The organism is Paenibacillus sp. BSR1-1 (assembly GCF_030403775.1).
GTDB lineage: Bacteria > Bacillota > Bacilli > Bacillales > Cytobacillaceae > Neobacillus.
Window position 1 is genome coordinate 57,672 of record NZ_JAQMWQ010000009.1, and the last position, 108,904, is coordinate 166,575.

Annotated in this window: 99 protein-coding genes and 1 pseudogene (1 of these 100 running past the window's edge); 38 read left to right on the plus strand and 62 right to left on the minus strand. The window is 40.1% G+C overall.

What is annotated here, in order from left to right; genetic code table 11:
* The 10 genes from PH210_RS14765 to PH210_RS14810 all read right to left on the minus strand — a co-directional run.
* Positions 1–605 carry the 5' portion of a glycosyl hydrolase family 28-related protein gene (locus PH210_RS14765; protein ID WP_289986507.1) on the minus strand. 1,360 nt of this gene lie to the left of the window's left edge, so the window shows 605 of its 1,965 coding nt (coding positions 1–605); it begins with the start codon at positions 603–605; its stop codon lies beyond the left edge, outside the window.
* Between the two features lie 284 nt (positions 606–889).
* Positions 890–3,949, minus strand: a complete 3,060-nt coding sequence (locus PH210_RS14770) for an InlB B-repeat-containing protein (RefSeq protein WP_289986509.1) — start codon at positions 3,947–3,949, stop codon at positions 890–892.
* Between the two features lie 334 nt (positions 3,950–4,283).
* Positions 4,284–6,887, minus strand: coding sequence for a beta-galactosidase (locus PH210_RS14775; protein WP_289986510.1), 2,604 nt, complete (start codon positions 6,885–6,887; stop codon positions 4,284–4,286).
* Between the two features lie 82 nt (positions 6,888–6,969).
* Positions 6,970–7,557 (minus strand): hypothetical protein, encoded by a 588-nt coding sequence (locus tag PH210_RS14780; RefSeq protein WP_289986513.1) that lies wholly within the window; start codon positions 7,555–7,557, stop codon positions 6,970–6,972.
* 106 nt (positions 7,558–7,663) lie between these two features.
* Positions 7,664–9,238 (minus strand): extracellular solute-binding protein, encoded by a 1,575-nt coding sequence (locus PH210_RS14785; RefSeq protein ID WP_289986671.1) that lies wholly within the window; start codon positions 9,236–9,238, stop codon positions 7,664–7,666.
* A gap of 65 nt (positions 9,239–9,303) precedes the next feature.
* Complete coding sequence (locus tag PH210_RS14790) at positions 9,304–10,182, minus strand: carbohydrate ABC transporter permease (RefSeq protein WP_289986515.1); 879 nt, start codon at positions 10,180–10,182, stop codon at positions 9,304–9,306.
* A gap of 19 nt (positions 10,183–10,201) precedes the next feature.
* Positions 10,202–11,179 carry an ABC transporter permease gene (locus PH210_RS14795; RefSeq protein WP_289986518.1) on the minus strand — a complete coding sequence of 326 codons (978 nt, stop codon included), beginning with the start codon at positions 11,177–11,179 and terminating at the stop codon, positions 10,202–10,204.
* A gap of 25 nt (positions 11,180–11,204) precedes the next feature.
* Positions 11,205–11,927: a YesL family protein gene (locus tag PH210_RS14800; RefSeq protein WP_289986520.1), complete on the minus strand. Its 723-nt coding sequence runs from the start codon at positions 11,925–11,927 to the stop codon at positions 11,205–11,207.
* Positions 11,928–11,958: 31 nt separating this feature from the next.
* Positions 11,959–13,110, minus strand: a complete 1,152-nt coding sequence (locus tag PH210_RS14805) for a Gfo/Idh/MocA family protein (protein WP_289986522.1) — start codon at positions 13,108–13,110, stop codon at positions 11,959–11,961.
* A 1,253-nt stretch (positions 13,111–14,363) separates the two neighbouring features.
* Positions 14,364–15,413 carry a LacI family DNA-binding transcriptional regulator gene (locus PH210_RS14810; RefSeq protein ID WP_289986523.1) on the minus strand — a complete coding sequence of 350 codons (1,050 nt, stop codon included), beginning with the start codon at positions 15,411–15,413 and terminating at the stop codon, positions 14,364–14,366.
* Positions 15,414–16,133: 720 nt separating this feature from the next.
* Here PH210_RS14810 and PH210_RS14815 point away from each other — a divergent pair.
* Entirely contained in the window at positions 16,134–17,027 is an 894-nt protein-coding gene (locus PH210_RS14815; RefSeq protein WP_289986524.1) for an AraC family transcriptional regulator, read from the plus strand.
* Between the two features lie 60 nt (positions 17,028–17,087).
* Positions 17,088–17,591 carry a hypothetical protein gene (locus tag PH210_RS14820; RefSeq protein WP_289986525.1) on the plus strand — a complete coding sequence of 168 codons (504 nt, stop codon included), beginning with the start codon at positions 17,088–17,090 and terminating at the stop codon, positions 17,589–17,591.
* Positions 17,592–17,638: 47 nt separating this feature from the next.
* Here the strand turns inward: PH210_RS14820 and PH210_RS14825 are convergent, their stop codons facing one another.
* The 3 genes from PH210_RS14825 to PH210_RS14835 all read right to left on the minus strand — a co-directional run bounded on the left by PH210_RS14825 (position 17,639) and on the right by PH210_RS14835 (position 19,928).
* Positions 17,639–18,361 (minus strand): amino acid ABC transporter ATP-binding protein, encoded by a 723-nt coding sequence (locus PH210_RS14825; protein WP_289986526.1) that lies wholly within the window; start codon positions 18,359–18,361, stop codon positions 17,639–17,641.
* Positions 18,358–19,014 (minus strand): amino acid ABC transporter permease, encoded by a 657-nt coding sequence (locus PH210_RS14830; RefSeq protein WP_289986527.1) that lies wholly within the window; start codon positions 19,012–19,014, stop codon positions 18,358–18,360. The genes PH210_RS14825 and PH210_RS14830 overlap by 4 nt, the downstream gene beginning before the upstream one ends.
* A 107-nt stretch (positions 19,015–19,121) precedes the next feature.
* Positions 19,122–19,928, minus strand: coding sequence for a basic amino acid ABC transporter substrate-binding protein (locus PH210_RS14835; protein ID WP_289986530.1), 807 nt, complete (start codon positions 19,926–19,928; stop codon positions 19,122–19,124).
* A 300-nt stretch (positions 19,929–20,228) separates the two neighbouring features.
* Between PH210_RS14835 and PH210_RS14840 the strand changes: the two genes are divergently transcribed.
* The 16 genes from PH210_RS14840 to leuD all read left to right on the plus strand — a co-directional run bounded on the left by PH210_RS14840 (position 20,229) and on the right by leuD (position 36,748).
* On the plus strand, positions 20,229–20,549 hold the full coding sequence (locus tag PH210_RS14840; RefSeq protein ID WP_289986531.1) for a hypothetical protein: 321 nt from the start codon (positions 20,229–20,231) through the stop codon (positions 20,547–20,549).
* 160 nt (positions 20,550–20,709) lie between these two features.
* Complete coding sequence (gene ykzB / locus PH210_RS14845; protein WP_289986532.1) at positions 20,710–20,847, plus strand: protein YkzB; 138 nt, start codon at positions 20,710–20,712, stop codon at positions 20,845–20,847.
* Between the two features lie 17 nt (positions 20,848–20,864).
* Complete coding sequence (locus PH210_RS29780; RefSeq protein WP_354669992.1) at positions 20,865–21,029, plus strand: Fur-regulated basic protein FbpA; 165 nt, start codon at positions 20,865–20,867, stop codon at positions 21,027–21,029.
* 139 nt (positions 21,030–21,168) lie between these two features.
* The gene (locus PH210_RS14850) at positions 21,169–21,504 is read left to right on the plus strand and encodes a MerR family transcriptional regulator (RefSeq protein WP_223589493.1); all 336 of its coding nucleotides are present in this window, start codon (positions 21,169–21,171) and stop codon (positions 21,502–21,504) included.
* A gap of 322 nt (positions 21,505–21,826) precedes the next feature.
* On the plus strand, positions 21,827–23,086 hold the full coding sequence (locus PH210_RS14855) for an ammonium transporter (protein ID WP_289986536.1): 1,260 nt from the start codon (positions 21,827–21,829) through the stop codon (positions 23,084–23,086).
* An 84-nt stretch (positions 23,087–23,170) separates the two neighbouring features.
* Positions 23,171–24,142 (plus strand): DUF294 nucleotidyltransferase-like domain-containing protein, encoded by a 972-nt coding sequence (locus PH210_RS14860; RefSeq protein WP_289986538.1) that lies wholly within the window; start codon positions 23,171–23,173, stop codon positions 24,140–24,142.
* A gap of 8 nt (positions 24,143–24,150) precedes the next feature.
* Positions 24,151–24,879, plus strand: a complete 729-nt coding sequence (locus PH210_RS14865; protein WP_289986672.1) for an exonuclease domain-containing protein — start codon at positions 24,151–24,153, stop codon at positions 24,877–24,879.
* Positions 24,880–25,281: 402 nt separating this feature from the next.
* Positions 25,282–26,190 (plus strand): branched-chain-amino-acid transaminase, encoded by a 909-nt coding sequence (gene ilvE / locus PH210_RS14870; protein WP_289986540.1) that lies wholly within the window; start codon positions 25,282–25,284, stop codon positions 26,188–26,190.
* A gap of 11 nt (positions 26,191–26,201) precedes the next feature.
* The gene (gene ilvD / locus PH210_RS14875) at positions 26,202–27,869 is read left to right on the plus strand and encodes a dihydroxy-acid dehydratase (RefSeq protein ID WP_289986543.1); all 1,668 of its coding nucleotides are present in this window, start codon (positions 26,202–26,204) and stop codon (positions 27,867–27,869) included.
* A gap of 651 nt (positions 27,870–28,520) precedes the next feature.
* Positions 28,521–30,248, plus strand: a complete 1,728-nt coding sequence (gene ilvB, locus PH210_RS14880; RefSeq protein ID WP_289986544.1) for an acetolactate synthase large subunit — start codon at positions 28,521–28,523, stop codon at positions 30,246–30,248.
* Positions 30,245–30,766 (plus strand): acetolactate synthase small subunit, encoded by a 522-nt coding sequence (gene ilvN / locus PH210_RS14885; RefSeq protein WP_223589482.1) that lies wholly within the window; start codon positions 30,245–30,247, stop codon positions 30,764–30,766. Before ilvB ends, ilvN begins: the two co-directional genes overlap by 4 nt.
* Positions 30,767–30,793: 27 nt before the next feature.
* Positions 30,794–31,825: a ketol-acid reductoisomerase gene (gene ilvC / locus PH210_RS14890; RefSeq protein ID WP_223589480.1), complete on the plus strand. Its 1,032-nt coding sequence runs from the start codon at positions 30,794–30,796 to the stop codon at positions 31,823–31,825.
* Positions 31,812–33,356: a 2-isopropylmalate synthase gene (locus PH210_RS14895; protein WP_289986546.1), complete on the plus strand. Its 1,545-nt coding sequence runs from the start codon at positions 31,812–31,814 to the stop codon at positions 33,354–33,356. Before ilvC ends, PH210_RS14895 begins: the two co-directional genes overlap by 14 nt.
* A 62-nt stretch (positions 33,357–33,418) precedes the next feature.
* Positions 33,419–34,525 carry a 3-isopropylmalate dehydrogenase gene (gene leuB, locus PH210_RS14900; protein WP_289986547.1) on the plus strand — a complete coding sequence of 369 codons (1,107 nt, stop codon included), beginning with the start codon at positions 33,419–33,421 and terminating at the stop codon, positions 34,523–34,525.
* 216 nt (positions 34,526–34,741) lie between these two features.
* Positions 34,742–36,160 (plus strand): 3-isopropylmalate dehydratase large subunit, encoded by a 1,419-nt coding sequence (gene leuC, locus PH210_RS14905; protein WP_289986550.1) that lies wholly within the window; start codon positions 34,742–34,744, stop codon positions 36,158–36,160.
* 3 nt (positions 36,161–36,163) lie between these two features.
* Positions 36,164–36,748 carry a 3-isopropylmalate dehydratase small subunit gene (gene leuD / locus PH210_RS14910; RefSeq protein WP_289986553.1) on the plus strand — a complete coding sequence of 195 codons (585 nt, stop codon included), beginning with the start codon at positions 36,164–36,166 and terminating at the stop codon, positions 36,746–36,748.
* Between the two features lie 25 nt (positions 36,749–36,773).
* Here the strand turns inward: leuD and PH210_RS14915 are convergent, their stop codons facing one another.
* Together PH210_RS14915 and PH210_RS14920 are read right to left on the minus strand one after the other, a co-directional pair.
* Positions 36,774–37,478, minus strand: coding sequence for a hypothetical protein (locus PH210_RS14915; protein ID WP_289986554.1), 705 nt, complete (start codon positions 37,476–37,478; stop codon positions 36,774–36,776).
* A 106-nt stretch (positions 37,479–37,584) separates the two neighbouring features.
* Positions 37,585–37,899, minus strand: a complete 315-nt coding sequence (locus PH210_RS14920; protein ID WP_289986556.1) for a DUF3892 domain-containing protein — start codon at positions 37,897–37,899, stop codon at positions 37,585–37,587.
* 218 nt (positions 37,900–38,117) lie between these two features.
* Between PH210_RS14920 and PH210_RS14925 the strand changes: the two genes are divergently transcribed.
* Positions 38,118–39,668, plus strand: coding sequence for a glycosyl hydrolase family 28-related protein (locus PH210_RS14925; RefSeq protein WP_289986558.1), 1,551 nt, complete (start codon positions 38,118–38,120; stop codon positions 39,666–39,668).
* On the opposite strand, the gene PH210_RS14930 is transcribed toward PH210_RS14925, so the two are convergent.
* Positions 39,659–40,237, minus strand: a complete 579-nt coding sequence (locus PH210_RS14930; protein ID WP_289986561.1) for a DUF1836 domain-containing protein — start codon at positions 40,235–40,237, stop codon at positions 39,659–39,661. The genes PH210_RS14925 and PH210_RS14930 overlap by 10 nt on opposite strands.
* A 131-nt stretch (positions 40,238–40,368) precedes the next feature.
* On the opposite strand from PH210_RS14930, the gene trhA reads away from it, so the two are divergent.
* Positions 40,369–41,016: a PAQR family membrane homeostasis protein TrhA gene (gene trhA / locus PH210_RS14935; protein WP_289986565.1), complete on the plus strand. Its 648-nt coding sequence runs from the start codon at positions 40,369–40,371 to the stop codon at positions 41,014–41,016.
* Between the two features lie 93 nt (positions 41,017–41,109).
* Here the strand turns inward: trhA and PH210_RS14940 are convergent, their stop codons facing one another.
* Positions 41,110–42,471 carry a glycosyltransferase family 4 protein gene (locus PH210_RS14940; protein ID WP_289986566.1) on the minus strand — a complete coding sequence of 454 codons (1,362 nt, stop codon included), beginning with the start codon at positions 42,469–42,471 and terminating at the stop codon, positions 41,110–41,112.
* A 7-nt stretch (positions 42,472–42,478) separates the two neighbouring features.
* Positions 42,479–43,564, minus strand: coding sequence for a CotS family spore coat protein (locus tag PH210_RS14945; RefSeq protein ID WP_289986569.1), 1,086 nt, complete (start codon positions 43,562–43,564; stop codon positions 42,479–42,481).
* 545 nt (positions 43,565–44,109) lie between these two features.
* Between PH210_RS14945 and PH210_RS14950 the strand changes: the two genes are divergently transcribed.
* Positions 44,110–45,150 carry a sugar phosphate nucleotidyltransferase gene (locus PH210_RS14950; protein WP_289986571.1) on the plus strand — a complete coding sequence of 347 codons (1,041 nt, stop codon included), beginning with the start codon at positions 44,110–44,112 and terminating at the stop codon, positions 45,148–45,150.
* 68 nt (positions 45,151–45,218) lie between these two features.
* The gene (locus PH210_RS14955) at positions 45,219–46,208 is read left to right on the plus strand and encodes an NAD-dependent epimerase/dehydratase family protein (protein ID WP_289986572.1); all 990 of its coding nucleotides are present in this window, start codon (positions 45,219–45,221) and stop codon (positions 46,206–46,208) included.
* Positions 46,209–46,221: 13 nt separating this feature from the next.
* On the opposite strand, the gene PH210_RS14960 is transcribed toward PH210_RS14955, so the two are convergent.
* The 13 genes from PH210_RS14960 to PH210_RS15020 form a co-directional block, all read right to left on the minus strand.
* Positions 46,222–46,905 (minus strand): Dph6-related ATP pyrophosphatase, encoded by a 684-nt coding sequence (locus PH210_RS14960; protein WP_354669993.1) that lies wholly within the window; start codon positions 46,903–46,905, stop codon positions 46,222–46,224.
* The gene (locus tag PH210_RS14965) at positions 46,895–47,281 is read right to left on the minus strand and encodes a DUF488 domain-containing protein (protein WP_289986578.1); all 387 of its coding nucleotides are present in this window, start codon (positions 47,279–47,281) and stop codon (positions 46,895–46,897) included. The genes PH210_RS14960 and PH210_RS14965 overlap by 11 nt, the downstream gene beginning before the upstream one ends.
* A complete protein-coding gene (locus PH210_RS14970) occupies positions 47,281–47,511 on the minus strand; it encodes an excisionase family DNA-binding protein (protein WP_289986580.1) in 231 nt (76 codons plus the stop codon). Before PH210_RS14970 ends, PH210_RS14965 begins: the two co-directional genes overlap by 1 nt.
* Before the next feature lie 5 nt (positions 47,512–47,516).
* Positions 47,517–48,545: a DmpA family aminopeptidase gene (locus PH210_RS14975; protein WP_289986581.1), complete on the minus strand. Its 1,029-nt coding sequence runs from the start codon at positions 48,543–48,545 to the stop codon at positions 47,517–47,519.
* On the minus strand, positions 48,542–49,477 hold the full coding sequence (locus tag PH210_RS14980; RefSeq protein ID WP_289986583.1) for a dipeptidase: 936 nt from the start codon (positions 49,475–49,477) through the stop codon (positions 48,542–48,544). The genes PH210_RS14975 and PH210_RS14980 overlap by 4 nt, the downstream gene beginning before the upstream one ends.
* 525 nt (positions 49,478–50,002) lie before the next feature.
* The gene (locus PH210_RS14985; RefSeq protein WP_289986585.1) at positions 50,003–51,259 is read right to left on the minus strand and encodes an ArgE/DapE family deacylase; all 1,257 of its coding nucleotides are present in this window, start codon (positions 51,257–51,259) and stop codon (positions 50,003–50,005) included.
* A 19-nt stretch (positions 51,260–51,278) separates the two neighbouring features.
* Entirely contained in the window at positions 51,279–52,505 is a 1,227-nt protein-coding gene (locus tag PH210_RS14990; RefSeq protein ID WP_289986589.1) for a M20 family metallo-hydrolase, read from the minus strand.
* Between the two features lie 17 nt (positions 52,506–52,522).
* Entirely contained in the window at positions 52,523–53,866 is a 1,344-nt protein-coding gene (gene allB, locus PH210_RS14995; RefSeq protein WP_289986591.1) for an allantoinase AllB, read from the minus strand.
* Between the two features lie 10 nt (positions 53,867–53,876).
* The gene (uraH, locus tag PH210_RS15000; RefSeq protein WP_289986592.1) at positions 53,877–54,242 is read right to left on the minus strand and encodes a hydroxyisourate hydrolase; all 366 of its coding nucleotides are present in this window, start codon (positions 54,240–54,242) and stop codon (positions 53,877–53,879) included.
* Positions 54,239–55,192 (minus strand): factor-independent urate hydroxylase, encoded by a 954-nt coding sequence (pucL, locus tag PH210_RS15005; RefSeq protein WP_289986593.1) that lies wholly within the window; start codon positions 55,190–55,192, stop codon positions 54,239–54,241. Before pucL ends, uraH begins: the two co-directional genes overlap by 4 nt.
* A 13-nt stretch (positions 55,193–55,205) precedes the next feature.
* Positions 55,206–55,673 (minus strand): 2-oxo-4-hydroxy-4-carboxy-5-ureidoimidazoline decarboxylase, encoded by a 468-nt coding sequence (gene uraD / locus PH210_RS15010; protein WP_289986594.1) that lies wholly within the window; start codon positions 55,671–55,673, stop codon positions 55,206–55,208.
* A gap of 368 nt (positions 55,674–56,041) precedes the next feature.
* Positions 56,042–57,010: a bile acid:sodium symporter family protein gene (locus PH210_RS15015; protein WP_289986595.1), complete on the minus strand. Its 969-nt coding sequence runs from the start codon at positions 57,008–57,010 to the stop codon at positions 56,042–56,044.
* A gap of 16 nt (positions 57,011–57,026) precedes the next feature.
* Positions 57,027–57,374: a rhodanese-like domain-containing protein gene (locus PH210_RS15020; protein ID WP_289986596.1), complete on the minus strand. Its 348-nt coding sequence runs from the start codon at positions 57,372–57,374 to the stop codon at positions 57,027–57,029.
* 196 nt (positions 57,375–57,570) lie between these two features.
* Here PH210_RS15020 and liaG point away from each other — a divergent pair, with 196 nt between their 5' ends.
* From liaG to PH210_RS15050, 6 genes are all read left to right on the plus strand, one after another.
* Complete coding sequence (liaG, locus tag PH210_RS15025; RefSeq protein WP_289986598.1) at positions 57,571–58,437, plus strand: LiaG family protein; 867 nt, start codon at positions 57,571–57,573, stop codon at positions 58,435–58,437.
* Between the two features lie 129 nt (positions 58,438–58,566).
* On the plus strand, positions 58,567–58,956 hold the full coding sequence (locus PH210_RS15030; protein WP_289986600.1) for a YuzC family spore coat inner layer protein: 390 nt from the start codon (positions 58,567–58,569) through the stop codon (positions 58,954–58,956).
* Between the two features lie 157 nt (positions 58,957–59,113).
* A complete protein-coding gene (gene ade, locus PH210_RS15035; RefSeq protein WP_289986601.1) occupies positions 59,114–60,856 on the plus strand; it encodes an adenine deaminase in 1,743 nt (580 codons plus the stop codon).
* A 275-nt stretch (positions 60,857–61,131) separates the two neighbouring features.
* Positions 61,132–62,487 carry an MATE family efflux transporter gene (locus tag PH210_RS15040; RefSeq protein WP_289986602.1) on the plus strand — a complete coding sequence of 452 codons (1,356 nt, stop codon included), beginning with the start codon at positions 61,132–61,134 and terminating at the stop codon, positions 62,485–62,487.
* A gap of 726 nt (positions 62,488–63,213) precedes the next feature.
* Positions 63,214–63,411: a DUF3311 domain-containing protein gene (locus PH210_RS15045; RefSeq protein ID WP_289986603.1), complete on the plus strand. Its 198-nt coding sequence runs from the start codon at positions 63,214–63,216 to the stop codon at positions 63,409–63,411.
* Positions 63,411–64,886, plus strand: coding sequence for a sodium:solute symporter family protein (locus PH210_RS15050; RefSeq protein ID WP_289986605.1), 1,476 nt, complete (start codon positions 63,411–63,413; stop codon positions 64,884–64,886). Before PH210_RS15045 ends, PH210_RS15050 begins: the two co-directional genes overlap by 1 nt.
* 198 nt (positions 64,887–65,084) lie before the next feature.
* On the opposite strand, the gene PH210_RS15055 is transcribed toward PH210_RS15050, so the two are convergent.
* Positions 65,085–66,335, minus strand: a complete 1,251-nt coding sequence (locus PH210_RS15055; RefSeq protein WP_289986673.1) for an amidohydrolase family protein — start codon at positions 66,333–66,335, stop codon at positions 65,085–65,087.
* 869 nt (positions 66,336–67,204) lie between these two features.
* On the opposite strand from PH210_RS15055, the gene PH210_RS15060 reads away from it, so the two are divergent.
* The gene (locus tag PH210_RS15060) at positions 67,205–68,422 is read left to right on the plus strand and encodes an MFS transporter (RefSeq protein ID WP_289986606.1); all 1,218 of its coding nucleotides are present in this window, start codon (positions 67,205–67,207) and stop codon (positions 68,420–68,422) included.
* 265 nt (positions 68,423–68,687) lie between these two features.
* Here PH210_RS15060 and PH210_RS15065 read toward each other — a convergent pair whose 3' ends face one another.
* From PH210_RS15065 to PH210_RS15110, 10 genes are all read right to left on the minus strand, one after another.
* Positions 68,688–69,653 carry a carbohydrate kinase family protein gene (locus PH210_RS15065; RefSeq protein ID WP_289986608.1) on the minus strand — a complete coding sequence of 322 codons (966 nt, stop codon included), beginning with the start codon at positions 69,651–69,653 and terminating at the stop codon, positions 68,688–68,690.
* A gap of 37 nt (positions 69,654–69,690) precedes the next feature.
* Positions 69,691–71,163, minus strand: a complete 1,473-nt coding sequence (locus PH210_RS15070; RefSeq protein WP_289986609.1) for a glycoside hydrolase family 32 protein — start codon at positions 71,161–71,163, stop codon at positions 69,691–69,693.
* A gap of 69 nt (positions 71,164–71,232) precedes the next feature.
* Positions 71,233–72,681, minus strand: a complete 1,449-nt coding sequence (locus PH210_RS15075) for a sucrose-specific PTS transporter subunit IIBC (RefSeq protein ID WP_289986611.1) — start codon at positions 72,679–72,681, stop codon at positions 71,233–71,235.
* Positions 72,682–72,844: 163 nt separating this feature from the next.
* The gene (locus PH210_RS15080) at positions 72,845–73,831 is read right to left on the minus strand and encodes a LacI family DNA-binding transcriptional regulator (RefSeq protein WP_289986612.1); all 987 of its coding nucleotides are present in this window, start codon (positions 73,829–73,831) and stop codon (positions 72,845–72,847) included.
* 87 nt (positions 73,832–73,918) lie between these two features.
* Positions 73,919–75,589: a glycoside hydrolase family 13 protein gene (locus PH210_RS15085; RefSeq protein WP_289986615.1), complete on the minus strand. Its 1,671-nt coding sequence runs from the start codon at positions 75,587–75,589 to the stop codon at positions 73,919–73,921.
* 201 nt (positions 75,590–75,790) lie between these two features.
* On the minus strand, positions 75,791–76,759 hold the full coding sequence (locus tag PH210_RS15090; protein ID WP_289986616.1) for a sugar phosphate isomerase/epimerase family protein: 969 nt from the start codon (positions 76,757–76,759) through the stop codon (positions 75,791–75,793).
* A complete protein-coding gene (locus tag PH210_RS15095) occupies positions 76,756–77,775 on the minus strand; it encodes a Gfo/Idh/MocA family protein (protein ID WP_289986618.1) in 1,020 nt (339 codons plus the stop codon). Before PH210_RS15095 ends, PH210_RS15090 begins: the two co-directional genes overlap by 4 nt.
* On the minus strand, positions 77,772–78,806 hold the full coding sequence (locus PH210_RS15100) for a Gfo/Idh/MocA family protein (RefSeq protein WP_289986620.1): 1,035 nt from the start codon (positions 78,804–78,806) through the stop codon (positions 77,772–77,774). Before PH210_RS15100 ends, PH210_RS15095 begins: the two co-directional genes overlap by 4 nt.
* 2 nt (positions 78,807–78,808) lie before the next feature.
* Complete coding sequence (locus PH210_RS15105) at positions 78,809–79,534, minus strand: ThuA domain-containing protein (RefSeq protein WP_289986621.1); 726 nt, start codon at positions 79,532–79,534, stop codon at positions 78,809–78,811.
* Positions 79,535–79,643: 109 nt separating this feature from the next.
* A complete protein-coding gene (locus tag PH210_RS15110; RefSeq protein ID WP_289986622.1) occupies positions 79,644–80,402 on the minus strand; it encodes a sugar phosphate isomerase/epimerase family protein in 759 nt (252 codons plus the stop codon).
* A 122-nt stretch (positions 80,403–80,524) separates the two neighbouring features.
* On the opposite strand from PH210_RS15110, the gene PH210_RS15115 reads away from it, so the two are divergent.
* Complete coding sequence (locus PH210_RS15115; protein ID WP_289986623.1) at positions 80,525–81,301, plus strand: helix-turn-helix domain-containing protein; 777 nt, start codon at positions 80,525–80,527, stop codon at positions 81,299–81,301.
* A gap of 94 nt (positions 81,302–81,395) precedes the next feature.
* On the opposite strand, the gene PH210_RS15120 is transcribed toward PH210_RS15115, so the two are convergent.
* From PH210_RS15120 to PH210_RS15155, 9 genes and pseudogenes are all read right to left on the minus strand, one after another.
* Entirely contained in the window at positions 81,396–82,223 is an 828-nt protein-coding gene (locus PH210_RS15120) for a carbohydrate ABC transporter permease (RefSeq protein WP_289986624.1), read from the minus strand.
* A gap of 26 nt (positions 82,224–82,249) precedes the next feature.
* Entirely contained in the window at positions 82,250–83,479 is a 1,230-nt protein-coding gene (locus tag PH210_RS15125; protein WP_289986674.1) for an ABC transporter permease subunit, read from the minus strand.
* Between the two features lie 208 nt (positions 83,480–83,687).
* The gene (locus PH210_RS15130; protein ID WP_289986626.1) at positions 83,688–85,001 is read right to left on the minus strand and encodes an ABC transporter substrate-binding protein; all 1,314 of its coding nucleotides are present in this window, start codon (positions 84,999–85,001) and stop codon (positions 83,688–83,690) included.
* Between the two features lie 10 nt (positions 85,002–85,011).
* Positions 85,012–86,025 (minus strand): LacI family DNA-binding transcriptional regulator, encoded by a 1,014-nt coding sequence (locus tag PH210_RS15135; protein WP_289986627.1) that lies wholly within the window; start codon positions 86,023–86,025, stop codon positions 85,012–85,014.
* Between the two features lie 227 nt (positions 86,026–86,252).
* Positions 86,253–86,384: pseudogene (locus PH210_RS29785) on the minus strand (hypothetical protein); the annotation flags it as partial.
* 374 nt (positions 86,385–86,758) lie between these two features.
* Positions 86,759–87,112, minus strand: coding sequence for a hypothetical protein (locus PH210_RS15140; RefSeq protein ID WP_289986630.1), 354 nt, complete (start codon positions 87,110–87,112; stop codon positions 86,759–86,761).
* Positions 87,113–87,334: 222 nt separating this feature from the next.
* Entirely contained in the window at positions 87,335–88,027 is a 693-nt protein-coding gene (locus tag PH210_RS15145) for a DUF4145 domain-containing protein (RefSeq protein WP_289986631.1), read from the minus strand.
* 104 nt (positions 88,028–88,131) lie between these two features.
* Positions 88,132–89,712 carry a response regulator gene (locus tag PH210_RS15150; RefSeq protein ID WP_289986632.1) on the minus strand — a complete coding sequence of 527 codons (1,581 nt, stop codon included), beginning with the start codon at positions 89,710–89,712 and terminating at the stop codon, positions 88,132–88,134.
* A complete protein-coding gene (locus PH210_RS15155) occupies positions 89,709–91,529 on the minus strand; it encodes a sensor histidine kinase (RefSeq protein WP_289986633.1) in 1,821 nt (606 codons plus the stop codon). The genes PH210_RS15150 and PH210_RS15155 overlap by 4 nt, the downstream gene beginning before the upstream one ends.
* Positions 91,530–91,733: 204 nt before the next feature.
* On the opposite strand from PH210_RS15155, the gene PH210_RS15160 reads away from it, so the two are divergent.
* The 3 genes from PH210_RS15160 to PH210_RS15170 all read left to right on the plus strand — a co-directional run bounded on the left by PH210_RS15160 (position 91,734) and on the right by PH210_RS15170 (position 94,900).
* Complete coding sequence (locus tag PH210_RS15160; protein WP_289986634.1) at positions 91,734–92,702, plus strand: carbohydrate ABC transporter permease; 969 nt, start codon at positions 91,734–91,736, stop codon at positions 92,700–92,702.
* Positions 92,702–93,529 carry a carbohydrate ABC transporter permease gene (locus PH210_RS15165; protein WP_289986637.1) on the plus strand — a complete coding sequence of 276 codons (828 nt, stop codon included), beginning with the start codon at positions 92,702–92,704 and terminating at the stop codon, positions 93,527–93,529. The genes PH210_RS15160 and PH210_RS15165 overlap by 1 nt, the downstream gene beginning before the upstream one ends.
* Before the next feature lie 72 nt (positions 93,530–93,601).
* Positions 93,602–94,900 (plus strand): ABC transporter substrate-binding protein, encoded by a 1,299-nt coding sequence (locus PH210_RS15170; protein ID WP_289986639.1) that lies wholly within the window; start codon positions 93,602–93,604, stop codon positions 94,898–94,900.
* Between the two features lie 115 nt (positions 94,901–95,015).
* Here PH210_RS15170 and PH210_RS15175 read toward each other — a convergent pair whose 3' ends face one another.
* The 6 genes from PH210_RS15175 to PH210_RS15200 all read right to left on the minus strand — a co-directional run bounded on the left by PH210_RS15175 (position 95,016) and on the right by PH210_RS15200 (position 100,959).
* Positions 95,016–96,401, minus strand: coding sequence for a sigma-54 interaction domain-containing protein (locus PH210_RS15175; protein WP_289986640.1), 1,386 nt, complete (start codon positions 96,399–96,401; stop codon positions 95,016–95,018).
* A 96-nt stretch (positions 96,402–96,497) separates the two neighbouring features.
* A complete protein-coding gene (locus tag PH210_RS15180; protein ID WP_289986641.1) occupies positions 96,498–97,283 on the minus strand; it encodes a 3-hydroxybutyrate dehydrogenase in 786 nt (261 codons plus the stop codon).
* A gap of 18 nt (positions 97,284–97,301) precedes the next feature.
* Positions 97,302–97,955 (minus strand): 3-oxoacid CoA-transferase subunit B, encoded by a 654-nt coding sequence (locus tag PH210_RS15185; protein ID WP_289986642.1) that lies wholly within the window; start codon positions 97,953–97,955, stop codon positions 97,302–97,304.
* A 15-nt stretch (positions 97,956–97,970) separates the two neighbouring features.
* Positions 97,971–98,672, minus strand: a complete 702-nt coding sequence (locus PH210_RS15190; protein WP_289986644.1) for a CoA transferase subunit A — start codon at positions 98,670–98,672, stop codon at positions 97,971–97,973.
* Between the two features lie 69 nt (positions 98,673–98,741).
* Positions 98,742–100,178: a GntP family permease gene (locus tag PH210_RS15195; protein WP_289986646.1), complete on the minus strand. Its 1,437-nt coding sequence runs from the start codon at positions 100,176–100,178 to the stop codon at positions 98,742–98,744.
* Between the two features lie 391 nt (positions 100,179–100,569).
* Positions 100,570–100,959, minus strand: a complete 390-nt coding sequence (locus tag PH210_RS15200; protein WP_289986648.1) for a globin domain-containing protein — start codon at positions 100,957–100,959, stop codon at positions 100,570–100,572.
* Positions 100,960–101,152: 193 nt separating this feature from the next.
* On the opposite strand from PH210_RS15200, the gene PH210_RS15205 reads away from it, so the two are divergent.
* Entirely contained in the window at positions 101,153–101,500 is a 348-nt protein-coding gene (locus PH210_RS15205) for a DMT family transporter (protein WP_289986649.1), read from the plus strand.
* A 1-nt stretch (position 101,501) separates the two neighbouring features.
* Entirely contained in the window at positions 101,502–101,816 is a 315-nt protein-coding gene (locus tag PH210_RS15210) for a DMT family transporter (RefSeq protein WP_289986651.1), read from the plus strand.
* Between the two features lie 58 nt (positions 101,817–101,874).
* Here PH210_RS15210 and PH210_RS15215 read toward each other — a convergent pair whose 3' ends face one another.
* The 4 genes from PH210_RS15215 to PH210_RS15230 form a co-directional block, all read right to left on the minus strand.
* Complete coding sequence (locus PH210_RS15215; protein ID WP_289986652.1) at positions 101,875–103,311, minus strand: glycoside hydrolase family 1 protein; 1,437 nt, start codon at positions 103,309–103,311, stop codon at positions 101,875–101,877.
* Positions 103,312–103,435: 124 nt separating this feature from the next.
* Positions 103,436–103,663, minus strand: coding sequence for a hypothetical protein (locus PH210_RS15220; RefSeq protein ID WP_289986654.1), 228 nt, complete (start codon positions 103,661–103,663; stop codon positions 103,436–103,438).
* Between the two features lie 111 nt (positions 103,664–103,774).
* The gene (locus tag PH210_RS15225) at positions 103,775–104,263 is read right to left on the minus strand and encodes a hypothetical protein (protein WP_289986656.1); all 489 of its coding nucleotides are present in this window, start codon (positions 104,261–104,263) and stop codon (positions 103,775–103,777) included.
* Between the two features lie 161 nt (positions 104,264–104,424).
* The gene (locus PH210_RS15230; RefSeq protein WP_289986658.1) at positions 104,425–105,177 is read right to left on the minus strand and encodes a GNAT family N-acetyltransferase; all 753 of its coding nucleotides are present in this window, start codon (positions 105,175–105,177) and stop codon (positions 104,425–104,427) included.
* Between the two features lie 129 nt (positions 105,178–105,306).
* Between PH210_RS15230 and PH210_RS15235 the strand changes: the two genes are divergently transcribed.
* Together PH210_RS15235 and PH210_RS15240 are read left to right on the plus strand one after the other, a co-directional pair.
* Positions 105,307–105,828, plus strand: a complete 522-nt coding sequence (locus PH210_RS15235; protein ID WP_289986660.1) for a DinB family protein — start codon at positions 105,307–105,309, stop codon at positions 105,826–105,828.
* Between the two features lie 221 nt (positions 105,829–106,049).
* Entirely contained in the window at positions 106,050–106,478 is a 429-nt protein-coding gene (locus PH210_RS15240) for a VOC family protein (protein WP_289986662.1), read from the plus strand.
* 46 nt (positions 106,479–106,524) lie between these two features.
* Here the strand turns inward: PH210_RS15240 and PH210_RS15245 are convergent, their stop codons facing one another.
* Positions 106,525–107,403: a LysR family transcriptional regulator gene (locus PH210_RS15245; RefSeq protein ID WP_289986665.1), complete on the minus strand. Its 879-nt coding sequence runs from the start codon at positions 107,401–107,403 to the stop codon at positions 106,525–106,527.
* Between the two features lie 108 nt (positions 107,404–107,511).
* Here PH210_RS15245 and PH210_RS15250 point away from each other — a divergent pair, with 108 nt between their 5' ends.
* Positions 107,512–108,603 carry a citrate synthase/methylcitrate synthase gene (locus PH210_RS15250; RefSeq protein WP_289986667.1) on the plus strand — a complete coding sequence of 364 codons (1,092 nt, stop codon included), beginning with the start codon at positions 107,512–107,514 and terminating at the stop codon, positions 108,601–108,603.
* The last annotated feature ends 301 nt before the right edge of the window (positions 108,604–108,904 follow it).

The following is a 108,904-nucleotide window of genomic DNA, read 5'->3' on the forward strand; positions in this document are numbered from 1 at the left end:
TGATAAGCTACGAGTGTCCATGCATCTTTGTGATTTTTATCGGTCCAATAGTACTGTCCGTTAACTGGATTTTTTTCACTGTACCAGATGACATCGTTTTCATTTTCACTAATCGAGAAATTAAAGCAAGAAGGAATGTAGAAATCGGTAAATTCTCCATCCTCCCATTCCCCGGTGTTAATTACTGTCATTTCAATTGTTGTGGGGTCTGCAAAATCCCAAGAAAAATTGTGAAGATAGATATCTTTGGATTTAACGATTGCAATGGCCATACAATCTCCATGTATCATAAATAAGGAACCATTGCCATTTACTATTACATGATTCTGCTCTTCAAGTAATAAAGCAATATGTTTTACTGGGTATTCTATACTATTTGTGTTGGATGTATGATAAACTCTTTTTTGAGCAGTTCCTTTTTGGAGTTGATAAGTACCCAATGGGAAATCTATAACTACTGGTCCTTCGGTTTCCTTTGCTGATTCAAATGCACGCCAAATTGCATCAGTACTATCTGTTTGTCCAGAGGGATCCGCCCCGAAATCGGTTACATTTATTACTTTCTTGCATTCTTGAATTATCATTTCAATATTTTTTCTTACCATTGTCTTAACCCCTTTAACCATTTACTTATAAATTTTTAATTTGAAAATAGGAAATATTTTGTAGGACCCCCACATTAACATAAATGCTGTTACTCTACCCCCAAAAAAGAATATTAATCCGGGCATTACTTTAAAAGTAATATAAAACTTTTTCTTCATATCTAAGGGAAGATGGCTCATGAAAATCCTATATTAGGTTTTTGTTTTTATTCCCAAAAAACAAAAAGGACTGTCCCCAAAAGTCAAATGATCTAGACTTTTGGGTCATCCTTATTCAATTTAAATCACAACATACTTTTCTTCTTACTTTTCTTCCACTTCGCATACAGCGTCAAATTTGCAGTAACTATATTGGTGGTAAAATTCCATTCTTGTTTTAACTTTGTATCCTTGTACCACCCAACAAACTTATATCCGGTCCTTGTCGGAGTAGATGGTTCATTAATTTTCGATCCATTGTTTACAACCATAAATGCAACCGGACTGCCTCCGTTGCTGTTGAAGCTTACCGTTACAACCTTGTTCCACTTCGCGTACAACGTCATATCTGTTTCTGTTATGGTATCGTTAGCAAAATCCCATTCATCGGTTAATGATTCATCCGCGTACCAACCAATAAACGTAAACCCATCTTTGGTCGGAGCTGTTGGTATGGTAATCTTTGATCCGGAAGCTGCTCCGTAGATGTTACGAACCTCGCTGCCACCGTTACTGTTGAAGTTTACAGTAGTACCTGTTTTAAAGATAGAATAATCCCATTCATCATGCCATCTTATCTCAACCGTTTTGTTTTGATTATTTAATTCGATTGGAAGCCAGACATATCTGGAATCCTTTAAATTATGAGGAATCCACCTATCAGCCATAAAGATGAATTTATTCGGTACGATATCACCATTACCATCCCGATAAGGCAATACAAACGTACTTTGGCTTCTGAATGTCGTTCTTTCCCAGTCATTCACCATCGGATCGCCTTTTTCAATCCATGGTCCGAAAATGCCATTCGTGGATACATGATATTTGGCAGGATTCGGATTCCAGCCTGTCAATCCTGACGTAATCATATAATAGACGCCATCTTGCTTGAAAATCGTTGGCGCTTCTCTCCAGCTCTTATGAGCTTTCACCCAGTGGGTTCCTTCCAATGACTGTCCATTCTCATTCTTGGCAGGGCCAGTGTAGTCTTCATTCAATTGCATAATAATAGTTGTACTGTTTTCTTCCGAAGAATAGATCAGATACGCTTTATCATGAGTAGCATCATCACCATCCTCATCTACATACAGCGTCATGTCCCGCAGCATGCCATCATTTCCATTGTCGGATCCATTGTTCGGCAATCGGAATGTGCCAAGATATTTAAATGGTCCTGTCGGCGAATCGCTGATTGCCACGCCACCTTCCGCTGTCCAATAAGTACCGGCGATAGGACCATCGTGATGCCACCACATGACGTATTTGTCCGTCTTCTTGTTATAGACTACTTTCGGTCGTTCCACAACTTTATCCCAGTTAAAGTCTTTATACATCGCTTGCTTCTGCTCATTTGTATAGCCTTCGTACAATGCGTTCAACTCGGCTATGCGTTCTGGCGAATTGTGTTTGCTTAGCGTGTTTGCCGGTGACTTCATATCTTTGGTATAGTCTTCGTCCTTTCTTATAATATTCACGACACGGTTAGGATCGAACGGTTTACCGCTATTCTTGTACGTGTCCGAATTTTCATCCAAGTACATTGGCAAATTTCCAGCAGGTAAAGTGTCCCGGCCTAGTTGCGGGTTGTTGAATACCGGCAATACAACCCCTTCATTCTTCCAATTGTATAAGTCTTTCGAAGAATAGGCGTGAACTCCTGTTACCGGTACGTAACCCGAACCGATATTGTTTTCCGTTTTATCTTCGCCGTACCAGTAGTACGTTTTGTTCTCCTCATTATACAGAATACCGCCGCCATGGGCCTGGATTGGTATGCCTTCCGTATCGAGCCATACTTTCCCGCTCTTAATGGAATCATTCTTGCCGAGGCTTGCATACAAATCGTACATATCTCTAAGAACGGTCATGTAGTACGAAACAGCTTCCTCGGTTAACAACTCAAGATTACCGACTTCCGCAATTTGTTTGTCGATAGCCGCTACTACTTGCGGGTGTAATCCAGTTGACTTGAGCGAATTCAATTGATTAATAGCTGCTGTCACACTGCTTGTGTCGATGCTGTTTACTTCTTTCTGATAGACTGCAAGCTCTGCAGCAGAAAGGGTATTGGCATCTCCTCCAGTTGTTATGGCCTGAATGGCAATATACCGTGCTGTTTTAGATTTAAACGTAGCCGTTTGATCGGCTTTAAGCGTCGTATCCCAAGCGCCAGTTCCCGCCAAAGTAAAGTTTTCGTCCAAATAGTCTTGAGTGCCATCGACTGTTGTACTCGTCAAATCCTTATTGCTCGTATAGATTTTGTATTGCTTAATTCTGCCGTTTGCCGAGTCTTGTCTCGGTGTATAGACGATTTTACCAACATCAACTTTACTCTGATTCAGATCCAATATGATATAATCTCCAGGATTGTAATGTCTTCCGTTATTCGCCCAGTTTGTTTCATAGAAGGTAGAGCTGTTGTCATCCTTCATGTAACTGATCGGATTCGATGAATGCGCTTCAGGAGCAAAAAACACATTGAATCCGTTATTCTTACTATTATTCGCTTGTATGAATGTGATTTCGTCAGTCAATTGGTCTGCCATCTTTGTCATCTCTTCCTGTGTGATAGTTGCACTCGTTAACAGTGTTTCGGCTTCCGTCTTGAGCTCTTTCAATTTGTCCAAATATGAAGGTTCTTTCGTAAATCCATCGATAAAGGCAGTTGCCGTTGCAATCGCATTGGTAAGTTTGGTTTTGTCTACTGTGAATCCGTTCATGCTATAAAGACGAACTTCAGCAGCCGATCCGAACTGCTTGCCGGCATCGCTTCTCGAAGCAAGAACAGTAAATCTCACATGAGTAGCTCCGCTTGCATTGAAAGTTGCCGTTTTTTCCATTTTGTCTGAATCCCATGTTCCTTCAGCAACCTTCGTGAACGTTGATCCATTAGTACTTACAGAAATCTCAAATTTGGTAATAACACCGTTCCAATCTACATCCTGTCCTGGCAAATATTTGAGCTTATATACACCGTCGTATGACTTGCCGAGTTTATAAGTGATGGAATGCGGAAGCACTGTATAGCTTGCGTCATATGCCGTATGCCATTTGGTGCCTGATTGACCATCCAATGTTTTGTCCGGACCTTCTCCAGAAGCAGAGCTAGTTGCCTTTGCCGTCATCTCGTCTGGAGGAATAAGCATGCTGCTTGCGTTGTCAATTACGAATGTCGTTATCGATTTTGCTCCAACGGTTGTGTTTAATTGTTTGTTCAGAACTGGAATGCTTTCTTTTTGAACTACATTTTCTGTTGCCGACGAAACATAAGGTGTTTTTGTAGCGGCTTAAACTTTCTTCGTAGTTACTCCGTAAAACATGGATGTGATAAGACAAAACACAAGAAAAGAAGATAAAATCCTTCTATTCCTTCTCCTTATCATCCTGAAAACCTCCTCTTAATTTAAAAAGTTCCAAAAAAGAATATTAATCGTGCATTACTTTAAAAGTAATATAAAACTTTTTCTTCATATATAAGGTTCATTCTTTGCTTCCAGCTTCGACTGTAACCAACAGTTTTTTTTCTGACTGAACAAATGGGCTGTAGGAATGAATCACAACATGATCCGGCACTAAACCTTCTTCATCAAAAATAACAATTTCATTTTGCCCTTTCAGTAAGGATGCTGGAATCTTATAATCCTCCTGTGGCCCAATGTTCCAGTACCGTCCTAAACATTGGCCATTTACCCAAAAACACCCTTTACTCATATGATCAAACCGAATCTTTACAATGGTGCCGTTTTCTTGGTCCCAGGTAAAACGACTTTTATACCAGCGTGGAGCAATCGTTTGTTGATTCCGTTGATTAGCGGCCGCCCATTCTTTTTCTTCTTGAAGCTGGGCAAATGATTTTGTTTTCCAGTTGCTAATTTGCTCCTCTTCATTAAATAAATAAAGATCAAACCGGCGAATACTAGAAAGATGCTGAGCATCTAAATCGATGATGTTCTCCCCCTGCTTTAAGGCATCGCTGATATCGGCAATCCCATAGACAGCACTGCCTCTTGACCAAGCATTTTGACTCTCCATCAACATCTTTACCGATCTTCCATTTACCTGAACACGCGAAACACCCTCACCAACAAGAATCGCCCGGTCATAGCCCTGATTCATGAATGATCTTAAAAACCCAATTCGCCCTTCAATTTTTGGTATTTGCGATAAAGAATGCGAAACTCCACACCCTTCTACCTGCCACCCTCCCCGTAATGATAAATACTTCCCATTTAGAGCAGGCGCTTCACTCATCCCTTTTGGTTCACCGATGGCTTGAGAATAATTGAATCTTCCCATATTCTGGACAAGGCATGTTAATGTATTTTTCCCTTTCTTAACTGGAACCTCAATGGCTGCAGCCCCTATCTTGCTAAGCTTGCCGACGTATTGATCATTACAGAAGACCATGACGGGATCCTCGATTCTCGTAAAAACAATCGTCGTATCCTTTGTTTCCTCAGCATAAAATTCACTTTCATAACCTAAATACCCGCTAAACTGTCCGAAGCTGCTAAAATCAAGCGGTTTGTCAGCCTCTTTCACGTTTCCGCTTAAAAAACAAAGCTTTTCATCTGCCGCTTTCCAACGTAATGGATGATTCGCCGAGCTCTTTTCCAATTGAGGAACCGCCTTTTCTAAAGATTTTCTTGAAACCACTTCAATCGAATAGCTGGTACCATCTTCAAAGGAAAGCTGAACAGTTTGCGGCTGGTTTCCATGGAATAAATGAAACGTAACCATGCCCTCTTCACCGATTTCAAATCGATTTGGCATTGGACAATGAATTTCAGCCTTTCTATTAAGCTGTAATAGTAAGGTTGAACGTTGACCCTCCTCATGATAAACTATCGTCTTCTGGGACTCGAAACCTGTCGTTTGGCCAGTGAGCGCTTTAATAGTAAAACTATTTCCTACGTTCACATGACGGACAATTGGTAAAACCGCATTGGCCTCAATGGTAAACGGAACCATTTCATTATCAAGTAAAACCTGTGATTGAACTCTTTCCTGTCTATTATTCTCGATAAATATCACTTCACCATGGGGACTGACAACCCTCTGAGACTTTAGATCACTAGAAAGCTTTAATTCCATACCCGTTTGTTCCGCATTTGTGAATACCGGTTCGAGCCACTTAGTAAATGAATGAAACCTTTTTAATACCTCATACTTTCTTGTTGGCTGCAAGTATTCGTCAATGGCAACATCATAATCATACGATGTCGTGGAAAAAGTCTGTTCTCCACCTGTCCTGCCGCCCCAATGGTCAAAATTGGTGCCGCCGATATACATGTAATAATTGATTGCAGAAAATCCATTACTTAATAACTGGTAACACTCACGTTCAAGCTGCTCCGGTGTTTTTTGATCCGCTTTATTTCCGCCCCATTGTTCAAACCAGCCAATCCAAAACTCCATAACCCCTTTCGGCTGATCGGCAAACCGCTCATCTAAGATCTTAGCGGCGTGTTTGGCATGCGACCAAAAATTGTAGAACTCGACAGCGCCATCAACGGCTCCGTAGCATGTAACAAGTGGTACCTCAATTCCCCTCGCCGTCATACCGTCCCTTAGGTATTCCATATACCGTTTGTCAGGTTTACCATATGGCTGGAATTCGTTTTCTACCTGGACCATAATGACGGTCCCATTTTTCGTCAACTGGAATTCATCTATGATTGGTAGGACTTGATCAAAATATTTATCTACATAGTGTAAAAAGATAGGGTCAGCCGAACGGTATTGAATCCCCTTTTTGGTTGAGAGCCACCACGGAAATCCTCCAAAATCCCATTCTGCGCAAATATATGGCCCTGGTCTCGCAATCACATATAATTCTTTATCAGCACATAGCTCAAAAAAATACGCTAAATCCTTGTCGCCAGAGAAATCCCATTCCCCTTCGTTCATTTCATGAAAATTCCAAGGGATGTACGTTTCGATTGTATTGCATCCCCCTGCTTTCGCCTTATCTAAGACTTCGCTCCACTCCGCTCTTGGAAGACGGAAATAGTGGATAGCAGCAGATAGGATAAAAATTCTTTCATTATTAATCTTCCAGCTTTTTTGGTCATAAGTAATCATCGATTCGCCTCCAAAATTGTCATCCCCCAAAACTCTTGGTAACAGTTTTATAGCTTAGTAGGAACGGAACCCTGCCAGCATGTTAATTTGTCTGGTTAACAAGCCATTTAACAAATTTTATCGCCGTTGCTTTCTTTTGCGTATTGGATATGATCGCCATCATCTTATTGTCCGGATTGTATCCCGCACGACGAAGGAGTTCATTTCCGGTTAGTTCCATTCCGTTTTTATCTGTTTTTTTGTCATTGTTCGCCTTTTTTATAAAATCCAAATCTTTAAAAGCTCCTTGTTGAGACAGTACTACAAAGTCGCTTCGATCAAGTACCATAATATCAATATCTTTGGCTGCAATTTGGGCAAGCATTTTTTGATATATATCCATATTACCCGGAGAGGCGAGAGTTCCATTTACTCGCCAAAAATTCAACTTAATTTCAGACTTCAAATCCGCCTTTAAAATCTCGGCAGAGGCTCTTTTTTGAAGTGCCTGCTGCTCCTTCTGTTCAATCGTATTTCCAATAAACGTAACATTTAATGCTGCTGGCTTTTCATATTTAGTAAAAAAAACAAACGGAATCACTGCAGCAAGAACCAATACCCCAGTTAAAATATGGGTTTTATAATGGTAACAAATGTTGTCTAACTTTTTTAGCAGTTGTGTTTTTGTCATTTCCATCACCTTGGTTTTAGCTAATAAAGAATCATTACAAAAGGCCATATTTGGATATGATGAAAAATCCCCAGAAATTTTCCAGGGATCGTATTCAGCTTGATGTTTATTCTTTTACCCATTCACCTTTTATTTTATTTTCTTTTAACAGCTTGTTAACATCATCAATGACGTCTTTTCCACCTTTAGACATATACTCTTCTACGAATTTATTCCAATCGGAAATTGGTCTTTGACCCACTATCATTTTGGTAAATTCATTCGTAGCATACTCACTTAAAACAGGGGCCTTGTCATTAAATACATCCGAGTGAACACGGCCAACAGGGCTGATATAGAAATTGGATTTAGAAAGCATGTCATACATTAGATTATTAAATTCTTTTGCTTCAGGAGCTTTAGCTTGTTTTGCGTAATCCTCCATGACTTTTTCACCAATAGCAAATCCACCCATCTTATCCCAGAATAGTGCTAATGGCGCATATTTACTATAATCATCTGTTTTTTCTGGCTGCCCATCAGTCATTTTATACCCTTTGCCCTCGCCGCCCATCGTCCAATCGAAATATTCATTATCGGCCTTTTGTTCATCTGCAGGTACATAATTAGTCATGTAGTCCATCATTTCTAATATTTTTTCAACCTTTTTCTGGTCATTTTTCAATTCAGAATTTAACATCCAAACTCGATAATAACCGGCGAGGTATGAATATCCCGATTTGCCATCAGGCTGCTGGAATGCCGGAATGGCAGCAATTTTTGCATCAGGAGCAGTCTTCCTCAAAGTAGCCAAATTAAGATTAGTAGGAGTTGCCCCACTTTGTGGTCCTGGCTGTTCATACCAAATTCCAACCTTACCAGCATTAAAGTCTTTAAATACTTCATTATATTCTTTAATTGCCCAGTCTTTATCAAGCGCGCCTGCTTTAAACATTCTATTTAAGGAAGTGATTTTTTCTTTGCTGCCTTCAGAAATTTGTCCTGGAATTAGTTGACCATCTTTATTCTTATGGTACCAGCTATTACCCCAATAAACACCGAAAGAAGGATCATAGTAAATTCCTTTGGCAAGGCCTAACCCTACCGTGTCATTTTTGCCGTTTCCATCCGGATCCTGTGTCGCAAAGGCAATGGCAACCTTCTCTAATTCCTCAAAATTCGTAGGCATTTTTAAACCTAACTTATCAAGCCAGTCCTGGCGAATGATAGGTCTCTTTCCGCCAGCACTCGGAAAGAAAAGAGGAATCCCGTATATTTTCCCATCTACACTTACTGCATCCCAAACAGACTGTGGGATCGCTTTAAAGTTCTCATACTTCTTTACATAATCATTTAATGGTAAAAATGCACCTTGTTTTGCCCACTTGACATAATTTGTATCAACAAGCTCTGTCCCAATCACATCTGGGATATCACCGGAAGCCATTTTTACTGACAACTTATCATCATAAAGGTCAACAGGTATATACTGTGGTTTAAAATCGATATTAAACTTTTTATTTACCTTTTTAATCGCTTCATTCCCTGGCTCAGGAACTGGTGTCTGCGCAGTTAAATCAAACCATGTAATCGATACTTTACCATTTTTGTTATCAGATGAGGCTTTATCATTTGGTGAACATGCGGCAAGAGATCCTGCCAAGAGAACAGTCGATAGAGTTACTGTCAAAAATCGTTTCATCAATGCATTTCCCCCTAGTAATTTCTTTATTAAAGTCGAATACTTTCATTGGTTAATCGCCAAGGCTATTCTTTTACTGAGCCAAGCATCACTCCTTTCGCAAAATGTTTTTGTAAGAAAGGATAGACAATCAGGATTGGAACAGTGGCGAGGAGGATTGCTGCCATCCCAACAGTTTCAGCAGGAGGCGGATTATCCATCCCTGCCTGCACCCCGGCATCTAGTATATTGGATTGGTTCAGAATTACTAACTGCCTTAGCACAACCTGAACCGTCCACTTAGCTGGATCACTTAAATAGAGTAATGCTGAGAAATAGGAATTCCAGTAGCCAACCGCATAGAATAAACCGAATGCGGCCAATGCCGGTTTTGACAGAGGCAGAATGATTTTTACAAAGATCTGCAAATCATTCGCTCCATCGATAATCGCAGCTTCCGTCAAGTCCATTGGTAAGCTCGCGAAAAACTGTCTCATGACGATAAGATTAAAGGAGCTAATGGCACCTGGGATAATGAGAGCCCAAAGCGTATCCATTAAACCTGTTGCTTGAACCACCATATAGGTTGGGATCATGCCAGCCCCAAACACAAAGGTAAAGAGAACAAGGAATACGTAAATTTTTTGGCCAAAGATATTTCTTGTTAACGCATAGGCCATCATGGCGGTGAGCATAATACTTACCAAACTTCCAACCACTGTTACATAGACAGTTACTCCCAGCGATCTCATAAATTCTTTCGAACCTAATATATACTCATAAGCATCCAGAACCCAGGTTTTAGGCCAAAGGAGCAAGTCCGTTTTTACGAATTCTTCATAGGTAGCAAATGAAACCGCAAACATATAATAAAACGGAAATAACATGGTTAGTGCGATTAGTGCAAGCAGTATAATATTGGTGTTATCAACAATTTTTTCTGAAAGACTACGTTTATTTAACAACCCTAACTTCCTCCTTTCTTTAGTAAACTCCACCTTCGCCAAATTTCTTGGCCAAGCGGTTAGCTGCTACAATTAAGATTAGCCCGATAACTGATTTAAACAACCCAACCGCGGTTGCGAAACTAAAGTCAGAGTTTTGAATCCCCTTCAAATATACGAAAGTATCCAGTACGTTCCCAACCTTCATCGTAAACGGAGTTAACATTAAGTAAATTTGTTCAAACCCAACATCCAAAACGCTTCCTAATCGCAGAATTAATAGGATGATAATGGTGCTTTTTAAAGCTGGTAGGGTAATGTGCCAAATTTGCTGCCAGCGATTTGCTCCGTCAACGGCTGCCGCTTCATATAAGCTTGGACTAATACCGGAAAGGGCAGCGAGGAAAATAATGGTGCCCCAGCCAGATTCCTTCCAAATGACTTCCAGAACAACTAATGGCATAAACCAATTTGGGTCTTGTAAGAAAGCAACTGAATCCATTCCGAAAACGCTTCCAAGGACTTTATTCACAATTCCATTTGATTTTAATAAAATCGTCACAATCCCGATTACCACAACCCATGATAAAAAGTGTGGCACATAAATAATTGATTGAACGACTCGCTTATATATACTATTTCTCACTTCATTGAGCATAAGTGCTAGAATAATAGAAACCGGGAAGGCAAATACAATTTGAAGAAATGATAAATATAACGTATTCCACAGAACCCGTAGTACCTCTTCGTCTTCAAAAATGGTTTTAAAATGCTTTAATCCAACCCAATCGCTATGAAAAAAACCTTGAAATGCACTATAATCTTGAAAAGCAATAATATTTCCAGCCATTGGAACATACCGGTAGATGATAAAAAAGAGTAATCCTGGAAGTAACAATAGATAAAGATATCGCTCTTTCCACATCCTTTTTAAAATACTTATCTTCGGTTCAACGATTAAATCGATATCTTCCTGTAAATTTCCTGCTAATTCTGTGGTTCTCTGTAAATTTTCCATATTACGACGTCACTTCCTTTCAAAATTATCTATTCAATGTTTCTACTCTTGTATTCTTATTTGCCGCAGGCTTGAAACCATTATGAAATCCCCCTTTCATTAGTGACTTGTTTTCTTCGGAAGCATGTTCCTTTTTTCCCTCCATGCTAGTAAACGCCTTCATGGCGATGTACATAGAAATGAGCGAAAATAAACCTATGCTTAAAAAGGGAATGAATCCCGGGACCCAAAGTAACAACAAATAGACTAGAGAGAACCCAATGATCATCAGCATTGTATGAAAAGGGGATGAAATACCTATTAATATTGAAATGCTAAAGTATTTATTAAATTTATTTTCAAAATGAACATATACCGGAAAAATATAGAATAAGAGAATGACAAATAAAATAGTCATCATAAATACAAAGATTAACAAGAACCAATAAGCAATCCCGTGAGTAAAACGGATCAGGGTAAAATTCATGTAAATCATAAAGCCTATGATGGTTAGGATAAAACCTATTATATTTGCCTTCCAAAACTCTTTTCGAAATGTAGCCCAATAAATCCTAACATAGGACTGGTTATCCTCATTTCCCTGCAGCCATTTCCGCATGACTGTAAATAAACCTATTGTGGCGGGCATCATCCCCAAAACAACTCCGCCACAAATAGAAAATACAATCCAGAGCAATTGAAATTGGGCAATTCTCATGACCTTTTCAGCAAAATGATTGATTTTCCCTATCATTCTGTTACTTTCCATCTATCATTCCCCTTTTCTTAAGGATAGAAATTTAAACGATCGTTATGCTTGGATCTGGACTGATTTCTACCACTTTCCCTCCGGAGCGGATGGATTCAGTTGCTGCACAGCCAACCGCAACGCTCATTCTGCCCGCAATCGGTGAGGTTAAAGGCTGTTTGTTGTACAACACGAGATTAACAAAATCATTCGTGATTTTCGGATCGGCACCGCCATGGCTGCCCTGTTCTTTTTTCATGTCATAGGTGATATCGCTAAATTCATTCCAGGAGTTGGATTTTCTTGTCTTAACGTATACCTTTCCATTTACATCATCGTTTTCAATTCTGCCTTTAGTCCCAATAAAAGTATAGTTCCTGGAATAATCTGGTGTGAAATGGCATTGTAAGTAAGATGCCTTTATTCCTCCTTCAAGCTCCATGATCAGCATATTATTATCCTCAACATCGATTTCTTCACGGAAAGTACATTGTGTTAGCGTATGTAGACTAGCTTCCGGACAAGTGTCTTTTAATTCACAATCAGGGCAGATTAAGTGATTCGGCTTATCCCCTCCATAATAGTCAAGGCTCCCAAAAGCAGAAACTCTCTTTGTATATTTCCCTGTAATCCAATGGATGACATCAAGATCATGTGAACCTTTTTGCAACAACAGTGAAGTAGTGTTTTTGGCAGTTCCATGCCAATCATGATAGTAGTAATATCCGCCTAGTCCAACAAAATGCCTTACCCAAACGGCTTTAAGGTCACCAATGACACCTGAGTCGATAATCTCTTTCATCGTTTGATACATACTCATATAGCGCATATTGAAACCAACCATTAAATGTTTTCCAGACTTTTCTGCTTGTTCGATAATCCGATCGCAGCCTTCTACTGTAATCGCTAATGGCTTTTCACAATAGACATGTTTTCCTGCTACCAGTGCAGCAATTGCATGCTCCTCATGCAAATAATCTGGAGAGAGGATAGCGACAGCATCCACATCCGTACGGGCTAAAAGTTCTTTGTAATTCGTTGTAATGTAGGCATGTTCATTCACTCTTTCTTGAAATGTCTTCAGTCTTTCCAGTGAAACATCGGCAGCCGCAACAACTACTGATTTTCCCCCAGGATTATGCCAGTACTTCGCGATCCCGCTTCGAAGTCCAGCACCGATGATACCAATTCTTACAGTTTCCATCCTCATTCACTCCTATTAATCTATAAATTTCAATTCAGGAAAACGTTTGTAGTATATTATCCAAACGTTATCCAGAAAAACAAAATAAAAAAGACAAGCTTACAAGTTTTTTAAACCTAGCTTTACGTCTTAAAATATTGTACCTCCGAATGTAATAATGGTTTACCAAAAATGAATTCCAATAGTCTTTAACCCTTCGTACTGATAATTAGCTAATACAATTCCTAGTGGATTCAAATTTAAAGTAAAGAAAGACAGTCCCCTTAATAACTCAAAATCTTGCAATTTGTCCTATTAATGGATAACTTTTTTTATCCCACCGTTTCTATATTTTTTTATATATTTATATATCTAAATATATAAGCGTAATTAAGTAAGACATTCATAGAGCCATACTTTGTGGTTTTCGTATAATGAGAAATGAAGTTGATATAATAAAGGATTACGTAAAATCTATATTGATAAGGAATTTGCGATTGAGAAATGATTGTCGATGAATGTTAGATGGATGTGTTGTCATTATCAATTAGCTCTTCGTTGACTTCTTTATTTGTAATGCCTTTGCTGCCTAATGGGATGCATTTTCTGTTTTATTTCTAATATAAGATCCATCCCCTCCTCTCTTTCAGTCTTAATCGGGGAAATTTCTTACATTTATAATGTATAATAAAACGGGTCGATGGGTCAACCCTATAACAGAAATATCCTGATAGGGACAGCCTCGGGATTATGCGAATTTACAACGTTATGGCAGAAAACCTTGTATCAATTCGTATTCTTGAATGCTGCAGCGCAGCTTATATTAATATTTTAAGTTTATACGAGTTTAATGTAAAATCAAAAAACATTATGGTAACCATAACATTATTTTATCGATACTCAGAACGATACTAATATAAAACCAGTTCAATGGACATAAGTAATCATCTATTCGCCTCCAAAATTTTCAGCCGAAAGGAAGGTATTATTCCTATCAGGCATACGTGCAACTACGCCTCTGACTTCGCCAATCGGCGAGTTTTCTTTATGCCCCAGAGATTCTTGGCATCAACATCGGTTCTTTTTCAACCTCTGCCCATATGTCCTAAAATAATAGCTGCTCTCGTAGCTCCCGATACTAAGGGACATCCCATAAATTTCGAATTTCCTGCGGGTCCTCCTTTAAATCAATTAATTCACTTACTAGAGCAACAGCATATTATTATCCTATTAACATCCAAACGTTTTCCTGAAAGTAATGAAAAAATAACACCCTAGTTCCGTTTTATGTTAGATGATTCACGAATGACTATTTCAAATGGCAAAATGATTTTTATCGGAAGTTTAATTTTCTCTTCTATCAAGTCCATAATGGTTTTAGCAGCCATTCTTCCCATTTCATATTTGGGGATATCGACTGTTGAAAGCGGTGGTGATGTATATTTTGCCATTTCGATATTATCTACCCCGAAAAAAGCGATATCCTCTGGGATTTTAAGATCATTTTCGATGACAGCTCTCATTGCAGCGATAGCCATCAAATCACTAGAGCAGACCATTGCTGTTGGCAAATGAAAATGCTGCTCTTTAATTAAACCATTCATTTTCTCGTAGCTATTTTCCATTCCCCACAGTGTATTCATTACCCATTCGGGGCGGATAGCTAGTCCATATTTTTCCATCGCATATTGAAATCCTTTAAACCGACGTTCAACATGTAAATTTTCAAAAGCGTCTCCTATGCCGCCGCCAATGAAACCTATTTCCTGATGACCTTGTTGAACTAAATGCTCAACTACCATTTTAATAGCTGACTCTCGATCATAATCAACTACAGCCATATTCTTATCTGTATAGCAAAAATCCAACCCTACAACAGGGATAAATTGCCGAATATATTCAATAAGGCTGTCATCAATCTTATCAATAAGAAGAAGTCCTTCAATCCCTGATTCATGAATAAGCTTAAGAAGTAATGCCTCGTTTTCAAGCTCATCATTGCTAATACTAATTAAGGTATAATCGTTTTGATATAGCGTATCACTAATTCCTGAATAGATTCTTGCGTAGTAAGGGTTATATTCTGCAAGTTTAGGATTTGCTACCCAGCCAATTTTCATTGTTTTTACACTGCGCTTATCTTGATTATTGGTAACTAGATTTCGAGCATGTTGATTTGGTATATACCTTAGCTCCTTAACTGCATCCCAGATTTTAGTTTTTGTTTCTTGATTAACATTCCGTGTTCGATCATTTTGAATCACTCTAGAAACAGTAGAAATAGAAACACCTACATGTTCCGCAATATCCTTTAATCTTGTCACTAGTAAAACACCTCTTAGTTATGAAGTTAAGCGCTTTCTTAAATAGGACAACAAATCTTAATCTGATTCAGGGAATATCTTTTGAATTTTTTAAATGTTTTGTAAGATGGGGTTTGACTTACCTTCATCAAGTGTTCTATTTGCTTATAAGGTTAATGGGTTGTTGGTACAAGAATGTTGCAAAAAAATAATCTTCCAATTTTTAACGTAAAATTTTAACTAATTTGAATATACACTCCTATTTATTAACCTGTCAACCCATCAACTGGAAATATATTTTTTGCTTTCCTAGAAGTCTATTAAGCACAAAGAATAACAAAATTCACCTCTCGCCCTCAAAAAAGCACTGAAAAACGATGAAACTCTTCAAAAAAGAAGCATCTACCAACTTTAAAGGTAGATGCTTTTTAACGAAAGTAGGAATAATGCCTATTTTCCGTATTTTTGTAATTATTCCAAGATTTCTCCATCATCATAAGTTTTATATTTTGAGGATATTCTATCAATAATAAGCGCATCAGCCCAGGAATCTTCAAGGATTATCCGGCACCTTATGGAATGCTATGAGTCATTCAACTATTAATTAGTTCAGTATAAAAGCGGCAGCAATCGCCCACAATAAACATCTTGTTCTGTTTTTTAGATATCTTGCTTTCCGTTGTAATAATTCACCAAAATATCTATAATATGGAGAAAAGTTTCTATAAAGGAGGGGTTTATTTGCCCAATGAGGCTTATGAAGTTCCAAATTCAGAGCGAGGCCATCTTCATATCAAACTTCTCTATGTAACAAAATCAAAATATGAGAAAGATTGGCATAGTACCAATCATACTCATCACTTCACAGAAATCTTGTTTATTACCAAGGGCAAAGGAACTTTCATCTATTCCAATAAAGAAATTACCATCAATGAGCATGATTTAATTGTCATTAATCCGAATATCGAGCACACTGAAAAGTCTGGCCCCGATTACCCGCTCGAATATATTGCACTTGGTATCCAGGGACTCACCTTTTCATCTCCAGATGACTCTGGGAAACAGACCACTTTTTTTAATTATAAAGAGGAGCATAAGGTCTATCTCTTTTACCTCCAGCAATTGATGGAGGAAGTTGAAAATCAAAAGGAAGATTATGAGTTGATCATCCAGAATATTTTAGAAATCCTATTACTTAAAATGATGAGAAAAAAGACTTTTAACCTTGAGAAGACCTCTACTGATAAGATTAGTAAAGATGTGGCATTTATCAAAAATTATATTAAGCAGCATTTTCGCGAAGAAATCAATTTAGATACACTTGCAGAGGTTGGTCATATCAATAAATATTACCTTTCCCACTCCTTCAAGAAAGCATTCGGCGTTTCACCGATTGAATATCTAATTCAAATCCGGATCGGGGAAAGTAAGATTTTATTAGAAACTACCAATTACCCAATTTCCAGCATTTCAGCCATTACCGGCTTTTCTTCTCAGTCATTCTTTGCACAATCCTTTAAACGTGTAACGGATCTATCACCTTCACAATACCGGAATGCCAAAAACTCCAAGAAAAACAAAACTAGAAAATCAAAAGCAACAGATGAAAAAGTGAAGCAAATAACGTCACAATAGACTTCCTTTCTTATCAACCTTCCAAGTATAATTAGTCCAACGACTAAAGGAGAATAAACTTTGGAAAAGGACCAAGCTATATTTTTATCAAATTATATTGAACAATCAAATTCATCCATCTACGAAATTAGAAAACTTGATACGGTCAACGGCACCTTACCGAAGTTCCACCAATGGACAAACGGAAAGAAAACATTAGCTGCCTATGAGGTGACCCGTCCAGAAACCGATACTGGTTATTATTTTGTCTTTATTGATTGGCATCGCAATGATATTTATTATTTAGTGATTTATGCTCATGATAAATCAACGACAGTGGCTGAGCTCCGGCAAGTTCAAGATATCGACGGTTCACCGCACATTGTTTGGATGTACAAGCCGTTTAAACGGGACGGAAAAAACGATCAGCGAAAAGCTTATTTTAAACAAATGTTTGGCTCAACCACGGTACAGATCAAACTCCCTTCATCAGCAAAAGAAGTGGACGGGTTTTATGATCAATTATTCCGGTTATGCCAAAACCGTATAAAAGCAGACCGAATTGTTGACGTTTTTGACTTTTAATGTAAAGTCCACAAAAAAAAGTGAGGCTGCTTCAGCCTCACTTTTTCTTATAATACTTTACTCAAAAATGACTTTGTCCGGTCTTCTTTCGGATTTTCGAATAATTCCTTTGGAACGTTTTCTTCAACGACAACTCCACCGTCCATAAAAATGACGCGGTCGCCCACTTCTTTGGCAAAGCCCATTTCATGTGTGACAACGACCATCGTCATACCTTCTTTGGCCAATTGCTTCATTACCTCTAAAACCTCACCAACCATTTCTGGGTCGAGTGCGGAGGTTGGTTCATCAAAAAGCATAATCTTAGGCTCCATCGCAAGCGCCCTGGCAATCGCCACACGCTGCTTTTGTCCTCCTGATAAGGAATCCGGATAGGCCTCTGCTTTATCTTCTAAGCCAACTTTTCTTAAAAGCTCTAAACCTTTTGCCTTCGCTTTTTCTGCCGGAACATTTCTTACCTTCATTGGAGCAAGCATTATATTTTCAATTACAGTTTTATGAGGGAACAGATTAAATTGCTGGAAAACCATCCCAACCTCTATCCGCACTTTGTTGATATCCGTCTTTTTATCGGTCAAATCGATTCCTTCAATATAGACATGGCCGCCGGTAATCGATTCAAGCATATTTAAGCAGCGCAGAAATGTTGATTTTCCAGAACCTGAAGGCCCAATCACCACCACTACCTCTTGCGGCTTGACAGTAACATTAATATCTTTGAGAACTTCATTGCTTCCAAATGACTTTTTTAATTTTTCTACTTTTATCATTCGGTTGCCAGCCTCCTTTCAAGGCGCGTTAACAGAAAGCTTAAAGAAAGGGTTAATACAAGATAAATAATCGCAGCCGTTACATACGGCTCCCAGACACGAAAATATTGTCCCTGCATCGCTTTCCCCCAATACATTAGCTCTGGGGCGGCAACGATTGATGCCAGCGATGATTCTTTTATCAATACGACGAATTCATTTCCCAGCGGAGGAATCATCCGTTTAACTGCCTGTGGCAGGATAACATGACGCATAGCTTGTACATGATTCATCCCTAGTGAGCGGGCAGCCTCCATTTGCCCCCGATCAATCGATTGGATACCAGCGCGGAAAATTTCAGCAATATAGGCTGCGGCATTTAAAGAAAGCGTTACAATAGCTGCCGCGATTGCGTTTGTTTCCCCGAGAAAAAGGGGAACAACTGCAAAGTGTATTAATAAAATTTGTACAAGTAAAGGCGTCCCTCTAAAACAGGTAACGTACACACTAAACGGTAATGCGAGAAGCTTATTTCTCATCAGTTTCCCTAATCCAATAAACAAGCCGAGTATAGTTCCTATTAAAATACTTGCAATTGAAAGTCCTATCGTTAATAACGTTCCTTTAAGAAAAAATGGAGCATATTCAGCTAAAATGTCCCATCTAATATCCATCCAACATCCCCCTGCCCTAGTCATCATGAAGCCTGTTTCAGCAATATAACCAAAAATTGCGTAACTGCTATTAATTGAGTTACGCAATTTCCTTTTGTTAACGGTTCTTATTCTTTTGGTAATTTACTTAAATCTGGATCTACTTTAAACCACTTCTTGTAAATTTTTGCATACTCCCCATTTTCCATAAGGGTATTAATCGCTTTATCCAAATCTGCTTTCAGCTTGCTTCCCTTTGGCAGCATTAGTCCGTAAAACTCCTGTGCAAAAGCAGTAGAATCCTCAATGACAACAAAATTATCTTTTGGATTGTTTAAAACGTATTGTTCAATAACAGTGTTATCGGCAACAACCGCATCCGCTCCGCCGCTTTTCATTTCTTGAATGGCTAGATTGTTATTTTCAAATTTTTTGATTTTCTCATTATTTTTACCAAGAAGGCCTTCAACCGCTTCCTGACCAGTCGTTGCATTTTGAACCGCAATGGTTTTATTGTTTTTCAAATCTGCCCCGCTCTTAATGTCGCTGTCTTTTGGAACAAGAATCTTGTTGGTAGATAGGAAATATGGTCTTGTAAAATCATATGATTGCTTTCTTTCATCATTAATGGTAATCGCTGACATACCGATATCAGCTGTTTTCTTGTCTAATTCCACAAATAAAGGATCCCAGCCTACATTCTCAATCTTAATTTTTAATCCAGCTTCTTTGGCAACTGCATTCATAAAATCAACATCAAATCCGACTACTTTTCCTTTATCCAAGTATTCAAATGGCGCATATGCTGCATCGGTTACGACCTTTAGAGTTTTGTCATCACTGCTGCCTCCAGTCGTTTTGCTCGTCCCGCATGCAGATAGAATAAAAACAAATGCGGCTATTAATACAGTAGAAATAATTTTCATTTTTTTCATCTTTTGACCTCCCAAATATTTTTTTATAAAAATAATTTTACCAAAGATTAATAATATTTTGAATAAAAATAAATATAATTTTTTATGGAATTTTATTCATTATTTTAATTTATTACTATATTAATAGGGTAAAGCGAAATTATTAACATATTATTCTAGAAAAAACATTCTCATTTTTTTCCTTTTCTGCTAGTCAGACTGGGAGAAATAAGTTTTACGGAGAATATAGGCATTCGCCGTCTCTCTCCGAGAATAACTACATAATTTATAGGGTATCTATTACCAAAGGAGAGTTGCCCAATGAATCCATACGGTTATTACCAAGTTCCTCAAGCGCCTCAAACCCAAATTGACTATAACACTTACGGACAATTTAACCCGTATACACAAGCAGTGCCTTACTCACAACCAGAGTATTCACAGCCAGAGTATTATGATTATGAACCTGATAGACAACCACAGCAAATAGAGCGCCGCCTTAATCAACTTGAAAGGGAAAATGAGCGCCAAGAGAGGGAGATAAACCAGCTTCAACGCCGGCTTCAGCGCGTTAATCAACGGCTTCGTGTCTTGGAGCGAAGATTTAACATTCCATTTACACCTTTTGATGGAGAATTCTAAAAGATACAGAACTGGGCAATTGCCCAGTTCTTTTTTGTGAGGATCCCTTTCAAAACCAATCTATTGTGGAAAAAGGTTGTTAATTTATCTAACAGCTTCGCTGACAAACTGCAAAAATTCAGCTAACTTTTCATTATAAACCATGGAAAGGGAGATTATTATGTATCAAAAAAATGACATTCAATTAGCTGAAAAAATACTTAAATTAGATCAATTAAGAGATGAGCTATATGAAGAATTAATGAAAACACTTGGCTCTAGAGCAAATGAACTTCTACGAAAGCTTCAAAATTGCTAATAAAGGAGAGGAAAAGGTTGGGAAAACATTTCAGGGATGGAATAGAGAAGCTGCGGAATTTTTATATTAAAAGACTGTTAGAATCAGGTATCCTTCAATCCACTGACCCTAAACTTACCTCTCTTACTATAAGTGAACTGAAGGGTATTTACAAAAAAGCCTTTTCTCCTGACGACAAATAAAAATCAACTCCCTCAAGATATTTTTTCAAAATTTAATCATTTTTGTTCCAAATTCCCATTTCATGTGAGAAAATATAACATAAAATATTTTATACGTAACAGTTTTATAGAATGCTAATATTGTGTGGTGATAGAAGTCATGGGAAATGACATGTCCTATAAAGATAAAAAGGTTATTACCATAGGGGTCGTCAGGGACCTGACCGGCCTTTCTGAACGTCAAATTCGCTATTATGAGGAAAGAAAATTGATTTTCCCTGAAAGAACACCAGGCGGCAGCCGAAAATACTCCTTTGCCGACGTAGAGCTGTTGGTGGAAATCGCCAACAAAATCGAAGACGGCGTCCAGACACATGAAATCCGAAAGGAAATGCTGCGCGCCCAAAAGAAACAAAACCAAGAAGATGTCAGAAGAAAGATGATCCAAGGACAACTAAACGCCCAGTTTGGATTACGAAAAGGACCAACTTCCTAACAGAAGTTGGTTCTTTTTGTGAGCAAAGTTATGTTAAAGGCCATTGTTATAACACTGTTGATTGGAGCGGAAGGCGCGAAGACTCCTGCGGGAGTACGGGGCAGGGGAGACCCCACAGGCGCCTAGCGCCGAGGAGGCTCCCCGGCACGCCCGCGAACCGCTCGCGCCTGGAGCGCAAATCAACAACTATGTTTAACAGGGCCTTTTGTAAAAACCATGTGAGGTATTCTAACAAACTTATAGAAACATCCTCCACATCCATGTAAAAATACAACTACACCGAATGTTAAGAAAATTAACATAGCTAAAAGGAGGAGCATTAATGGATACTATATTCTTGATGAACAGTATGTGGGTCATGTTGGGAGCAGTCCTTGTCATTTTAATGATTGGAGGGTTCATCTTATTAGAAACCGGTTCAACCCGCATGAAAAATGCTGGGCACATTGCCGGCAAAACGATCCTTACATTTGGAATTGGCTCGATTATATTTTGGGCTGTGGGCTTTGGGTTAATTTTTGGAAGCGGCAATTCCCTGATCGGCTTTTCCGATTTCTTTTACTCAGGCTATGATATCGATAGTTTATCACTCTCCGGTGCTGTTTTCTTTTTATTTCAATTAGCCTTCGCGGGCATATCGCTAACGATAGCATTTGGCGGATTTGCCGAACGCGCTAAATTAGGTGCTTACCTAGTATTTGCTGTTCTTTTCTCTGTTATCGTCTATCCTCCAATCGCCCATTGGATTTGGGGCGGCGGCTGGTTGGCAGAACATGGTAAACAAGACTTTGCCGGGTCCACCGTAGTCCATTTAACTGGAGCGATGGCAGCCCTAGCCGCAACCATTATCTTAAAACCAAGGATTGGTAAATATAATAAAGATGGATCCGCGAACAATTTAGCTGGCCATAACCAAGTGTTTACAGCATTAAGTGTATTACTTCTTTGGGTTGGTTGGTTTGGATTTAACGCTGGAAGTACTTTATCTGTTGACAAAGGCTTCTTCGGCTTCGTTGCCCTCAATACAAATTTGGCAGCCGCCGCAGGTACTGTCGCAGCAATGATAATCTCGTGGATGGTTTTAGGAAAAGCAGATGTTCCAATGATGTTAAACGGCGCGTTGGCAGGGTTAGTTGCTATTACTGCCTCTTGTGCTTTTGTTGATACCTGGGCAGCTGTCCTGATTGGTTTTATCTCAGGAATTCTTGTTTTTTACAGCATCCGCTTTTTTGAAAAAAGAAAAATCGATGATCCAATTGCAGCGCTATCTGTTCACGGAACAGCTGGAGTATGGGGAACGTTATCCAATGGCTTCTTTGCAACAAAAGAATTAGCAACCGTTGGTCAGCCTGGATTATTTTACGGCGGCGGCCTGCATCAGTTAGGTGTTCAAGCAATCGGAGTTCTTGCCTGCGGCGCGTTTGCCTTTATCGTATCCTTCATTCTTCTATCCATTATGAAAGCAATTATGAACGGACTTCGCGTTTCCGAAGAAGAAGAAATCATTGGGCTGGATATGAGCGAACACGGCAGTTACGGCTACCCTGAATTAATGAAGGCAGAACAAAAACTAAACGCATAAAATTCCATGTAACATGATTCCTGCCCCTTCGTTTTTTGGGGTGGGGGTTAACTATTTAACTATTAAAGAAAAGCGGTGAAACGGATGGGGAACTCCAGCTACATAGAGATTAGAAATTACAGGGATAGCAGGATAGGGGAGGTTTCTCGCGACCACTTTAGGCTAAATAATCTCCATGATGAAATCATGAAACAAGTTATCGACTTAGCAGTCTGCCGAACAAAAGAAAAATATGGTTCCCCTCCCTGTTCCTTTTCTTTTTTTGTCATGGGCAGCGCTGGCAGATCGGAACAATCTATTTGGAGCGATCAAGACCACGGTATCATTTATCAGGAACTAACCCCAGAAGCACAAGCCTATTTTTTGGAGTTAGGAATGGAGATTACAGCAGGATTATATCAGACAGGCTACGATTACTGTGAAGGCGGTGTTATGTCCATCAATCCAATGTGGTGTAAATCCATGTTCGAATGGCAGCAGCAATTAACAAATTGGATTCTCGACTCCTCCTTTGAATCCATTCGGTATTTACTCATTTTTATCGATGGAAGATCCATATATGGCGGGAATGAAAATATAGAAAAACTAAAATCAATCGTCTATCAAACAGTCCATAAAGAACATCTTATCTCTAAAGTTTTAGGTAATACGCTATACCTTAAGAAAGGGGTAAACATCCTAGGAAATCTATTAGTCGAAACTCACGGTCCATATGCCGGTTCTTTCAATCTAAAAGAAGCAGGGTTTTTTCCATATGTTAATGCTGTGCGACTTTTAGCTATTAAAGCGAATGTGACCGGGACCTCTACCCTTTCGAGACTTGAGCAGCTGAATGAGGCAGGTCTTTCTTCCATTGAAAAGGACATATATAAAACGCTGTTTTTAAGGTTACTAAACTACCGGCTTTTATATGGAAATCACACTGACTATAAATCTGGACATTATTTACCCATTCAAATCCTCAGCAAAGAACAAAATAAAGAGCTGAAATCCATTATTAAAAACGGTGCCGCCTTCTTTCGATTAGTAAGAAGATTAATAGAAAAGGATGATTAAAAGTGGGAATGAATGAGATGTTCCAATTTTTCAAGCAAATTTCTGGAAAGCTCAATTTGAATATTTATGCAGGAATACAAGGACAATCTACTCCTCAACAGATGGCCTTTATCAGAAATCTGCAAAAAGAAATGAGACAAAAAAACACTCTAGACTCCCCGCTTAACGATTTAAAAGTGGTTGTGTTTGATATAGAAACAACAGGATTTTATCCTGAAAAGGGGGATTACGTTCTATCGATTGGCGCCATTAAAATGAAGGGGCCGAAAATTGAGACCGGGGAAACCTTTTATTCACTAATAAAATCAGAGCAATCACTATCTGCTGAAATTGCTGCCTTAACCAATCTAAGTGAAGAAGAATTACAAAAAGCGCCGCCTGCCGCAGAAGTATTAATGCAGTTTTTCAAATTCGTTGACGGAGCTATTCTAGTTGCCCATCACGCCAACCATGAACAAACCTTTATGAAAAAAATAACCTGGGACATTTTACGAACCAAATTTAATCAACGCATTATTGATACCTCATTTTTAATCCGTCTATCGGATCCTTACTTGAAATCAATGCCTCTTGAAGAAGTATGCTGCATTTGCGGGATTCAGATTAAAGATCGGCACAATGCTCTCGGAGATGCCGCTATGACTGCACAAGTTTGGCGATATTATCTAGAGATAGCTCAAAAGAAAGGTTTCTCTAATTTAACGGAGGTGTATGAATATCTCGCAAAGCTGGAATAGGTAAAAACGCTATTTTACAGTAGTGTTTTCTGCTTCTATGGACTAAATGCCGAAAATGCAATTAATTCGAGTTTCCAACACTATCACGTTATTTTCCTCTAATTTCCACCCCTCCTTTTTACCCGAAAAATATTCAATTTAAAAAAATTTCAAAAAAATTTTTCCCCTCCTTTTCCTTATCGTGACAAGAATGAAAACGCTAACAACTATTTTGATTAATTTGAATTGTCTGATTTTTGTATTGACCATGTTTCCGATTGGTTGTATGATTATCGTCAATAAGAATCTAATAGATAAATGTTGCCTTTGTTCATCCCGACAACAGGGATGGGGCAAGGCTATTCTTTTAAAATGAGGATTTAATCATTTAAAGCGTTTTATCATGAAAGAGGAGTGGTTAAGTTGGGAAGTCAATGGATTTTCCTTGGCGGCCAGTTCGTCAAGAAAGAGGATGCTGTCGTTTCAGTATTTGACCATGGCTTTTTATATGGTGACGGAGTATTCGAAGGTATTCGCGTTTACAGCGGGAACGTCTTCAGGCTCGATGCCCACCTAAAAAGGCTATATGAATCAGCTCAATCCATTATGTTGAAGATTCCATATACACAGGAGGAAATGACGGAGCTAATCGTGGAAACGATTAGAAAAAACCAGCTAGAAAGCGCATATATACGTCTCGTTGTTTCACGCGGTAAAGGGAATCTCGGACTGGACCCTTCTTCCTGCTCTAATCCAAACGTCATCATTATCGCTGAGGAATTAACCATGTATCCAAAAGAGTTTTATGAGCATGGAATTAAAATCGCCTCTGTTGCGAGCAGAAGAAATCGCCCAGATGTACTGAGCCCACAAATTAAATCGCTGAATTACTTAAATAATATCCTTGTTAAACTGGAAGCCAATCAGGTTGGCGTTCAAGAGGCTTTAATGCTAAATGATCAAGGTTATGTAACCGAAGGTTCAGCAGATAATATTTTTATTGTAAAAAATGGGGTTATCTATACTCCTCCCGTTTACTTAGGTGCATTAGAAGGCATTACAAGAAATGCCATTATCGATGTTGCTAAAGCAAAAGGTTACGAAGTTAGGGAAACTCCATTCACAAGACATGATGTTTATGTGGCCGATGAAGTTTTCTTAACTGGAACAGCAGTAGAAGTTATTGCCGTCATTGAAGTAGATCAACGAGTAATTAAAGACGGCAAGCCTGGAGAAATTACGAACCAATTATTAGAGGAATTTAGACGAATTGTCACAACCGACGGTGTGGATTGTTATCCGACAGGCGCAAACCATGCCATCGTCAGTTAGGAGATAGAAAAATGCGAAGCGATATGATTAAAAAAGGGATTGACCGTGCTCCCCACCGCAGCCTATTATACGCAACCGGGGTAAAGACGAGTGACTTAGAAAAACCGTTTATCGGCGTCTGCAACTCTTATATTGATATTATCCCTGGACATAAACACCTTAATCATTTCGGTGCAATTGTTAAAGAAGCTATCCGGGAAGCCGGCGGCATACCATTCGAATTTAATACGATTGGCGTTGATGACGGCATTGCCATGGGACATATCGGAATGCGCTATTCCCTTCCAAGCCGTGAAATCATCGCGGACAGTGCCGAAACAGTTATTAATGCCCATTGGTTTGACGGTGTTTTTTACATTCCAAACTGTGACAAAATCACTCCGGGAATGTTAATGGCAGCTGCCAGAACCAACGTACCTTCTGTTTTTGTTTCTGGGGGTCCCATGGAAGCAGGTGTTTCCTCTTCTGGAAAGCAGCTTTCCCTCACTTCAGTATTTGAAGGAGTTGGTGCCTACCATAACGGTACCATCAGTCAGCAGCAGCTGTTAGACATCGAAACTCAGGCCTGCCCGACATGTGGATCCTGTTCAGGGATGTTTACAGCCAATTCGATGAACTGTCTCATGGAAGTACTCGGAATGACTGTTCCAGGAAACGGGACCATCGTCGCGACTTCTGAAGAAAGACATGAGTTAATTCGTCAGGCTGCAAGACATTTGATTGAATTAGTCAAAAAAGATATTCGCCCACGCGATATCATTACAAGAGAAGCAATTGATAATGCTTTCGCACTTGATATGGCAATGGGAGGCTCAACGAATACAGTGTTACATACACTAGCCATCGCCCATGAAGCCGGAATTGAATACGACCTCCGCGATATTAACAAAATCGCTGAAAAAGTTCCTTATTTAGCAAAAATTATGCCAGCATCTGATTATTCTATGGACGATGTTCATCGTGCAGGTGGTGTTAGTGCAATCATCAATGAGCTATACAAAGTGGATGGTGCCCTGCATGATAACTGCTTAACAATTACAGGAAAAACTCTTGCTGAAAATGTGAAGGAAGCAACAATCACAAATGAGGCTGTTATCCGGACAAAAGATAATCCCTATAGTCCTGTTGGCGGCCTGTCCATCCTATATGGAAACATTGCACCGGATGGCGGCGTCATCAAAGTTGGAGCAGTAGATCCATCGATTAAAACCTTCCTTGGTGAAGCGATTGTTTTTGAATCACAGGATGAAGCTCAAGAAAACATTAATAATGGAACCGTAAAGTCTGGGCATGTCGTTGTTATTCGATATGAAGGTCCGAAAGGCGGACCGGGGATGCCGGAAATGCTCGCACCTACTTCTGCAATTGCTGGACGCGGGTTAGCGAAAGAAGTTGCCCTCATTACTGATGGCCGTTTCTCTGGTGCAAGCCGTGGGATTTCAATCGGTCATATCTCACCGGAAGCAGCCGAAGGCGGTCCTATCGCCCTTGTTGAAAATGGCGACAAAATTTTAATTGATCTTGAAGCACGCTCCATTGAGCTTCTCGTAGATGAAGAGGTTTTAGCTGAAAGACGCTCTGCTTGGGTTAAACCAGAACCAAAAATTAAAACTGGTTATCTTGCAAAATATGCAAAGCTTGTTACCTCTGCCAATACTGGCGGGATTATGAAAATATAGAGAAAAGCGGAAGCGACCGTTTAGCGGCGTATGGCCTGGAGCGCTCCAACTAAGATAAAGGAAACACGAAGAGCGTCAGCGATTCGATGTTGACTTATCGTAGGGCGGAGAGCGAAGGACACTAGTCGCTGGTCGCTGGAGCTAGACAGTAATCAAAGTTTGAAAACGCAGGGAATTAGTAGTACCCCTCCCCTTCCCAAGGAAGCTAAGGTACTAAACGTGTTAAGTGAAGAATCATTTGACAAAAAAATATGATAAATCGATGACGGGAATAAAGGAATAAGAATTTGTATTTTCAGAGAGCTGGGGTTGCTGGAAGCCCAGTAATACAACTTATTCTGACATCATCCCTGAGTGTTGCGCTGAAAAGCTTCTCGCTTACTAGGTGCAATCGGGTGTTAATTTGATAGCACCTGTTACCAAAAGAAGCGTTTTTTTAATTGTCGCTTCATAAGGCAGTATTCGTAAGAATGCTGTGAAACCGGGTGGTACCGAGAAAATGAAAAGGCCTTTTCTCCCCGATTATTCTGTATTTGATTTCATGAATGCAGTTTATTCGGGTAGAATAGGGCCTTTTTTACTGCGCTTGAACAAGATCAGCCATAGGCTGAGTATTTTATTATTCAAATACCCTTAAGGAGGGAATACAAGGTGAAAGTAGAAGCAAAACTGGAATTCCAAACCAGTACCGCACCAAAAACAGGGGCAGACCTTCTCATTGATTTATTAATTAATGAAGGAGTTGAAACCATTTTTGGTTATCCAGGTGGAGCTGTTCTTCCAATTTACGATGCTATTTATCGGGCAAAGGCGAGAATCAATCACGTTCTCTTCCGTCATGAGCAAGGCAGTATCCATGCTGCGGAAGGTTATGCACGAATTACTGGGAAACCAGGAGTTGTCCTCGCCACGTCAGGACCTGGAGCAACGAACCTGGTGACAGGAATTACAGATGCTATGATGGACTCCTTGCCGCTTGTGATTTTTACAGGACAGGTTGCGCGAAGCGTCATCGGAACGGATGCTTTCCAGGAAGCAGACGTAATGGCAATCACGACACCAATAACGAAGCATAACTATCAGGTCCAGTCCATTTCCGACCTGCCAAGAATCGTGAAGGAAGCCTTCCATATTGCTTCTACCGGGCGTCCAGGACCAGTCCTAATCGATATTCCAAAGGATATTTCAGCCGGAGAACTATTCGAAGAACCACAAGAAGTAAGCATTCATTTGCCAGGTTATCAGCCGACTACTAAGCCAAACCCGCTGCAAATCAAAAAACTGGCAGATGCACTTGGAAAGGCGAAAAAGCCTCTCATTCTTGCAGGTGCAGGTGTTCTTCACGGCAAAGCTTCTGCGGAATTAACGGAATTTGCAGAAAAACATAAACTTCCTGTGGTAACCACATTGCTTGGTTTAGGAGCATTTCCAGCGAACAATCCTCTCTCTTTAGGAATGGGTGGAATGCATGGTACCTATAGCGCAAACATGGCAATGTATGAATGTGATTTGCTTATCAATATCGGTGCCCGTTTTGATGACCGTCTTACCGGCAACCTAAAACACTACGCACCAAATGCAAAAGTGGCCCATATCGACATTGATCCAGCTGAGATTGGGAAAAATGTTCCGACTCTTATACCTATCGTTTCCGATGCCAAAGAAGCGTTAGTCGAGCTGCTCAATCAGACAGCTGAATCGCCCGAAAACAAAGCATGGTTAGAGACGCTTAATAAATATAAAGCGGAATTCCCACTTTGGTATAAACATAATCCTAACGGCATGTGCCCGCAATGGCTGATTGAAGCAATCCATAAAGTTACAAATGGTGATGCAGTTGTAACAACCGATGTAGGCCAGCACCAGATGTGGGCCGCACAATATTACAATTTTGATAAGCCGCATCGCTGGGTCACCTCTGGCGGACTAGGGACGATGGGCTTCGGCTTCCCTGCTGCAATTGGAGCGCAGATGGCTTCTCCAGGAAGCACTGTTGTAGCAATTGTTGGCGATGCTGGTTTCCAAATGACCCTGCAGGAGCTATCTGTAATTTATGAACAAAACTTGCCAGTCAAAATCATTATCGTTAACAATGGAGCGCTCGGAATGGTTCGTCAGTGGCAAGAGCTGTTGCATGGGAACCGGATTTCCGAATCGATTCTTCATTCACAGCCAGATTTTGTAAAGCTGGCAGAAAGCTATCATATTCGCGGGTTAAAGATTGAAACACAGGAAGAACTAATCACAAAGCTTCCTGAAGTATTTGCTTATGATGGTCCTGTTCTTATGGATTGCCGAGTTCTCCAGCAGGAAAAAGTTTTTCCAATGATTGCTCCGGGTAAAGGGATACACGAAATGATTGGGGTGAAACCATCATGAAACGAATTATCACTCTAACAGTTCAAGACCGAAGTGGTGTTTTGAATCGAGTTACTGGCCTGTTACAAAGGCGGCAATTTAATATTGAGAGTATTTCAGTTGGGAAAACCGAAACCGAAGGAATCTCAAAAATGACTCTTGTTGTTGAAGTCGAAGACGATCAGCGACTTGAGCAGGTTACCAAACAATTAAACAAGCAAATTGATGTTTTAAAAGTTTCCGATATTACGGATAAAGCAATCGTTGTACGGGAACTAGCACTCATAAAGGTGGCGAGCAGTTCACAGCTTCGCAGCGAAATCAACGGAATTATTGATCCTTTCCGCGCCTTGATTATCGATGTGAGTAAAGATAGTTTGGCCGTTCAAATTACCGGACGCCCTGACAAAATCGATGCTTTGATAGAATTGCTACGGCCTTTCGGCATTAAAGAAATTGCCAGAACAGGGCTGACAGCCTTCCAACGAGGGCATCAGCCACAAGTAAACGATCTACCAACTTATTCACTATTAAAATAACTAATATATTCGAGAGGATGATTCATAATGGCAAAAGTACTATATAACGGTGATATTCAAGAGGCAGTTTTACAAGGAAAGAAAATCGCGGTAATCGGTTATGGCTCACAAGGTCATGCCCATGCTCTTAACTTAAAGGAAAGCGGCTTTGATGTAGTTGTTGGCTTACGCGGCGGGAAATCTTGGGATAAAGCGGTTGAAGATGGTGTAGAAGTAACTTCAGTTGCAGAAGCGGCTCGTCAAGCAGACGTAGTAATGGTTCTTCTTCCAGACGAAATGCAGCCAAAAGTTTATGAAGAAAGCATTAAACCAAATCTTGAAGCCGGAAATGCTTTAGTTTTTGCTCATGGCTTTAACGTTCATTTTACACAAATCGTACCACCTGCAGATGTTGACGTATTCCTAGTTGCACCAAAAGGTCCAGGACACTTAGTACGTCGTACGTATACTGAAGGTGCCGGCGTCCCTGCCCTTTATGCAGTTTACCAGGATTACACAGGCCAAGCACGTGAACTTGCCCTTGCCTATGCAAAAGGTATTGGTTCTGCCCGTGCAGGTGTATTAGAAACTTCATTCCAAGAAGAAACAGAAACAGATCTATTCGGAGAGCAGGCTGTTCTTTGCGGCGGTACTACTGCCCTAATCAAAGCAGGCTTCGAAACGCTTGTAGAAGCTGGTTATCAGCCAGAAGTTGCTTACTTCGAGTGCTTACATGAATTAAAATTAATCGTTGACCTTTTATACGAAGGTGGATTAGAAAATATGCGCTACTCTATCTCAGATACTGCTCAGTGGGGCGATTTCGTTTCCGGACCACGCGTTGTTAACGAAGATACAAAGGCCCGCATGAAAGAAGTATTAAAAGATATTCAAACAGGTGCATTTGCAAAAGGATGGATCCTTGAAAACCAAGCAAACCGTCCACAATTCAATGCAATTAACCGCAGCGAAAACAATCATCAAATCGAGGTAGTCGGCCGTGAACTTCGTGCCTTAATGCCATTTATTAAAAAACCAGTAAACCAAAAGAAAGAAGTGGTGGTAAATGGTTCACGTTAACATCTTTGATACAACCTTACGCGATGGCGAACAATCTCCTGGTGTAAATTTAAACCAGCTTGAAAAATTAGAAATCGCCAGACAGCTTGAGCGGTTTGGCGTTGATATTATGGAGGCCGGCTTTCCGGCTTCCTCTCAAGGCGATTTCGAAGCCGTAAGAGCCATTGCCAGAGCAATTAAAAACTCTTCTGTGACTGGCTTGGCCCGTGCAACAAAATCGGACATTGACATTGCGTGGGATGCCTTAAAAGATGCAGCCGAACCAAGATTACATGTTTTCATTGCTACCTCTCCTATCCATATGAAATATAAATTAATGAAAACTGAGGATGAAGTTGTCCAGACAGCTGTGGATATGGTCTCATACGCTAGACAAAGATTTCCGCAAATTGAATGGTCAGCTGAAGATGCTTCCCGCTCAGATCTTGACTTTCTTGTCCGAATTATTACGAAAGTCATTGATGCCGGCGCAACTGTCATTAATCTTCCTGATACAGTTGGCTACACGACACCTGAAGAATATGGCCGCATGTTCCGTTACGTGAGGGAAAACGTTCCAAATATTCATAAGGCAGCCTTATCATGCCATTGTCACGATGACTTAGGGATGGCCGTTGCCAACTCTCTTGCAGCGATTGAAAATGGCGTTACCCAGGTAGAAGGTACCATTAATGGTATTGGTGAACGTGCAGGTAATGCTTCTTTAGAGGAAATTGCTGTTGCTTTAAATATTCGTAAGGATAAATACCCTTTCACTACTAATCTAGTTTTAAAAGAAATCAAACGCACCAGTGACTTGGTGAGCCGCTTTACTGGGATGAAAGTCCCTCCGAATAAAGCGGTTGTTGGAAAAAATGCCTTCGCGCATGAATCCGGCATACACCAGGATGGCGTTTTAAAAAATGCATTAACCTATGAAATTATTACACCATCAATGGTTGGAGTTGGGTCCAACGACCTTGTTCTTGGAAAGCATTCCGGCCGCCATGCCTTTAAAGACAAAATCGAGCAGTTGGGCTTTGAATTATCACAAGATAAACTTAACGATGCCTTTAAATCCTTCAAGCAATTAACAGACAGAAAAAAAGAAGTAACAGATGAGGATTTATTTACAATCTTAATGGATATTCAAACAGCAGCGATCGATGTGAAAAAATATGAGCTTGTCGCTTTCCAAGTCCAATACGCATCAGCAAACCTTCCTACTGCGACGGTTGCCCTTACGACTCCTGAAGGTATCCGTGCAGAGACTGCCCGTACAGGAAGTGGAAGTGTAGAGGCCTTATTTAACACTTTAGAGGCTTTGGTTAAAGAAGAAATTCATTTAACTGACTTTAATTTAAACTCAGTTGGACGCGGACGCGATGCCCTTGCAGAAGTCCATGTAAAAATGACTGTAAACGGAACGAATGTCAGCGGCCGCGGCTCCGCGCAGGATGTGCTGGAAGCTTCCGCAAAAGCATTCTTGAACGCTGTCAATCGTGTATTTTTTAACCAAAAAGCTTTTATTAAAGAACCTGCAGCACTATAAAAAACATGGCGCCTAATAGCAGGCGCCCATCATAAACCAAAAAAATGAGGAGGTTGCTTCTAATGAAAAAACAAATTGTCTTACTTCCCGGTGATGGTATCGGCAAGGAAGTTATTGAATCTGCGAAAGATGTATTAAATGCAATTGCTGAAGAATATAACCACTCTTTTAGCTTCGAAACCCATGAAATCGGAGGAGCAGCCATTGACCTTTACGGCACTCCCCTTCCAGAATCAACTGTTGATGCCTGTAAGCTAGCCGACGCAGTTTTACTTGGTGCTGTAGGAGGACCAAAATGGGATAACAACCCTTCGCACCTGCGTCCAGAAAGAGGCTTGCTTGGTATTCGAAAGGCACTGGATTTATTTGCAAACCTTCGTCCGATCAAAGGCTTTAAAAACCTGCTTCATGCTTCACCATTAAAGGAAGAAGTAGTTTCAGGAAGCGACCTCCTTATCGTACGTGAATTAACAGGCGGCATTTACTTTGGAGCTCCAAGTGAGCGTCGTGACAATGGCCAGACAGTGGTTGACACTCTTGCCTATACCCGCAAGGAGATTGAAAGAATCGTAGACAAAGCGTTTCAAGCAGCTCAAGGCCGTCGGGGCCGTCTTACTTCTGTAGATAAAGCAAATGTGCTTGAATCTAGCAAGCTATGGCGGGAAATTGTTGAAGAGAAAAAGGCTCAGTATCCTGACGTTGCCGTTGAACATGTTCTAGTGGATGCGGCAGCAATGAAGCTGATTACAAATCCTTCGTATTTCGATGTTGTTGTGACTGAGAATATGTTTGGGGACATCCTTAGTGATGAGGCTTCTGTATTGACCGGTTCGCTTGGTATGCTCCCTTCTGCCAGCTTGAATGAGTCTGGGGTTGGCCTTTACGAACCTGTTCATGGCTCAGCACCGGACATTGCTGGGAAGGGAATTGCTAACCCAGTTGCGATGATTTTATCTGCTGCCTTAATGCTTAGGTATTCATTCAAGCTTGATGACGAGGCGAAGATGATTGAGGACGCGGTTCAATCCGTACTTGATGCGGGCTTCCATACAGCCGACCTGCAAATTGCTGAAGGACGCAAAGTAGGAACGGCTGAAATGACCCGTTTGGTTGTGGATTATATCAAATCTCAAAGTCCTTCAAAATGTATCATGAGCTGTTACGTTTAATAGGACGTGGTTTCCGCCAGGCTCATTCTTTATGATCCTGGCGGTTTACTTATTAGAATTTGCGGATCTTTTGAGATTCGCTGATATATTGATTTCCTATAAAAATTTTAGAAATGTCACCTGCTAGTTTGAAGCAGATTTTGTTATTTCACATGCAAAAATGACTCTTTTTTTGCAATCTTACTCATCAAATCTATTAAAGTGAGGAAGGAAGCTATGCAAACACCAAAAAATATTATCCAAAAAATTTGGGAACGGCATGTTGTACATCAAGAAGAAGGAAAGCCGGATTTGCTTTATATTGATTTGCATCTCGTTCATGAAGTAACCTCTCCTCAGGCATTCGAGGGCTTACGCATGAACGGCCGGAAAGTTCGCCGCCCAGACCTAACGTTTGCGACGATGGATCATAACGTTCCAACCCGTCAGCGTCTTACGATCAACGACCCAATTTCGAAAAAGCAAATTGATACCCTGGAGCAAAACTGTCAGGATTTTGGTGTGCCACTCGCTGATATTCATCATCCAGACAACGGAATTGTCCATGTCATCGGTCCTGAGCTTGGACTTACTCAACCTGGAAAAACAATTGTCTGCGGGGACAGCCATACCTCTACTCACGGGGCATTCGGAGCACTAGCATTTGGTATCGGCACAAGTGAAGTGGAACACGTCCTTGCGACGCAAACACTTTGGCAGGCACCACCGAAGACCCTTAATGTAAAAGTGAATGGAAAACTTGGGACAGGCGTTACAGCAAAGGATTTAATCCTTGCGATCATTGGAAAGTTTGGCGTACAATTTGGAACTGGCTATGTAATGGAGTACACAGGCGAAGCGATCCGTGCACTGTCAATGGAAGAACGGATGACTGTCTGTAACATGTCAATCGAGGCTGGAGCAAGAGCAGGACTTATCACGCCGGATGAAACCACTTTTGAATACTTAAGAGGCAGACGTCATGCTCCTCATGGTGAGGAGTTTGAAAAAGCGGTCGCCCGCTGGAAAGCACTGGCTACCGACGAAGGCGCCGCTTATGATGCTGTCGTCGAAATTGAAGCGGCGGAAGTAGAACCGCAGGTAACATGGGGAACAAACCCAGGAATGTGTATCCCAATCACTGCCAATGTTCCTAGCCCAGATGAAACAGACAAACCAAGTGAAAAAGATGAAATTACCCGTGCCCTTCAGTATATGGGTCTTGAAGCTGGCCAGTCCATTTCAAGTGTTCAAATTGACCATGTCTTCATCGGCTCGTGTACAAATTCACGCTTAAGCGACTTGCGCAATGCAGCTGAAGTTGTCCGCGGCCGCAAGGTTAACCCTAACGTTAAAGCCATTGTTGTTCCAGGTTCTTTCAGCATTAAGCTTGCTGCAGAAAAAGAAGGTATTGATGCAGTCTTTAAAGAAGCAGGATTTGAGTGGCGTGAAGCTGGCTGCAGCATGTGCTTAGCGATGAATGACGATATCGTTCCTCCTGGCGGACGATGTGCTTCTACTTCTAACCGCAATTTTGAAGGCCGTCAAGGTAACGGAGCTCGTACTCATCTCGTCAGTCCAGAAATGGCAGCTGCTGCCGCGGTTGCTGGACATTTTGTTGACGTCCGTCAATTTACTGCTCAGGAGGTTGGATAAAAAATGGAACCATTACGCATTCATCAAGGCCTTGTTTGTCCTTTAAACAGAACCAATATTGATACAGACCAAATTATCCCGAAGCAGTTTTTGAAACGGATTGAGCGCAGCGGCTTTGGCCAATTCCTGTTCTACCACTGGCGCTTTGATGATGATGGAAATTTGCGCGAGGATTTTCCTCTGAATGCCACGCAATACCAAGGTGCTTCGATTTTGGTAGCCGGAGATAATTTTGGCTGCGGCTCTTCCCGCGAGCATGCTCCTTGGGCTGTCCAGGATTTCGGCTTTAAGGTCATCATTGCTCCAAGCTACGCCGATATTTTTAAAAATAACTGCGTGAAAAACGGCATTCTTGCGATTCAAGCAAGTGAAGAACAAGTCCAAACCGTTATGAAAAAGGCACAAACTGAAGGTTATACCTTAACTGTTAATTTAGAAGACCAAGTTGTATATGACAACGAAGGCTATGAAATAAAATTCGATATTGCTCCCTACCCGAAACAAATGCTGCTTAATGGCTGGGATGAAATCGGCGTAACCTTAAGCTACGAAGAAAAAATTAGTGAATATGAACTTGCACATAAGTAAAGAGCTTGGGTCTCCAAGCTCTTTTTTACTCCCCTGCAGATGCAAGCTCATGCATCATCAAGTCCTGAAGTGTCTTGTTCCCAAGGGCATTTTGACCAAAAGCATTTGAGTTAGGCCAATACAGATGCCTAAAGGAAACGCCATTGTTTAATTCTATTTCTAAAAATGTTGGTTCCCCTTCAAAAGCATTCTTTTGTTGCAAAACGTTATAGTCCTCTATCTTTAATTTCATCCATTCATTTAAAAATAGTTCCTTTACCCCCGGAGAAAATGTATGTATTCTTCGGCCGTCCCCGGTACTTTCAATATGGATGTTTTTCACATGATCATTAATGGGATATAAATCCCCTAATGTTTTAGCTGACTTATTTTCCTCAGCAATATATACTTTATCATTTGCTAACACCATAAGAGATGCGGGGTATCCTTTTACTGCATAAATAGTGGTTCCTTCTTCAACATAAGCAGCATCACCATTTTTCATTTTATGATCACTGCAGGCTTTGTCAGCCATTTTAAATTTTATCTCTCCTAATGGCCTTCCCTTTTCAATTTGCAGGTGGATCTCCTCATCTGCTGGTTCAGGAAAATGGTGCTGGTATTTTACATTGCTAATCATTAAAAGGTCAACCCATTCAATGGCCCCATCAGGACAACCCAACGTCCGATTACAGGAAGATAGCATTGTTAAAGCGAGCATTAAAACTGCCAATCTAGTAATCCAGTACATAAGCATCTCCCCTACCTTCATTGGTGTATATATTCACCAAAAAATGGTATTATCCTTCATGACAGAAAAAAACTGAGCAGCTACAAGGCCACTCAGCGATTTATCGTTAAAATTCCGGTAATCGATCTAAATTATTTTCTTTGATACCATCAGGCTCGCTGCGAATGATGTCCCTTCCATATTTATGAAAGACATCAACATGAGCAAGCTTGCCAGCCTTTGCTTCATCCAGAGCAGTGATATAATCCAGCTCCCGCCCTGTGTTTGTCTTAAAAGCAATTATATCGCCATCATCGTTTTTCCTTACGGCGACGAACTCTTCTTTCCCGTCACTATTACCTTGACTTGCTTCCAATTGAGCTTGCTGCTCGCTTTGCTGTTTATACTGTTCATAAATTTTTTCAAAATCCTTCTCTTCCATAAAAATTTCACCTCCGAACATTTGTTAGTATTTTTCTTTTATTAAAATTTATCCCTTTCTTTGAACTAATATTGGCTGGTCACTTTGTTTCAGGATAGCTGATATTTTAGAGCTCCGTTCTGCCTGGCTTGTATTGTTGGTGAAATTAGGGTCATAATTATCTATGTCATAAAATAAAACGTATACGATTTTTATAGCTTACCTATGGAGTGTGAAAAATGCTGGATTTGGATAAAAGCCATGATCCCAAAAAAAATGCTGACATATTGGCTAGCTTTGTTGAGAACCCTGGAACAACGGTTCAAGAAACTGTTACTCTCTTTGAACAGATCCGGAAGAAGGTTTTACCCACTCAAAAAGTCCCTAATAAATCATTTTCTTTTGCAAGAGCTTTCTTTCGGTTATTTTCAAAAACAACTATACATAGCGAACCTTCAAAAATTTTTGTCGAATCTGCCGGACAGGTTTATCCTAAATGGATAGAATTATTAAATAAAGAATTTGCCAGCCTAAAAAATAATTTGGTTAATGAAGTAAATGTAGTTGATTATGGGGCTGTTGGGGACGGAAAGACGGATTGTACGACCGCTTTTCGGAAGGCTATTGGCAAGGGCCGTGTAAAGGTAATGGTTCCACCGGGAATTTTTATTACCAAGGGGATCCGTTTGCCATCTTGGACCATTCTGGCGGGTGCTGGAAAAGGTTTGACGACGATTAAGCTGCATGACGATGCTCCTAAAGGAACAAGGCTTATTACTAACGCCAATCATTGGCGAGGAAACCACCATCTTTTCGTTGGGTCATTGAGTTTGGACTGGAACGTGGAGAGACTTGGCGACATTCCAAAAACGAGTACTTGGGGTAATCATTCAAGCTGTTTAACGTACGCAAATGTAACGTATGGCTGGGTAAAGGATGTAGAGGCAATCAATCCAGGGCTTCATTGTTTTGACATTTCCTCCACCTTGTACAATTATGCAGGGGACGGTTTTCATGCCCGGGGCGGCAGCATGTATGTATGGCTTGATCATTTAAATGGCTTTGGATTTGGCGATGACGGCATTACCACCCATCATAGTGATAATATTTTCATCTCGAACTCACATATGTGCGACCCTAGCGGACGGGCCCATCAAAAGGGCTTTTCAAATTCTAACGGGATTGAAATTGATGATGGCTCACGGAATGTCTTGCTCGTCAATAATTCTACTGCCCGCTGTTTTGGCGGAGTGGAAATAAAGGCTCATGAAAATTCATCCGCGGCAGCTAATATCCAAATTGTTGGACATATTTCAGTGAATGATAACCGCTCCTATAATTTTCGCCATATCGGTCATCACAAAAGCACGGATTCTGAATCAAAAACGGCCTTTAATATCATGGCTGCAAATCTACTATGTATCGCTCCGATTTTTTCCGATTTATATAAGGATTCCACACCGCGAGGCTTGGTCGTTTCCGCATATAAAAATGTCGTCATTAATCAGTTTACCTTGATTGGCAACCCAGATTATGACTACCAAGGGAACCCTGTCATGGCAATCCAATATCGTGCTAGAAATGTAGTTTTGAAAAACATTTTGATTAAGGATTTTAAAACAGCAGGAGCTGGCATTAAAGTATTGGGAGGAGAAAATCGTGCGGAGAGTGTTCGGATTTGTGACGTGGAGATAGAAAATTCCTCTCCAAAATCCATTGATGTGGGTCAAGGTGTCCAAGATATTAAGATTGAAAACTCCAGTAAAAAAAGCGTCAAAAACTATCGTTGACGCTTTTCTTCTTTTTCAATTGGAATTTGGTCAATTAGCCTTTCGGCAGCTTTTCTATATAAATTACTCATATGAACAAGCGAGGAAATCATGAGTACCTGCTCTAGGTACGGGGCAACATCGACCATCGCATCTTTTACTTCTGACTCTCGATCCTGTAGATCCATTTTAAAGTCCCCGACATTTTTGCTGGTTAGATTTAAATAACTATTGTAAAAGGAGTCTAAATTGATATCCTCTTTGATAATTTTTTTATTGACGCCATCAAGCAATATTTTAATATCATTGATTGATAAAGCCCCTTTTAGCTGATAAATCAGACTGATTAAGATGAGATGTTCTTTTGAATATTTTTTATTTTTTATTGGAAAAATCAGCTTTCCCTTCGCATAGTTATTTATCATAGTTTTAGTAAGAACCTTTTCTTCGTCATTCCGCTTCGATTCAGCAAATTTATTTTCAAATAACTGAATGACTTGGTCCATGTATAAATCGATATTTGGAATTTCCTCCAACGTCAGACTCGATTCTAGGCCAAGCTGTTTAATAAGTTGATTGATATTTTCCATTCTAAAAATCCCCGATCGTGTACAATATATTATTCATTATACCTAATAAAATTAGCATTGACTAGATGTTAATACATTAGTATCATTATATGTAGTTATTAAAACTACATGTTGCAATAGGAGGCATTCAAATGAACAATTACATTCGGGAACCAATCAATGGACTCACCCATTTAGCAGGTGCTCTTTTATCCTTCGTGGGGCTGCTCGCGATGGTTATCAAAGCATCCATGTCTTCTCCATCCCCAATGACCATAACTGCTGTTATTATTTTTGGTGTAAGTATGATTTTGCTTTATTCCGCTTCGGCTACTTACCACATGGTTATCGCCAGAGATAAAGTGATTGCCTTTTTAAGGCGGCTTGATCATTCGATGATTTTTGTCTTGATTGCAGGAACATATACGCCTTTTTGCTTCATTAGTTTGAACGGAAAAACCGGTGCGATTCTTTTTTCGATTATTTCTGCTGTAGCGATAAGTGGTGTAGTTTTTAAAATGGTTTGGTTTAATTGTCCCCGTTGGATTTCGACAGCACTCTATATCGCAATGGGTTGGATGATTGTGTTTGTTTTTTCACCGCTTGCTGGCAGTTTAAATCCGTGGGGTTTATTTTTATTGGTGTTAGGCGGCATCTTTTATACAATTGGAGGCATCATCTATGGGGCGAAGCCAAAGTTTTTGGAGTTTAAGCATTTAGGCTTTCATGAAATTTTTCATATTTTCATATTGCTGGGCAGTCTGGCTCATTTCTTAAGTGTGTTTTTATATGTTATATAATATGAATATTCATATAAAATGGCTTGGAGGTATCCTCCAAGCCATTTTACATATATTTAAGGCTGAATAATCTACTCCGTTTTATTGATGTCATCAATTTTTCCTATTATTTTTATTATATTTTTTATTTTTTTGTTTTTTGTTATTTTTACTTTTTTTGTCTTTATCTTTTTTGGAATCTTTACTGCCTGCAGCATTATCTATTTTGGAATCTATACTGTCTGTGGCATTTTTGGATTCGCCCTCTATTCCGGCATTGTTGACTACATCTACTGTTATCGTACCTTCCATTTCTGAAAATTGAATTTCGGCATTTTCAGATTGCTTCCATACTTCAAGTACCTCGTCTGCTACTCTCGTCCATAGATATTTTGATTCAGCAAATTCTCTTCCTTTTTCCCCCATTTTTTTCATCATATATTTGTCAGATAATATTTCGGATATTTTTTTGGAAAAATTCTCTGGATCCTCCGGATTTTCCACTATTAATCCATTTTCATTAGGAAAAATAACTTCGGGATTTCCTCCCCTTGCCGTTGTAACGATTGGAAGACCTGCTGCCATAGCTTCATAATGAACTCTTGCCAGAGGTTCCTGCCAGATTGAGGTGCAGACAAATAAATCAGCCGCTGCAAACCAGTTTTGGATATCATATGGACTAACAAAGCCTGTTGTCATAACAGGTACTGATTGTGCTGCAGCTAATGCTCTGACATAGGCTACATAATCAGTTATCTCATTTTGGCTAAACCAATTACTTCCTACGATGACTAAAGCCAAATCTTTATATTTTTTAGAAAGCAATGGTAAGGCTCTGACTAATCTGTCGACTCCTTTGTTGGCTGAAAGTCTTCCCGCAAATAAAATGACCGTTTTGTTCTCTAATCCATGTTCTTTACGAATCGAACTCCTAATTTTTTTCATTTTGGAATGGCTGCCGGGTAGAAATCGTTCCGTATCCACTCCGGAATAGATGGTTTGGAGTTTTGTCGATGCTTGTGGATAAAGGCTGCGGATGACATTTCCGACATAATTACTCACAGTTACAATTTTTGATACTTCTTGTACAACGGCATTTGCTTCAGAAGGATCAATTTTATCCAAATTGAACATATCATTATGCATGCTTAAGGTAATTCTGGACTGAGGAGCAACTTGCCGGACAGGCAGAACAAGTCGTGGGCGATTAAATATGTGGATCAGATCGAAGTGATTGTTTTGAATATAGCGAACAACCCCTTCACGATAGATTTCAAAAATTTTCCCTGGTACACGAACATAATTGATTCCATTTTTCGTTTCAGTTTCCGGCAGAGCTGAATCATTAATCCCCAAAACAGTAATATCATGGTGTTTACTTAAATATGGCAATATCCCTGAAATATATGTTTGGATTGCTCCTCCTAATACTGGTGGAACAGGAAGTTTTTCAGTACAAACCATTAATATTTTCATATTTTTCCTATTTCCTCCAATCATTTTGAATCGCTTTTAAGACAGGCCATTTGGATTGTTCCGTCTCAATAAGAGCTGTAATTACTTCTGATGTTGCTTGATTTAGGAATAATTCCGGTTCCTTCAAAATGTCTTTCATAAATCTGTAAAATTCATTGGGCAAAGATAAATCAATCAATAATACTTCATATAGTTCAGGGGATATTGGATTTGCTTTGTGATAAGCCATAATCATTTCACGAACCCATGTTACATCCCATTTATATAACTCTGCCATTTTACCAGTAATCAACTTTCTCAAATCCCGAATAGGAAGGTCATAGGCGACACCATCCAGGTCGATAATCCACATTCCATTACGTCCCATTTGTGAATTTGACCAACCAAAATCTTGATGAGCAAGGCCCCATTCTTTATTTCCTTTTTTTATTAGGTCGAAATATTTAGATTGATTCAGTTCATTTAGACTTGTTCTGGCTTGATCTTGAAATTTATCGATTACAGTCAATATGGTTGTACTTGCTGGCATGTGCTTATAGGCTAGGGACAAATTTTTGAACCAATCCATTTTGGTAATCATTTTTTCATACTTCCTTGGCCATTTATACAATCTTGAAGCAATTTCCGCCCCATCTGGGGGGACATAGCCCCTAGTTTGAGCATGAAATTGACCAAGAGTGTAACAAAGCTGCTTTGTTCCTTCCAAATCCTTTGATATCGGGGTCAGTGGTTCAATCCATTCAGCAACAAACCATACTTTTCCGCCAGCTTCAATAAAATCTTGTCCATGTTTTGTTTTGACGATAGCTGGCACACTTGCACCTTTAATATCGACCAAGTATCTCTGTGCCCCGAGGCTGAATAAACTTCTGGTCGGCCTTCGGTGTAACAGTTTTAAACTTTTTGGCCCCTTACTGGTGGAAATTTTCCATATAGCCCCGCCTTGTTCAGGCTTAGTTGCTATAACCTCCATGCTATTAACCTGAAAACTATAATTTTTAATAACCTCTTTTGCTAATGCATTAATATAATCGGGTACAAAAACATTAATATCTTCCCTTTCTTCCCATGGAAGAATTACTATCTCCTTCAAAATAACCCTCCTTTGAAATCCGCTTAAGCAGCCATTGTATTTAGATTGATTTAACCTAACCGGGATGTGCTCCAGAATCCTCAAATAGACTTATTATATGATATGAAATTGTACAAGTAATGAAAGGGCCATATGCGGATGTAATAATAAAACTCACCCACCTTGAAGTAAAACTTTCAGTAGATTAGGTTTTTAACTGTTGCGAATCCTTGATTTATCTCATAAACTACATTAATCATACGGATTTATTTGAAAAATATGTAAAGACAATAGGTACTCCATCATTATTGACGGACAAGCTGATTTGCCCTATGTGGAAGAAGCAGAAAAAGGTATGGGGATGGATAGCAGGATTGGTCCTCAGTTTCTCCAGGCGGGAGGACAGCATCAGCCTCATTTAATGCTTCCAAAGGATTGGATGTATAAATAATAGCAGGATGAATTTTTTTAATATGTTCTGTACCTTGAGGATCGTATGCAGTACTAGAGTCATTATTTTGCAGGAGTTTGTATGCCAGATTTTTAACCCAGAAAGGAGAAATATTATGAAGGGAGTCATACTTTGTGCTGGTAAAGGGACACGCATGCAGCCTTTTTCTTCTAGTCTGCCAAAAACTCTTTTACCCGTTGCAAATCAGCCGATACTTAATGATTGCATAATGAAGATGAAAAAGGCTGGAATAACTGAAATTGGGATTGTAATGAATCCTGGACAAAAGGAAATTATTAACTATATTTCCTCTTTCCATAAAGAATTAAAGATTCAATATATTTATCAAACAGAGCAATTGGGAATCGCCCATGCACTTAGCCAGGCGGAATCATTTATTAGCAATGATTCTTTTATATTAATGCTCGGAGATAATATCATTCTCGAGCCCCTTGAAACTCTTATTCAAGCATTTAAAGGTAATAAAGGAGCAATCCTTCTGACTGAGGTAAAAAATGGAAATGACTTTGGGATTGCTGAAATTAAAAATCACCAGGTTATCAGTTTGGAAGAAAAACCAAAGCATCCCAGAAGTAATCTTGCTGTAATAGGGATGTATATATTCGATGGATCTATTTTTGATGCTATCCGCCATATATCCCCTTCCAAAAGAGGAGAATATGAAATTACTGATGCCATCCAGTGGATGATCAATCAGAATTATTCCATTTCATACTCTATTACAAAAGAACCTTTTTCAGATGTAGGAACAATTGAAAGATGGCTGGCCGCCAACGAGTGGATGCTTTCGAAAATGCTGGGAGATAAAGTGCAGGTTGGGTCTAACACCGTACTTGAAAATTGCACATTAGAAGGCCCTGTTTTGATTGGAAATAATTGCACTTTAAAAAACGCAAAAATAGGTCCTTATATTTCAATTCAAGATGATTCAACACTCATTAATTGTATGGTTGAACATAGTATTCTTCTTAAAAGCACCAAAATAATGAATGTAAGTCCCCTTCTTTCAAACTCCATTTTAGGAATAAACACTAAACTAATAGGAATAAATGAAGAGATCAGAAACTTACAATTTATCTTAGGAAGCTTCTCGCAGATTAAAAATTCTTCAGACTTTAACGAGGAAGGAAAATAACCTGGTTTTCTGCTGTGTGAACTGTTTATCCCAGCAGCATTTGGTTAAATAAAATAGGAGGAATAAACGTGCAAAAATTAACTGGAGGCGTATTTGTCACTGGTTGTGCAGGCTTCATTGGTTTCCATCTTTCTAAGCGTTTGTTAGATGAAGGTTTCCATGTGCTTGGTATTGATAATATAAATAATTATTATGACACTACTTTAAAATATGATAGATTAAGCATTCTAGCAAACTATCCAAATTTTTCATTTATTAAAGGTTCCATCGAAAACCTTGAGTTATTAGAAAGTATCTTTGACCAATATAACATTGACATTGTTGTTAACCTGGCAGCTCAAGCAGGAGTTAGATACAGTTTGAAAAATCCCCACGTGTATATCCAATCCAACCTTGTTGGATTTGCAAATATACTAGACTGCTGTAAAAAATATCAAATCAAACATCTAATTTATGCATCATCAAGTTCTGTTTACGGAAACAATAAAAAAATACCGTTTTCTGTAAATGATCGTGTTGATAACCCGGTTAGCTTATATGGTGCTACAAAAAAAGCTAATGAGGTATTGGCCTATTCATACAGCCAATTATATCAACTCCCTGTAACTGGGCTTCGCTTCTTTACAGTTTACGGACCTTGGGGCAGACCGGATATGGCATACTATACATTTTCGAATGCCATCATGAATCAAGAACCTATCGAAGTTTATAACTATGGAAATATGAAAAGAGACTTTACCTATATTGATGATGTAATAGAATCCATATATCGACTTATAAAAAAAGGACCGCCTGACAAATCTAATTCTTATTATAAAATTTATAACATTGGTAACCATCATCCAGTAAACCTTAATGACTTTATCCAGGTGCTCGAAGAACACCTCGGAAAGAATGCCGATATGAGATTATTACCATTTCAGCCAGGCGATGTCCAAGAAACATATGCTGATATTGATGACTTAGTAAAGGATATTAACTATAAACCTGTAACTTCTGTTAAAGAGGGAATCAGAAAGTTTGTCGAGTGGTATAAAGAATACAATAAAATTTCTTAGCTATTAATATTTATCAGTCATGGTCCGTTAGACAAAAATACTCAAATTCTAATTTCTTAGTAGTTTCAAGGGTAATAATTTTTCCTTTTTCCAGCTGAATTCTTTTTGAAAATAATGGGCCATCATAAACAAAGCTGTGGTATTCACCAGCTTCGCCCATCGGACAACTTTTAGTAACCAGAATATCCTTAACAAATGAAGAATTTATTTTTCTGCCAAGCCACGACTCATCTAAAATATCTTCTCTTACTCGAATAACCACAGCTTCATAGCCAGTTCGAACAAATTCTTCAAGGGCCTGCGAGGCCTCTTCCTGCTTCATCCATAGGGGATAGATCGCATTAACATCGGCGGCCTCCGCAACTTTTTCTCCCCACTCACGGTGAGGGTCAAAATATAAATCTCCAAATGCAATACCGCTAAGATCATAATGATCTTTTAATTGTATAAGTGTTTTAATAAAGTCTTCTGTATAATGATCGAAGGAACATGCGATAAAATGTACGGGTATATTTAACGAGTTTCCTTGAAGCTTGATCATTTCGGTTTTCTCTCCATGACCAAAAGTTCTTCCGATTTCGACTGGAACGGTCGTAAGTAAGCATGCAACCTCATAACCCTGCTCCACTAAGCGGTGCAAAGCCATGCATCCATCCTTCCCGCCGCTCCAGGATAATGCAATCTTTTTATTCAACATATCCATTTCCTATCTGTATTTTTTTATTAATCTCTTCCTGCAGCACGCGAGCATGATTGTACACTGGATCCTTTGCTCCATAAAGTAAAGTTACTTTATTATTAGCGGAGGCATCGATAATTTGCTCGATCAGTTGAAGCTTCTTTTCGTCAGTCCGGAGTTCGTCAATATATTTACTGCGAAATTCATCAAATAGCTCAGGTTTATGACAAAACCATTTCCGAAGCTCAGGGCTTGGGGAAATATCCTTAAACCAGTGGGTTAACTTCGCTGCTTCCTTCGACATTCCCCGCGGCCACACCCGGTCAATCAGAATGCGGCTGCCATCCATCTCATCAAAAGGTTCATAAATTCTTTTTAAAAAAATTTCCCTCACTAGTCCTCATCCTTTACATCTAAATCTTCTGGAATGGGTTCGCTTAATATTTCTTCTACGAGTTGTTTGTATTTTTCCATTTGTTTTAAATGAGTGCTGAATTGTTCTTTATAAATTAAATATTCGCTGCCGTCAAAGAGGGCACGGATTTTCTTTTGCTGGATTAGACTTTTGACAGTCTGCTCCGGTATCGATAAATATTCTGCTGTTTCTTTTATGGTAAGGTACACGTTATTTACTCCTCTTTTAGTAAGTCAATATGGTGGACGATTCGTCCGGCTCTTCCTTTAGTCGTATCTGCCTGTGATAGAGAATTGAAGATTGCCTCTTCCACCGCTTCAGCAGCTGCTGCAAATAGCTGGTTCATGATAGGATGGTCTTCACGAAGCTGTTTACGAATTTCCGTCACCTCATCCGAAAAATGCGCTATTTTATGAGCCGTTGAAAAGGCAATGACGATATCCCCGCTTCCGTGGCTAAAATGACTGCCCGTTCGGCCTAGGCCAATTCCGCATCTTTTAGCAACACGCTGTAATTGCCGGTCACTAAACGGTGCGTCTGTTGCCAGCACAATGATGATCGAACCATCTGAGGTCTCTGACAATGCAGATCTTTCAGAATTTCGAAACCTCAAAAGTTCTTCCTTTTTCCCAAAATTAGTAAGGACAAGGCAGCCCATTGTATACTCCTCAACCATTCTAGAAGAAGAGCCGATACCGCCTTTGCAGCCAAAGCAAATCATTCCTTTGCCGGCACCAACCGCTCCTTCCTCAGCTCGGTGTTCAGATGCGTTCTGGATGGCATCGATGGCATGCTCAGGTTTTACAGGAAACAAGCGAATCGAATTTAAATAGCTGTCATTACATTCTCCCACTACAATATTGACCGTCCCAGTGGTATCACCGATTTCCGGATTCCTAGCAAGCATATACTCGAGTGTTCCTTGAGTCACAGCAGGAACTGCAAAGGTATTCGTCAACATGATCGGCGCTTCAAGGACGCCCAATTCATTTACCTGTACAAGGCCTGTCGTTTTTCCGAATCCGTTAATGACATAGCTTGCAGCTGTCACTTTTTCTTTAAACAGATTGCCTTTGTGAGGGAGGATGGCTGTTACTCCTGTACATACATATTCGTCACCAGCCGCATCCAGAGGGAAGTTCATTGTCACATGCCCAACCGTTACCCCTTCTACATCCGTGATACAGTTTTTTACTCCTGCAGGCAACTTACCAATGGTGATTCCTTTTTCCCTAACCTTCATTTTGAGAATCCCGGTCTATGGTCAAGAAAGTTTTGATAAGCAAATCCTCTTACTTGTTCCTCTTTGTAATGCTTTAACAATTCATTTATGAGATTTTGAGTTTTAGAGGCATCTTCTAAATTAGTGATAAAGGTCGAGATCCCGTCGAAGTCAGAACCTAACCCAATTTGCTCTATTCCGCCCAATGAACAGAAATGATCGATGTGTTTAATCAGATCCGCGATGGTTGCTTCACCACTTTCTTTTATAAATGGTGGATTGTAAACGACGTGAATCAAACCGCCTTTATGGAACATGGCCTCTGCCTGTTCGTCTGTTAGATTACGGAGATGATGGCAAAGCGTTCTCGAATTGGAATGGCTTGCAATCGGGTATTGGACAATTTCCATCACATCCCAAAAAGCTCTATCACTTAAATGGGATACATCCGTGAGCACCTGATGATCATTATTTAAATCAACAATATCTTTTCCTAACAATGTCAATCCGCCGCCGCGCGGTTCACCAGCACCATCTGCAGCAAGATTGGCATTATTCCAAGTCAAACCCACCGAACGAACACCAAGCTGATAAAGAATACGGAGCTTCATTAAATCATTGCCAATCGCATCCACGCCCTCAAGCGTTAGCATCGCTCCAATCTGGCCAATTTTTAAACTATCAAAATCAGACCAATCTTTAATATGTATCATATCAGGGTTTTTCCCCAGAACTTCCTGATAAAAATAATCGATTTGTTCAAGTGCTACTTGGAATTTCTGATTAGATGGGATATCAGGGTCGATAAAGATTGCAAAGCATTGAACCTTTATTTTTCCTTTTTGTAACCGGGTTTTGTTTGTTTCTAATTCAGGTGCATCCGCAAAACGCAATGTACCTTGGCCCTCTTGGAGTTTCAATAAGGCATCGCAATGCAGGTCAATTATGTTCATAGTTGGAAGGCTCCTTTTTAAGGTTAATTATGTTTGTTGATTAAATCGAATGTAGTAATAGAAAATATTTCCCCGCTCTTATTGACCGTCACCTCAATTTTTCGGGTATGACGGGCTTTATGAATCACTCTTATCGACCGTAGCGGCATTTTTTCGGGTATGACGGGCTTTATAAACCGCTCTTATCGACCGTCACCTCATTTTTTCGGGTATGACGGGCTTTATGAACCGTTCTTATCGACCGTCACCTCATTTTTTCGGGTATGACGGGCTTTATGAACCGCTCTTATCGACTGTCACCTCATTTTTTCGGGTATGACGGGCTTTATGAACCGCTCTTATCGACCGTCACCTCATTTTTTCGGGTATGACGGGCTTTATGAACCGCTCTTATCGACCGTCACGGCAATTTTTTCTACAGTAGCCTTTTTTTAAATTTTACCACATTGTAAAAAGAAAAATAATAAGCCAGCTTCCTTAAAAATAGGCGCTGGCTTACATGTCTTTTCACATTATTGATTCTCGTTAAGAAGATACCGACAATAAATCATATAGTGTACAAGCAATAATTTTAGTGGCATCCAGCAAATCTTCTAAACGAATATTTTCGTCTGCCCGGTGTCCATTGGCTTCTTCTAGCAATTTTGGTCCGACACCAAACATAATGGTAGGGATACCCTTCGTATAAAAATGCCGGGCATCAGCATAAATCGGAACCCCGTTGATAGATAACTCCCCTTTTCCCTTCATCAGCAAATTCCAATTCTCATTCAAGGCTTCGATTAATGGAGAATCTTCCGAAACCGGCCCGAAGCTTTCAGCATGAAGGATTTTCCGTATTTCTACTTTTAAACCTTCGATATGGGCAACTGCCTGATTCACAATTTCACAAAGCTCACCTTCAGCCTGTATTGCGTCCTCTCCTGGTATCAGCCTTCGGTCAATTCTAATCTTGCACTCATCAGGCACCACATTGGTGTTAATCCCCCCTGTTATGAGTCCCACAACCAATGTTGGATGATCAATACCCGGTACAGAGGATTTTTTCACTGTGAGTGTCTTACGATATTCGTATAGAGCGTTCAAGATTTGAGAAGTTGCTTCGATGGCATCAATGCCTGTATGAGGAAGGGCAGCATGGGCGGATTTTCCTGTTGTCTTGATTTCAAAATGTAAGCAGCCATTGTGGGCATTTACAGCAGAGTAGGTAAACCCAGCGGCAATCGCTAAATCAGGCTTGATAACCGCTTGTTCCAACAGCCATTTAGGCCCTATTTCTCCGCCTGTTTCTTCATCAAATGTAAATGCCAAGTCTACTTGCCCGGTTAATGGCTGCTTGACACCAGCCTGTTTTAAGGCTTGGACTGCGAACGTATACGCAGCAATATCAGATTTAGAAACGGCCACTCCCCGACCATACATTTTCCCCTCAATAATCTCTGCTCCATACGGATCTACACTCCAGCCTAATCCTGGCGGCACCACATCGCCATGTGCATTTAATACAATATTAGTACCATTCCCACTGCCAAATCCGGATTTGGCAACGACATTGGCCAGACTAATCATCCCATTCGCTTTTACCTCATCATCGTCTACCTTTAACAAAGAGACATCGTCAAATCCAAGTTTGCATAGCTGCTGATGGAGGAGAGAAGCAATTGGATAACAGTCTCCAATAGGATTATCCGAAGGAGTTTGCACTAATTTTTTTAAAAAATGAACCAGTTCATCCTCTTGCTCTTCAACCCACTTTACAATTCTTTCTTTGTCTTTATTCATAATAGCACTCTCCTTACTGCTAATAAGCTAACTGATGTAATAATTCGATTAAAACATCAAGACCTGTTTCTAGTTCATTGTTTGAGGTATATTCCAGCGGGGAATGACTAATTCCCCCCTTACTTGGGACGAACAGTATGGTAGTTGGGCAAATTCCCGCAAATAGTTGAGCATCGTGCCCTGCCCCGCTATTCATCACATGATAGCCAATATTACGATTCGTACATATGTCCTGAATCATTTCATTTAACTTAACGTCCATTTGCACTGGCTGAACCTCATGCCATTTTTCTATCTCAATATTCAGTCCCTTCTGCTTCGCCATTTCCATAAAACGGCTTGAGAATTGCTCGCAATAGGAGTTCAAAACCGCTTCCGTTGGATGTCTGGCATCCACTGTAAAAACCACTTGATTCGGTATCACATTTGACACATTCGGTTCCACCAAAAGCTGCCCCACTGTTGTGACCAGATTCTCATCGAATCCCTCAGCCAAGTTATATAAGTCATCAATCATGGCTGCCGCACTGCGCAGCGGATCTTTCCGCCATTTCATTAATGTCGTACCCGCATGGTTGGATTCCCCGTTTACCGTAATCATAAACCGCTTTTGCCCGACTATGGTTTGAACGATACCGATAGATTTTTGAAGCTTTTCTAGAGTTGGTCCTTGTTCAATATGTAATTCAACAAATCTATCGATATCATTTCGTCTCAGATACTCCGGATTGGCAAATCCAAAGCCCGCTTCCTTCATTGCAGACTCAAAGCTTGTGCCCTCAGAATCTTTTAAACCCTCAATATCTCGAAAGGTATAAACCCCTGTCATCATGCCGGAGCCAAAGCAGGCTATCGGGAAGCGGCTCCCTTCCTCTTCACATAATGAGACGATTTCAAGATTCACCTTTGGCTCTCCAAATTGCTGTTTAAGATAGCTTAATGCAAGGATTCCTGCCAGGATTCCATAGGCTCCGTCATATTTACCTCCTAATGTAACCGAATCAACGTGGGAACCAACGAGTATGGTCGGGCTCATTGAATTTCCACAAGACAACCTGCCAAACAAGTTTCCAATCGAATCATAATACGTTTGAAATCCGAGCTCATCCATCCATTCCTTTAGAGATTGCTGAGCCTCTTTCCAAGCTTTGGAGTAAAGGAGACGGGTAACCCCTCCTTCCGAAACTGCTCCAAATGAACTTAGCCATTCGATTGCATCTGCTAGATTTGCGGGAACATGACTCATGACAATCTCTCCCTTAGTTAGAGGCATAGTCCAAACTTTTCTTTTGTGACTCCTTTTTGATCATCATAAATAACCTTTCCGCGTAATATTGTTTTCTTAATTTTGAGGGAAAATTCCCTGTTTTCGTAAGGGGAAAAAGGATTCCGAAACCCAAAGGATTTTTTATCGGCTATCGTGGTTTCATTCAGACGAATCAACACTAAATCAGCATCCAATCCCGGACAAATCCTCCCTTTTCTAGCCGCGATTCCAAACCTTTCGGCGACATTAAAGGCACCTAAGGGCAAAATACGTTTCAGGTCAATCTTTCGTTTCAGAGCCTCATCCATTAATGCAAGCCAAGTAAACTGAACACCTTGGATTCCGCCCCACGCCTCCCAGATGGAAGTAGTCGATTTCATGGAAGCTAGACAAGGCGAATGATCGGAACCAATTGTATCGATCATGCCATTCTTAATGCAGTCCCATAAGCCCTCCACGTCATCCTTAGATCTTAAAGGCGGTGCACATTTAAGGATTGCACCTTTTTGTATGAAATCCTCTTCATCAAAAATGAGGTAGTGCGGACATGTTTCAACCGTTACGTTCACACCACTCTTCTTCGCTTGCTCAATCAGAAATGCCACTTTGGCTGAACTGATGTGAACAATGTGAATTGCTGTTCCGTATTTTGCCGCCAATTCTAAGCAAAAGCTAACAGCCTTTTCTTCCGCAGCTATTGGCCTGCTTGCGAGAAAGGCTCTCCTTTCATCCATCCCGGCACGATATTGATAAAAAGCAGTAAGTCTAGTAATTTCCTCATCCCATTCGGCATGGAGGGCGAGAATTTTATTTTGCTCTTTCGCCGCTTGCATGCCCTTTGTTAATCCATCCGGTGATACGAACTGAAAATCGTCAATCCCGCTCTCACTCATAAACGCCTTCCAAGCGATAATCCCCTTGCTCATTTGTCCTAGATCTGACCGTTTATCGAGGTTAGTCTCGGTCATGCCCCCCCAAAGAGCATAGTCAACATGTGAAAGTCCCCTTAAGTACTCTTTCTTTTCAAGCAAATTCTGCAAGCTTGTGATTGACGGTGAACAATTAAGCGGCATATCAAAAATGGTGGTCGTTCCGCCCATAGCAGCAGCACGGCTGCCCGTTTCTACTCCTTCCCAATCGGTCCTTCCTGGATCATTAAAATGGACATGTGAATCAATAAAACCAGGAACAACCAGACACCCGGCCGCATCAATACACTCTCCAATTGGTTCAGCTTTTTCTAGGGAGTCAATTTTTCCATCCATGATTTTGATATTTACCTCACGGAAGCCTTCCTCAGTAAAAACAAGGCCATTTTTCACCCATAGCTCTTTCGTCATATAAACCTCCCTAACTCCCTCTATAGGTGCTGTAACCACCTGGTGATATCAACAATGGCACATGATAGTGGGATGCAGGATCAGAAATACCAAAGCGAATAGGAACACAATCCAAAAACGAAGGATCACCAATTGAAGCACCGCGATTTCGAAAGTAATCTCCAACATGGAACCGAATTTCATAAATTCCTTTTTTCATAAACTCACCCTCTAGGAGCGGCTGGTTTAACCTGCCATCCTCGTTCGTGCTGCTGATTTTTAAGCATTCAAAGGGGGAATCTGAACCAGATGCAGCTGCCCATAATTCCACCTGGACACTATAAGCAGGCTTTCCAATGCTTATATCAAGGACATGGGTTGTCAGTTTACCGGTCATTCCTCTGGCCCCTCAGCATTTACCAAATCATCTCTTGTCATCGAAAAACGTTGAAAGCCAAACGGCGGGCGGGGCTCAGTAAATACTTTGCCTTCTTCCGATGCTGGAATTTCGTCTAAGATCGTTTCCCATGTCCGATTATTGGATTCAAAGCGGACCTCCAGTAATTGTGGGAAACGCTGCAGTATTCTCTTGCCAATACGATAGATAAGATTTTGGATAGAAGGTGAATTTTCCTCGTGAAATATCGTATGGGCAATATCTCTTATTTGCTCAGCCGCAACATATCCTTCTGGAGTAAGTCCCCGGGCTGCATTCATATCGTTGTAACGCCAATCGATATTCAAAAAGATAAAGAGCGGACGGTCAAAGGATTCAGGCAGTGTTGTATATTCATCCTTCACATAGCCAAAAAAGGAGCTACCTCTCACCTTAATCAGCTTTAGACCCTTCAGACTGCTCCAATGATCTGTTGTGGCGATTCCGTTTTCGCAGCGTTCCACTTCAACTCGCGCACAGGCCTGTTCATTTAAGGAATAGCGAAATACTAAAGGACTAGGCTTAAATCCGCCCTTTGTTGGGACAGGAAGTTCATCAAAAGGAATTTGCTCGCCGGAAATCTTGATGCCTGTCATTTGCGGATATTTTTCAAGAAAGCGATGGGCGACAAAGTCCAAGAAGCCCTCCTGCGTTGCTCCGTCATAATCCCCTGCATGCTTGAGAATAAAATTCTTCATGGAATCTGTTGCGACAACTAATGTGTTATCGCCATCTTTAAAGGAAGAAAAAAAGGCATCCCCTTCTACTGCTACTTTCACATTCATGCCAAAAAGAATATTCCCGCGTCCTGTAAAGGATGATTCTGGAATCGACCGAATCTCAGTAAGCGGTTTAGCGTATGTCCGATAAACCCAAACGGCTTCTTTTCCATAGCACATCGTTCTCTGCATCTATCTCATCCCCTTATTCAATCATATCGTTCAAACGGAATCCTGCGATTTTATACACCTCATTCAATGCAGTAACACATTCTGCCTCAAAGCTATAATCCACCCGTTCTTTCATGGCAGAAAGAATGGTATCCTTGTTTTGTCCCTTCACTGCCATGATAAAAGGAAAACCAAATTTCGTTACATATCTCTGGTTAAGTGCAGCAAACTCTTCATATTCATCCTTTGATAGTTTATCTAATCCAACTCGCGTCTGCTCTTTCTGGGATACATCCGACATTTTTAACCTTGTTCCTAAATCAGGATGAGCACGAAGGAGAGTCAATTGCAGGGATTCATTGGCGTTTTGCACAATCGTCAGCATCGTTTGGAAGAGATGATTACGTGATTGAAATGGCCGCCTCTCCCAAGCCCTCTGCGCCACCCAGGGTGAATGCTCAAATATCCAGCCTAAAGTTTCCACGAAAATATCCTTGTTCATTTGGTTTATCTTTTCAATCGTTAGATTTCCGATACGGTTAACCTCCTTTTCTGTTAAGCATGCAATCGTCCATTCAACGACCCGAAAGATGGTTTAATTAATATATAGTAGAAAGATGGGTTGGTTATGTTTGATTTTCCTCAAGATAAAAATAGAGAAATCCCCTCACAAAATTTGTAAGGGGATTTCTCCATTTTTATTATGGCTATTTTCGCAAAGATTGTTGTTTTTACGTATAAGTTCATCAACCCGTATAACTAGATCCTTCGTGGCATCTTTTCGTAAGAACATTTGCGAAAATTGCCTAGAAACTCTGTAAATGACCCTTAATTAGATCCCAAAAACAACAAAGCTTACGAAAAGAGCCTTTATAAGGCAACTGATTCCTGCTTATCCACTTTTTCTTGATAAAAGCGGTCAAGAAAATGTCCATTTAGGGAAGCCAGTATTTGTTGGAAAAGCATGCCGACGACTACAGGCACCGCGACTGCTGCTGGAAAAAAGGAAACAGCGATTACAGCCCCGGCGCTGATGTTTCGCATCCCTCCAGTGAAGGTCAGAGTAATAACCGTATCGCGGTCCTGCTTCAGCAAGCGCCCAATCAGAAAGGATAATAGATAACCAGATAGGGCGATAAAAAAGACGACAAAAATAATACTGATAAGTTTTAGATTAATATGTTTCAAATACGGCGCGACAACAGCCCCATTTAGCATCACGACAATTCCAATCATGAGCTTTGAAAAAGGAGCGAGTTTGGAGCCCAATTGATCTTGTATTTTCCCTTTTGTCATCTGGTTTAAAAACATTCCAATTAAGGAGGGAAGAACGATCATTCCGAATAGCCCTTTCATGATACTGATGAAATCCATATCAATTTTCTGACCCACAAATAAGGACAAGGAGTACGGAACTAAAAACGGTGATAACAATGTATCTATTAATATAATCGATAAAACGAGCGGAATGTTTCCTTTGTAAATTGAAACCCATATGAAGCTTGTTACACCTGTTGGGATTATCATTCCTAAAATGAGACCGGTAATTGTGTAAACATCCCCCCGGAAGGCGATATGACCGACTCCCCATGCCCATATTGGCATCAAAACATGAAGGGCAAGCATGGCTATAAAAATCGGAAATGGATGGGTGATAACCTCTTTTAACGATTTGAAGTTAGAACTTAAACTACCGGCAAACGTCATAAAGGCGAAAATCCAAGGAATCAAAAAGGAATAATCCTTCAAATAAGTACTAAGCAATACTCCAGTCACAACACCCGTAGGAGTAATGAATGGCATAACCTTTTCTAGTTGTTTATTTAATTTCTGCAGCATTTAGAGTCTCTCCATATCAATCGTTTAGAGATTTCATATATTCCTTCCAAGCCGTTAGGCCGCCCTCTAAAACAATGACCTTAAATCCTCGGCCGTCTAAGATATTCGCACATTTTGCGGCTGAGTTACCAGTTGTACAGGTGACAACAATCTTCCGGTCTTTTGGTAAGGATGTATGAAGATTCTCTTGTGTGTCTTCCATTGCAAAAATATCCGTCTTAGGAATATTAACACTTTGAATTTGTGGTTCCTCTATATGAAATTCGTTATATTTCTCTTCCGCCCGTACATCCAGCAAAAGGACTTTTTCATTATCCTTTAAGCTTTCATGCAGCTCTTTGGGCGATATTTTTTTTATCGTCAAATGAAAACACCTCCACTAAAAGAATACCATAATTTTTAAAAATTGGACGCAGATATTTCGTGAATCGAAAAAAATTCAAGCCACCCCCTTTTCCGTCTCAGGTCTTAGAAGAAAATAATTCTCCGGTACATTGGGAGAAAACGAAGGATTTCTTATCATAGGTATAGAAGATGTTTGAAAAAGGGGATGGAAAAAAATGAAAAGAATTTTATTTCTTTTAGTCGTCATTACTGGTTTATATATTATCTTTAATCATTCTTGGCAATTCAGCGCTTTAAGTGCGAGTAAACAAGACGGTAATGCGGCCGTTTCAGCAGATACCAAGGTGATTAAGGTAGATGTGTCGAGCGTTAGTACGATCATTATTCCAGAGGACCGAGATGATTTAAAAGCTGTGTATACTGGAAAACAAAAGTTAAATATTCGTGAGAACGGAGCCGATGTAGAAATTTCGCTTAAAAGCAAGTGGTTTGATTGGCTCAACTGGGGACCATTTTCTGAAAAAAAGAAGCTGAAAATCTACATTCCTGAAGACTATAACCAAAACATGCAAATTGATTTAGGCTCCGGCAATGTAAATTTTTCCGGATCCACAAAAAGCAAGCCAATGAATTTGAATGAGTTAATCGTGGATATTGGTTCCGGGAACATGAATCTCAAGAATCTGAATGTGAACAAATTTAAGCAAGATGTTTCATCCGGAAATGTGGATATCGATTCCCTTAAAACGAAAACAGGCTCCTTTGATCTATCCTCTGGTAATCTCGACATTACCCATTATACAGGTGCGGTCGAGGCGGATGTAGCCTCTGGGGAGCTGAATATTCAAATCGATAAATTAGTCGATTCGATTAAACTCGATCTTAGCTCAGGGGAAGTTGGCCTCGATTTACCAAATAACTCTGATTTCACACTTAACGGGGATGTAAGCAGTGGAAATATCTCCTGTGACCTTCCATTAACTTCGAAGGATCTCAACAATAAAAGCATCAAAGGAACGCATGGGTCTGGGAAATATAAAATTGACCTTGATGTATCCAGCGGCAGCATTCATATTCGATAACGAAAAAAGCGTTTGGGATCAAAGAATCCCAAACGCTTTTTCGTTCATTTTGATATATCAGGAACCAATGTCACATAAAATACATACCGTATATTGCCTTTTGTTTTTATCAAGGGAAGGAGAGTTACGATGTACCATAACCCTTTTCACTTCCAGATTTATCCGCCAATGCCTGTCTACCCGGTATATGCCATGTACCCTCAAATACCTCGAAGCTATCCTCCAGTGGATATAAAAATATTTTCACAATCTGTTCATTCGTTTCGTCTATTAATGGAACAAGGAAGTATTTTATTAGATCGATTAGGTGACGCAGGTTTTGCCTATAAAATGATGAGTGCTGCCCAGCAAGGAAAAAATGTTGAAGTCGATCGTTTACTAAAATCAATTGGACTTAAGGTCCCGGTCGCAGCCAAATATACGCCAACTGGAATAAACTTTATCCTAACAACTCAAACAAAACAAAACCAGCCGGCTAGCTGCTGCACCTTAACCGTGGCGATGCAATGGGGACGCTGACGAAATTAAATATATTCTTATAAAAAACCTGCAAGCAATGACAATTTCAATAAGCTGGCAGGTTTTTTTGAGTCTTTCACTTGTATTAACCGCGTATGATTAACTAAGGTCAATCATTACCCCTTGCTATCCATTTTATTGAAAAGGATGTTGCTATATGGATAAAAAGATGCTAACCAAAAGAATTGCAGTCGCATCTGGAAGACAGCCAGCAGATACGGTCATTAAAAACGGAAAAATCGTCGATGTTTTTAACGGGGAAATCATGTATGGAGACATTGCCATCGTGGACGGCTATTTTGCCGGAATTGGTGATTATACAGGAATTACAACTATTGATGCAAACGGAAGTTATATCTGCCCCTCCTTCATTGATGGGCATGTTCATATCGAGTCCTCTATGTTGACACCAAAGGAATTTGCCAAAGTTCTCCTCCTTCATGGCGTAACAGCTGTCATCGCAGACCCGCATGAAATCGCCAATGTCTCGGGTGTGGACGGCATTCAATACATACTAGACTCTACAGATCAGATCCCGTTTGATTTTTTCATTATGCTGCCATCCTGCGTTCCGGCGACTAATTTTGAACATGCCGGAGCGATTCTTCTAATGGAAGACCTCAAACCATTTTATCAGCATCCTAGAGTCCTAGGCTTGGCGGAGGTAATGAATTACCCCGCTGTCCTTAACGCAGAAAATTCCATGATGGATAAATTAATAGATACGAAAAATAATGGAAAAAAAATTGATGGCCATGCTGCAGGACTAACCCCAAAGGACTTGAATATCTATATGGCATCAGGCATCCGCACAGACCATGAATGCACTACGCTAGAAGAAGCGAAAGAACGGTTAAGAAAAGGAATGTATTTGATGATTCGGGAAGGGACGGTTGCCAAGGATCTTGGGCAGCTCATCGGCGTCGTAACTGGACGGAATTCCAGGCGCTGCTTATTCGTCACCGATGATAAGCATTTAGACGACCTATTGGATGAAGGAAGCATTGATCATAATGTCAGACTGGCGATTTCATCGGGCATCGATTCCATTACATCAATCCAAATGGCTACCATAAATGCAGCCGAATGCTTCGCTCTTGAAGAAAGAGGCGCCATCGCCCCCGGATATAAAGCAGACTTTTTAATCATGGACGACCTGGAAAGCGTCAAAATCACCCAGGTTTTTAAAAGTGGAATAGCCGTTGTTAAAGATGGCAAATTGATTAATTTTCCAGAAACTACAAATAATGATCCACCAGAATTACTTAAATGTACCGTTAACTTTCAGGAATTAACAGAAGACCATTTCCAAATTCCTTTAAAAATGAAAAAGGCTAATATTATTGGAATTATCCCCAATAGCCTGATTACAAAGCATCTAATTGAGGTAGTCGACCTGGACGATGCTGGCCTTTTTCAACCATCAATAAAGAATGACCAATTAAAGCTGGCTGTCATTGAACGGCACCATATGACCAAGAACATCGGGCTTGGGATCGTGAAAGGCTTGGGATTAAAAGCAGGAGCCATCGCAACCACAATTGCCCATGACTCTCATAATCTCATTATTGCCGGAACAAACGATCAGGATATGCTCATCGCGGCTGAAGTAATAAAGGAAATGCAGGGAGGTCTTGTTGTCATCAAAGAAGGAAAAGTTTTATCCAAATTACAGCTTCCAATTGCCGGCCTGATGTCCGAAGGCTCCTATCTGGATGTAAATTCAAAATTAAGGGAAACCAATAATGCTTTAACAGAGTTAGGAGCGCACCAGCACTTTAATCCATTTCTAACCCTATCCTTCCTCGCTCTCCCCGTGATTCCGGAATTAAAGCTGACAGACGGGGGATTGTTTCAAGTATCTAAATTTCAACATATTAGCATAGAAGCATTTAAATAAAAGACGGTGTTAAATGACATTGTTGCTTTTTAACACTTTTGATTGGAGCGGAAGGCGCGAAGACTCCTGCGGGAGTACGGGACAGGGGAGACCCCCATGCGCCAAGCGCCGAGGAGGCTCCCCGGCACGCCCGCGAACCGCTCGCGCCTGGAGCGCAAATCAACAACTAAGTTTAACCGGGTCAAATAAAAAATTCTTTCTTTATTAGTGAATCCAAATGGGTGTAAAATGAAATTTATATTTTAATAATTTAATTGGAAAAAGGAGCAACATCTTTGAAGGAACTCAACAACAAATTTCAAGAACAGTCCCTTTTTAGTATTTCTTGGCCATTGTTCATTGAGCTGGCTCTCCATATGGGCATGGGAATTATCGCAACATTAATGTTAAGTCATTATTCGGACAATGCTGCCGCTGGTGTAGGGGTAGCAAACCAGCTTTTGAACATATTTATTTTAGTTTTTACGGTTACATCGATTGGCGCCACTGTTCTAATCAGCCAAAACCTCGGTGCAGGCCGTCTGAAGAACGCACGTCAGTTATCCCGCTCCGTTTTTGGGCTAAACTTTTGGTTTGGCATTACAATAGCGATTATCATTTTTTTCTTTGGCGGACACCTATTAAGTTTATTTGAAATCCACGGCAAAGTGTATAGCTACGGTCTGACGTTTGTTCAAATTTGCGGAATCTCCCTCTTTTTCGAATCTATCTCACTTGCTTTAAGCGCCGTACTTCGCAGCCATGGGTACACCAAAGAATCAATGGTTGTAACAGTAGTAATGGACTTAATCAGTATTGCCGGGAATATCATTGCTCTTTCTGGGTTATTCGGAATTCCGGTTACAGGTGTAACGGGTGTTTCATGGGCAATGGTGGTAGCCCGTGCCTACGCAGTCGCTGCCCTGATCTACCTTGTCTACAATCGGCTTTCACTTAAGCTGGAAATAAGCGATATTTTCAAAGCTAAAAAAGAGGATATTAAAGCGCTGCTTTCTATTGGCATTCCGTCGGCTGGTGAAAATCTTTCCTACCAATTATCGCAGCTGGCAATAACCAGCTTTGTTGTTTCAATGGGAACAGCCTCCCTTGCAGCGAGAGTCTATATTTTAAATATTAATATGGTTTGCTTTTTATTTACGCTCGCAATTGCTCAAGGTACACAACTTCTAGTTGCACGTTACATCGGCGGAAAACAGTTTGACAAGGCCCTTCGCCGCGGTATACGTACGTTAAAAATTGCAATGGCTGCCTCAACTGTTACTTCATTGATCATAGCATTGATTGGCTCGCCGATTTTAAAATCTTTTACAAATGATCCAAGTATTATTGCCATCGGTCTCCCTGTGCTATGGGCGATCGTGTTTGTCGAACCTGGCCGGGCGATGAATATCGTTTTAATGAACTCACTTAAATCCGCTGGCGATGTTCGTTTTCCAGTGATAATTGGAACCATTTCCATGTGGGGAATAGCAGTCTCCCTAAGTTATATACTAGGAGTTCATTATGGACTGGGCCTTTTAGGAATTTGGCTGGCCACGGGTGCAGATGAGTGGCTAAGGGGCTGCTTCGCTTTAAGACGCTGGCAGATGAAACCTTGGGATCGGTTCAGGAAAGTACATGTAACTGTTTAATTAAATCAACGATACCCCGGAAGGATAAATGGCACCACTGCCGATTGAACCAGGAAGTCGTTTTGTAAATTTTTAAGTACAGTAAAGTTTTTTACATCAAAAATTAAACTCCAAATACTTATAACCCCGTCCTAACTCAGAACGGGGTTATAAGTATTTGGAGTTTTAAAATTAAATAACTTTATTGTCACATTACACAATGTTTAAAAGGATTTTTTCAAAATAAAAACGGACTGCGGCGGCTTGTCTCAATTAATTTTCACCATTTTTCCCAAACTCAAATACTAGCTCAACATAGTAAAGATAATTTAAATATACATAAATATTTTTAAAGTAAATTATCGTAATATTTTTTATAATTAGAAAAAAACTAGCACTCCTTGCTTATTATTAAGTCTTTCAATGGTAGAAAAATTATTTTGATAAAGTGCATTTAATAATCTTTTAAAGAAAGGTACTACCTATGTTTGTATATCTTTGGATATTTATCCGGCAAATGGACTTAAATATTAAAGAGCTGCTTAACAAGATTTAGCAATGTATGAGAGAAAGCTATTTTATTAGATTATGGCTTTTTAACAACATGGTTAATTACGTACGAAATCAAGGGGTGTAGTTTTGAAGTTTCGTTAGAGGTGATAACTTTTTTTCTGTACTAATCATATCTATCCTTCCCATGATTAGACCGTTATCACTAATTTCAAGAAAATAGGAGGAGGAATAATTTTGAAGTTAATTTTTATTTTAGCAATAATTCCTTTTATTGGATTTCTCGGAGGAATTCCTTTTGTGAATAAAGTTAACCCATATATTTTGGGTATGCCCTTTATTCTTTTTTGGATTGTATTATGGGTAGTTATTACATCAGGACTTATGGCGATTATATTTAACCTAGATCCTAAAAATAGGAGGGAAAATGAATAATGAATGCAGCACTTCTTATTATCATTGCATCTATAATTTTTGCACTTACCATTGGTATTCGAGCGCGTAAAGGTAAAGATATGAACCTTGAACAGTGGACAGTTGGAGGCCGTGGTTTTGGCACGGTTTTTATCTTTTTGTTAATGGCAGGTGAAACGTATTCCACTTTTACCTTTTTAGGAGGAAGCGGTTGGGCATATGGCAAAGGCGGCCCTACTTTTTATATTTTAATATATGGTACATTGGCATTGATTATGTCGTATTGGTATGTTCCTGCTATTTGGCGATATGCAAAAGAAAAGAAACTAATGTCACAATCGGACTTTTTCGTTAGTAAGTATAATAGTCCATATTTAGGTGTCCTTGTGTCAATTGTGGGTGTAGTTGCTGTCATCCCCTATCTAGTTCTTCAATTGAAAGGTTTGGGGAGTATTGTTTCAGAGGCATCTTACGGAGCGATTTCGCCTACTGTAGCAATTTGGATTGGGGTCATTGTTCTTACAATTTATGTGATGATCTCAGGAATCCATGGTTCTGCTTGGACAGCGGTTGTCAAAGATATTCTAATCCTCGGAGTTACTGTATTTTTAGGTATATATTTACCGCTTCATTATTATGGTGGATATCAGCCCATGTTTGAAGCGATCGATCAAGCGAAGTCTGGTTTTTTAACTTTGCCTAGTCAGGGATTAAGCATATCATGGTTTATTTCTACAGTTTTGCTAACTTCTCTTGGTTTTTATATGTATCCGCATGCATTCGGCGCCATTTATTCAGGAAAAAACGAAAAAACGTTCCGCAAGAATACAATTATAATGCCATTATATCAACTTATCTTACTCTTTGTGTTCTTTGCCGGTTTTGCCGCTATTCTTCAAATTCCCGGTTTGAAGGGGGATGAGGTTGATTTATCTTTATTACGCCTCTCTAAACTAGCTTTTGATCCATGGGTAATGGGAGTAATTGGTGCTGCAGGAGTACTCACAGCCTTAGTTCCAGGTTCGATGCTATTAATGTCTGCAGCTACCTTGCTGGCGAAAAATGTATATGGTGTATTTGTGCCTTCGGCTACTGATAAGCAGATTGTAAGTTTAGCTAAGTACTTAGTACCTGTCGTTGCTCTTGTTTCATTATTTTTTACGTTTAAAAGTGGTACGATTGTCGCTTTATTATTAATGGGGTCTAGTATGGTTACACAGTTGTTTCCAGCTATGATTTTCAGCTTAATGAGGAATAATTTCGTAACGAAGCAAGGGGCATTCGCGGGAATCATCTTGGGGGAAGCTACGGTAGCATACATTACACTTTCGAAAACCACTATAGGAACCCTGTTTCCTTTACTTCCTCAGTGGGTGAAGGATATAAATGTGGGGATAATAGCACTTACTATAAATGTAATAGTTATGACCATTGTAAGCATGGTCACAAAGAATTATAGTGTTTCTAATAAGAAGACTGAACAAGTTGCATCGTGATGTTAATAAGCCATTTTGTTTAGAGCACCTCAAAAATAATTTTGAAGTGCTCTTTGAACTTGCTGAAACGATTTCCAAAATACTGTATCTGTTCCGCTAATCTCATAAAACCGCACAACGATCTGTACGGTTTTTATATTTAAGAATTCTTTTGCAAACAAAGGTCCTGGTGAAATCCACTAGAACAGGTGTGATCTCCTAAATATTTCTAGAAGCGTTTGGGACTTTAGTCTTCACGTTATCCAGCGTCCCCGAGGAAAGAGTGCCTTTATACAGTACGGCTGCACGTATTGGCAGCCGGGCAACAACTTCAGCAGAGCAGCTTGCAGGAAGAAGTACTCCTGTTGCATCATTGCCGACTCTTGGCCATACTTGCTTACCGGACTCATCTAAAGGGGTAATTCCCCCTGTAGCAAGGGAAAGTGCTCGAGACAGGTTGTATTCGTTCTTCCATCCATATATTTGTGCTGCAAGATGTGCTTTCTGCAGAGTATCACCTATCCCGAATGGATCCCAGTGGTCGGTAATACTATCATTGCCAAGCATGACATTCACCTTCCGCTCATGAAGGAGTGGAATTGGCATTACACTTTTGCCAATTGGAACAGAAGATGCTATAGAGATACCTAGCGATGCAAGACGGTCTGCCATTGCAACGTCTTCACCTGCTGCTAATGATGCAAGAGAGAAAGCATGACTGATTGTCACTTTTCCGTGTAGACCAGCTTCTTCTGTCAAATCTGCTAATCTTCGAATAGCTTTTAATCCTGTTTCACCGCCTTCATGAAGATGGATATCAATGCCTGCTTTGTAGTCCACTGCGATTTGAACCATGGTATGTAGTGATTTTTCCATATCCCCGTCTACTAAGGTTGGATCTAGTCCGCCAACATGTGTAACGCCGAGCTTCATGGCATCGCGTAACAGTCCCTCTACATTTGAGCGAAGCAAGCCGTGTTGCGGGAAAGCAACGATTTCATGAGAAATTTTATCTGAATAATTTGCTAAGGCGAGCTTTAGTTTCTCAAGATTTTTAAGACCAACGACTGGATCAATGTTGCAGTGGCTTCTAACATACGTAGAGCCGTAGCTGAGAATTAGTTCAATTAATTTCTCTGCGCGCTCCTGAACGGTTGGGAGCAATTCCGGGAGCAATTTCTGCTCTAAGGCAATCATGTCAAAAATACCATTTTTTCTTGTTGCTGCTGCTTTCCAAGGGCCGCCATAATAGGTTTTATCCAAATGAATATGCATATCTCTAAAAGAAGGAAGCAAGAGCATACTTTTTGCATCATAGCAAGCAATATCTTTTTCAAAAGGGGAGTTTGTATCTAGTATTTTCGTAATCCTGCCTTTATCGACTCGGATGTTTCGTAATACAGATTCGGTTGCAGCCACTTCTCCGTTTTCATATTTAAAGCCGCTTTCCAATCGAACATTCAAAAGCATGTAAGAGCTATTTTTATTCGGTTTTTCTATTTTATGTGTATGGTCATCCTTATTTGGTGCAGCTTCTGCGCTTGTCATTTCAGGTGCCAATAATTCCATCGTTCCGGTAACACCGAGAATTGCAGAAGCCCCTCCGATTTTTCCAACGTTACCTAAAAACTTCCGCCGTGACAAGCTTATGTTTTCTTGTATCATCAACTAATTCCTCCTTTGGAAATGTTTGATTAAATTAAAATAAACAGCTTGAGAAAACAAAATGAAAGTTACTTAATTTTTATGTTTTAGTAAATTTTAACAATTATAATTTTAAAAGGATTGTATTTATAAGTCATTGGTTACTTAAACCAAAATTCAGTGATTGTATTAGGCAATTTATACAATGGATTTTTACATGGACATGAACATTATAAACCCCATGTTCCTTCTTAATTATATTTTCAACGACAGTAGAAATATTATGTGCATCGCGAATATCCAGAATAGAGCGACGACAATTTCGTATTCCCAGCTTGCTTAATATATCAAACTAAAAAGTTAATAATTTGGTAATGTTTTTTAAATGGGGAGTTAAGTTCTGTCAAGTATAATCAATGTACTTCGAAGAAGGCATAAATCATAAATACAAAAAAAATAATATTTTATTGAGCATGAAGAACGAGCAATTCGGATGGTTCAACTTGAGCAGTAATATACAGAGTTAGTTGTAGCTTCTTTTTCCGCTGAAACCATTGCAAGAAGATCAAAACGAGTAGCTACGATGTTCAAAGGAGAGAATATTTCAGGCTCTCTTGGATCAAGTAAAGAATATAATATCATTTCTAAAACAGAAAAAATTACATCTGTTTTCGAGTAGTAGAGGAGAAAAATCCATGCAAACAAAATCTGCGTTTCCGTTTTTACTGACTTATATGTTTCTTGCTATGCTAGGCATTGGGCTTGTTATTCCGATTCTCCCTGAGCTTCTAATAGATTTCGGAGCAGGCGGAAAAGCAGCAGGATATTTAGTATCCGCCTTCGGCTTGACACAGTTTTTGTTCTCGCCAATTGCTGGTGAATTCTCAGACAAATACGGACGTAAGCCGATGATTGTCGTTGGACTGAGCTTATTCGTTATTTCCAACTTATTGGCTGCTGCTGCAGATCATTTCTCACTTTTTCTTGTTTCACGATTAATTGGCGGTATGGGTTCTGCTGCCTTGGTTCCCTCCATTATGGCTTATGTCGTTGATATCACGACAGAAGAACAGAGGCCTAGAGCAATGTCATTTCTAGGCGCTTCGATGTCATCCGGTTTTATTATTGGTCCGGGTTTGGGAGGATTGCTTGCTGAGTTTGGAACAAGGGCTCCTTTCTTCGCGTCTGCAAGTATTGGTCTTTTGGCGGTGATCTGTTGTTTACCATTATTACCGGAATCCCAACCAGTAGAGGTTCGTCTCATGCATCTGAAGTCGAAACCGAAAAAAGAAAATATTTTTCGTCAACTTGCACAGTCGGCTAAATCTCGTTATTTTATCCTATTGTTAATGATATTCGCTCTTACATTCGGACTTACTCATTTTGAGGCGATATACCCGTTGTTCGTTACTCAGAGCTATGGATTTACGACTAGAGATATTTCCATCTTATTTATGGTTTGTTCCTTGATCGGTACATTCAACCAAGTGATGCTGACTAACCGGCTTACACAAAGGTTTGGGGAAAAGCCAATTATTAGCAGCATGCTCTTGCTATCGGCAGTATCTCTTGTCTTCTTGCTATTCTCGGGCAATTTCTTTTATGTAATGATAATTACAATGTTGTTTTTCACATTTAATAACATATTACGGCCGACGCTTAACACGTTGCTTTCGAAGGAAGCTGGAAATGAACAAGGATTTGTAGCAGGGTTGAACAATGCCTATATGAGTCTCGGGCAAATTTTTGGTCCAGTGCTTGCGGGGTGGTTATTTGATATTCATATCAACCTGCCATATCTATTCGGAGCAGTCGTGCTACTTGTCAGCAGCTTCGTATCAGTCAAGTGGGTAGGGATCAAGAATGGAGTAATCCCCAAAGAAAATAGGAGAGTAAAGGGTCAAGCCCTATAGGGGGAATACATTCCCAATGTATTTAAAAGCCATGTATTGAGTAATTTTCTAACATGTAGGCAGCAATAAATAAGAATAGGAGCATCTATATATGTGGAAGTGGATGATAGCATTTTTACGATGAATTTTCTTGCTTCAAGGATGTGTTTCAAATGACAGTGGAGAAATCAAGATACAAGTAAAGAAGAGGGTAGTCCACTAACATAATGAAAGAGACGATTCGCTCCTAGTCGTCTCTTTTATTTTTAATATAATTCTTTATCTATTAATCAATGAATTCCAATATTTGTTCTTTTGCAGGCAGCGATGAGATGGCTCCTTTTCCTGTTGTGGTCAATGCTCCGCTTCCATTAGAAAAGGCGAGTATTTCCTTGCTGTTTGTCAGTAATATATTCTCCAGGCTGCTCAGATCTGCCTTCATTTCCAAAAGCTTATAAAGAAAGCCTCCAATAAAGGCATCTCCCGCACCGGTTGTGTCCTGAACTTCAACATCAAAACCTCTTGATTCATACTTTTTACCATTTACATAAAGATCGGCACCTAAAGCTCCTTTTGTATAAACGACCGCTTTTACATTGCCGGTGAATAGGGATTGGACGGCCTCATCGATATCCGTTTTCCCCGTAATAAATTCGAGTTCCTCATCTGAAATTTTTACAATATGGGCAAGCGGAAGAAATTCGCGGATTGCTTTTTGGCATGCTTCCGGGCTTTCCCATAATGGCAGCCTTACATTAGGATCAAAGCTGACAATTCCATCATTGTCCACTACTGCCTGGATCGCTTTTTTATGTGCTTGTTTCATCGGACTTTCAACCAGATCCACTGAACAAAAATGAAGAATGTCCTCTGCACTAAACCAGGAAGGATTAATTTCTTCTTCCTTTAATAACAGATCGGATGATGGGTTCCGATAAAATGAAAAATCCCTTTCTCCATTATTCTTTAATGACACAAAGGCAAGGCCAGTATTCGCTTCCTTCGTGCGGAAAATTTTATCCGTTTCAACACCTGCCTCTTGCAGCTGTTCAATCAGAAAATCGCCGAAAGCATCCAATCCCAGCTTCGTAATCATCGCTGACCGTCCTCCGTATTTTGCTACTGCCGCAGCCACATTGGCCGGTGCACCTCCCGGGGCGCGTTCAAACGAAATGACATCCTTGAGATTGACCCCTTTTTGCAGCGGGACAAAATCAATTAATACCTCGCCAATTGCAAATAGTTTTCCCAAATCTCATAACCTCTCTTTTTAAATTTTAAATACTGTCCTACGAAACTGCCCATTTCACCGCATTCAGATGGACATGCCCTTCCTTGGCGAAAAATCGAATGCCAGTACTTTCTTTCTTCGGAAATATTCTGGATGTAAACACTTCTTCTCCATCGTTAATAAAGATTTCGACAGACGAAACATCAACAAAAACATGAAATTTTATTTTTTCAGCTTCTAAATGACACTTTCTTATGGTCCCAAATTTTTCGGCAAATGGCTGTCCGGAAAAGGTACGATCCAAAACAATTTTTTTAGTTGCTTTTTCATATTTAATGATGGTTTTTTCTTGTTCTCCAACACGAAGTTCAATTCCGAACTCATCAGCATCAGCGTCAGTAAATTCAGCAATTAGCTCATATGTTTCCCCATGAAAACCATCAATCGAAACACGGCCGGGCGTAATGATGGTTTCAACAGCTATTTTTTCACCTCTAAGTTTCTTAAGCTCACTGACAGGAGTTTGAATTAATTTATTCTCTCTTACCGTGATTTCTCTCGGAAGTGTTAAACAATGGGCCCAGCCATATTGATCAGTAGGGTAATCAATCTCCGGAAGCCCCATCCATCCTGCTAGAATTCTTCGTCCTTTCGGATCAAGCATCGTTTGTGGAGCATAAAAATCAAATCCACGGTCCAGCTCAGTGAAGCTGTCATGTTCAAAATTTCTTTCCTCTAATTCAAGCCTATTGCCAATAATATAGCCTGATTGATAAATATTTTGGAATTCATCCTCCTTAGGGTGTAAACCCTGTGGTGAAAAAATTAATATACCCTTATCATGAATTTCAAAATAATCGGGGCATTCCCACATATATCCAAAATGCATTAAACCAGTATTGATTTCCCCTTCAAATTTCCAGTCCATCATGTTTGGCGAGCTATACAGTAATACACATCCCGTCTCATCTGAACGCTGTGCTCCTATAACCGCATAAAAGCTTTCTCCAGATTTCCATACCTTTGGATCACGAAAATGTTCCGTATATCCATTTGGAATATTTGAAATGACCGGCTTGCCCATTTTTGTAACCATACCACTCGGATCCATTATTGCGATACATTGATACGGATTCCTGACCCATTTTTCATCACGGGTATTTCCGGTGTACATTAAATAAAGCTTTCCATTATGCTCAAGGGCGCTCCCGGAATAGGCTCCATGGCTGTCAAAATAATCATGTGGTTCAATGGCAATTCCGACGTTTTCCCAATGGACAAGATCCCTGGATTTAGTATGATACCAATATTTTAAACCGTGTATAGGTCCTAATGGAAACCACTGATAAAACAGATGATATTCACCTTCATAAAAAGAAAAACCGTTAGGATCATTTAATAGTCCCGTTTCAGGCTGAATATGGAATTTCTGCCGCCATGGGCATTCATTAACCCTTTTTGAAAGTTCTTGTATTTCCTTTTCCCCTGCTTCATCTAATCGTTTATATCTCTGTTCTTTTGTCCAATTCATTGATGCAACCTCACTTTACAACAAAGAGAGGAGAATCCTCCTCGATCCTCCATTCTTTGCTTCTTTTTATTATGCTGCAGCCTTTGAAGTTTCCTTGGCTTGTTTCGAAGCAATTCTCTTTGCCAGTACCATTGTTGTGAAAAAAGCAATCGCAAAGGAAATGGCCATTCCTAAAATATAAAACGTGATAGTGCCGGGCTTTATCGAAATTATTCCGGGAAGACCAGCCGCACCAAGGGCAATGGCTTTCACTTTAAATAATGAAATAAACGCAGAACCGGCAGCAGAACCTGCTATCGCTCCGATAAATGGATACCTAAGTTTTAAGTTCACACCAAACATGGCAGGCTCAGTAATGCCCAATAATGCGGAAATGCCGGCAGCAGATGCAACTCCTTTAATTTTGCTGTCTTTCGTCATAAGCAGAACGGCAATGGTTGCAGCTCCTTGGGCTACGTTTGACATCGCTGCAATCGGGAAAATGAAGGATCCCCCTGTCTTTGCTATGTCGGCCAGTAATTGTGTTTCAACGGCAATAAAGCTATGGTGCATACCTGTAATAACAATCGGTGCATAAACTAGTCCGAAAAGGGCTCCGCCTATGAATCCTGTTGTATCGTACATCCACACTAATCCATCCGTTAGAAAATTACCTGCGGACCGCATCACAGGTCCGACCAATGTAAATGTTAGTACACCGGTAATGAAAGTGGCTAATAGTGGTGTAAGTAAATTATCCAATGCTGATGGTACACGTTTTCTTAGAAAGGTTTCTGTTTTGGCTAAAATATAGGAAGCGGCTAGGACAGGAAGAACCGTTCCCTGATAACCTACCTTTTGAATTTCAAAGCCAAAAATTTTCCAAACAGGGATTTTCCCCTCTGCTAACGCAGCACCATATCCCCATCCATTCAATAAATCAGGATGAACCATCAGCATTCCCAATGCCGCACCAAGATAGGGATTTCCGCCAAATCGCTGGGTGGCTGAAAAGCCGATTAATACGGGAAGGAAAACGAAGGAAGCGTTGGCGAACGTATTAATGAGTGCAGCTAAATCCGCCATTTGCGGATAGGCTTGAATCAAGGATTTTCCTTCAATAAATAAGTCCGAAGCAGTTAGAACATTATTAAGTCCCATTAAGAGACCACCGGCAACAATGGCTGGAATAATAGGAACAAAAATATCAGAAAGCATTTTAACAAATTGCTGAAGCAGGTTTAATTTTTTCGCCCCTGCATCTTTTACTTCTTTGGTCGACATTTCCGTCAAGCCAGTAAAATCAGCAAATTCTTTATAAACTTTATTTACTGTTCCAGCTCCAATAATAATTTGATACTGGCCGCCAGTTGAAAAAGTTCCTTTTACGATGTCCATTTTGTCCAGTTTGACTTGATCGACTGCTCCTTCGTCATGCAGTACTAATCTTAAACGGGTTGCACAGTGGGCTGCTGCTGATACATTTTCTTTTCCGCCCAGCGCTTCAAGAATCTTACTTGCTTCATTTTTGAAATCCATTCCGTTCTCCTCCTTTTTTATAGGCTCCCTTTAGGAACCGGTTCCAAATTTACTTAAAAAAATAAATGATTTCCACTAAGATTGTTTAGGAACCGGTTCCATTTTATTTCAAAAAGAAAACCGAGTGATTGGAACCGGTTTCTAAAGAGTATTATAGTTCAGTTTAATTTAGTTTGTCAACGCTTTCTCGTTCAATAATTTCGTATTTTGATATAGTCAATTTTTCCACTTTTTCACCGTTTACCAGCCTTACAATATTTTGTGCCGCCAATTGCCCCGCTTCTTTATAATAAAACTTGGCGGTCGTTAAAGCCGGGTGTATGACTTCGGTGATTTCATAACCACCGAAACCCACAATGGAAATATCTTCCGGGACTTTTAATCCTTTTATGTAAGCTGCTTTTAACGCACCAAGCGCAATATTGTCTGTCGCACAAAACAGGATAGTAGGCTTGCATTCACTTAATATTTTTAAAGCTACTCCCATTGCATCCTTAATTTTAAAGCCCGACTCATAATAATGAACTTCACATTCTGGATAGTTCTCAATCGCAGTTGTGAACCCTGTTTTACGTTTCACTCCAACGGAAATATCTGCTTCCGTTACTCCCAAATAGGCTATTTTTCGATGACCTTTATTTAAAATATAGGTGGCCAAATCGTAGCCGGCGGAAAAATCATCATGAATAAGACTGTAGGTATGTTCATCTTGCTGGCCTACTAGAATCACAGGAATTTGAACACTGGCGAGCGCCTCCAAATGGGCTTCAGTAATGACAGTGGCAAGCAGAATAATCCCGGCAATCTTCTGACGCTCGAAACTATAAATACTTTCAATCTCTCTTTCTAAATCTTGATTAGTATTTGCGATTAACATTTGAAAGCCTTGGTCCCTTAAATGTTCATCGATGCCAATCAACGTATTGGAAGCCGCATATGAGTCAAGGCGCGGGACGATTGTTCCAATGATATTTGTTTTTTTCGCTTTTAAACTTTGAGCAAACGTGTTCGGTATATAACCAGTTTCATTAATGACCAGTTCAATTTTCTTTTTGGTCGCGTCGCTGACAGAGCCCCCGTTTAAATAGCGGGAAACCGTGCTCTTGGCAACACCAGCAATTTTGGCTATATCGGCAATGGTTTTAGTCATTAAATCTCCTCATTAATTTTGCTTTTTTACTATAGTATACACAAATATCCTTTATATTAAAAAAATGAGCCCAATCGGCCCATTTTTTTATTTTAATAGGTACACCCTTGTTTCATAGGGCTTTAATGTGAATTCTTTCCGTAATTTCTGTCCCGTTACATCATAATTATTTAGGATCAGTTCAGAAGCAGAATAGGAAACAGTGGATGGCAATTTAAACCTTGTTTCTTTTTTACTAAAATTATTAATGACAATCGCCTTCCTGCTTCCTAATTGACGCGTATAGACAAACAGTTTGGGATGGTTGGCCAGCAATAATTCATAGGTGCCGTAAACGAATAACGGATTCTCTTTTCTTAAGCAGATTAATTTTTTATAAAAAGAAAGAATGGAGTCCGGGTCTTCTAATTGTGCCGCAACGTTAATTTCCTTGTAATTTGGATTTACGCCAAGCCATGTTTGATCACCGATTGTAAATCCGCCCATATTTCCAGAACTCCATTGCATAGGGGTTCTGGAATTGTCGCGGCCTTTTTCCCAAATCACCTTCATGACCTCATCATGGGAGCGGCCTTTTGCGGTTTCAATCTTGTAATAATTAATCATGCCGACATCATTATACTCATCGATAGAAGAGAACTGGACATTTGTCATGCCAATCTCCTGGCCCTGATAAATAAACGGAGTGCCCTTCATTAGGAAATAGAGAGCGCCCAGCATTTTCGCACTTTCCTTCCAATAATCTTGGTCATTTCCCCAGCTTGATACACGGCGCGGCTGATCATGGTTTTCAATAAACAAGGCGTTCCAGCCTCTGCCTTCAAGGCCCTTTTGCCATTTTGTTAACACCTTTTTCAATTTACGAACGTCGATGGAACCGTCTGCATCTTTATCCCAAAGGTCTAAAAATTCAAATTGGAAAATCATATTGAAATAGCCATTTTCCTCTCCGACCCATTTGTCCGCATCATCAAGTCCGACACCGTTGGCTTCCCCAACCGTCATAACGTCATAGTTTTTAATTGTTTTCTCAGCGAGTTCAGAAAGGAAATCATCGATTCCGTCCACATTCATCATGTATGGAAAGCATGGTACATAATCTAAGTCTTCTGGGTTCGGCATATCCGGGAAACCTGGTTCCTTTTTAATATGAGAGATTGCATCTACACGGAAACCGTCGATCCCTTTATCCAGCCACCAATTCACCATGTTATGGAGTGCGTTTCTTACATCTGGATTCTCCCAGTTTAGATCAGGCTGTCGCGTTGAGAAGATATGCATAAAATATTGACCGGTTTCTTCATCATATTTCCAAGCGGGGCCGCTAAAAATCGATTCCCAGTTGTTTGGTTCCATACCGTCCTGGCCGTCCCGCCAAATGTACCAATCACGCTTTGGATTGTCTTTTGATGAGCGGGATTCAATAAACCATGGATGTTCATCGCTCGTATGATTGATGACCAAATCTAATATTAACTTCATGCCTCGCTGGTGAACACCTTGTAAAAGCTCGTCAAAATCGGCCATCGTTCCGAATTCTTCCATGATGTCCTGGTAATCCGAAATATCGTAGCCATTATCATCATTCGGGGATTTGTACATTGGCGACAGCCAAATGACGTCAATTCCTAATTCTTTTAGATAGTCTAGTTTTGAAGTAACACCTTTTAGGTCTCCAATCCCGTCGCCATTGCTATCCATGAAGCTGCGGGGATAAACTTGATAGGCGACAGCTTCCTTCCACCATTTTTTGTTCATTTGACACCTCTTTTTTGTAAAAAGTAAGCAGTTTTTTCAAAAAAATGATACTAGTCGCCATATAAAAGCATCTTAAATTAGTAAGAAAAAATTTTATCGGCGGTTTTTTTAGGTTTATCAGCGAATTTTCAGGGTTTATCAGCGAATTTTTTATTTTATCAGCGAATTTAGCCAATTTATCAGCGAATCGCGAAAATCCCGCTACACCCACCACATTTGTGAAACAGGTTCTTCAATTAAAACTGTCTTTAAATTATTTACTGCACGCTTAAAGCCCTCATCGATGGACATGATCGGGTCTTCATGTTCGATACTGATCACATAATCATAACCATAGGTACGGAGCGCACTCATCATGTCAGACCATTCTTTTAAACTATGACCGCAGCCGACAGAGCGGAACGTCCAAGCTCGCGTTCGGACTTCCCCATAAGGCTGCATATCCGTTAATCCATACATATTCACGTTTTCCTGATCAATGTATGTGTCTTTCGCATGGAAATGATGAATAGCCCCTTCTTTAGCCAAAATCTTGATCGCCGCCACTGGGTCGATTCCCTGCCACCATAAGTGGCTTGGATCTAAATTTGCGCCAATCGCATCGCAGGTTTCGGCACGCAATTTCAATAACGTATAGGGTGTATGAACTAAAAAGCCGCCGTGCAGTTCAAGACCAATTTTCACATTATGCTCCTTGGCAATTGCGCCGACTTCCTTCCAATAGGGAATCAGCTTTTCTTCCCACTGCCACTTTAAAACAGAGCCATTTTCATTTGGCCAGGGCGTAACAGGCCAATTTGGATATTTAGCACCCTCATGATCGCCCGCCGTACCAGAGAAACAATTTACAACTGGCACACCCAATAAGGAAGCTAGTTTAATCGTCTTTAATAATGTTTCATGCGAAGTCGCAGCAAATTCCTTTTCTGGCGAAATCGGATTACCATGGCAGCTGAAGGCGCTAATCACGAGGCCACGATCCTCAATCATCCGAAGGTACTCTCTGCGTGCTTCTTCACTTTCTAATAATGTATCTAAATCACAGTGATTATTCCCTGGATAGCAGCCTGTTCCAATTTCAACCGCATGAAGACCTGCTTCTTTCACGGTATCTAACATCTCTTCAAAGGATTTATCAGCAAATAGAACAGTAAAAACTCCTAATTTCATATTGAATTACCTCCACTCTCATAGATTCGATCAATAATGCGAGACACTTGAAGCGCCTCTTCAGGCTTTACGATTAGCTCATCCAATCCAAGACAGGCTTCGATAAAATTCTTCGCCTGGGGAACACCCGGATCTTCCTCGCCCGGAAGCCACGAAGCTTCACTGTTTAACAGCATTCCATTTTTTACAGTGTAAAGCTCAAACGGGAAAACGTTCAGACCTCCGTCCACACCTGAAATGCTGACATTCGCAAGATCGTCCTTGATATTTGCTGCCCATGAGGTTTCAAATAACAGCGATGCCCCATTGTCAAATTTCAAATAGGCAGTGACGTGGTCATCGACATTAAAGGTTTCATGATCAAACGTACCCCATTGGTTTACTTGATTAGGCATTTTACTTAATGCGTTATACGCGCTGCCTGACACGGCCGTTTCCTTTGGATTTCCCATGAGCCATAGGGCTAAATCAAGAAGATGGCAGCCGAAATCGATGAGGCTTCCGCCGCCTTGAAGCTCTTTATTAGTAAAAACGCCCCAGCCCGGTACTTTACGGCGTCTTAGAGCTTGGACTCTGGCCACCAGTGGGGCCCCCACTTCACTCATTGCCATTTTGGCTGCCTGAGCTTCCTTCATGAACCGGTAATGATAAGCAATCGCTAGGACTTTTCCCGCTTTTTGAGATGCAGCAATCATTGCTTCGCACTCTTCTGCGTTCAACGCCATCGGCTTCTCACATAGAACATGAACTCCGGCCTCAAAGGCAGCAACGCTAATCTCAGCATGAAATTTATTTGGTGTACAAATACAAACCGCATCGACCTTGGAAAATAGCTGAGTATAATCCTCAAACGCATTAGGGATATTGTATTTTAACGCGATTTTGCTGGCTCGTTCCCTATTTACATCACTTACAGCTGTTATTTCACAAATATCATCCAATTGAAGAAAAGCTGGGATATGGCGGCCTTGGGCAATCCCTCCAACCCCGATTATTCCAATTCGCAGCTTATTCATTGCTCTATCACTCTAACAATTTGTTTTGTTTCATTTGACTCGAGTGCGGCTAAAATAACTGATAAAGACTTCATGCCCTCCACACCCGGTACCGGCGGCTCTACGTCTTGAATGATAGATTCTACAAATTTTTCAATTACGTGGGAATTATTCTGCCCGCCTTCATCATTCGACTGGATTTTTCCAAGCTCATATTTGACCACTTCACCATTCGCATATTGAACAACGAGTGAATGGATGGGATCGTCCTCTAATCGAAGAATAGCTTTTTCTCCATAGATAATTGTAGAATTATCTTCCTTACTGACATACGCCCAGCTTGCCGCAAGAGTACCAATGATACCGCTTTCTGTTTTCAACACACACACGGCATTATCATCGACATCCGCGAAATCTTTAGCACTCGTTTCTACAAACGAACCCACTTCAGCTATTTCTTCGCCTAATAAGTACCTTAATAAATCGGTCTTATGAACGCCTAAATCACCCATCGCTCCAACGAATGCTTTTTCTTTTTGGAAAAACCATCCTTCTTTTCCTTCTACACTCCAGCCTTCAGGGCCGCCATGCCCAAATGCCGTACGGAAACTGTAAATTCTACCGATTTCTCCGGTCTCAATTAACTGGCGGGCTTTTCGGTGAGACGGCACGAAACGTTGATTATGTGCAATCATCAGCTTTTTGCCGCTCGCTTCCGCAGCAGCAATCATGTCTTCCGCTTCCATTCGAGATGTAGCCATCGGTTTTTCACAAAGCACATGTATACCGGCATTTAATGCTGCAATCGAAATCGGAGCATGAAGATAGTTAGGGGTACAGACGCTGACTGCGTCTACACCGCCGCTCTTCAATAACTCTTCATAATTTGTGTAAGCAACGACGCCGTATTTTTCTGCCACAGCCTTTGCACGTTCTTCATTAAGATCACAAACAGCAACAAGCTCCACGTTTTTATTAGCAATATATTCAGGAAGATGACGATGCTGGGCAATGCTGCCGCATCCAATAACGCCGACTCTTAATGTTTCCATTGTTATTTCACGCCTCCAATAACTTCGAGTGGTTTTGCATTTCCGTAAACTGGGCGTTCACGTTTAACAGGCTGGGCCCAGTTTACAGCATTGGTGATAACACGCTGAATTTGTCGGTTATGATAGGTCGGATACGTTTCATGACCCGGCCGGAAGTAAAACACTTTTCCATTTCCGCGCTTGAAGGTACAACCACTGCGGAATACTTCCCCGCCTTCAAACCAGCTTGTAAAAATAAGCTCATCAGGCTGCGGGATGTCAAAGTGCTCCCCATACATTTCTTCCTTCTCTAATTCAATATATTCAGAGATTCCTTCCGTAATCGGATGACTTGGGCTAACAACCCAAAGACGCTCTTTTTCATCGGCTTCACGCCACTTTAGATCACAGCTCGTTCCCATTAAGGTTTTAAAAATTTTAGAAAAATGGCCGGAGTGAAGAACAATCAGTCCCATACCATCAAGGACACGCTGCTGCACTTTTTGGACAATTTCATCTTTTACTTCGCCATGAGCTAAATGGCCCCACCAAATTAATACATCGGTACCTGCTAGCACTTCATCAGTCAAGCCATGCTCAGGCTCATCAAGAGTTGCCGTTCCTGTTTCGAATCCTTCTGCTTTAAGGAATTCTGCGATTGTACCATGGATCCCGTTTGGATAAATATCTTTTACTACCGGATTTTTTTGTTCGTGACGGTTTTCATTCCATACAGTTACTTTCAACATGAGTTACAACTCCTTTTAATCTTTCACTTTACCTACTATTTTAGAGAATAAGAGAATTAATGAAACAGCTTACATTGACACATAGGGTGGAAAATATTAAACAAGATTCTTATTGAGTTTTCAGCATCTTCAAGTAATTCAAACTGATTTCAATGCTTTCGAAGGGAGAGCGCCGGCTCATATCCTGCTCGACTATCCACCATTGAACGCCGTTTTCTGCCCCTGTTTTTAGTACTGCTTCGATATCAACACCACCTGTGCCTAGCTCCGCAAAAAATTGTTCTCCATCTGTTGTCATGTCTTTCAGGTGAATGAGCGGTAATCTATGTTTATAACGATTCATCCACTCCACCGGGTTTTCTCCCGCTTTTGTAAGCCAATATACATCCAGCTCCGCCTTCAGATTGTTCGCGTTTGTTCGATCAAAAATTCCTTCGAGTATGGTCATGCCATTGGACAGACGCTCAAGTTCAAAATCATGGTTATGATAGCAAAGGGTGATACCTTCCCTGCGGCTTGTTTCCCCCGCTTGATCCAAAATTGAAATAAGAGCTTTGTAATCTTCTTTGCTGCGGCGGTCTGGCATTAAGTAAGGGCACACCACATAGCTGCTTCCTATTATTTTCTGATCTTCAATAACCTTGAAAAGATTATTTTCCAATTCTTCCAGAGGTATATGACTGGCTGCAGCCTGAAGCCCAAGCTCATCCAATAACACTTTGACTTGTTTTGCAGTCAATCCGCCAAACCCAGCGAATTCAACGCCATCGAAGCCAAGCTCCGCTACTTTTTTCAAAGTACCAGCAAAATCTTTCTCGCATTCGTTCCGCAATGTATACAATTGTACCGCTATAGGAATCTTTGCCATCATCCAACCTCCATTACATTTCTTATTTGATTACATCTTATAAGGTGTACTAGCGAATAAACATAGATGATATAATGAAAACATCTACTATTTTGCTATTTTTATTGGAACTGAGTGAGTATATGACAACAAACATATTATTTTGCGGCTATTCTTATCACACAAATGGATATCATTCCCAATATAAATCCGGGTATCCGGTCTATCTTTTCCGCCTGCAAACAGAAGGGCTGTGCGAAGTTGTGGCAAAAGGGAAAAAAATAGAGCTCGGGAAAGGGGACCTCCTGCTCATTAAACCAGGGGACCACTATGAACTGCTGGTAAAGGAAGGCCAAAATAGTGGAGACTATCACTTGGGCTGTGAAGGTCCATGGATCGACGAATGGTGGAACCGCTCAGAAAAACCTGCTGTCTCCAGAATCGACCTTGATGAAAAACTGCTTACCTTATGGCGCCATATCATGATTGAAAAACGCCGGCCAGTTTCCAGCCAAAACGAAGAGCTCACAGGCTATTTGCTGCGGGCGCTCTGTTTATCTCTGGAAAGAGCTGCGGGCGAAACGGTCCCAACGTTCCATCATCCGTATACGGTTACACGGATGATGCGCTACATCGAAGAACATGCCACACTCTCTTTCAGAGTGGAGGATGTGGCCCGGCATGCCGGCCTTAGCGTCTCCAGGTCCGTTCATCTTTTCAAAAGCAGCGTCGGGAAAACAATGATAGAATACATGCAGGAAATCAGGCTATCCGCGGCCATCGAGCAAATGAAATATACGACAATGACGCTAGAACAGATTGCTATAAATTGCGGCTTCGGAACCTACCCATATTTCCACAAAGTATTTAAAAAGAAGTACGGCATGTCTCCCGGAACCTACAGACGTCAAGATTATTAGAATAAGAGAAATTCATAATACTAAAAAACAACACGCAGTCGAAACTCTTAAAAAGCGAAGTGCTTTAAGTCTTTGCCTATGTAACAAATACAGATTATTCCTTTACTGATCCAGAGGTTAAACCAGAAACAATCCTCCGCTGGAAAATCAGGACCATAATAACTAATGGGACACTTACCACTACTGTTGCTGCTGCGATTTCACCCCATGGAATGGTAAATTGCCCCTGGAACATCGCAATTCCAATCGGTACGGTCTTATACTTTTCATCTGTGTTGATGGTAAGGGCAAAAAAGAACTCATTCCATGCTGCAATAAAGACAAGGATAGCGGTGGTAAATATTCCTGGTACAGCAAGCGGCATAATGACTTTCCAGTAGGTTTGCATTAAGGAAGCCCCGTCTATTTTTGCCGCCTCTTCGAGATCCAAAGGAATTTTACGGAAAAACGTTACCAGGATCCAGATTGAGAGCGGAAGGGTGAATGTTGTATAAGGTATGATCAATCCTAAATAGGAATTGGTAAGCCCAAGATTCTTCAGGAAGATAAAAATCGGTGTTATCGTCGCAATTTGCGGAAACATGGAAACAGATAACACAATTCCAAGAATGAAGGTTTTCCCTTTAAAATCAAGTCTGGCAATGGCATAGGCAGCAAAAGAGGCCACGCAAACCGTGTACACAGTCGTCACGGTAGCAACAACGGTACTATTCCATAAATATCGTAAAAACGGGTGGTCAACAAAAACTGAGACGTAATTCTCCAATGTTGGATGTGAGGTATATGGAGTAAATGCCTTGTCCCCAAACAATTCTGCAGCCGGTTTGACCGAACAAATCAGCATCCACAGGAATGGAAACATGACAACAAACACAAACACTACGAGAAACACATAAAAGAATGGACTTGCTTTTTTCTTCATGGTAAACTTCCTCCCTTAATCAATCCCTATCTGTCATTAAGCAGGTCTCTGCCCAAAAACTTGATATATATCATTGAAATGATCGCTACACAGATAAACACAATGACAGAAAGAGCAGATCCATCACCAAAATTCGTTTGATTGAACATCACTTTATAAGCGAGGATTGAAATGGTTTCCGTGGAATTGGCAGGCCCGCCGCCGGTTAGAACATAAATCAGGTCAAAAACACGGAAGGCATCAAGCGTTCTAAACAGGAGTGCAACAAGTATACTTGACTTTAATAATGGTAATGTTATTTTCATAAATTGTTTCCATTTGCCAGCACCATCAATCGCGGCTGCTTCATAAAGTGAATCGGGAATGGTTTGAAGCCCTGCCAATAACAGCAATGACATATAGGGAGTGGTTTTCCAAACATCAGAAAAGATGACCGAAAACATCGCACCAGTATCTGTAACAAGCAGTTTCTCCATGTTATCAACCAGCCCAAAATCGGCAAAAATTTTGGCGACTATCCCATTTTGCCCATCATATAAAAACTTCCACATCAGGGCGGAAACAGCAGTTGGAATCGCCCATGGTATCAGGATGCTTGCCCTGATTATACCGCGGCCAAAGAAAGCTTTATTGATTAATAGCGCAATGGCTAATCCAAGAACTAGCTCAATTAAGACGGAGATGATCGTAAATGTAGTCGTATTTCCAATCGCCTTCCACATTCTGCTTGTTGTTAGATTATCTTTATAATGTTGTAAACCGATAAAGTTGGGCTGAATGAGCGCATCCCCGAACCCAGCGGCTAAACCTGTAAGTTTCTTTTCTTGAGAAAACTTAATGGAAACGGACATTTTCTTAATTTTGTCATTTATTATTTTCGCCGTTTTTTCATATTCTTTTGCCATGTTTCTATCAATCTCAGTAATACTTACATCAGGGTTTACCTGTTCAAAATTCATTAATCTATCATTTATAGAATCATATTTTGCGTTGATATTGGAATTCCTTTGAAGCTTTTTATCAAGTGACTGCAGTTTTTCCTTTATTGATTGAAGCTCTTCGGCGCCATTCCCATTCTTGATTTCATTGTCAATGGCTCCGATTAAAAACGGATAGTTATTCAGATATCGTTCCAGGTTGAGGTTATAGCTTAAGTGGACTTCCGATTTTGTGGGATTGTTTAATTTTAAATCAAACAAACTAAAATAAAATGATTGCAATACAGGCCAAATCGCGATAAGAAAAATTAAAATCATGGCAGGTGCAACAAGATAATACCCTGCCGTTTTCTCAGTAAAAAGTTTTTTCCTTTTCTTTGCAGGGGTTACTGAATTCTTTATAATCGGTACTTGATTTTCATCTATCTCTACTTTCAGGGTACTATTTTTCATGTTTCCCCCTCCTCCTTTAGCGATAAAACGGATTAGCCTCCAATCTGAAGGCTAATCACATGTCTCCATAGGGTTATTTTTTAAGGACTTCCTTCATTTCTTTTTCCATATTTTGCGCCGCTTGTTCAACTGTTTGCTCCCCTGCAATCGCTTTAGATACATTAATTTGAATAATCTCTGAAATTTCAGGGTAATTCGGAGCTACTGGCCGGGAAATCGCAGCACTTAAACCATCTACGAAGCCTTTATCAGCAAAGGTTGGGTTTGCTTTAAGAATCTCTTGATCTTGGTAAAGCTTTGTAATCGTTGGGGCATGACCGCCGTAAATTGCATCGATTTTTTGACCCTCTGCACCGGCCATGAATTTTAAGAATTCCCATGCTTCCTTCGGATGCTTGGAATACTTGTTGATACCTGCCATCCAGCCGCCCAGCGCCGCTGCAGATCCTTTGTCTCCTGCCGGAAGCGGCGCTACGCCAACTTGTCCGACAATTTTAGACTTTTCCTTGTCATTTGCACTTGCATATTCATATGGCCAGTTACGTAAGAATACAGTTTGGCCTTCAATAAAGGCTTGGTCTGATTCTATTTCAGTAAAGGTTGTGACGTTGCCTGGTACTACATCGGACTTGGCGACTTCTACCAGCTTCTTCAATCCTTTGATGGCTTCAGGACTATTTACAGCGACGTTGCCATCTTTATCGATAAATGCTCCGCCATAGGAGGCAACAAATTCTACAGCGTTACATACAAGCCCTTCATACTGCTTCGATTGAAATACATAGCCGAATTTCGTGTTGCCCTGCCCTTTCTTGGCCTTCGCCTGTGCCAATAGCTCATCCCACGTTTTTGGCACTTCATTTGGTTTAACCAAGTCTTTTCGATAGTATAGTAGACCGGCATCGACAAATTTAGGAAGTGCCCATTGATTGCCGTTGAACTGAGCAGCCCCTAAGGCACCTTGGTTATATTCATTTAAATCGATGCCATCCTGCTGAATGAAACGGTCAAGCGGAAGTACATAGCCAGCCTGGGCAAATTCGGCAGGCCAAATGACATCCATATCAATAACATCGATTTCAGAAGATTTTGCATTAAAAGCCGTAATATAGGCATCATGCTGCTGCCCGGTATCAGAAGGCATTTCCCGGAACTCTACATCAATATTTGGATGGGATTTTTCAAATGCTTCTACCATCTTTTCGGTTCCTTTTGTTACATCTTTACCGCGCGCATACACAATTTTAACTTTTTGCTCAGTTGCCGGTTTGTTTTTGTCCCCATCCGGCTTTTCCTTTGTGCTGGTTTGATCGGAACTACAGGCAGCAAGGGCCAACGATAATGTAGCAAATACGGCTATTAGTTTTGCTCTTTTCGACTTATTCATGTTTTTCCCCCTATATTGAAATCGATTTCAATTTTGACATCGTTGAATCTCTAATTACCAGATCATAGGGTAATAGAATCTCCTGGTGCTTGGTGTCCTTTTTATAGGCAATTAAATCAATCAGCACTTCCATTGCTGTCTTTCCTAATTCTTCGATTGGCTGCCTAATCGTTGTCAGGGAAGGTTCTACTACCTTGGCGATTGGCTGGTCATCAAATCCGATGACGGCAATATCATCCGGCACTTTTTTACCAAGTGCCTTTGCCGCCATGATCATTCCGGCAGCAACCTGGTCACTTCCTGTAAAGACAGCTGTAGGTGCTTCTCTTAAATTCAAAATCGTCCTTAATACCCTTTTGCCATCCTCAATATCGAAGACATTTGAAAACATCCATTCCTCTTCGACCAATAGTCCTTGATCTGCCATAGCTTTTCGGTATCCGGCCTGTCTATCCTTAGCCAAGTTGCTCTTATCGCCGCAGGTACACGCAATTCTCTTATGGCCTTGTTCTATCAAATGCCGTGTTCCTATGTAGCTGGCTTCAAATTGATTCATCCGGATGATTGGCACCTTGGTGTGTCTTTCATATTCATTGCATAAAACCATGGGGCCGAACGCTGAAAATGGTTCAATTTGTTTCCACTCGTTTTCATAGGAAGTCAATATAAGACCATCTACTTGCTTTGTTCTTAATAGCTCCAGAAAATCCAGTTCCTTTTGTTTGCTATATCTCGTTTGGCAAATAAGTAACTGAAGTTGGTTCTTAGTTGCTACCATATCCATGGCTTCCAGCAAATAAGCAAAAAATGGATTAGTAAGCACTGGAACTAATATGGCAATCGTGTCTGTTTTTTGATTCCGCAGCCTTTGAGCAGTTGAATTTGGAACATAATTTAACCACTCCATCGCTTCGCGAACTAACCTTTTCTTGTCTTCTGTCACATTTGGATGATTATTAAGCACCCTTGAGACGGTAGCCCTTGAAAGCCCTGCTCTTTTTGCTACATCGGCAATCGTTGCCAAACAAAATCCCCCCCTTTTCCCTCCTTTGTGAAAGACGTTTTCCTACGTTGTAATCGATTTCAGAAAACGGTTACAATATCACTTTAATGGATTTGGAAAATAAATTCAATATTTTTTCAGAATAATCATATAATTCAGAACTATTTAGTTTTCCTAATTATATTGCTATGTTAGATATATTTTACTAATAAAATTTACCCCCTTTGATTTTCATTTATAATGTCATTTTAATCTTTCATTTCCGGGGATTTAATTGTTAGCCCTGTACGAACAATGGAAACATGGGGGTATACACGCACCTCATGTTCAGGGAATACATCTTCCCACTTTTCCCCATACTCTTCTCTCCAGGCTTTCGGATTTTTACTTCTTCTTTTTCATCCTAAAAACTCCTTATCTAGTATTGGTATTTTTGAATTCGCTGATAAAACTCTTCTATCCGCTGATAAATGGGTTGGATTCGCTGATAAAAGCTTAAAATCCGCTGATAAACCCGTTAAATCCGCTGATAAAGTGCACTTTTACACTTTTAGGGGTGTAAACTTTATTGAAAACAAATCTGCTTACGAAAAAAGCCAAAAAAAAGACCTAAAATGGGCAAGGATATGTACACAAAGGTACAAACTGTCCTTAACACATTTTAGGTCTTGCCTGCTAACCAGTCGCAATCCTGCATATGTTGAATTTCACATGATTATTCTAGGTTATTTGATCTTATCTATCAAGATTCGATTTACTTATTTATGGCCACAGGTACATTCACATCATCAATGTTAATATGTCCCCAGCCGCCTGTTTCATAGTCTACAACCTTGATGTATAACTCTTCGCCTATATAATCCGAAGCATCCCAGTAGACCCTTCGATAGGCTTCCCAGTTGCCGCCCGTTTCCTTCATTAACTCCTTGCAGTCTGAAGCCCGTACCAGTGCAATATAAAGCCTGTCGATATTTGCTCCGCCGCCGATAAGGAAATCGATTTTTCCGTTGCCGCCTAACGCAAAGTTCGCAGATTTTAAGACGCCTGTCAGGGAATCTCCGCCTTTTTCCCCATTAAAGACCCATAAATGGTATCGATCCGGGTCCATTCGGTCTGAGGCCTGGTTAAATGGTTTGGAAACGTTTCAACGTTTTTTTCAGAAAAATAAAATAATTTATTGAATTATTTTTCGTTCATTCTTGTTTTTTCATAAAAATTTTTCAGGAAGACAGCGCGCTTCTTTCTATCCATATATCCTTCTGACTCAACCTAACCGTTTTTGGTAATAAACAACTCACTCGTTTCTTATCAACAAGAGTTTTTGTATACTTTAATGGTGGATATTCTTTGCTATTTTATTATGTGTGACCTCAATTTTCCCTGGCAGGACAAATAGATACTCAATTAAGCTTTCTAATAAGTCCATTAGTAGTGAGGTCGTTTCATAGTCCATATCCGTTTCTAATTCAAGCATCTGATGTAATGAACCATCAGCTGCCAATAAATGGCTAAGGGATTGTATCGGCTTTGCCAAATTAACATGGTTAGGCAGGGATTCAAGCTGCTGTGACAAGGGCTGGCCTTTACTTTTTTCACCTAGAAAATGTTTTAGAATACTTTCAATCACTCTCTTTGACATAACGGCAGTGGCCGAATTTTCCCTGGATTGATGGACATTTATTGCTGAACGGTAGGCTCTGATAAGATCCTTTGGTATATTAGGCAAATTTTCTATTTGATTAATGGGATGTCTTGATGCTTGAAGGTCATAAATATATGTATCAGCATGTTCGCCCTGTTCATCCTGTCCTTCCCTAGTCATAATGATGAATACGGCAGATTGTTTACATTGCGGACAACTGCACTCCGTTACTAAGCCGTTTTTACTGCTCTGGTAATTTGCATTCAGCAAAAATTCAGTTGTTTTCCGGCATTCTGGGCACTCACATTGAATACTTTTTGGGATTTTTAAATTTCCATATTTAATATAAGAATTGATGGACCCTGGATTTATTTTTCTCATTCGAATTGCCCCCTCTATTCCGTATAAAACAATACCCATATTTTCTCCCTATTTAGGAAAAAGTAACAATAAAAAAAGAGCAGTGGATTGATTCCCTGCTCTGCTCATGTGAAACTTTCCCGGTATTCATTGGGTGTAACACCCTCCACCTTTTTGAACACCTTGCGAAAATATTTGTCATCCTGATAGCCAATCATACCCGCAATATCGTAGATTTTTAGCTGGCGGTTTTTCAATAACGCTTTTGCTCTTTCCATCCGAATTTTCACAACATAGTCAGAAATATTTACATTAAATTCTTGTTTAAATTTCCTTGAGATATATTCTCGGCTTATATAAAAATGGTCGGAAATCTCTTGAAGCTTCACATCCCGGTTGAAATTGACCTGCAGGTATTTCTCAATATCATAAATAATGTTACTGTTTTTCTGCTGGGTACTCCTCTTTACTTTTTTCAAAAAGATGAAAATCTCGCGCAGTTTCCTTTGTTTGTATTCTTCCAACTTAAAAACACCGTATTCATTGAAAAATGAACCAACGCGTTTCTCAATATTTTCAGATGCATTAAATAAAAGGTTATAAGTCTTAAACCATTTTCGGCTAATGACTAAATATTCATTTTCAAACTGCAGCAACTGGCTTAACGCTAAATATCCTTTCTCCGTATAATCGTTTTCTATTTGTTTAATGACTTCATCAAATGCCTCAATTTCACCAGCTTGTACAGCAAGTTCGATACTCGAAGAATAGGACATGAGATTACGGAGGGCATCGGTTTGCAAAACATCCGCGCGATAAATACGGTTTTCTTTCCTCTCTAAAATATTACTATTTAATAAGACCTGCTTCGCATGTTGATAGGAATCAATCAATTTCGTGCTTTCTTGAACAGGCTTTCCAATCGCAATTGGGCAAGAAACATCCATGGCATTTCTGAGTGACTGATAAATTTGGGTGAGAAGTACGTCAATATGCTTGAACCTCTTCCAAAAGATAATGACGATTTCGCCTTTATTAGATAAATAACGGAACCCGATTCCACAATCATTTTCCAGCAATATTTCATTAATCACATTCAAGATCGTAAAATAGGTTAAATCTCTGTCTCCCTGAAATGTCTCGATTGTTTTTCCATTAATTTTAACAAGAGCAACTAAATAATTTTGCGAAAGATGAAATCCAAATTCTTGATAATCACCATCTTTCATATTGTCGCCATTCAAAAACTGTGTCAGCTTACGATCCCGATAAACGGGCTTCATTTGATTGATTAATTGCGAGCTGCTCTCTTTTTTCTTTCGATCTGCTTCTTCCTTCTTCCATTCCATTACAGCCTTCTCCAGAGTCTGATTTAGGATTTCTGGATCAATTGGCTTTAATAGATAGTCAACACTGCCGAAATGAAGAGCTTTTCGCATATAGTGGTAGTCATCGTATCCGGTAACAACGATTGTTTTGCTGTTTGGTTGATTATCTTTAATCCATTCCAAGAGCTGGGTACCGTCCATTTTCGGCATTTTCATATCGGAAAAAATAATCTCCGGTTTAATCTTCTTGATGAGCTGTATCGCTTCTTCTCCATTCCCCGCCTCAAAAGTTTCCTTAATGCCATTCTGCTCCCATTCTCCCAGCAGCTTAATTCCATCCCGGACATGTTTTTCATCATCGACGATTAAAACCTTCATGACTGATCCACCTCTTTTGGTATTTCTTTTGGAATCTTAATAGTAACGGTAAAACCGCCCTCATTTCCGCTTTCTACAGTCATAGTTGCTTGATTACTGTAATAAATCTGCAAGCGATCATAAATATTTTTCAGGCCAATCGTTTCTCTATTCTTCTCTTCCTTTGAAACTCCTTGGAACAATTCCTCATGAATATGATTTAGCTGCTCTTCTGATACTCCGATTCCATTATCTTTAACACTAATGCAAATCATATCGTCAGCCTGAAGGAAGCCTTCGATATAAATGATGGCTTTCTCCACCTGTTGATCAAAGCCATGTTTAAAACAGTTTTCCACAATGGGCTGCAAGATCATTTTTGGAACATGCAGGTCTTCCACTTCCTTTTGGATGTTCAGGGAAAAATCAAGCTGCTCCTCAAAGCGTTGTTTTTGCAGCAATAGATAGGAATTCACATGCTTTATTTCGGAAGATAGCGGCACAATATCCTCCTTCATATTCATACTGTACCTCATGATAGTGGACAATGAGGTCAGCAAGGAATAGACCGGCACGGCTTTTAATTTTAACGCTAACGTGCCAATTGACTGAAACGCATTATATAAAAAATGCGGATTGATTTGTGATTGAAGCACCCTTAACTGGGAGGATTTATTTTCAATTTCCAATTTATATTCCCGTTCAATTAATTCATTGATTTTGGAAATCATTAATTTGAAGTGCCTGCCAAGCATCCCAATTTCATCGTTTCCAAGTGTTTCAAAGTCAGCTTCAAATTTACCGTTCTCGACTTTCTTCATATTGGCAATCAATACTTTTATCGGAGCCGTAAGCCTAAAGGAAATGAATAATGTAGCCATTAAAACAATAAAAAGCGTGATAATAGCAATCAAAATATTAGTGAGTACCGTTTGTCTCGCACTTTGGTAAAGGACATCATAAGGAATTCGTTTAACTATATACCAATTCTTAAAGGAGTTAGAGAAATTCTCATAAACGATTACCCCGGAGAATTGTTTATCCTTCCATTCGAGACTTTTACCCGCCTTGGGTTTCTTTTTCACTTGCTGAAACCACTTTGCCTTATTTTCCTTTCCAATTTCAGCATTATTTGAAGAGTATACAATCACTCCATTTTCATTCATGATATATAGGTCTTCTGTACCCTCCGTATACAATCTGCCGGCAATATCACCAATTTTTGAAAGATTAATGTCAATCGACAAAAAACCTAAAAACTTGTCCGAAGGAACATCCCTTAGGATATTATGAAAGCTTAATACATCCACCTTTTGGGAGCTAGGAATAACGGAAATATTGTTATAACTATAAATTTCATGCGGCGGCTCAATAACCGAAAAGCTGCCCAAGCGATTTAACCGGGCATAATAAGGATGAGAAAAGATCTGTTCGTAGGTCCCCCGGCCGCTTATTGTAGAGTGATAGTTGGTATAAGAATCTTTTTCCTTATCAATATAAAGATGCATTTGTTCAATTTCAGGCCTTGAATTAAATAAATACGCTAAAGCTCTGCGTACTTCTTCCTGATTATAGGTTAAGTTTCGTGAAATCCCATCTCTCATTACATTCATAAAGGGAGTGTAGCGATAAAGAACCGTTGACATTTGCGCCACATCTTCTAAATATGTAGACAGTTCTTGCTCTCCTTTTACAATCAGGTCATGATTAGTGGAAACAAAACGTTCATTGAGTAACTTCGTTGTTTGATTGTATGTAAATGCATTTGCGATTCCGAATGGGAGAATAATGACAGCCATTAATGTGACAATAAGTTTTTTACGAATACTCCATTGCATTATCTATTCCCCCTCACGCGGATCGCTTCATTAAGACTCCAGTAAAATATTTGCTCTCATTTTAGCATATTTCTATTTATTCTTTCATAGTGGAATTTTCATCTAAATTTTTAGTCAGTTCAATATTTTCCACCCTAGTGGTCAATGTAAGCCGTTTCATAATTTTATAGAATCTCTAAAATGAAATTATAGGAGGTGCAGTCAGTGAATAACGAAAGTAAGTTAGAAAACGTTAAGGGCGCAGCCTTTAAAAGTCAAGCAAACACGAAAGTTTCGGAATCAGTTTCACTAAGAAATAAGAAGAAGCTAAAGGATGCAGGGTTATATACTTTATTTGTAGGACCAGCCTTTTTAGCTTTTGCCATTATTGTCTTAATCCCTTTCTTTACAGGAATTTATTATGCCTTTACTGACTGGAATGGGATTACAGGTGATATAAAATGGGTTGGATTGGATAATTTTAAATACTTATTTACCGAGGACAAACAATTTCAACAGTCCTTCCTGCTGACAACCAAATATACGGTTGTGGCGATTATTTTAACAAACATTTTGGGATTTGGGTTAGCACTTCTAGTCACGCAAATGTTAAAAACAAGAAACATCCTGCGAACCGTTTTCTTTATGCCAAATATGGTTGGAGGTCTTTTACTAGGATTCATCTGGCAGTTTATTTTTGTAAAGGGATTTGCTTCTCTTGGACAGTTAACAGGGATTCCTTTTTTCGAGTTAGCATGGTTAGGGGATGCAAATACGGCCTTTTGGGGAATTGTTATCGTTAGTGTATGGCAGGGTGCGGGTTATATCATGATCATCTATATAGCTGCCTTGCAAAACGTTCCCCAGGAATTAATTGAAGCGGCGAAAATTGACGGAGCAAATAGATGGCAGATTCTCCGCCATATCACAATGCCCCTTGTAGCACCAGCGGTTACGATCTGTTTATTTTTAACCACTGCTTCATCGTTTAAGATTTTTGACGCGAACCTTTCATTAACAAACGGCGGTCCGTTCAAATCAACCGAAATGTTAGCACTAAACATTTATACAGAGGCCTTCGTCAATAACCGCTACGGTATTGGTGAAGCAAAGGCATTAATTTTCTTCATCGTCGTTGCAGCAATTACCGTGCTTCAAGTAACGATTTCGAAGAAGAGGGAGGTTGAATCATAATGATGAACAAGTATACCGGCAAGACATTTATCGGCGAAATCTTTGCCATCCTGCTTGGACTTGTCTTTCTCATTCCGTTTTATTATTTGATTTCAAACTCCTTAAAACCCTTTGCAGAAATATTATCGAATACCTCAGCATTGCCAAAGGTGTTGATGCTCGACAACTATATTAATGCTTTTGAAAAATTAGATTACCTAAGAGTATTTACGAATTCTCTTATTATTACCGTAATAAGTAATGTCGTTCTTGTTATCTTTTGTTCTATGGCAGCATATATGCTGGTCCGAACAAAAAGGAAAATCAGCAATGTGATTTTCATGACCTTCGTTGCAGCGATGATCATTCCGTTTCAATCGATTATGATTCCACTCATTAAAACAGCTGGTAACCTTGGCATGCTGAATACCATCTGGGGACTTGTCATCATGTACTTAGGTTTTGGCTCTGGGATGACAATCTTCTTATACCACGGATTTATTAAAGGAATTCCGGTTGAACTTGAAGAAGCAGCGATTATCGACGGCTGTTCTAGGTTTGGCGTGTTCTGGAGAATTGTTTTCCCATTATTGAAACCGATTACGGTAACGATTATCATCCTAAACAGCCTATGGATATGGAATGACTATCTATTACCATCCCTGGTTCTTCAGGATCCTGGTTTAAGAACGATTCCATTAGCAACCTTCTTCTTCTTCGGCCAGTACACAAAGCAATGGGATTTAGCACTGGCAGCACTTGTACTTGGAATCATACCTTTGTTAATTTTCTTCTTTTCAATGCAAAAGCACATTATCAAGGGAATCACTAGCGGTTCAATTAAGTAACAACCTCTGCTGTCTGAATTACAGACAGCAGAGATTTATAAAAATAAAATTTATTTTTCGGAGGGAAACCAAATGGCTTTCAAAAAATATTCAATTGCAGCGGGTATTTTATCAGCATCACTACTTTTAGGTGCATGCGGCAACTCTGACAGTGCATCCGGAACTAAAAAAGACAGCGGCAGCAAGGACGGAAAAGTAGTTGTTGATATCTTTAACGGTAAGGTTGAAATCGCCGATCAATTGAAAGCGTTAACAGATAAGTATACAAAAGAGCATCCAAATGTAACATTTAATATTGAATCAGTAGGAGGCGGCGCTGATGGTGCGGCAGCTCTAAAAGCAAAGTTCGCCTCTAACAAAGCACCTGATATTTTCGGTAACGGCGGCTATCAAGAAGCACAGACATGGAAAGATAAATTCGAAGACCTTTCCGATCAGCCATGGGTTAAGGATGCTTATCCAGATGCATTAAAACCTATGACGATCGACGGAAAAATTTACGGCCAGCCTGTTAATATGGAAGGTTATGGATTTGCGTTTAACAAAAAGCTATTTGAAAAGGCAGGAATTACAGAACTTCCAAAAACTTTTTCAGAGCTGGAAGCTGCTTCTAAGAAGCTTAAAGCTGCTGGCATCACTCCTTTCTCTGTCGGCTATGCAGAGTGGTGGGTTTTAGCGAACCATGGACTGAACGTTCCTTTTGCTTACGAGCAAGCTGATGATGAAAACTTCATTCCTGGGTTAAACGAAGGTAAATCTAAAATTGAAGGCAACAAATACTTTGAAGACTACTTCAAACTTGTTGACTTAACTGTGAAATATGGTAATAAGAATCCATTAACAACAGACTACAATACAGAAGTAACCCAATTTGCTAACGGCGAAACAGCGATGATCCAACAAGGTAACTGGATTCAGCCAATGCTTGATAAATTAAACCCTGGCATGGAAGTTGGATTCATTCCTCTTGCTCTTACAGATGATGCTGCTCAAGCAGATAAGCTAATGGCTGACGTGCCAACTAACTGGGTTGTTTATAACAAAGCACCTAATGCTGACAAGAAAGCAGCAAAAGATTTCTTAAATTGGATGGTTTCTTCAGAAGAAGGTAAATCGGCATTAGTTAAAGAATTCAAATATATCCCTGCCTTTAAAACAATTGAAGCAAAAGCAGAAGATATTGGGCCTCTAGGCGCAGATATTCAGAAATATTCTAAAGAAGGCAAGACTTACTCTTGGCAATTCATGAAATATCCTGATGGTGCAGGTCAAGAATTCGGTGCAACCCTTCAAGCATATGTTGGCGGCCAAAAGTCTAAAGAAGAAGCGATGAAAGCTTTAGATGCAACATGGGCTAAATTGAAAAAGTAATTGTAAAAGAAAAACATTGGTGTCAGGCACCACAAAAAGACAAGTGTCCACTATACACAGACACTTGTAGATTAGGAATGCGAAAAGGCTCTTCACTTCGAGTGAGGAGCCTTTTCTATATTCCGTACAATTTGCATTTATCATAAAAGCTTGTTTTGCCTATTTCTAAAAGCTTTGCTGCCTCTAGCTTATTACCGTCTGTAACTGCTAAGGCATGGAGAATCGCTTGTTTTTCAACTAAAGCTAATGTTTCCTTTAATGGCTTTACCGAATTATCGGGCTTTTGTTGTGGCTGGATATAGTGATCCACTTCAAGGTCGCGGAGATAAAGCGGCAGATGATGTATTTCAATGGTTTCACCATCTAAAACATTGATGGCCCGCTCCAGGACATTCTCCAACTCACGGATATTACCAGGCCACTTATGCTTTTGCAATCTATCTATTACATCTGCAGACAGCACTGTGCTTTGCCGGTGGAATCTCTTTCCAAGCTTTGTTAACAAGCTTTTAGAAATGAACTGGATATCTTCCGTTCGCTTTTTCAGCGGTGGAATTTCGATTTTTATTACATTTAAACGATAATATAAATCCTGTCGAAATGTTCCTTCTTGTACCATTTTGTCTAAATCTCTATGGGTAGCGGCAATAACCCGAACATCAACCGGAATTGATTTTTGTCCGCCGATTCGCTGGACTTCTTTTTCCTGTAATACGCGAAGGAGCTTACTTTGCATCGAAAGAGGCATATCACCGATTTCATCAAGAAAAATCGTCCCATGGTGGGCAGCTTGAAATTGTCCCTTTTTGCCTCCTTTTTTGGCCCCAGTAAAAGCCCCTTCTTCATATCCGAATAATTCGGACTCAAGCAAATGCTCTGGAATAGATGCGCAATTTATAGGCACAAATGGGAAGTCGGCCCTGCTGCTATTGTTATGAATGGCATGAGCAAATAATTCCTTCCCCGTGCCTGATTCACCTAATAACAAAACTGATGAATGGCTTCCGGATATTCTTTCAGCTAATTGTTTTGCACTTAAAAATGCAGGGCTGCCTCCGATTAGATCATCAAAGTTATATTTACTTTCTTTTTCGAATCGATTTTTATAATATTTCAGTTCTTCTACAAGTGACTGGATTTTGGATTGATATTGCCGCCATTCTTCGGGGTTGCGAAACATCACCGTTCCAAGCGCCCCGACTAATTTCCCTTCGACGACAAGCGGGAAGCGGTTCGCAATCATTTCACTTCCATTAATCCGCTGTACAGCCGCCAATTCTGCCTGTCCTGTTTTCGCGACGATATGCATACGGGTATTTTCAATGACTTCATTAACATGCTTTCCAATCGCATTTTCTACGGTAGTTCCAATAAATTCACAATAGGCTGCATTTATATATATGATAATCCCCTGACTATCCACAATGACAATTCGTTCTGCTGCAAGATTAATAACTTCCTCAAGCCAGTTATGGGGAATTTGCTCAATTCCTACCTTCATTCACATTCTCACCTTTTTGATAGTGTTAATTCTATTATAGCAAAAGACTTGCCAGAAACTTTTAAAAAATAAGAAAAGAACCCGGTATAGGTTCTTCTATTGAACAGTATATCCTCCATCAAGTACCACTGCTTGCCCGGTAACTCCCCTTGCTTTTTCACTTGCTAAAAAGACAGCATAGTCGGCAATTTCCGAAACAGATAATAGCCTTTTTTGCGGGACCAGCGGGTAAATCACTTCTTCTACGACTCTCTCAAATGGGACATTTCTTGTTTTCGCCAGGTCTTGCAGCTGGTTTTGAACGAGCGGTGTATCGACATAGCCAGGACAAAGGGCATTGACGGTTATCCCATGCTCAGCGCCTTCTAATGCTGCCACTTTTGTTAAACCGATCACTCCGTGTTTCGCACTGTTATAGGCCGCCTTACCAGCAAAACCAATCAGACCGTTTATAGACGCCATATTGATGATTCTTCCATAGCCCTGTTTCTTCATGAGCGGTAAAACATTCTTGATGCCAATAAACGGTGCCGTCAGCATTACATCCACCAACAGCTTAAACTTTTCTGTTGGGAATTCCTCAATAGGTGATACATATTGAAGACCCGCATTATTGATTAAAATATCGATACTTCCAAAAGATTGATAGGCTATATCGATACTATTTTTATAGGCCTCTTCATCCGTTACATCACAGGGTGCAGATAGGGCATTAAATCCTTGATTGTTCAACTCATCTGCTACTTTATGACATAATTCCTTATTCAAATCTGAAATTACCACTCTTGCTCCTTCTTCAGCAAAAGCTTTTGCAATTTCCAGTCCAATGCCGCTTGCTGAACCGGTTATAAAGGCGGTTTTTCCTTCTAATAGCTTCCCCAATTCGTGCACTCTCCCTGTTTATTGTTGGTTTGACATAAGCTGCGGGCTTACACTAAAACCTGCTTCCGTTTTTTCCTGCACTTCTTTTATGGTGGTTCCTTCCTGCAATTCCGTTAACACCATTCCTTCTTCATTGAAATCAAAAACGGCTAAATCGGTAATAAGGCGATGGACAACCTTTTGACCGGTCAAAGGAAGTGTACAGTCCTTCTTTATTTTGGATTCACCATATTTATTTACATGTTCCATAATCACTACTACCCGCTTTGCTCCGTTGACAAGATCCATGGCTCCACCCATGCCTTTTATCATTTTCCCTGGGATCATCCAGTTGGCGAGATCCCCTTTTTCTGATACCTCCATGCCGCCAAGAATGGCTAAATCAATATGGCCGCCGCGGATCATCGCAAAGGATTCGGCACTATCAAAGTAAGAAGCCCCCTGTACAGCAGTTACTGTTTCTTTTCCTGCGTTGATTAAATCTGGATCGACATGTTCTTCGTCCGGATAAGGACCTATACCTAATAAGCCATTTTCTGATTGCAGTAACACACTGTATTCCGGCGGGATTTCATTGGCCAGCAGTGTCGGCATCCCAATCCCTAAATTAACATTCATGCCATCCTCAATTTCCTGCACTGCCCGTCTAATAATTTTATGGCGAACATCCATTAAAGATTCTCCTCTCTATGCTTGAATAACCGTCCTTCTTTCAATTCTCTTTTCGTATAATTCTCCTGCAAGTACACGCTGGACATAAATGCTTGGTGTATGAATATGGTCGGGATTGAGCTCACCAGCGCCGACGATTTCTTCTACCTCTGCAATGGTTACCTTTCCAGCCATTGCGGCCAGCGGGTTAAAGTTTCTTGCCGTTTTGTCGTACACTAAATTCCCTAACCAATCCCCTTTCCAAGCCTTCACTAGTGCAAAGTCACCAACAATCGCTTTTTCAAGAAGATAGGTTTTGCCGTCAAATTCTTTAAGTTCCTTTCCCTCAGCAATAGGTGTTCCGACCCCTGTAGCCGTATAAAAAGCAGGGATGCCGGCACCGCCAGCACGGATACGTTCAGCGAGTGTCCCCTGGGGCACAAGTTCCACCTCTAATTCCCCGCTTAAAAATTGACGTTCGAAAATCTTGTTTTCCCCTACATAGGAAGAAATCATTTTTTTAATTTGCTTATTGGCAAGTAATAGGCCGAGGCCCCAATCATCGACACCACAGTTATTGCTCACTATGGTAAGGTCCTTAACTCCTTTATCTCTTAAAGCTAAAATTGCCTTTTCTGGTATCCCGCAAAGACCGAACCCGCCTACAATGATGGTGGCTCCGTCATGAATATCATCAATAGCTTTTTCAAATGAATCAATTACTTTTCCCTTACTCATTCCGTTATCCTCCTTTTATAAATTTAAACTTTCTAAACAAGCGGCCGCTTATTTCGAAAGTTTTTTAATTTAGACAATGCCCGTTAAAGAATAAACGGCAATGATAAAGAATACTGCCAGGGTTTTGATAATCGTAACAGCAAAAATATCACGATAAGACTGACGATGGGTAAGTCCCGTTACAGCAAGTAATGTAATAACCGCTCCGTTGTGCGGAAGGGTATCCATACCGCCGGATGCCATGGAAATGACTCGGTGCATAACTTCAGGCGGAATATTGGCTGCTGCAATTGCTTGATTATATTTTTCAGCCATCGCACTTAGGGCAATTCCCATTCCCCCTGAGGCAGAACCAGTAATCCCTGCAAGTGTAGAGGTAGTAACAGCTCCATTTACGAGCGGGTTTGTAAAGGTATTCGAAATCCCGTCACTGATAGCTGTAAATCCTGGCAATGCCGCAATGACGCCGCCGAAGCCATATTCGGCACCCGTATTCATCGTAGCAAGCAAGGAGCCGCCGATACTTGTGTTTAGTCCCTCTTTAAAGTTTTTCGTGACCCGCTTCCAGTCAAATAAAATAGTAGAAATAATACCAACCACTAACGCCATTTCAACGGCCCAAATCGCCGCTACCGCTCCAACATCGACAACACCAAAAGCCTTTAAACCAATCTGGGAAAAATCAAATCCGTTTGGATACCACTTCGGTATATTGGTAACAAAAACTTTGTTCATAACCCCTACAAGAATAAGCGGAACAAACGCTAAAATTTGTTTTGCTGCTGACTGCTCCGTTGAGAAGTTGGCTGCAGGTTCTTCTTTTTTAGCGAGATTTTCAGCAGCAGATGCCGTCTCATTACCAAATCCGAAATAGCCCTCTCCAGCTTTTTCGGCCTTTTTCCTTCTGGATTCTAAGTATAAAAGCCCAAGTATCAAGACGAATACTCCGCCAATGATCCCTAACAATGGTGCAGCATAAATGTCCGTTTTAAAGAAGGCAATCGGAATAACGTTTTGAATTTGCGGCGTACCCGGCAAAGCATCCATTGTAAAGGTAAAGGCACCTAACGCAATCGTTCCAGGAATTAACCTTTTTGGAATATTCGCTTCCCTGAAAAGATGGGCAGCAAACGGGAAAACGGCAAAGACGACCACGAACAAGCTTACGCCGCTATACGTTAATATCGCTCCTAATAACACAATCGTTAAGATGGCTCGTTTCGCGCCTATCAGCTTGACGATTGTTTTGGCGATGGACTCTGCCAGCCCTGACATTTCAACAACCTTTCCAAAAATAGCCCCTAATAAAAAGACAGGAAAATAGTTTTTAATAAAGCCGACCATCTTCTCCATAAAAACATTAGAAAAGAATGGCAATACATAACTTGGTTCGGTTAGTAAAACCGCAAATAGTGCGCAGATTGGTGCAAATAAGATTACGGAAAAACCTCTGTAGGCAACAAACATTAATAGGCCTAAGGCCAAGAGTATAACGATTAAATCCATGAAAATCCCCCTTGTTCATTTTTATAGAAAGCGGTTACAAAAGATTTCAATCCTCCTTACAGAAAATTCCCCTTGCACTATTATTAATTGCAAGTTCCGTGCCATTTTTATAATAATTTGAAAATTAGGTTTTTAGACTCTTCGCGGCGGTGGATTTCCGTTTTTGCGGAAAAAAGTTAGTTTGCTGAGTCCGGAAATCAGGAAAATTCCGTTTTTGCGGAACATTGAGAGGGGATTCTACAAAATGGATGGGAATTCTACAAATTTGAGAGGACAATCTCCAATTTCAAAGGGATTCTACAAAATTCAAAAAGTTATTCTACAAAACTCAACCTATACTTTCTAATTACTCCCTTCATAAAAAAACATGTCCAGTTAATCTGAACATGTTTCATTTATCCGGACTATTTACCATAATTCCTGCTACTTGGGTTAAGCGGTCATAAAAAGCTAAACCTGCTGGGTTTTGATCAAGGCCAATTTCCTCAAAAGCTTCCTTCATACAGCGAAGCCAGCATTGTGCCCTTCTAGGTGTCACCTCAAATGGCAAATGACGTTCTCTCATCGCCGGCGGGCCAAATTCCTGGCTGTAAAGAGCTGGTCCCCCTAAGAATTGCGGCAGGAACATCCGCTGCTTACGCTTGATTTCTTCCATATCCCCTTCAAATAACGGCCTTAATTCCGGATCAGCATATACCCATGGATAAAAAGCATTGACAAGCTGATCGATTGTTTCTTGTCCGCCGATTTCACTATAAAGAGTTTTAAATGCGTATTCCAATTTCCTTCACCATCCCTTTTGATGTTTTTCTTATTCCCATAATTATAATTGTAAAAATATATGTCTTTTGTGATATAAATCACGCTTTATCCCAGTTTGAAATTATTTTTTTAGATAGTTATGGTATTCTAAAATAGGTTAAACCTCAAAATAAATTAACTTGAAGAAGTAAGTCAGCAAGAGGTGGGTTTTATTGAATAAAGCGTGGATATATGTAGCGTTAACTTGTTTGTTTGAATTAATGTGGGTATACGGGTTCAATGTTGCCGATAGCTGGTGGCAGTGGGCAATCATTATTGGAATTATTTTAACCGATTTTTATTTTCTGCCCAAAGCATGCCAAAGCCTCCCAACTGGCACTGTTTATGCTATTTTTTCAGGAGTAGGAACCATTGGAACGGTTTTAATGGATGTCTTCCTTTTTGGTCAGAGTTTCAGCGGTGCAAAAGTTCTGTTTGTTGTTATTATCATTATGGGCGTGATTGGCTTAAACCTTGCTGATAATCAGCAGGAAGAAGCAGCTTTAAAGGGGTCTGCCTGATATGGGCTGGATATTGGTGGTTTTAGCGGCCACGTGCGAGATAATCGGTGCGGCAGGGCTAAAATTATATAGTAAACGGAAATCCATTCGCAATGGAATCCTCTATATAGGGGGCTTTGGTGCTTCTTTTGGTTTCTTGTATAAATCCTTCCACTATTTACAAGTTAGTATCGCCTATTCGGTATGGATAGGAATTGGAACGGCCGGTGCTGTTGCTGTTAACATGTTTCTTTTTGGAGAATCTAAAAGCTTGGGACGTGTAATAAGTGTTATGATGATTATCATTGGTGTAATAGGGTTAAGAGCACTTTCATAAACAATTAAAAAGAGCCTGCCTTTTACGGAATACCGTTTAGGCAGGCTTTTTGCAAATTTTATAATTGTTCTCCATTTGAAGCAATAACGTCTTTATACCAGAAGAAGGACTTTTTCTTTCTGCGTTCTAATGTACCGCTGCCGTCATCATCTTTATCAACATAGATGAGACCGTAACGCTTTGAGAACTCTCCTGTTGACATACTTACTAAGTCAATACATCCCCAGCATGTATATCCCATCAGTTCGACTCCATCTTCAACGGCTTCTCTCATTGCCATGATGTGGTCACGCATGTACTCAATGCGATAGTCGTCGTTAATTGTTCCATCTTCCTCAACATTGTCATACGCACCTAGTCCATTTTCTACAACAAATAGTGGAACTTGATATCTGTCATATAATTCGTTTAATGTAATACGCAAACCAATCGGGTCAATTTCCCATCCCCAGTCACTCGCTTTTAGAAAACGATTTTTTACTCCGGATAGAATATTTCCCTGTGCTGCCTCTTCTTCGGTTTTTTCCTTTTTCTCTGTTACTGACATATAGTAGCTGAAGCCAATATAATCAACCGTTCCTTGCTTAATTAACTCCAAATCCCCATCTTGAATTTCTAACTCAATATTATGCTCCTTAAAATAGCGCTTGATAAAAGCAGGATACTCCCCCCGTACCTGGACATCCGCACAATAATAATTATGCAGCTGGTTCTTTTTAAGAGCATACATCACATTTTCAGGATTGCAATCGTAAGGATATACCGGTGCGTATAAAATCATACAGCCGATTTTAGCATCTGGGATTATTTCATGGCATCGCTTTACTGCAATACTGCTTGCGACGAACTGATGGTGGTAAGCTTGGAAAGTAGATTGATATTTGTCTTCCTCTTTATGTATAGCAAAACCAAGTCCCATTATCGGGAAGTGCAAGCCGCTGTTTATTTCATTAAATGTCATCCAATATTTCACTTTACCTTTATAACGAATGAAAATTGCTTGTACATACCTTTCAAAGAAGGTCACAACCTGACGATTTCTCCAGCCGCCATATTCTGTTACAAGGTTGACCGGCATTTCATAATGGGAAATTGTCACAACTGGTTCAATTCCATGTTTGTGCAATTCATCAAAGACACGATCATAAAAAGCAAGACCATCTTCGTTAGGAGCTAATTCATCTCCATTCGGGAAAATCCTCGTCCACGCAATAGACATACGGTATACTTTAAAGCCCATTTCTGCGAACAACGCTATATCATCCTTATAACGGTGATAAAAGTCAATTGCTTCATGGTTCGGGTAGCTGTACCTTTCTCTATCAATTTTAAAATCAAAACCAGGTGACAATAAGATTTTTAGTCGCTCTTTCCCACCTGGGAGAACATCGGCAATATTCATTCCTTTGTTTCCTTCATAAAACCCACCCTCCACTTGATTGGCAGCCGTAGCACCGCCCCATAAAAATCCTTCTGGGAATCTTTTGTTTTCCATAGCTTTCACCTCAAAAAAGTATTTTCTAAACAATAAAAAACCTAAAACTAATCATAAGTGCATTAGTCTTAGGTTTTGCCTTATTGAACAGTAACAATCCTACTTTATAAACGAATAATTCATATTATTTTTTCGTCCAGTAGGCTAATCCAAACAAAATTAAAGATAGGACACCAATCCATCTAAACAATCCCTCTGCATCACCTGCGAACATTGCTATGCTTGGTAATAAAAGAGCAATTCCGCTCAACAAAAAGGCTATCCAGGACTTTTTCAAAATACCCAAAATAAACAGCAGAATGGATGCAGCAATCAATAGCCAATAAACAATACCCACCAAGAAGAAACTCAACCTTCTCCCCCCTGTTACATTATCTATTTTTCTATTTATCGTATGCACGGTTGAGTATGGATGAGAATTTCCTAAAAATAAAACACCACAATAAACTTGTGGTGTTCCTATTTATGAAAATATCCTTTGCAGAAGCGATTTAGGTTTCTTTCGTACTTTTTCAATCGATCCTTGGAATATGTACATTAATACTGATTTTGCCATAAATAAAAGGCTCATTTGATAATGCTTCAAGCGAACGAGCGATACTATTCCCAGCTTGCGTAAAAAATGCATCCCTAAAAATGTAAATGGGACATCTATTATTAGATTTACTATAAGATACCGAAAAAAGTTACCAAAGGTCAATTTGAAAATCCATAATGTACCCACAAAGAAGGGTCCCACAATAAAAGGAATTTCTCCCATTACACCGGGAAGCAGTTTATCAGTGAACCGCCACCAGACTCTTTTTCTAGCTAAAATACTTTCCACCGTTACCCATGCTCCCATGAATAGTGCACCTGGAAAAAAGCGTTTAATTGTCCGCTTCCCTAAAAAGGGCACGGATAGCCATGGTAATATCATCAAAACTAGCAGCAACATCTTATTATGCTTCATCTAAGGCCATTCCTTTTTTTCTTTTAATATGCACAAATTGGAAGAATATTATTTATCATTTTTTGAGAAAATATCCTTTCTGAATTTCCACCTATTTTTTGAAAAATAGAACAATTTAGACTAAAACTAAAGGATACCTTTGGACAGGCATCCTTCTATGTTTACCGGAAGTACTTGTAATAGGCTTCCGTATAGGCCGTAATGAGACAGCCATTTTTTTCAAAAACTCTTTGCATTTTTTTATTTTCTAAATGGGTGCTGCCTATATAATGGGTGGCACCCATTTCCTTCAGGTGCCATAACGATTCTAGATGTAAAGATGCACTTAGGCCTTTCCCTCTAGCTTCCGGTAATATTCCAAAGTAGAAAAGCCTGCCTTCATCCTCTGTTCCAGGTTCTATGTGTGGAATGGAAATTCCAATGGGCATTTCTTTTTGAAAGAATACACGGCAGGATTTTCGCCACCTTGCTCCTAATTCGCTCTTTATAGACATTAAATGCTGATCCATAGATAGTGAGGATGATTTATTGTCTGAGCCAATCATACAATGTTCCCAATATCGCATAAATTGTTTTTCCGATAGATCAGGATCCTCTAAGGACTGCCATTGAAAAGTAGTTTCGTATGTTGGTAATTTTGCTAACTCTTTATACACTTCAACCTTAGATGAAAAATGCTCGAACCCATGAATTAAGAGCAAATTTGATAGATAATCAAACCTGTTTACGGCACTGTCTAGAATAACTCCCAGTCGTTCTAAATGATAATCCTCACATACCTCGATTAACGATTTTATGTCTGTATCAGTAATTTTAGCTTTTTCCTTTTGTTCCAAGGTAATATATTGGGGTAATCCATTTAAGACTTTAAATGAATCACTTGCCATTTGCTCTATTTTCGTGATATCAAGCAATATAATCCACACCGTTCTCTTTTTTCATATTTTAATGCATATCTAACACTGATTCCATTAATTCAATTTACATGAAAATTATGGTAGGATTGAGATGTAATTGTGAAAAATCGAGGGGAGAGAATGATAATGCTTCAACGTCCAAATGCAAGTGAGTATCCTGAGTATTATGTTCCTTATGTAAATTCAGTTCCTGAAGGAGACCTTTTGACACTTTTAAAAGAAAATCTTGTGAAGGTTACGGAACTTTTTGAGAATATTTCCGAAGTGGATGCAGAATTTCGCTATGCCCCTGGAAAATGGAGTATTAAAGAAGTTCTCGGTCATATGACAGATACAGAAAGAATCATGAGCTATCGTTTGCTGCGAATTGGCCGCGGGGACCAAACAGCTTTAGCTGGCTTTGACGAAAATGATTATGTTGCAGGTTCGCAAATCAACAGACTGCCTGTTAAAAATATCCTTGATGACTTTATTGCAACAAGAAAAGCAACAATCACCCTGATTGAGAATATGCCGAATAAGGCGTGGGCCAATATTGGATTCGCTAATAAAACAGAAGTCACAGCAAGGGCTGTCTCCTTCATCATTGCCGGACACGAAATCCACCATCGAAACATTATTAATGATAGATACATAGCCGCTCTTTAATGGGTTAAATATTTGAGCATGTGCGTAACTTATTTCCCGCATGCTCTTTTTTTTAAAAATTTTCCTCTTTAACCAAAAATATATTTACGAACAAATGTTCTTTGTTTTATAATTGAAATATCGGTAATAATGAGATGTGGGCCTGCTGCTAATCAGGCTGCCTAATCACTATGTATCGTGCATAGTAATAAAAAAAACTTATGGGCCAAGGAGAGATTTATATGACAGTAAAATTAATTCCTTATTTAGTAATGGACGGAAATGCAAAAGAAGCAATCCAGTTTTACCAAAATGCATTAGATGCACAAGTTCTATTTAGTCAATCTTTCGGAGAAATGCCGGAAAATCCTGAATTTCCACTTCCAGCTGAAGCAAAGGATCTTGTTAGTCACGCCACAATCAAAATTGGTGAAAGTGAGCTAATGTTGTCTGATACCTTCCCTGGCCAGCCTCATCAAAGCGGAAATCAAGTAACCATCTGTATTTCTACAAACGACGCAGAGAAATCCCTCAAATTTTTTAATGCATTAGAAGATGGCGGTCAAGTGGGCATGCCGCTTCAAGAAACTTTCTTTAGTCCTGCTTATGGCAGCGTAACAGATAAGTTTGGCGTAAACTTCCAAATTTTCACTGAAGGCCAGCATCAATAATTATTACGGCCCTGTCCTCCATTGAAGGACAGGGCCGTTTTTTCTATTATAGACGGTAGTTGGAGATGAATTTAAGAAATTCTTTTTGTTTGGAATGATCGTACTTCATGATGGCATATGTGTTTGCTTCAGGCAAATGGATGGTGTGGCAATCCACTTCCAGCAAACTCCCCTCTAATAACTCCCTTCTTACCGTAGATGTCGGCAGGAAAGATACTCCCAATCCCTCAATGATAAACCGTTTCGTAATATGGACCTGAGACACTTTCATCATTCGGACATAAGGATATTTACTTTTTACTTCTCTCGATAGACTTTCCCAATAGCCGGGATGATTATGGGTTAATAAGTAATTCGATGATAAAACCTCTTCCTCATCTAGGGGCGGGGCTGTTTCAGCATCCCTGCCGTCGTGTGGGGCAACAAATATGACTCTATCTTTATATAATAATTCACAAATTAAATCTTGATTTGTGCTATTAAGACATGACAGGCCCAGGTCAACTTCTTCATTTAACACTGCTTGTTCGATTTCTGTAGATTCTATTATTTTCACCGTAATCTCTACTTCAGGATGCTGCTTCGTATAGCTTTTTAAAACATAGGGCAGGATCGTATCTGCAATCAGCGGTGAAATTGCCAATGTTAATTGCGATGTATACCCCTGGGTAAAAGAGTGTAAATCCTCCAGTCCGCCTTGATAAACGTCTAGCAATCGCTTAGCGTGAACCAAATATCTCTTCCCCACTTCCGTCAGCTTTATCTTTTTGCCTTCCCGACTAAACAAAAGTATCCCTAGCTCTTTTTCCAGTTGCTTTATATGAACCGTTACGGAGGGCTGTGAGATATACAGGATTTCTGATGCTCTTCGAAAATTCCCGCACTCGGCAGCTGTTATAAAGGTGTTAAGCCAGTCAAATTCCATTTCTCCACCTCTGATTAATTTTATTAATCAATTAGTTTAATAATATTCAATACTCTTAATCAAGTTAATTCTATAAAATAATACTAAATAAAGAAAGGGGCGAATTTCATGAATGTCCAAAAGGGGTTAAAAGGAATTGTCGCTGCAGAAACACTGATCGGTCATGTGGACGGAGAAAACGGTCAATTAATTTATCGAGGATATGAAATTAGAGAACTAACAAAAAGCTATTCTTTTGAAGAGGTTGCTTATCTTCTCTGGTACGGTTATTTGCCAGATGAGGGCCAATTACAGGGGTTGAAAGACGAGTTGAAACGTAATCGTGAACTGCCGGAGTATCTGATACAAATTATTGATTTACTCCCGCCAAGCATGGATATGATGAGTGTTATTCGAACGGTTATTTCCGCAGAAGGAGGTAATTCCGATTATGAGGGGATTGCGACCATTTCACACGCGATTCGGCTAACTTCCCTCGTTCCCACCATTATCGCCTATCGGAAAAGCCAAATAGAAGGCCGGCTATTTGCACAGCCTCGGGATGATTTAGATCATGTTTCAAATTACCTTTATATGCTTACAGGAGAGGTTCCACTAGGGGCACATGTGGAGGCTCTTGAAACGTATATGATCCTGACGCTTGAGCATGGGATGAATGCATCTACCTTTTCAGCCAGGGTTACGGTATCTACTGAATCAGATATCGTATCTGGGGTGACATCTGCTATTGGTACGATGAAAGGACCACTACATGGCGGGGCACCATCAGGAGTAATTGATCTGCTGAATGAGATTGCCCTTGCCAGAGATGCCGAAAAAGTAATTAGAGAGAAGGTTATGCGCGGGGAAAAATTGATGGGGTTTGGCCATAGGGTTTATAAAACCCGTGACCCAAGAGCCATTGCTTTAAAGACAAAACTGCTGGAACTAGTCGGTGAGGATGAGTGGCTTGATCTTGCGATGAAGGTTGAAGAGGTTGCCATAAAAGTACTAGATGAGCTGAAACCGGGCCGCTCTCTTTATACCAACGTAGAATTCTATGCTGCTGCCATTATGAAGGCACTAGAAATGGAACCTGAATTATTCACCCCAACCTTCACCGCAAGCCGCATGGTCGGCTGGACCGCCCACATCCTAGAACAAGCAGAAAACAACACCATCTTCCGGCCGCAATCGAAGTATATTGGTGCGTTGAAATAGTGGGGTGTTAGTGGGGGGTAGTCAGTGTGGTGTCACAGTGTGGTGTCAGGCACCGCCCGTGGACAAATTCACCTTTTTGTCCACACCGCACGGACAATAATTCATTAAATTTATTTTTTTATTTGGAGTGTGGGTATCATGCTCCTTTTTATTGTCACTTTTTCCTTATAATATTTTGGGTTTTTATGATTCGCTGATAAATTGGTGAAATTCTTTTAGGACCCCTTAATCCGTTGGACACGAAAATGCTTAATTATTACACTAGTAACAAGCAAAATATCGTGAAAGGGGGTCTTTAAAT

Excerpts from the sequence above, each read along its gene's own strand:
- PH210_RS15215 (WP_289986652.1), bottom strand. The coding sequence starts at position 103,311 with ATGGAAAACAAAAGATTCCCAGAAGGATTTTTATGGGGCGGTGCTACG.
- PH210_RS15150 (WP_289986632.1), bottom strand. The coding sequence starts at position 89,712 with ATGAAGGTTTTAATCGTCGATGATGAAAAACATGTCCGGGATGGAATT.
- PH210_RS15070 (WP_289986609.1), bottom strand. The coding sequence starts at position 71,163 with ATGAATTGGACAAAAGAACAGAGATATAAACGATTAGATGAAGCAGGG.
- PH210_RS15245 (WP_289986665.1), bottom strand. The coding sequence starts at position 107,403 with ATGGAATTTGACTGGCTTAACACCTTTATAACAGCTGCCGAGTGCGGG.
- PH210_RS14960 (WP_354669993.1), bottom strand. The coding sequence starts at position 46,905 with ATGTTGAATAAAAAGATTGCATTATCCTGGAGCGGCGGGAAGGATGGA.
- liaG (WP_289986598.1), top strand. The coding sequence starts at position 57,571 with ATGAAAAGAATTTTATTTCTTTTAGTCGTCATTACTGGTTTATATATT.
- PH210_RS15085 (WP_289986615.1), bottom strand. The coding sequence starts at position 75,589 with ATGAACAAAAAATGGTGGAAGGAAGCTGTCGCCTATCAAGTTTATCCC.
- PH210_RS15225 (WP_289986656.1), bottom strand. The coding sequence starts at position 104,263 with ATGAAGCATAATAAGATGTTGCTGCTAGTTTTGATGATATTACCATGG.
- PH210_RS14925 (WP_289986558.1), top strand. The coding sequence starts at position 38,118 with ATGCTGGATTTGGATAAAAGCCATGATCCCAAAAAAAATGCTGACATA.
- PH210_RS14915 (WP_289986554.1), bottom strand. The coding sequence starts at position 37,478 with ATGTACTGGATTACTAGATTGGCAGTTTTAATGCTCGCTTTAACAATG.
- PH210_RS14805 (WP_289986522.1), bottom strand. The coding sequence starts at position 13,110 with ATGGAAACTGTAAGAATTGGTATCATCGGTGCTGGACTTCGAAGCGGG.
- PH210_RS15240 (WP_289986662.1), top strand. The coding sequence starts at position 106,050 with ATGACAGTAAAATTAATTCCTTATTTAGTAATGGACGGAAATGCAAAA.
- leuB (WP_289986547.1), top strand. The coding sequence starts at position 33,419 with ATGAAAAAACAAATTGTCTTACTTCCCGGTGATGGTATCGGCAAGGAA.
- PH210_RS15185 (WP_289986642.1), bottom strand. The coding sequence starts at position 97,955 with ATGGATGTTCGCCATAAAATTATTAGACGGGCAGTGCAGGAAATTGAG.
- ykzB (WP_289986532.1), top strand. The coding sequence starts at position 20,710 with ATGTATCAAAAAAATGACATTCAATTAGCTGAAAAAATACTTAAATTA.
- PH210_RS15130 (WP_289986626.1), bottom strand. The coding sequence starts at position 85,001 with ATGAATAAGTCGAAAAGAGCAAAACTAATAGCCGTATTTGCTACATTA.
- PH210_RS14830 (WP_289986527.1), bottom strand. The coding sequence starts at position 19,014 with ATGGATATTAGATGGGACATTTTAGCTGAATATGCTCCATTTTTTCTT.
- PH210_RS14985 (WP_289986585.1), bottom strand. The coding sequence starts at position 51,259 with ATGAATAAAGACAAAGAAAGAATTGTAAAGTGGGTTGAAGAGCAAGAG.
- PH210_RS15095 (WP_289986618.1), bottom strand. The coding sequence starts at position 77,775 with ATGAATAAGCTGCGAATTGGAATAATCGGGGTTGGAGGGATTGCCCAA.
- PH210_RS15090 (WP_289986616.1), bottom strand. The coding sequence starts at position 76,759 with ATGAAATTAGGAGTTTTTACTGTTCTATTTGCTGATAAATCCTTTGAA.
- PH210_RS15055 (WP_289986673.1), bottom strand. The coding sequence starts at position 66,335 with ATGCTTTTGAATGTTCGATTGGAAAGCGGCTTTAAATATGAAAACGGA.
- PH210_RS15105 (WP_289986621.1), bottom strand. The coding sequence starts at position 79,534 with ATGTTGAAAGTAACTGTATGGAATGAAAACCGTCACGAACAAAAAAAT.
- PH210_RS15060 (WP_289986606.1), top strand. The coding sequence starts at position 67,205 with ATGCAAACAAAATCTGCGTTTCCGTTTTTACTGACTTATATGTTTCTT.
- PH210_RS14855 (WP_289986536.1), top strand. The coding sequence starts at position 21,827 with ATGGATACTATATTCTTGATGAACAGTATGTGGGTCATGTTGGGAGCA.
- uraH (WP_289986592.1), bottom strand. The coding sequence starts at position 54,242 with ATGACCGGTAAACTGACAACCCATGTCCTTGATATAAGCATTGGAAAG.
- PH210_RS15210 (WP_289986651.1), top strand. The coding sequence starts at position 101,502 with ATGGGCTGGATATTGGTGGTTTTAGCGGCCACGTGCGAGATAATCGGT.
- PH210_RS15155 (WP_289986633.1), bottom strand. The coding sequence starts at position 91,529 with ATGCAATGGAGTATTCGTAAAAAACTTATTGTCACATTAATGGCTGTC.
- PH210_RS14930 (WP_289986561.1), bottom strand. The coding sequence starts at position 40,237 with ATGGAAAATATCAATCAACTTATTAAACAGCTTGGCCTAGAATCGAGT.
- PH210_RS14775 (WP_289986510.1), bottom strand. The coding sequence starts at position 6,887 with ATGATTACTTATGACCAAAAAAGCTGGAAGATTAATAATGAAAGAATT.
- PH210_RS15050 (WP_289986605.1), top strand. The coding sequence starts at position 63,411 with ATGAATGCAGCACTTCTTATTATCATTGCATCTATAATTTTTGCACTT.
- PH210_RS15120 (WP_289986624.1), bottom strand. The coding sequence starts at position 82,223 with ATGAAGAAAAAAGCAAGTCCATTCTTTTATGTGTTTCTCGTAGTGTTT.
- PH210_RS14800 (WP_289986520.1), bottom strand. The coding sequence starts at position 11,927 with ATGGAAAGTAACAGAATGATAGGGAAAATCAATCATTTTGCTGAAAAG.
- ade (WP_289986601.1), top strand. The coding sequence starts at position 59,114 with ATGGATAAAAAGATGCTAACCAAAAGAATTGCAGTCGCATCTGGAAGA.
- leuC (WP_289986550.1), top strand. The coding sequence starts at position 34,742 with ATGCAAACACCAAAAAATATTATCCAAAAAATTTGGGAACGGCATGTT.
- leuD (WP_289986553.1), top strand. The coding sequence starts at position 36,164 with ATGGAACCATTACGCATTCATCAAGGCCTTGTTTGTCCTTTAAACAGA.
- PH210_RS14780 (WP_289986513.1), bottom strand. The coding sequence starts at position 7,557 with ATGACAAAAACACAACTGCTAAAAAAGTTAGACAACATTTGTTACCAT.
- PH210_RS15140 (WP_289986630.1), bottom strand. The coding sequence starts at position 87,112 with ATGGACCCGGATCGATACCATTTATGGGTCTTTAATGGGGAAAAAGGC.
- PH210_RS14770 (WP_289986509.1), bottom strand. The coding sequence starts at position 3,949 with ATGCTTATTCCTCCAGACGAGATGACGGCAAAGGCAACTAGCTCTGCT.
- PH210_RS14785 (WP_289986671.1), bottom strand. The coding sequence starts at position 9,238 with ATGAAACGATTTTTGACAGTAACTCTATCGACTGTTCTCTTGGCAGGA.
- trhA (WP_289986565.1), top strand. The coding sequence starts at position 40,369 with ATGAACAATTACATTCGGGAACCAATCAATGGACTCACCCATTTAGCA.
- PH210_RS15030 (WP_289986600.1), top strand. The coding sequence starts at position 58,567 with ATGTACCATAACCCTTTTCACTTCCAGATTTATCCGCCAATGCCTGTC.
- PH210_RS15115 (WP_289986623.1), top strand. The coding sequence starts at position 80,525 with ATGACAACAAACATATTATTTTGCGGCTATTCTTATCACACAAATGGA.
- PH210_RS15100 (WP_289986620.1), bottom strand. The coding sequence starts at position 78,806 with ATGGAAACATTAAGAGTCGGCGTTATTGGATGCGGCAGCATTGCCCAG.
- PH210_RS15015 (WP_289986595.1), bottom strand. The coding sequence starts at position 57,010 with ATGCTGCAGAAATTAAATAAACAACTAGAAAAGGTTATGCCATTCATT.
- PH210_RS14990 (WP_289986589.1), bottom strand. The coding sequence starts at position 52,505 with ATGAGTCATGTTCCCGCAAATCTAGCAGATGCAATCGAATGGCTAAGT.
- ilvN (WP_223589482.1), top strand. The coding sequence starts at position 30,245 with ATGAAACGAATTATCACTCTAACAGTTCAAGACCGAAGTGGTGTTTTG.
- PH210_RS14980 (WP_289986583.1), bottom strand. The coding sequence starts at position 49,477 with ATGAACATAATTGACCTGCATTGCGATGCCTTATTGAAACTCCAAGAG.
- ilvC (WP_223589480.1), top strand. The coding sequence starts at position 30,794 with ATGGCAAAAGTACTATATAACGGTGATATTCAAGAGGCAGTTTTACAA.
- PH210_RS15080 (WP_289986612.1), bottom strand. The coding sequence starts at position 73,831 with ATGACTAAAACCATTGCCGATATAGCCAAAATTGCTGGTGTTGCCAAG.
- uraD (WP_289986594.1), bottom strand. The coding sequence starts at position 55,673 with ATGAACAAGGATATTTTCGTGGAAACTTTAGGCTGGATATTTGAGCAT.
- PH210_RS14835 (WP_289986530.1), bottom strand. The coding sequence starts at position 19,928 with ATGAAAAAAATGAAAATTATTTCTACTGTATTAATAGCCGCATTTGTT.
- pucL (WP_289986593.1), bottom strand. The coding sequence starts at position 55,192 with ATGCAGAGAACGATGTGCTATGGAAAAGAAGCCGTTTGGGTTTATCGG.
- PH210_RS15250 (WP_289986667.1), top strand. The coding sequence starts at position 107,512 with ATGAATGTCCAAAAGGGGTTAAAAGGAATTGTCGCTGCAGAAACACTG.
- PH210_RS14840 (WP_289986531.1), top strand. The coding sequence starts at position 20,229 with ATGAATCCATACGGTTATTACCAAGTTCCTCAAGCGCCTCAAACCCAA.
- PH210_RS14860 (WP_289986538.1), top strand. The coding sequence starts at position 23,171 with ATGGGGAACTCCAGCTACATAGAGATTAGAAATTACAGGGATAGCAGG.
- allB (WP_289986591.1), bottom strand. The coding sequence starts at position 53,866 with ATGACGAAAGAGCTATGGGTGAAAAATGGCCTTGTTTTTACTGAGGAA.
- PH210_RS15195 (WP_289986646.1), bottom strand. The coding sequence starts at position 100,178 with ATGGATTTAATCGTTATACTCTTGGCCTTAGGCCTATTAATGTTTGTT.
- PH210_RS14950 (WP_289986571.1), top strand. The coding sequence starts at position 44,110 with ATGAAGGGAGTCATACTTTGTGCTGGTAAAGGGACACGCATGCAGCCT.
- PH210_RS14975 (WP_289986581.1), bottom strand. The coding sequence starts at position 48,545 with ATGAAGGTTAGGGAAAAAGGAATCACCATTGGTAAGTTGCCTGCAGGA.
- PH210_RS15175 (WP_289986640.1), bottom strand. The coding sequence starts at position 96,401 with ATGAAGGTAGGAATTGAGCAAATTCCCCATAACTGGCTTGAGGAAGTT.
- PH210_RS14865 (WP_289986672.1), top strand. The coding sequence starts at position 24,151 with ATGAATGAGATGTTCCAATTTTTCAAGCAAATTTCTGGAAAGCTCAAT.
- PH210_RS14895 (WP_289986546.1), top strand. The coding sequence starts at position 31,812 with ATGGTTCACGTTAACATCTTTGATACAACCTTACGCGATGGCGAACAA.
- PH210_RS14825 (WP_289986526.1), bottom strand. The coding sequence starts at position 18,361 with ATGATAAAAGTAGAAAAATTAAAAAAGTCATTTGGAAGCAATGAAGTT.
- PH210_RS15190 (WP_289986644.1), bottom strand. The coding sequence starts at position 98,672 with ATGAGTAAGGGAAAAGTAATTGATTCATTTGAAAAAGCTATTGATGAT.
- PH210_RS15075 (WP_289986611.1), bottom strand. The coding sequence starts at position 72,681 with ATGGATTTCAAAAATGAAGCAAGTAAGATTCTTGAAGCGCTGGGCGGA.
- ilvD (WP_289986543.1), top strand. The coding sequence starts at position 26,202 with ATGCGAAGCGATATGATTAAAAAAGGGATTGACCGTGCTCCCCACCGC.
- PH210_RS15145 (WP_289986631.1), bottom strand. The coding sequence starts at position 88,027 with ATGAGAAAAATAAATCCAGGGTCCATCAATTCTTATATTAAATATGGA.
- PH210_RS14795 (WP_289986518.1), bottom strand. The coding sequence starts at position 11,179 with ATGGAAAATTTACAGAGAACCACAGAATTAGCAGGAAATTTACAGGAA.
- PH210_RS15125 (WP_289986674.1), bottom strand. The coding sequence starts at position 83,479 with ATGATTTTAATTTTTCTTATCGCGATTTGGCCTGTATTGCAATCATTT.
- PH210_RS15170 (WP_289986639.1), top strand. The coding sequence starts at position 93,602 with ATGGCTTTCAAAAAATATTCAATTGCAGCGGGTATTTTATCAGCATCA.
- PH210_RS15235 (WP_289986660.1), top strand. The coding sequence starts at position 105,307 with ATGCTTCAACGTCCAAATGCAAGTGAGTATCCTGAGTATTATGTTCCT.
- PH210_RS15110 (WP_289986622.1), bottom strand. The coding sequence starts at position 80,402 with ATGGCAAAGATTCCTATAGCGGTACAATTGTATACATTGCGGAACGAA.
- PH210_RS14940 (WP_289986566.1), bottom strand. The coding sequence starts at position 42,471 with ATGAAAATATTAATGGTTTGTACTGAAAAACTTCCTGTTCCACCAGTA.
- PH210_RS15165 (WP_289986637.1), top strand. The coding sequence starts at position 92,702 with ATGATGAACAAGTATACCGGCAAGACATTTATCGGCGAAATCTTTGCC.
- PH210_RS14920 (WP_289986556.1), bottom strand. The coding sequence starts at position 37,899 with ATGGAAGAGAAGGATTTTGAAAAAATTTATGAACAGTATAAACAGCAA.
- PH210_RS14850 (WP_223589493.1), top strand. The coding sequence starts at position 21,169 with ATGGGAAATGACATGTCCTATAAAGATAAAAAGGTTATTACCATAGGG.